Annotated in this window: 97 protein-coding genes, 3 pseudogenes and 1 riboswitch; of the genes and pseudogenes, 40 read left to right on the forward strand and 60 right to left on the reverse strand. The window is 73.5% G+C overall.

All coding sequences use genetic code 11. The features are described from left to right. Window positions 1-372: 372 nt before the first annotated feature. Window positions 373-1,092: a hypothetical protein gene (locus GA0070562_RS18375; protein ID WP_225853383.1), complete on the reverse strand. Its 720-nt coding sequence runs from the start codon at window positions 1,090-1,092 to the stop codon at window positions 373-375. A 5-nt stretch (window positions 1,093-1,097) separates the two neighbouring features. Next, on the reverse strand, window positions 1,098-1,601 hold the full coding sequence (locus GA0070562_RS18380) for a SigE family RNA polymerase sigma factor (RefSeq protein ID WP_013285212.1): 504 nt from the start codon (window positions 1,599-1,601) through the stop codon (window positions 1,098-1,100). Between the two features lie 136 nt (window positions 1,602-1,737). Between GA0070562_RS18380 and GA0070562_RS18385 the strand changes: the two genes are divergently transcribed. Then, window positions 1,738-2,532 (forward strand): DUF3152 domain-containing protein, encoded by a 795-nt coding sequence (locus GA0070562_RS18385; protein ID WP_091423481.1) that lies wholly within the window; start codon window positions 1,738-1,740, stop codon window positions 2,530-2,532. Window positions 2,533-2,694: 162 nt separating this feature from the next. Here the strand turns inward: GA0070562_RS18385 and GA0070562_RS18390 are convergent, their stop codons facing one another. The 5 genes from GA0070562_RS18390 to GA0070562_RS18410 form a co-directional block, all read right to left on the reverse strand. Continuing rightward, window positions 2,695-3,522, reverse strand: coding sequence for a DUF72 domain-containing protein (locus GA0070562_RS18390; protein ID WP_091424495.1), 828 nt, complete (start codon window positions 3,520-3,522; stop codon window positions 2,695-2,697). A 29-nt stretch (window positions 3,523-3,551) separates the two neighbouring features. Then, a complete protein-coding gene (locus GA0070562_RS18395) occupies window positions 3,552-4,181 on the reverse strand; it encodes a hypothetical protein (protein ID WP_091423484.1) in 630 nt (209 codons plus the stop codon). Continuing rightward, window positions 4,178-4,519, reverse strand: coding sequence for a hypothetical protein (locus GA0070562_RS18400; RefSeq protein WP_139135468.1), 342 nt, complete (start codon window positions 4,517-4,519; stop codon window positions 4,178-4,180). Before GA0070562_RS18400 ends, GA0070562_RS18395 begins: the two co-directional genes overlap by 4 nt. A 94-nt stretch (window positions 4,520-4,613) precedes the next feature. After that, complete coding sequence (gene prfH, locus GA0070562_RS18405; RefSeq protein WP_091423490.1) at window positions 4,614-5,219, reverse strand: peptide chain release factor H; 606 nt, start codon at window positions 5,217-5,219, stop codon at window positions 4,614-4,616. Next, window positions 5,216-6,364, reverse strand: coding sequence for an RNA ligase RtcB family protein (locus tag GA0070562_RS18410; RefSeq protein WP_091423493.1), 1,149 nt, complete (start codon window positions 6,362-6,364; stop codon window positions 5,216-5,218). The genes prfH and GA0070562_RS18410 overlap by 4 nt, the downstream gene beginning before the upstream one ends. Before the next feature lie 220 nt (window positions 6,365-6,584). Here GA0070562_RS18410 and GA0070562_RS18415 point away from each other — a divergent pair, with 220 nt between their 5' ends. Then, window positions 6,585-7,343: a peptidylprolyl isomerase gene (locus GA0070562_RS18415; RefSeq protein WP_013474698.1), complete on the forward strand. Its 759-nt coding sequence runs from the start codon at window positions 6,585-6,587 to the stop codon at window positions 7,341-7,343. Window positions 7,344-7,413: 70 nt separating this feature from the next. Then, a complete protein-coding gene (locus GA0070562_RS18420; RefSeq protein WP_091423497.1) occupies window positions 7,414-8,391 on the forward strand; it encodes a DUF2804 domain-containing protein in 978 nt (325 codons plus the stop codon). Window positions 8,392-8,435: 44 nt separating this feature from the next. On the opposite strand, the gene GA0070562_RS18425 is transcribed toward GA0070562_RS18420, so the two are convergent. The 10 genes from GA0070562_RS18425 to GA0070562_RS18470 form a co-directional block, all read right to left on the reverse strand. Next, window positions 8,436-9,809 carry a glycosyl hydrolase family 18 protein gene (locus GA0070562_RS18425; RefSeq protein ID WP_091423500.1) on the reverse strand — a complete coding sequence of 458 codons (1,374 nt, stop codon included), beginning with the start codon at window positions 9,807-9,809 and terminating at the stop codon, window positions 8,436-8,438. A 122-nt stretch (window positions 9,810-9,931) separates the two neighbouring features. Further along, on the reverse strand, window positions 9,932-11,032 hold the full coding sequence (locus tag GA0070562_RS18430; RefSeq protein WP_091423504.1) for an L-dopachrome tautomerase-related protein: 1,101 nt from the start codon (window positions 11,030-11,032) through the stop codon (window positions 9,932-9,934). Window positions 11,033-11,117: 85 nt separating this feature from the next. After that, on the reverse strand, window positions 11,118-13,379 hold the full coding sequence (locus tag GA0070562_RS18435; protein ID WP_091423506.1) for a catalase: 2,262 nt from the start codon (window positions 13,377-13,379) through the stop codon (window positions 11,118-11,120). A 92-nt stretch (window positions 13,380-13,471) separates the two neighbouring features. Beyond that, complete coding sequence (locus tag GA0070562_RS18440) at window positions 13,472-14,134, reverse strand: 4'-phosphopantetheinyl transferase family protein (protein WP_091423508.1); 663 nt, start codon at window positions 14,132-14,134, stop codon at window positions 13,472-13,474. Further along, window positions 14,131-14,955 carry a metallophosphoesterase family protein gene (locus GA0070562_RS18445; protein ID WP_091423512.1) on the reverse strand — a complete coding sequence of 275 codons (825 nt, stop codon included), beginning with the start codon at window positions 14,953-14,955 and terminating at the stop codon, window positions 14,131-14,133. Before GA0070562_RS18445 ends, GA0070562_RS18440 begins: the two co-directional genes overlap by 4 nt. Window positions 14,956-15,020: 65 nt before the next feature. Further along, window positions 15,021-15,971, reverse strand: a complete 951-nt coding sequence (gene pip / locus GA0070562_RS18450; protein ID WP_091423515.1) for a prolyl aminopeptidase — start codon at window positions 15,969-15,971, stop codon at window positions 15,021-15,023. Window positions 15,972-16,014: 43 nt separating this feature from the next. Continuing rightward, entirely contained in the window at window positions 16,015-16,389 is a 375-nt protein-coding gene (locus tag GA0070562_RS18455) for a hypothetical protein (protein ID WP_091423520.1), read from the reverse strand. 124 nt (window positions 16,390-16,513) lie between these two features. Next, on the reverse strand, window positions 16,514-17,983 hold the full coding sequence (locus tag GA0070562_RS18460) for a coiled-coil domain-containing protein (RefSeq protein WP_091423523.1): 1,470 nt from the start codon (window positions 17,981-17,983) through the stop codon (window positions 16,514-16,516). Window positions 17,984-18,119: 136 nt separating this feature from the next. Beyond that, complete coding sequence (locus GA0070562_RS18465; protein ID WP_091423526.1) at window positions 18,120-19,082, reverse strand: anti-sigma factor RsbA family regulatory protein; 963 nt, start codon at window positions 19,080-19,082, stop codon at window positions 18,120-18,122. After that, entirely contained in the window at window positions 19,079-19,906 is an 828-nt protein-coding gene (locus tag GA0070562_RS18470; protein WP_091423529.1) for an MEDS domain-containing protein, read from the reverse strand. Before GA0070562_RS18470 ends, GA0070562_RS18465 begins: the two co-directional genes overlap by 4 nt. A gap of 146 nt (window positions 19,907-20,052) precedes the next feature. On the opposite strand from GA0070562_RS18470, the gene GA0070562_RS18475 reads away from it, so the two are divergent. Further along, the gene (locus tag GA0070562_RS18475) at window positions 20,053-20,532 is read left to right on the forward strand and encodes a GNAT family N-acetyltransferase (protein ID WP_244255203.1); all 480 of its coding nucleotides are present in this window, start codon (window positions 20,053-20,055) and stop codon (window positions 20,530-20,532) included. A 111-nt stretch (window positions 20,533-20,643) separates the two neighbouring features. Here GA0070562_RS18475 and GA0070562_RS18480 read toward each other — a convergent pair whose 3' ends face one another. Beyond that, the gene (locus tag GA0070562_RS18480) at window positions 20,644-21,159 is read right to left on the reverse strand and encodes a 2'-5' RNA ligase family protein (RefSeq protein ID WP_091423532.1); all 516 of its coding nucleotides are present in this window, start codon (window positions 21,157-21,159) and stop codon (window positions 20,644-20,646) included. Between the two features lie 101 nt (window positions 21,160-21,260). Between GA0070562_RS18480 and GA0070562_RS18485 the strand changes: the two genes are divergently transcribed. After that, window positions 21,261-21,767 (forward strand): mycothiol transferase, encoded by a 507-nt coding sequence (locus GA0070562_RS18485; RefSeq protein ID WP_091423535.1) that lies wholly within the window; start codon window positions 21,261-21,263, stop codon window positions 21,765-21,767. Here the strand turns inward: GA0070562_RS18485 and GA0070562_RS18490 are convergent. Next, a complete protein-coding gene (locus tag GA0070562_RS18490) occupies window positions 21,754-22,731 on the reverse strand; it encodes a glycoside hydrolase family 88 protein (protein WP_091423539.1) in 978 nt (325 codons plus the stop codon). The two genes, GA0070562_RS18485 and GA0070562_RS18490, sit on opposite strands and share 14 nt — an antisense overlap. 122 nt (window positions 22,732-22,853) lie before the next feature. Between GA0070562_RS18490 and GA0070562_RS18495 the strand changes: the two genes are divergently transcribed. The 3 genes and pseudogenes from GA0070562_RS18495 to GA0070562_RS18505 all read left to right on the forward strand — a co-directional run. Beyond that, on the forward strand, window positions 22,854-23,231 hold the full coding sequence (locus tag GA0070562_RS18495; protein WP_091423544.1) for an SCP2 sterol-binding domain-containing protein: 378 nt from the start codon (window positions 22,854-22,856) through the stop codon (window positions 23,229-23,231). Beyond that, window positions 23,228-24,940: pseudogene (locus tag GA0070562_RS18500) on the forward strand (amylo-alpha-1,6-glucosidase); the annotation flags it as partial. The gene GA0070562_RS18495 and the pseudogene GA0070562_RS18500, both read left to right, overlap by 4 nt. Next, window positions 24,939-25,277: pseudogene (locus GA0070562_RS18505) on the forward strand (DUF72 domain-containing protein); the annotation flags it as partial. The pseudogenes GA0070562_RS18500 and GA0070562_RS18505, both read left to right, overlap by 2 nt. A 250-nt stretch (window positions 25,278-25,527) precedes the next feature. Here the strand turns inward: GA0070562_RS18505 and GA0070562_RS18515 are convergent. From GA0070562_RS18515 to GA0070562_RS18545, 7 genes are all read right to left on the reverse strand, one after another. Continuing rightward, complete coding sequence (locus GA0070562_RS18515) at window positions 25,528-25,911, reverse strand: hypothetical protein (RefSeq protein WP_091423551.1); 384 nt, start codon at window positions 25,909-25,911, stop codon at window positions 25,528-25,530. A gap of 111 nt (window positions 25,912-26,022) precedes the next feature. Further along, window positions 26,023-26,652 carry a hypothetical protein gene (locus tag GA0070562_RS18520; RefSeq protein ID WP_091424499.1) on the reverse strand — a complete coding sequence of 210 codons (630 nt, stop codon included), beginning with the start codon at window positions 26,650-26,652 and terminating at the stop codon, window positions 26,023-26,025. 84 nt (window positions 26,653-26,736) lie between these two features. Next, entirely contained in the window at window positions 26,737-27,594 is an 858-nt protein-coding gene (locus GA0070562_RS18525; protein WP_091423554.1) for an alpha/beta hydrolase family protein, read from the reverse strand. Window positions 27,595-27,729: 135 nt separating this feature from the next. Next, window positions 27,730-28,947 carry a glycosyltransferase gene (locus GA0070562_RS18530; RefSeq protein ID WP_091423558.1) on the reverse strand — a complete coding sequence of 406 codons (1,218 nt, stop codon included), beginning with the start codon at window positions 28,945-28,947 and terminating at the stop codon, window positions 27,730-27,732. Further along, entirely contained in the window at window positions 28,932-29,111 is a 180-nt protein-coding gene (locus GA0070562_RS18535; RefSeq protein ID WP_420811444.1) for a glycosyltransferase, read from the reverse strand. The genes GA0070562_RS18530 and GA0070562_RS18535 overlap by 16 nt, the downstream gene beginning before the upstream one ends. After that, window positions 29,063-29,443, reverse strand: coding sequence for a carbamoyltransferase N-terminal domain-containing protein (locus GA0070562_RS18540; protein WP_091423562.1), 381 nt, complete (start codon window positions 29,441-29,443; stop codon window positions 29,063-29,065). Before GA0070562_RS18540 ends, GA0070562_RS18535 begins: the two co-directional genes overlap by 49 nt. A 161-nt stretch (window positions 29,444-29,604) precedes the next feature. Then, window positions 29,605-30,816 carry a globin domain-containing protein gene (locus GA0070562_RS18545; protein ID WP_091423565.1) on the reverse strand — a complete coding sequence of 404 codons (1,212 nt, stop codon included), beginning with the start codon at window positions 30,814-30,816 and terminating at the stop codon, window positions 29,605-29,607. Window positions 30,817-30,971: 155 nt separating this feature from the next. Between GA0070562_RS18545 and GA0070562_RS18550 the strand changes: the two genes are divergently transcribed. Next, a complete protein-coding gene (locus GA0070562_RS18550; RefSeq protein WP_091423567.1) occupies window positions 30,972-31,409 on the forward strand; it encodes an RrF2 family transcriptional regulator in 438 nt (145 codons plus the stop codon). Next, window positions 31,409-32,041, forward strand: a complete 633-nt coding sequence (locus GA0070562_RS18555) for a class I SAM-dependent methyltransferase (protein WP_091423569.1) — start codon at window positions 31,409-31,411, stop codon at window positions 32,039-32,041. The genes GA0070562_RS18550 and GA0070562_RS18555 overlap by 1 nt, the downstream gene beginning before the upstream one ends. A gap of 41 nt (window positions 32,042-32,082) precedes the next feature. Here the strand turns inward: GA0070562_RS18555 and GA0070562_RS18560 are convergent, their stop codons facing one another. Next, on the reverse strand, window positions 32,083-33,339 hold the full coding sequence (locus GA0070562_RS18560; protein WP_091423571.1) for an SGNH/GDSL hydrolase family protein: 1,257 nt from the start codon (window positions 33,337-33,339) through the stop codon (window positions 32,083-32,085). A gap of 297 nt (window positions 33,340-33,636) precedes the next feature. Here GA0070562_RS18560 and GA0070562_RS18565 point away from each other — a divergent pair, with 297 nt between their 5' ends. Beyond that, entirely contained in the window at window positions 33,637-35,751 is a 2,115-nt protein-coding gene (locus GA0070562_RS18565; RefSeq protein ID WP_175438791.1) for a DNA gyrase/topoisomerase IV subunit B, read from the forward strand. Window positions 35,752-35,785: 34 nt separating this feature from the next. Then, a complete protein-coding gene (locus GA0070562_RS18570; RefSeq protein WP_091423574.1) occupies window positions 35,786-38,275 on the forward strand; it encodes a DNA gyrase/topoisomerase IV subunit A in 2,490 nt (829 codons plus the stop codon). A 637-nt stretch (window positions 38,276-38,912) separates the two neighbouring features. On the opposite strand, the gene GA0070562_RS18575 is transcribed toward GA0070562_RS18570, so the two are convergent. The 3 genes from GA0070562_RS18575 to GA0070562_RS18585 form a co-directional block, all read right to left on the reverse strand. After that, window positions 38,913-40,253 carry a uracil-xanthine permease family protein gene (locus GA0070562_RS18575; RefSeq protein ID WP_091423576.1) on the reverse strand — a complete coding sequence of 447 codons (1,341 nt, stop codon included), beginning with the start codon at window positions 40,251-40,253 and terminating at the stop codon, window positions 38,913-38,915. A gap of 94 nt (window positions 40,254-40,347) precedes the next feature. Continuing rightward, a complete protein-coding gene (locus GA0070562_RS18580) occupies window positions 40,348-40,983 on the reverse strand; it encodes an alpha-ketoglutarate-dependent dioxygenase AlkB (RefSeq protein WP_091423578.1) in 636 nt (211 codons plus the stop codon). A 40-nt stretch (window positions 40,984-41,023) separates the two neighbouring features. Next, the gene (locus GA0070562_RS18585; RefSeq protein WP_091423581.1) at window positions 41,024-42,349 is read right to left on the reverse strand and encodes a polysaccharide pyruvyl transferase family protein; all 1,326 of its coding nucleotides are present in this window, start codon (window positions 42,347-42,349) and stop codon (window positions 41,024-41,026) included. Between the two features lie 159 nt (window positions 42,350-42,508). On the opposite strand from GA0070562_RS18585, the gene GA0070562_RS18590 reads away from it, so the two are divergent. The 5 genes from GA0070562_RS18590 to GA0070562_RS18610 all read left to right on the forward strand — a co-directional run bounded on the left by GA0070562_RS18590 (window position 42,509) and on the right by GA0070562_RS18610 (window position 47,469). Further along, window positions 42,509-43,738 (forward strand): acyltransferase family protein, encoded by a 1,230-nt coding sequence (locus GA0070562_RS18590; RefSeq protein WP_091423583.1) that lies wholly within the window; start codon window positions 42,509-42,511, stop codon window positions 43,736-43,738. Window positions 43,739-43,817: 79 nt separating this feature from the next. Continuing rightward, a complete protein-coding gene (locus tag GA0070562_RS18595) occupies window positions 43,818-44,162 on the forward strand; it encodes a hypothetical protein (RefSeq protein WP_091423586.1) in 345 nt (114 codons plus the stop codon). A 137-nt stretch (window positions 44,163-44,299) separates the two neighbouring features. After that, entirely contained in the window at window positions 44,300-45,064 is a 765-nt protein-coding gene (locus GA0070562_RS18600; RefSeq protein WP_091424505.1) for a hypothetical protein, read from the forward strand. 309 nt (window positions 45,065-45,373) lie between these two features. Continuing rightward, a riboswitch (cyclic di-AMP (ydaO/yuaA leader) is annotated at window positions 45,374-45,516 on the forward strand. A gap of 193 nt (window positions 45,517-45,709) precedes the next feature. Next, the gene (locus GA0070562_RS18605) at window positions 45,710-46,561 is read left to right on the forward strand and encodes a C39 family peptidase (protein WP_175438792.1); all 852 of its coding nucleotides are present in this window, start codon (window positions 45,710-45,712) and stop codon (window positions 46,559-46,561) included. Between the two features lie 161 nt (window positions 46,562-46,722). Beyond that, window positions 46,723-47,469: an alpha/beta fold hydrolase gene (locus GA0070562_RS18610; protein WP_091423591.1), complete on the forward strand. Its 747-nt coding sequence runs from the start codon at window positions 46,723-46,725 to the stop codon at window positions 47,467-47,469. Between the two features lie 6 nt (window positions 47,470-47,475). Here the strand turns inward: GA0070562_RS18610 and GA0070562_RS18615 are convergent, their stop codons facing one another. The 4 genes from GA0070562_RS18615 to GA0070562_RS18630 form a co-directional block, all read right to left on the reverse strand. Continuing rightward, entirely contained in the window at window positions 47,476-49,152 is a 1,677-nt protein-coding gene (locus GA0070562_RS18615) for a CDP-glycerol glycerophosphotransferase family protein (RefSeq protein WP_091423593.1), read from the reverse strand. A gap of 19 nt (window positions 49,153-49,171) precedes the next feature. Next, window positions 49,172-50,674: a bifunctional cytidylyltransferase/SDR family oxidoreductase gene (locus GA0070562_RS18620; protein ID WP_091423596.1), complete on the reverse strand. Its 1,503-nt coding sequence runs from the start codon at window positions 50,672-50,674 to the stop codon at window positions 49,172-49,174. Between the two features lie 105 nt (window positions 50,675-50,779). After that, the gene (locus GA0070562_RS18625; protein ID WP_091423599.1) at window positions 50,780-51,580 is read right to left on the reverse strand and encodes an ABC transporter ATP-binding protein; all 801 of its coding nucleotides are present in this window, start codon (window positions 51,578-51,580) and stop codon (window positions 50,780-50,782) included. Continuing rightward, window positions 51,573-52,475, reverse strand: a complete 903-nt coding sequence (locus GA0070562_RS18630) for an ABC transporter permease (RefSeq protein WP_013285260.1) — start codon at window positions 52,473-52,475, stop codon at window positions 51,573-51,575. The genes GA0070562_RS18625 and GA0070562_RS18630 overlap by 8 nt, the downstream gene beginning before the upstream one ends. A 155-nt stretch (window positions 52,476-52,630) precedes the next feature. On the opposite strand from GA0070562_RS18630, the gene GA0070562_RS18635 reads away from it, so the two are divergent. The 5 genes from GA0070562_RS18635 to GA0070562_RS18655 all read left to right on the forward strand — a co-directional run bounded on the left by GA0070562_RS18635 (window position 52,631) and on the right by GA0070562_RS18655 (window position 58,960). Then, window positions 52,631-53,263, forward strand: coding sequence for a TetR/AcrR family transcriptional regulator (locus GA0070562_RS18635; protein WP_091423601.1), 633 nt, complete (start codon window positions 52,631-52,633; stop codon window positions 53,261-53,263). Between the two features lie 151 nt (window positions 53,264-53,414). After that, complete coding sequence (locus GA0070562_RS18640) at window positions 53,415-54,524, forward strand: DegT/DnrJ/EryC1/StrS family aminotransferase (RefSeq protein ID WP_091423604.1); 1,110 nt, start codon at window positions 53,415-53,417, stop codon at window positions 54,522-54,524. A 56-nt stretch (window positions 54,525-54,580) separates the two neighbouring features. Further along, complete coding sequence (locus GA0070562_RS18645) at window positions 54,581-55,612, forward strand: Gfo/Idh/MocA family protein (RefSeq protein ID WP_091423607.1); 1,032 nt, start codon at window positions 54,581-54,583, stop codon at window positions 55,610-55,612. Then, the gene (locus tag GA0070562_RS18650) at window positions 55,609-57,291 is read left to right on the forward strand and encodes a glycosyltransferase family protein (protein ID WP_091423608.1); all 1,683 of its coding nucleotides are present in this window, start codon (window positions 55,609-55,611) and stop codon (window positions 57,289-57,291) included. Before GA0070562_RS18645 ends, GA0070562_RS18650 begins: the two co-directional genes overlap by 4 nt. Window positions 57,292-57,340: 49 nt before the next feature. Continuing rightward, a complete protein-coding gene (locus GA0070562_RS18655; protein WP_091423610.1) occupies window positions 57,341-58,960 on the forward strand; it encodes a glycosyltransferase family 4 protein in 1,620 nt (539 codons plus the stop codon). A 66-nt stretch (window positions 58,961-59,026) separates the two neighbouring features. On the opposite strand, the gene GA0070562_RS18660 is transcribed toward GA0070562_RS18655, so the two are convergent. Then, window positions 59,027-61,177, reverse strand: a complete 2,151-nt coding sequence (locus GA0070562_RS18660) for a glycosyltransferase family protein (RefSeq protein ID WP_254663822.1) — start codon at window positions 61,175-61,177, stop codon at window positions 59,027-59,029. After that, window positions 61,174-62,616, reverse strand: a complete 1,443-nt coding sequence (locus GA0070562_RS18665) for a glycosyltransferase family protein (RefSeq protein WP_091423614.1) — start codon at window positions 62,614-62,616, stop codon at window positions 61,174-61,176. The genes GA0070562_RS18660 and GA0070562_RS18665 overlap by 4 nt, the downstream gene beginning before the upstream one ends. Before the next feature lie 275 nt (window positions 62,617-62,891). On the opposite strand from GA0070562_RS18665, the gene GA0070562_RS18670 reads away from it, so the two are divergent. Beyond that, window positions 62,892-64,796: a DUF6311 domain-containing protein gene (locus GA0070562_RS18670; RefSeq protein WP_091423618.1), complete on the forward strand. Its 1,905-nt coding sequence runs from the start codon at window positions 62,892-62,894 to the stop codon at window positions 64,794-64,796. A 4-nt stretch (window positions 64,797-64,800) separates the two neighbouring features. Here GA0070562_RS18670 and GA0070562_RS18675 read toward each other — a convergent pair whose 3' ends face one another. Further along, window positions 64,801-65,991 carry a glycosyltransferase family protein gene (locus GA0070562_RS18675; RefSeq protein ID WP_091423621.1) on the reverse strand — a complete coding sequence of 397 codons (1,191 nt, stop codon included), beginning with the start codon at window positions 65,989-65,991 and terminating at the stop codon, window positions 64,801-64,803. Between the two features lie 281 nt (window positions 65,992-66,272). On the opposite strand from GA0070562_RS18675, the gene GA0070562_RS18680 reads away from it, so the two are divergent. The 4 genes from GA0070562_RS18680 to GA0070562_RS18695 all read left to right on the forward strand — a co-directional run bounded on the left by GA0070562_RS18680 (window position 66,273) and on the right by GA0070562_RS18695 (window position 72,632). Then, window positions 66,273-67,841, forward strand: coding sequence for a glycosyltransferase family 4 protein (locus GA0070562_RS18680; protein ID WP_091424511.1), 1,569 nt, complete (start codon window positions 66,273-66,275; stop codon window positions 67,839-67,841). Beyond that, complete coding sequence (locus GA0070562_RS18685; RefSeq protein WP_091423624.1) at window positions 67,838-69,406, forward strand: glycosyltransferase family 2 protein; 1,569 nt, start codon at window positions 67,838-67,840, stop codon at window positions 69,404-69,406. Before GA0070562_RS18680 ends, GA0070562_RS18685 begins: the two co-directional genes overlap by 4 nt. 3 nt (window positions 69,407-69,409) lie before the next feature. Further along, window positions 69,410-70,693, forward strand: a complete 1,284-nt coding sequence (locus tag GA0070562_RS18690; RefSeq protein ID WP_091423628.1) for a nucleotide sugar dehydrogenase — start codon at window positions 69,410-69,412, stop codon at window positions 70,691-70,693. Window positions 70,694-70,883: 190 nt separating this feature from the next. After that, complete coding sequence (locus GA0070562_RS18695; protein WP_091424514.1) at window positions 70,884-72,632, forward strand: CDP-glycerol glycerophosphotransferase family protein; 1,749 nt, start codon at window positions 70,884-70,886, stop codon at window positions 72,630-72,632. Between the two features lie 54 nt (window positions 72,633-72,686). On the opposite strand, the gene GA0070562_RS18700 is transcribed toward GA0070562_RS18695, so the two are convergent. After that, on the reverse strand, window positions 72,687-73,229 hold the full coding sequence (locus GA0070562_RS18700; RefSeq protein WP_013285274.1) for an acyltransferase: 543 nt from the start codon (window positions 73,227-73,229) through the stop codon (window positions 72,687-72,689). Window positions 73,230-73,294: 65 nt separating this feature from the next. Then, window positions 73,295-73,633 carry a DUF952 domain-containing protein gene (locus GA0070562_RS18705; RefSeq protein ID WP_091423632.1) on the reverse strand — a complete coding sequence of 113 codons (339 nt, stop codon included), beginning with the start codon at window positions 73,631-73,633 and terminating at the stop codon, window positions 73,295-73,297. 84 nt (window positions 73,634-73,717) lie between these two features. Here GA0070562_RS18705 and GA0070562_RS18710 point away from each other — a divergent pair, with 84 nt between their 5' ends. Both GA0070562_RS18710 and GA0070562_RS18715 read left to right on the forward strand, forming a co-directional pair. Continuing rightward, window positions 73,718-74,374, forward strand: coding sequence for a response regulator transcription factor (locus GA0070562_RS18710; protein ID WP_091423634.1), 657 nt, complete (start codon window positions 73,718-73,720; stop codon window positions 74,372-74,374). A 10-nt stretch (window positions 74,375-74,384) separates the two neighbouring features. After that, a pseudogene (locus GA0070562_RS18715) lies at window positions 74,385-75,761 on the forward strand (sensor histidine kinase); the annotation flags it as partial. Between the two features lie 136 nt (window positions 75,762-75,897). Here GA0070562_RS18715 and GA0070562_RS18720 read toward each other — a convergent pair. From GA0070562_RS18720 to GA0070562_RS18735, 4 genes are all read right to left on the reverse strand, one after another. Further along, window positions 75,898-76,839, reverse strand: coding sequence for a TAXI family TRAP transporter solute-binding subunit (locus GA0070562_RS18720; RefSeq protein ID WP_091424517.1), 942 nt, complete (start codon window positions 76,837-76,839; stop codon window positions 75,898-75,900). 53 nt (window positions 76,840-76,892) lie between these two features. Then, window positions 76,893-77,537, reverse strand: coding sequence for a hypothetical protein (locus GA0070562_RS18725; protein WP_091423637.1), 645 nt, complete (start codon window positions 77,535-77,537; stop codon window positions 76,893-76,895). Between the two features lie 109 nt (window positions 77,538-77,646). After that, a complete protein-coding gene (gene yaaA, locus GA0070562_RS18730; protein ID WP_091424520.1) occupies window positions 77,647-78,450 on the reverse strand; it encodes a peroxide stress protein YaaA in 804 nt (267 codons plus the stop codon). A gap of 16 nt (window positions 78,451-78,466) precedes the next feature. Further along, window positions 78,467-80,071 carry a hypothetical protein gene (locus GA0070562_RS18735; RefSeq protein ID WP_091423640.1) on the reverse strand — a complete coding sequence of 535 codons (1,605 nt, stop codon included), beginning with the start codon at window positions 80,069-80,071 and terminating at the stop codon, window positions 78,467-78,469. A gap of 118 nt (window positions 80,072-80,189) precedes the next feature. Between GA0070562_RS18735 and GA0070562_RS18740 the strand changes: the two genes are divergently transcribed. Further along, window positions 80,190-81,230: an App1 family protein gene (locus GA0070562_RS18740; protein ID WP_225853081.1), complete on the forward strand. Its 1,041-nt coding sequence runs from the start codon at window positions 80,190-80,192 to the stop codon at window positions 81,228-81,230. A gap of 78 nt (window positions 81,231-81,308) precedes the next feature. Here the strand turns inward: GA0070562_RS18740 and glgB are convergent, their stop codons facing one another. From glgB to glgA, 4 genes are all read right to left on the reverse strand, one after another. Next, window positions 81,309-83,411 carry a 1,4-alpha-glucan branching protein GlgB gene (gene glgB / locus GA0070562_RS18745; protein WP_091423645.1) on the reverse strand — a complete coding sequence of 701 codons (2,103 nt, stop codon included), beginning with the start codon at window positions 83,409-83,411 and terminating at the stop codon, window positions 81,309-81,311. After that, window positions 83,399-85,498, reverse strand: coding sequence for an alpha-1,4-glucan--maltose-1-phosphate maltosyltransferase (locus tag GA0070562_RS18750; protein ID WP_091423648.1), 2,100 nt, complete (start codon window positions 85,496-85,498; stop codon window positions 83,399-83,401). Before GA0070562_RS18750 ends, glgB begins: the two co-directional genes overlap by 13 nt. A 234-nt stretch (window positions 85,499-85,732) precedes the next feature. Beyond that, complete coding sequence (locus GA0070562_RS18755; protein ID WP_091423652.1) at window positions 85,733-86,458, reverse strand: class I SAM-dependent methyltransferase; 726 nt, start codon at window positions 86,456-86,458, stop codon at window positions 85,733-85,735. A gap of 83 nt (window positions 86,459-86,541) precedes the next feature. After that, window positions 86,542-87,735 carry a glycogen synthase gene (glgA, locus tag GA0070562_RS18760; RefSeq protein WP_091423656.1) on the reverse strand — a complete coding sequence of 398 codons (1,194 nt, stop codon included), beginning with the start codon at window positions 87,733-87,735 and terminating at the stop codon, window positions 86,542-86,544. Window positions 87,736-87,829: 94 nt separating this feature from the next. Between glgA and glgC the strand changes: the two genes are divergently transcribed. Then, entirely contained in the window at window positions 87,830-89,062 is a 1,233-nt protein-coding gene (gene glgC, locus GA0070562_RS18765) for a glucose-1-phosphate adenylyltransferase (protein WP_091423661.1), read from the forward strand. A 35-nt stretch (window positions 89,063-89,097) separates the two neighbouring features. Next, the gene (gene pgm / locus GA0070562_RS18770) at window positions 89,098-90,741 is read left to right on the forward strand and encodes a phosphoglucomutase (alpha-D-glucose-1,6-bisphosphate-dependent) (RefSeq protein ID WP_091423665.1); all 1,644 of its coding nucleotides are present in this window, start codon (window positions 89,098-89,100) and stop codon (window positions 90,739-90,741) included. A gap of 6 nt (window positions 90,742-90,747) precedes the next feature. Here pgm and GA0070562_RS18775 read toward each other — a convergent pair whose 3' ends face one another. After that, window positions 90,748-91,677, reverse strand: coding sequence for an NAD(+)/NADH kinase (locus GA0070562_RS18775; RefSeq protein WP_091423669.1), 930 nt, complete (start codon window positions 91,675-91,677; stop codon window positions 90,748-90,750). 149 nt (window positions 91,678-91,826) lie between these two features. On the opposite strand from GA0070562_RS18775, the gene GA0070562_RS18780 reads away from it, so the two are divergent. The 6 genes from GA0070562_RS18780 to GA0070562_RS18805 all read left to right on the forward strand — a co-directional run bounded on the left by GA0070562_RS18780 (window position 91,827) and on the right by GA0070562_RS18805 (window position 98,596). Beyond that, complete coding sequence (locus tag GA0070562_RS18780; protein ID WP_091423673.1) at window positions 91,827-92,555, forward strand: sugar phosphate nucleotidyltransferase; 729 nt, start codon at window positions 91,827-91,829, stop codon at window positions 92,553-92,555. Next, a complete protein-coding gene (locus tag GA0070562_RS18785; RefSeq protein ID WP_091423676.1) occupies window positions 92,552-93,448 on the forward strand; it encodes an NAD-dependent epimerase/dehydratase family protein in 897 nt (298 codons plus the stop codon). The genes GA0070562_RS18780 and GA0070562_RS18785 overlap by 4 nt, the downstream gene beginning before the upstream one ends. Window positions 93,449-93,497: 49 nt before the next feature. Beyond that, window positions 93,498-94,505, forward strand: coding sequence for an SDR family NAD(P)-dependent oxidoreductase (locus GA0070562_RS18790; protein WP_091423678.1), 1,008 nt, complete (start codon window positions 93,498-93,500; stop codon window positions 94,503-94,505). Window positions 94,506-94,596: 91 nt separating this feature from the next. Next, window positions 94,597-95,886 carry an O-antigen ligase family protein gene (locus GA0070562_RS18795; protein WP_091423681.1) on the forward strand — a complete coding sequence of 430 codons (1,290 nt, stop codon included), beginning with the start codon at window positions 94,597-94,599 and terminating at the stop codon, window positions 95,884-95,886. Next, window positions 95,883-97,205 (forward strand): lipopolysaccharide biosynthesis protein, encoded by a 1,323-nt coding sequence (locus GA0070562_RS18800; RefSeq protein ID WP_139135470.1) that lies wholly within the window; start codon window positions 95,883-95,885, stop codon window positions 97,203-97,205. Before GA0070562_RS18795 ends, GA0070562_RS18800 begins: the two co-directional genes overlap by 4 nt. 53 nt (window positions 97,206-97,258) lie before the next feature. After that, the gene (locus GA0070562_RS18805; RefSeq protein ID WP_091423688.1) at window positions 97,259-98,596 is read left to right on the forward strand and encodes a glycosyltransferase; all 1,338 of its coding nucleotides are present in this window, start codon (window positions 97,259-97,261) and stop codon (window positions 98,594-98,596) included. Window positions 98,597-98,657: 61 nt separating this feature from the next. Here the strand turns inward: GA0070562_RS18805 and GA0070562_RS18810 are convergent, their stop codons facing one another. From GA0070562_RS18810 to GA0070562_RS18820, 3 genes are read right to left on the reverse strand one after another with little or no spacing between them, the layout of a single operon-like run. Beyond that, complete coding sequence (locus GA0070562_RS18810; protein WP_091423691.1) at window positions 98,658-99,878, reverse strand: glycosyltransferase family 4 protein; 1,221 nt, start codon at window positions 99,876-99,878, stop codon at window positions 98,658-98,660. Further along, window positions 99,878-101,086, reverse strand: a complete 1,209-nt coding sequence (locus GA0070562_RS18815; RefSeq protein WP_091423694.1) for a glycosyltransferase family 4 protein — start codon at window positions 101,084-101,086, stop codon at window positions 99,878-99,880. Before GA0070562_RS18815 ends, GA0070562_RS18810 begins: the two co-directional genes overlap by 1 nt. Beyond that, window positions 101,083-102,213, reverse strand: a complete 1,131-nt coding sequence (locus tag GA0070562_RS18820) for a DegT/DnrJ/EryC1/StrS family aminotransferase (RefSeq protein WP_091423698.1) — start codon at window positions 102,211-102,213, stop codon at window positions 101,083-101,085. The genes GA0070562_RS18815 and GA0070562_RS18820 overlap by 4 nt, the downstream gene beginning before the upstream one ends. A 213-nt stretch (window positions 102,214-102,426) precedes the next feature. Between GA0070562_RS18820 and GA0070562_RS18825 the strand changes: the two genes are divergently transcribed. Next, window positions 102,427-103,437: a DUF389 domain-containing protein gene (locus GA0070562_RS18825; RefSeq protein WP_091423702.1), complete on the forward strand. Its 1,011-nt coding sequence runs from the start codon at window positions 102,427-102,429 to the stop codon at window positions 103,435-103,437. On the opposite strand, the gene GA0070562_RS18830 is transcribed toward GA0070562_RS18825, so the two are convergent. Further along, window positions 103,400-103,834, reverse strand: a complete 435-nt coding sequence (locus tag GA0070562_RS18830) for a hypothetical protein (RefSeq protein ID WP_091423705.1) — start codon at window positions 103,832-103,834, stop codon at window positions 103,400-103,402. The two genes, GA0070562_RS18825 and GA0070562_RS18830, sit on opposite strands and share 38 nt — an antisense overlap. A gap of 207 nt (window positions 103,835-104,041) precedes the next feature. Next, window positions 104,042-106,525 (reverse strand): Tex family protein, encoded by a 2,484-nt coding sequence (locus GA0070562_RS18835; RefSeq protein WP_091423708.1) that lies wholly within the window; start codon window positions 106,523-106,525, stop codon window positions 104,042-104,044. A gap of 62 nt (window positions 106,526-106,587) precedes the next feature. Between GA0070562_RS18835 and GA0070562_RS18840 the strand changes: the two genes are divergently transcribed. Further along, window positions 106,588-108,099: a deoxyguanosinetriphosphate triphosphohydrolase family protein gene (locus GA0070562_RS18840; RefSeq protein WP_091424528.1), complete on the forward strand. Its 1,512-nt coding sequence runs from the start codon at window positions 106,588-106,590 to the stop codon at window positions 108,097-108,099. A 5-nt stretch (window positions 108,100-108,104) separates the two neighbouring features. On the opposite strand, the gene GA0070562_RS18845 is transcribed toward GA0070562_RS18840, so the two are convergent. The 7 genes from GA0070562_RS18845 to GA0070562_RS18875 all read right to left on the reverse strand — a co-directional run bounded on the left by GA0070562_RS18845 (window position 108,105) and on the right by GA0070562_RS18875 (window position 114,843). Next, window positions 108,105-108,749 (reverse strand): NeuD/PglB/VioB family sugar acetyltransferase, encoded by a 645-nt coding sequence (locus tag GA0070562_RS18845; RefSeq protein ID WP_091423709.1) that lies wholly within the window; start codon window positions 108,747-108,749, stop codon window positions 108,105-108,107. After that, entirely contained in the window at window positions 108,746-109,423 is a 678-nt protein-coding gene (locus GA0070562_RS18850) for a sugar transferase (protein ID WP_091423712.1), read from the reverse strand. Before GA0070562_RS18850 ends, GA0070562_RS18845 begins: the two co-directional genes overlap by 4 nt. Before the next feature lie 109 nt (window positions 109,424-109,532). Next, on the reverse strand, window positions 109,533-110,678 hold the full coding sequence (locus tag GA0070562_RS18855; RefSeq protein WP_091423715.1) for an MBL fold metallo-hydrolase: 1,146 nt from the start codon (window positions 110,676-110,678) through the stop codon (window positions 109,533-109,535). A 124-nt stretch (window positions 110,679-110,802) separates the two neighbouring features. Continuing rightward, complete coding sequence (locus GA0070562_RS18860; RefSeq protein ID WP_091423719.1) at window positions 110,803-111,747, reverse strand: SDR family NAD(P)-dependent oxidoreductase; 945 nt, start codon at window positions 111,745-111,747, stop codon at window positions 110,803-110,805. After that, complete coding sequence (locus GA0070562_RS18865; protein ID WP_091423722.1) at window positions 111,744-112,928, reverse strand: zinc-dependent alcohol dehydrogenase; 1,185 nt, start codon at window positions 112,926-112,928, stop codon at window positions 111,744-111,746. Before GA0070562_RS18865 ends, GA0070562_RS18860 begins: the two co-directional genes overlap by 4 nt. 74 nt (window positions 112,929-113,002) lie before the next feature. Beyond that, on the reverse strand, window positions 113,003-113,578 hold the full coding sequence (locus GA0070562_RS18870) for an isoquinoline 1-oxidoreductase (RefSeq protein ID WP_091424531.1): 576 nt from the start codon (window positions 113,576-113,578) through the stop codon (window positions 113,003-113,005). A gap of 65 nt (window positions 113,579-113,643) precedes the next feature. Then, window positions 113,644-114,843: an oxygenase MpaB family protein gene (locus tag GA0070562_RS18875; RefSeq protein WP_225853077.1), complete on the reverse strand. Its 1,200-nt coding sequence runs from the start codon at window positions 114,841-114,843 to the stop codon at window positions 113,644-113,646. Between the last annotated feature and the right edge of the window lie 90 nt (window positions 114,844-114,933).

Genomic DNA, 114,933 nt, shown 5'->3' on the forward strand with positions numbered 1-114,933 from the left:
CCCCCGCCCCCACCCCCCGCCCTCCGCCCTCACCCACGCCCACTCTCCGTGATCTTGCACTTGCGGCCCTGTCGATGTCGCAGATGTCCCATCTGACCGGGCAGAAAGCGCAAGATCGCCGACGAGGGCCCGCCCCGGCCGACCGGGTCCCCGCCTCGCCCGCGGGATCCCGGGCGCTCGGGTCGTCGGGACGGGGGAGGGTGCGTGGGGCGGCTCGGGCCGGCGAACCGAGGAGTTCGGGGCGGGATCGGCCTCACGCCTTGCCCTTCCCGACGCCGGTGATCAAGGAATTTGTGTCCTCACGAGGGCCGGGTCAGTCCGCAAACTCCTTGATCACCGGGGAGAGGGGGAGGGAGAAGGGGAGAGGGTGGGCTACAGGCGGTGGCCCTGGGGGTCTCGGGCGATGATGCCGTCCAGCGGGGTTCCCGGAGTGAGCGTCTCCGGATCGAACCAGAAGATCACCACCTCGGGGTCCTCGCTCCACCTGGCCAGCTTCGCCTCGACCTGCCGGCCGTCGACTGTCCCGACGATGCGTGCCGCCGGGCCGACGAAATAGCCGAACGTCGGTATCGACGTGTCGGTGGGCACTCGCTGCTGGTCGTACCCGATCTCGTGGAACCCGGCCCGGCGGTCGCTGCCGGACACGTCGTTGACCAGGAAGTCGGAGGTCAGGTGGCCGTCCGGCGCGCGCCGCCCGGCGACCAGGCCGATCGTCACGCGCGGCAGTTCCGGCACGTCGACCGGGACCATGAAGAACACGCGCGCGTCGGCGCCGTACCGGATGCCGCTGTCCACCACCGTCCCGAGCGGCCGCAGCGGCGACTCGGTCGGGGCCGGCGCGGCGGTCGGCGTGGGTGGGGGAGTGCCGGTGGACGCGGTGGCGACCGGCTCCCCGGCCGGGAGGTCCGGCGGGCCGGGCCGCGTCGCCACGGCGTCGACCCCGACGGCCACAGCGATGGTTGCCACCGCCGCCGCGACCCCGGCGCCGATCCGCCGGCGGCGGCGCAGCCGACGTCCCCGGCGCATGATGTCCGCGATGTCCAGGCCGTCGGCCCGCTCGGTCGCCCGCATCGCGCGGCGCAGTTCGTCCATCTCGGTCACCGGCACGTCTCCTGCGGTCGAGGCGCGGACAGACCGGCGGTACGCAGCTTCTCCAGCGCCCGGGACGAGGTGCTCTTGACGGTGCCGACGGACACGTCGAGTTCGCGGGCCACCTGGGCCTCCGGCAGGTCGAAGTAGTGGCGCAGGACGACGACGGCGCGTTCGCGCGCGGTGAGCGTGCCGAGCGCGGTGACCAGCCACCGCCGCGTCGCCACCTCCTCGGCCATGTCGCCGCCGCGCCGCTCCGGGAGGTCGTCGCTCGGGTACTCGCGGATCGGCCGCCGCCAGGTGTCGACGAGGTGGTTCACCAGCACCGACCGGGCGTAGCCGTACGGGTCGCCGTTGCGGATCCGGGACCAGGACGCGTACGTGCGCACGAGCGCGGTCTGGGCGGCGTCCTCGGCGTGGTGGTGGTTGCCGGTCATGAGGAAGGCGGCGTGCGTCAGCCGCGCGGAGGACGCCCGCGCGAACTCGACGAACTCCGCGTCACCCCGGGCCATGCCGGTCCTCTGCACCTCTCACCCCGGTAGGGACGTGCGAGACGCGGAAAAGGTTGAGTCCCCGCCGGACCAACTTTCGCGACGGGTCACCCGTCCTCATCCCCGCGCCCCCGACCGGGCGCCGAGGGGAGACGAGATGACCAGGACCGTGGAGCGGACAGGCGGCGGCGCGGCGGTGATCGCGCTGGCGGTGTCGCTGGCCGGCTGCACACCGGCGGTCGCCGACCAGCCCGCAGTCGCGCTGTCCGGGCCGACCGGGCCGTCCGCCGCCGCGCCGGCCGCGTCGGCGGCGGCGCCCGCCCGGTCCCGGCCGGCGCGGATCGGCTATCCCGCCGACGGCGGCAACCGATGGCGGTTCGCCGCCGCCGAGCCGGCCACCACAAGGGGTACGGGCCGGCTGCTGCGCTACCGGGTGGCGGTGGAGCGCGACATCACGGGTCTGCCACCGGCCGATTTCGCGGCGCAGGTCACCGGCATCCTCACCGGCCCGGGTGGCTGGACGACGGACGGACGGATCGCCCTGCGTCGCGTCGGCACCGGCGGGCCCGCCGACTTCACCGTCTACCTCGCCACCCCCGGTACGCGCGACGACCTGTGCGGGGACGGGCCGGACCGGTACACGTCCTGCCGGCGCGGGGACCGGGTGGTGGTGAACGTGGCCCGCTGGGTGCGCGGCGCGCCCGCCTACGGGAGCGACATCGCCGCGTACCGCCGGTATGTGGTCAACCACGAGGTCGGCCACCGCCTGGGTCACGGGCACGAGCGCTGCCCGGGGCGGGGACGTCCGGCGCCGGTGATGCAGCAGCAGACACTCGGCCTGCACGGCTGCACCCCGAACCCGCTGCCGTTCCTGCGCGGCGAGCGGTACGCGGGCCGGTCCGGCGTGTACGACGACCGCCTGCCCCCGCCCGAGGGCGGCCGGCCGGGCTGAGGTCCGGCGCCGGGTCTGCGGGGCCGGGCTGCGCGGGCCGTCCGGCCGGGTGCGCGTGTGCCCGGCCGGGCCGGCGATCCCACCCGGCGCTCAGCCCGGCCCGCGGTGTCCACGGCCCACGCCTCGACACAGCCCGGCCGCGCCGGCGATGCCACCCGGCGCTCAGAACAGCGTGGCCGGGCCGACCGGCGCCGGCTCCGGCAGCGGCGCGAGCCCGGGCACCCGCTCGCGGACCTGGTCGTGGAAGCGACGGGCCAGCTCGGGAGCGTCCGCGTTGTCCGGCGTGTGCACGAACACGGTCGGGGAGCGGCCCTCGCGCAGCCAGCCGGTGACCACGTCCAGCCACGGCTGCCAGCCCTCGACGGTGCGGGCCGGGTCGTCCCGGCCCAGGTAGCGCACGATCGGCCGGTCGGTCAGCGCCCGGGTACGCGGGGGCAGGCGAGGCTTGCGGGTCCACGCCTCCCGCTCCGCGTCGCTCGTCGGCGGCGTCCGGAAGAACGCTGTGGTGTCGAACGGGATCCACTCCGCTCCGTGCTGGTGCAGCGTGGCCTCCAGCGCGCGTACGGCACCGGCCTCGGTGAAGAAGGCGGGATGGCGGACCTCGACGGCGTACCTGTGGGTGGCGGGCAGCGTGCGCAGGAACCGGTCCAGGTCGGGCACGTCACCGGGGCCGAACGAGCCGGGCAACTGGATCCAGAGCGCGTCCGCCCGGGGACCGAGCGGCTCCATCGCGTGCAGGAACGCCCGCAGTTCCGCCTCGCCGCCGGTGAGCCGGCGCTCGTGCGTGACCACCTTCGGCAGCTTCGGCAGGAAACGGAAACCCGGATCGGTCTGCTCGGCCCAGGACGCCACCGTCTCCCGGGCCGGGGTCGCGTAGAACGTGGTGTTGCCCTCCACGGCGTCGCACCACCCCGCGTACGCGCGCAGCCGCTCGTGCGCGGGCAGCGGGTGCGGCAGGAAGCGGCCGGACCAGGACTTGTGCGTCCACATCGCACAGCCCACGTACAGGCGCAGCCCGGTCACCGGTAGGGCCAACTCGTCGAGCCGCCGCGCAGCGCCGCCTCCCGGTTCCACTTCCGGGTGAGGTACAGCGCGAGGCAGCCGAGCCCGGCGAGCACCGGGGCGAGCAGCATGAGCAGCAGTCCGGCGCCGAGCCGGAACGTGTCGCTCTGGATGCCCTTGGCGGTGGTCAGCGCGAACGCCTCCGCACCGGCGCCGGTGCAGCTCACGAAGTCGGTCTCCATCCAGCCGGTGCCCTCGGTGGCCAGCACCGGAGTGAACTGCCGTGCGTCGCCGCGGTCGCGCATCACCGCCGCGGTCCCCTCGGGCCGGGCCCCGGTCAGCTCCCTGGACCGCTGCTCGCCGGTGGAGTAGACCCGGCTCTTCGCGGTGCACCGGACGGTGGCGGGATCGACTGTGGCGGGGGTGGCGAGGATCAGGATGTTGCCGGGGCGTACGCCGGTGTCCCGCACCTTGATCTCGGCGCCGGGGGCGAACTCGGCGGCGGCGGAGAAGGTCGACGCGGCCGCGAACGGACCCGTCTGGGTGAGCAGGGCGAGGCCGAGGAACCCGGCCAGCAGGAACCCGCCCCAGCCGACGAAGATCCACATCGCGACCACGGCGCGGAAACGCTGCACGAGCGGGTTCACCGGACGCGGTCCATGTCGCAGGCGCCGTCGGCGACCTGTCCGGGGTCGGCGGAGTACACGCTGCGCTTGGCGTCCGGCACGGACAGCTGCACGCAGAGCGCGGACGCGTCGTTGTCGGTGACGAACGTGACGACGCCGACGCCGTCGTAGTCCCCGACCGACAGATCGCTCACGCCCCGGGGGAACTGCCCGGTCTCCTGCTTGACGGACACGGCCTCGCGCATCGCGTCGCGGAGGTAGGTCTCGGGATCGGTGCCGGCATCCCCGCCGCCGCAGGAGGCGAGCGAGAGGACCCCCGTCGCCAGCGCCGCCATCAGACCGGTCCTTCTCCGTCGCATCCGTCCTCCTCGCGCGCCACGTCGGCGGGCCGGGGCCGCCCGTCCGCCGCGCCCACGGTAGCCGGACCGGTCAGCGACGACGGATCGGGCCGCGTCAGGGCCGCTCCACCCGTACCGGGTCGCCGCGCACCAGCTCGTCGTGGATCCGCCAGCGGGCGTCGACACCCGCGCGCCGGGCCGCCTCGTCGTCGGCGGCGATCCGCTGCCGCAGCAGCTCGACCGCGATACGGCGGTTGAGGTGCAGGTGCCGTTCGGTGTCGACCACCACGGTCCGCCCCGACGGGCGGTGCGTGGCACGGACGGCGGTGCTGGCCTTGTTGCGGTGCTGGCCGCCCGGCCCGCCGGTGCGGCACGGCACGAACTCGACGTCGGCCTCGTCGAACGGCGTGACCAGCACGTCGGTCCGGCACGTCCTCGCGGTGACGTACCAGTTCTTCCGTCCGTGGCCCGTCCGGTACGGGCTGGGCGCCTGCCAGCAGAGCGTGCCGGTCCACCCGGCCGCGAAGCCCTCCGCCCCGGCGCCGGTGATCCGGACCAGCACCGACCGGTAGGTGCCCGCCCGGTCGCCGGCCACCGTCTCGACCCGGTCGGTACGCAGACCCCGCCGGGTCGCCTCGCCCTCCAGGCGGGACAGCAGCCGGGCCAGTGCCCACGCGCACTCGGCAGGTCCGCGCCCGGCGGACAGCAGCAGCTCGGTCACCGGCGGCCCTTCCGGCGCTCGTCGCGGCGGCCCACGTCCGGCGTCTTGTACGTGACCAGCGGAATCGTGGTCGTGACCGGAGTGGCGAGGTCGTGTGCCACCAGGTCGCCGATCACCTGCTCGATGCGCTTGTACGCGGTGGGCGCCTCCTCGAACAGCAACTGCCGGTCGCCGCACACCACTATCGAGCCGACCGGCGTACGCCGCAGCTCCTGGACGGTGTGCTTGGCCCGCCCTCGGCGCAGCGCGTCGGCGCGGGACATCTTGCGCCCGGCGCCGTGCGCCACCGAGTAGCCGGCGTCCGGGCCGGCGTGCGCCGCCACCAGGTAGGAGGGCGTACCACGGGTGCCGGCGATCAGCACGTCCCGGCCGTCGCCCGGCGCCGCGCCCTTGCGGTGCAGGTAGCGTCCGTCGCGGACCTCGACCAGGTTGTGGCACTGGTCGACGACCGGCTCGGCCGGTTCGGCGCCGAGCGCGTACGCGACCCGCGCGGCCAGCAGCCGCCGGTTGAGCGAACCCCACCGTACGGCGGCGTCGTGCCGGGCCAGGTAGGCGTCCGGGTCGGGCGCGGGACCGGCGCCGTGCGCCTCGGTGTGCTCGCGCAGGATCCGTTCGCCCAGCCCGCGCGAGCCGGAGTGCACGACGAGCACCAGGTCGCCGGCGGCCAGCCCGAGCCGCGCGGCGTGCTCCGCCGCGAGGACCGGCCCGACGCGGGCCAGCTCGACGAAGTGATTGCCGCGCCCGACCGTGCCGAGCCCGTCGAGGTGGCCGTCAGGGATGTCGCCGTCCAGCACCGACCAGGCCGGGTCGTCGGCGTCCGGGTCGAGCGCCCGGTCCAGGTCGGGGAACCGGGCCGCGAGCCGTTCGGGTACGACCCGGCGCAGCGCGATCGGGAACACCGCGATGCCGCACCCGATGTCGGAGCCGACCAGGAACGGGTAGAGCACCGTCGAGGACATCGCGGCGCCGATCGGCGCGCCCTTGCCGGGGTGCAGGTCCGGCATGGCGGCGACGTGTGCCATGCCGTCCAGGGCGGCGACCTGGCGGCACTGGTCGAGCGCGGCCGACTCGATCCAGCTGCCGGGGGAGGAGAAGACGGAGACGGTGGCGGGCACGACGGCCCGCCCGGAGGGGTACGCGGACACAGACGCTCGTTTCTGCGGAAAGAGAGGCGGGGAACGGCAGGCGGCGAGGGCCTGCGGGCTGGGTGCGATCCGTCAGAACGTCATGCGGCTCAGCCTCCCGGAGGTGGCCCCGGCCGGCAACCGACTTTCCCGCCGACCCGCCCCGCGTTCGCGTCGACATCGTCGCACCCGGTCCATAGACTCCGGTCGTTCTGGTACCACGAGTCCAGGGAGGACCACCGTGTCGAGCGAAACCCGAACGCACGCCGCCTTACCCCTGCTGGCCCGCCTCGCCGGGGTGAGCGTCGCCGCCGCGACGATCGTCGCCGCCGCAGGTGTCGCCGCGACGGCGGCACCGGCTGCCGATCCCGCGCCGACCAAGGGGCCGTGCGCGTACACGCCCACGCCGGACGAGCCGGCCGCCCGTCCGGTGCCGCTGCCGCCGGACCCGCGCCGGACGCCGGACCGGGGCACCGTGCGGGTCACGCTGCGCACCAACCAGGGACCGATCGGGCTGACGCTGGACCGCGAGCAGGCGCCGTGCACGGTGCAGAGCTTCCTGCACCTGGTCCGCAAGCGCTTCTACGACCGGACGCCCTGCCACCGGCTCACCGCGTACCCGACGCTGACGGTCCTCCAGTGCGGCGACCCGTCCGGCACCGGCGAGGGCGGCCCGGGCTACCGCTACCGCGACGAGCTGCCCACCGACCTGCCGCCCGCGCCGACCGACCCGACCGGCGTACGCCGCCTGTACGCGCGCGGCACCCTCGCCATGGCCAACGCCGGCCCGGACACCAACGGCAGCCAGTTCTTCCTGGTCCAGGCCGACTCGGCGCTGCGCCCGAACTACACCGTCTTCGGCCAGGTCGACGCGGCCGGGCTGGCCACGCTGGACCGGATCTCGGCCGGCGGCATCGCGCCCACCCCGGAGGACCCGGCCCCGGTCGACGGCGCGCCGGCGGTGCCGGTGGAGATCTGCCGCGCCAAGCAGGGACGCTGACGCGACGGCCCGGCGGGACGGCCGCCCAGGCCGCCCGCCGGGCCGTCGCCGTCGTCGGTAGCCTGCGGCGATGACGCATGAGCGGGAGATCACCGAGCCGGTCGACCTGTGCCGGCCGGACGGGCGGCTGAACCCGGACGCGGTCGGCTGGAGCCGCCGGCCACTGCACCGGTCGAACCTGCGCGGCTGGGGCCGGGCCAAGCGGTGGGAGCACTGGGGCGTGGTCACGCCGACGCACATCCTCGGCCTGGTCGCGTCGTCGCTGGACTACGCCGGGGTGCAGAGCCTCTACCTGCTCGACCGGCGTACCGGCCGGGAGACGACGGCGGAGGCGGTGGTGCCGTTCGCCCGGGGCACTGTGCTGCCGCCGGTCAGCGGCTCCGGTGCGGTCCGCGCCCGGGGCGGGAACCTCACCGTCGCGGTGGACCAGGGCCCGGACGGCAGTACGCTGCGGGCCGCCGCACCCGGCGTCGAGGTGGACCTGACCGTGCCGCTGCCGCCGGGGCACGAGTCGCTCGGCGTGGTGGTGCCGTGGAGCACCCGCCGGTTCCAGTACACGGTCAAGGACATCGGCCGGCCGGTGCACGGCACGCTCACGGTGGACGGCACGGCGCACCCGGTGGGGGAGGGGTCGTACGCGGCGCTCGACCACGGCCGGGGCAAGTGGCGGTACGCGGTGCGGTGGAACTGGGCGGCCGGCAGCGGGCCGGGCCGGTCGATCCAGCTCGGCGGCAAGTGGACCGACGGCACCGGCTCGACCGAGAACGCGGTGTTCGTCGACGGGCGGCTGCACAAGATCGGCGCGGACCTGACCTGGGAGTACGACCGCGCCGACTGGCTGCGGCCGTGGCGGATCACCGGCGACCGGGTGGACGTGGCGTTCCACCCGTTCCACGAGCGGGTGGCGCGGACCAATCTGGTGGTCCTGGCCGGGGAGACGCACCAGTGCTTCGGGCACTTCACCGGCTGGGCGGCGACCGACGACGGCGAGCGGGTGGATCTGGACGGCCTGGTCGGCTGGGCCGAGGAGGCCCGCAACCGCTGGTGAGGCCGGTCCCCGCCGGGCCGGGCGGCCCGGCGGGGAAGCCGCGGTCAGGCCGGCAGCCGCCAGACCTGGTTGGCGCCGCCGAAGCAGTCCCAGATCTGCAACCGGGTGCCGTTGGCGGAGCTGTTGCCGGTGGCGTCCAGGCACCGGCCCGACGCCGGGTTGCGCAGCGTGCCGTTGCTCTGCGCCTGCCACACCTGGGCGCCGGTGCCGTTGCAGTCCCAGAGCTGGATCGTGGTGCCGTTCGCGGTGCCGGCGCTCGTCACGTCCAGGCACTTGCCCAGCGCGCGCAGCGTGCCGTCGCCGCCGACGGTCCAGCTCTGCGCGGCGGTGCCGTTGCAGCCGTAGAGCTGGATCGCGGTGCCGTTCGCGGTGCTCGCGGCCGCCACGTCCACGCAGGCGCCGCCGATGCCGGTGATCGGCCCGGTACGCCCGGACGGAGGCGGCGTGCCACCGCCGGTGACGGTGTCGTAGATCGCGCTGACCAGCGACGTCGAACCGGTGGTGTCCTGCGACAGCTCCCAGTTCATCATCCCGCCGGCGTTCGCCATGGCCCACTGGGTCTTGCGCTTGACGGTCGGTACGCCGTTGTAGCACTGCTGCGCGCCGCCCACAGTGGTGCAGTCCCGGTTGGCGTTCGCCGGGTCCATGCCGACCAGCGTCGAGTAGGTGTAGTAGCCGGGTCGGCTGTAGAAGGGCACGCCGAGCACCGCCTTGGCGGCGGGCAGGCCGCGTGACTTCCACCTGTTGATGCTGGCGATCGACCAGTCGTAGTTGGCGTGCGGGCTGCCGCCGTCGTACGCCATGATGTTCAGCCAGTCCACCGAGCCGAAGACGGCTGTGGGCACCCCGTCGACGTAGTAGCCCTCGGAGACCACGGCGGCGGTGAGCAGCTTGCCCCGGCTGTGCAGGGCGCTGCCGAGTTGCTGCATGAGGAGCGTGTAGTTGTTCGCCGAGGCGCCCGGGTCGGGGTACTCCCAGTCCATGTCCACGCCGTCGAGGTTGTACTGGCTGACGAACGCGATCAGGTTGTTGACGAACGCGCTGCGCGAGCCGGAGTTGGCGGCGAGCGCCTCGAACGCGGAGTCGTCGCCGTCGTTCCAGCCGCCCACGGCGATGGAGACCTTGACGTTGTCGGCGTGCCCGAGCGACACGAGCGAGGAGAGCTTGGACGGGTTGTCCACCGGGCGCAGGCTGCCGTCGCCGTTGGGGAGCACGAACGCGTAGTTGATGTGGGTGAGCTTGCCGTACTGGATGGTGTTGACGTTGCCGCTCCAGGACGGCATGTAGCCGACGCTCTTGAAGTTGTTCGGCAGCACCGCCGCCTCGGCGGCGGTCGGGGTGAGGGTGAGCGTCGCGGCGGTGGTGGCCAGCGCGAGCGCTCCGGCGGCCAGGCGCCGCCGGAGGTGAGGTCTGGGCATCGAGGGCCTTCCCGGGGGACGGGGGCGGATGGGGGTCTTCCTCGAGGTGGCCCAAATATTAAAGAGTATTAACTAAGCCGTCAACGACGCACTTCGATACGTGACGCGTCGTGCGCCCTCGGTCAGCGCAGCAGCACCGGCCCGGCGCCGATCGGCACCCGGAACAGCGCGTACGGCTTGCGCCGCAGATCCCGTCCGCCCTGGTAGGTCGCCTGCCGGTGCAACTGGTTCGCGGTGACGTAGAGGTGGCCGTCGACGGCGACCGACATGGTGTCCGGCCAGAGCAGGCGCGGATCGTGCGCCACTGTCTCGAACTCGCCGTCCGGGCGGCGTCGCAGCACCGCGTCGTGCTCGTACGCGGTCAGGTAGAGCGCACCGGAGTCGTCGGTCTCCAGACCGTCGGAGCCGGTGCCCTTGTCACCCTCGTCCACCACCGTGGCGGCGACCTGGTCGTCGCCGAGTGACCGGTCGGCGAGCGCGTCGGTGGCCACGCTGTACCAGCGGCGCGAGGCGAGCGGGCAGTAGTAGAGCCGGGCGCCGTCGGCGGAGATCGCGATGCCGTCCGCGCCCATCGACACCGGCTTCGCCGGCCCGTCGGCCGGGCGTTGCAGGAACGGGCGCCCCTCCACCACCGGCCGGAACGACGACAGCGGTTCGGCCTTGGTGGACGGGTGCTCGTGCAGCCGGCGCCAGGACTCCCCGGTGGCGAGGTCCACCACGACGAGACCGTTCGGACCGGAGTCGGAGGAGTCGGTGATGTAGGCCAGGCCCGCCTCGCCGCGGCGCAGGTCGAACCGGACGTCGTTGAGGTACGTCGTGGGCAGCGCCACGTCGGCCGGGAAGGTGATCACCTGTCCGACGGAGTCGGTGTCCAGGTCGACGCGGACCAGCTTCGGCCCGCCCGGCTTCGTGGGCTGGAACATCGGGCTGCCGGTGTCGAGCACCCAGAGGCGGTCGGACGGGTCGACCACGATGCTCTGCACCGAGACGAACGCGCCCGCGTCGTCGTCGCCGGACGGGTCGTTCCAGTCCGCGTCCGGGAACGGGACCTCACGGCCGTCGCGCAGCTCCACGACGGTGGCCGGCACCTCGTCGCCCCACTTGGGGAAGTTCACGAAGATCCGGCCGGTGTGCGACACGCTCACCCCGGTCGGCATCGCCCCGGTGAAGGTGTGCACCAGCTCCAGCTCGCCGACCGGTTCGCCGGCCACAGGCCCGTTCATCCACTGCTCGTTCCCGGGCGGGGCCACGGCAAACGTGGGCGTGGGGCGGTCCCGGATCCGGGACCGCCCCACGCACGGAACGAGATCAGGCGACCGAGGCCGGGAACCTCTCCCAGACCCGGTGCGCCGCCATCAGCCGCTGTACCTCGGTGAGCACCTCGGCACCGGAGCCACCGGTCACCACACCGGGCGTGCCGGTGACACCGGCCTGGTGCAGCACCTCGGCGCCCGCGCCCCAGGCGCCGATCACCTTGGCGTGCCGCCACGCCTCCTCGACCAGCAGCAGCACCCGCGGGTCGACGGTGGGGGAGCCCGGCGCGCCGGCCTTGGCGTCGCGGGCCGGCAGCGCGTCCGGCGCCGGGGCCGGCGAGCCCGCCAGCAGCACCGCGTCGAACTCGACCGAGCGGCCGGTGGCGAACGTGCGCTGCACCGGCAGCCCGTCGACGGTGCCGCCGTGCGCGGCGATCAGCAGCGGCACCATGCCGGCGGCGAACACCGCCCGGCGTACCTCGTGCACGTCGCCCATGTCGCCCTGGGCGTCGACCACGATGCCGACCATCCGGCCGTCGGCCGGCCACTCCCGGCCCACCTGGGACAGCGCCGGGCTGGGCTGCACCTCCGCCGGCGGCACCGTGGGCCGGGGCACGGGCAGGCCCAGGCCGATCGCGACCTGCTCGCACAGCACCGGGTCGACGTTGGCCAGGCACTGGAGCTGCCGCTCCTTGATCGCCTGGTGGTAGCACTTGCCCAGCTCGAACGTGTACGCCCGGATGATGTGCTCCTTCTCCACCGGCGACATGCTCTGCCAGAACAGGCGTACCTGGCTGTAGTGGTCGTCGAAGGAAGCCGGCGAGGCGCGCACCTTCGGCGCCTCGGCCACCGTCACCGGCGTGTCCACGAAGGCGTGCTCCCGGTCGCCGGCCGGGAACGGGTTGCCGCCGTCGAGCGAGTTCGGCCGGTACGGCGCCACGCCCGCGTGGACCGCGTGCTGGTGGAAGCCGTCACGGAACATGTCGTTGACGTCGGCGTGCGGCCGGTTGATCGGGATCTGGGTGAAGTTCGGCCCGCCGAGGCGGGTGAGCTGCGTGTCCACGTACGAGAAGAGGCGGCCCTGCAACAGCGGGTCGTTGGTGACGTCGATGCCCGGCGGCAGGTGCCCGACGTGGAACGCCACCTGCTCGGTCTCGGCGAAGAAGTTGCGCGGCGTCTTGTTCAGGGTGAGCTTGCCGATCGGCTGCACCGGCGCCAGTTCCTCCGGCACGATCTTCGTCGGGTCGAGCAGGTCGATCCCGGCGAACGTCTCCTCCGGCGTGTCCGGGAAGACCTGGATGCCCAGCTCCCACTCCGGGAACGCGCCGGCCTCGATCGCGTCGTACAGGTCGCGACGGTGGTAGTCCGGGTCGATGCCGCCGATGAGCTGCGCCTCCTCCCAGGTGAGGGAGTGCACGCCCAGCTTCGGCTTCCAGTGGAACTTGACCAGCACCGTCGCGCCGGCCTCGTCGACCAGGCGGAACGTGTGCACGCCGAAGCCCTCCATGGTCCGGTAGGACCGCGGGATGCCCCGGTCGGACATGTTCCACATAGTGTGGTGCTGTGCCTCGGTGTGCAGGGAGACGAAGTCCCAGAACGTGTCGTGGGCGCTCTGCGCCTGCGGGATCTCCCGGTCCGGGTGCGGCTTGCCGGCGTGGATGACGTCCGGGAACTTGATCGCGTCCTGGATGAAGAAGACCGGGATGTTGTTGGCGACCAGGTCGAACGTGCCCTCGTCGGTGTAGAACTTGGTGGCGAAGCCGCGGGTGTCGCGGACCGTGTCCGCCGAGCCGCGCGAGCCCAGCACGGTGGAGAAGCGGACGAAGACCGGCGTCTCGCGTCCCTTCTTCAGGAACCCGGCCCGGGTCACCTCCTCGGCGGTGCCGTACGCGACGAACGTGCCGTGCGCGCCCGCGCCCCGGGCGTGCACCACCCGCTCCGGGATCCGCTCGTGGTCGAAGTGGGTGATCTTCTCCCGCAGGTGGTGGTCCTGCAGCAGGACCGGGCCGCGCGGACCGGCCTTCAGCGAGTGGTCGGTGTCGCGCAGCCGGGCCCCGTTGGCGGTGGTGAGGTACGCGCCCTGCTGCCCCTTGGCGATCTTCGGCACGCCGGTCTCGGCGCCGGTCGGGGTCCGGGTGTCCGGCGCGCCCTGCTCGTCCTTGGGCGGCAGCGGCCCGTGCGGCGTGGTCGGCTCCTCCAGTGGTGGCGGTGCGCTGCCGGGTGCGCCCGGCACGTCCGGAGTCAGCGCGTCGCCGACCTTCTCCACGGCGGCTTCGACGACACCCTTGACGATCTGGGTGGGCTTGCTGGATTCCATCAGGACGTGTCCTCCTACAGCGAAATGTCCAGGCCCCTTCGGCCCTACCCCAGGTCGGGGCGGGCAAACCGGAACAATCGCGGTATCGCCGGTCAGGGTCGGTGCGGCACGGCCACGGCGGTGAGCAGCAGCCCGCCGGCGACCAGCCAGCGGCCGTCCAGGACGTCCAGCGGCGGGCCGCCGTCGGTGCGGGTGCCGTCGACCAGGATCCGGGCGGTGAACCGGCCGGACCGGTCGAACGTCAACTCCGCCTCCTCGAACCCGAGCCAGCGTCCGGTCAGCGGGTACCACGCCTTGTAGACCGACTCCTTGGCGCTGAACAGCAGCCGGTCCCAGTGCGTCGCCGGGTCGACGGCACGCAGCGCGGCCAGCCGCTCCGGCTCGCCGGCGGTGAGAACCACGCCCGCCACCCCGTCGGGCAGCGGCTCGTGCGGCTCCGCGTCGATGCCCAGCCCGGCCAGCGTCCCGGCCCGGGCCAACGCCGCCGCCCGGTAGCCGGTGCAGTGCGTGATGCTGCCCACCACGCCGGCCGGCCAGACCGGCTCCCGCCGGGGACCGGGACGGATCGGCGCCGGGGCGTACCCGAGGCGGGCCAGCGCCTCCCGCGCGCAGCGGCGGGCCGTGACGAACTCCTGGCGGCGGCCCGCGACGGCGCGCGCCACCAGGTCCTCCTCGCCCGGGTACGGCGCCTCGTCCGGCACGTCGGCGAACGCCTCGACGGCCAGCGCCCCGGCCGGCAGCAGCGCCCCGATCATCCGAGGATCCGCTTCATCGGCGCCGGCTCACCGCCGCGGCGTCGCCACTCGCGCGGGTAACCCAGCGACACCTCCTCGAACCGCACCCCGTCGTAGTGGGTGGTGCGCGGGATGTGCAGGTGGCCGTAGACCGCGACGGCGGCGCGGTGGCGCACGTGCCAGTCGGCGGTGCGGTCGGTGCCGCACCACTGCGCGAACTCCGGGAACCAGAGCACCTCGGTGGGCTGGCGTACCAGCGGCCAGTGGCTGGCCAGCACGGTGGGCAGCGCCGGGTCGGTGGCCTCCAGGCGCAGCCGCGTCTGCTCCAGCCGGGCCGCGCACCAGGACTCCCGGTCCGGGTACGGGTCGGGGTGCAGCAGCATCTCGTCGGTGCACACCACGCCGGCGTCGTACGCCGCGCGCAGCGACTCCTCCTTCGTCGTGGTGCCGGGTGCCCGGAACGAGTAGTCGTAGAGCAGGAACAGCGGCGCGACGGTGACCGGCCCGCCCGCGCCCCGCCACACCGGATAGTCGTCCTCCGGGGTCAGCACGCCCAGCTCACGGCACATCGCCACCAGTGCGTCGTAGCGGGCCACCCCGCGCAACGTCACCGGGTCGTTGGGATGGGTCCACAGCTCGTGGTTGCCCGGCGCCCACACCACACGTGCGAACCGGTCGCGCAGCAGCCGCAGCGTCCGTTCGATGTCGGCGAAGACCTCGCCGACGTCGCCGGCCACGATCAGCCAGTCGTCCGCCGTCTCCGGCCGCAGGCCGTCCACCACCGCGCGGTTCTCCGCGTACGACACGTGGAGGTCACTTACCGCGTACAGCGCACCCGTCACCCGGCCGATCCTGCCAGCGACGGTCGCCGATGACCAGGCGCGGACCGGTGGGGGTCCGGCGCCGGTCAGCCGACCCTCGCGGTCACCTCGTCCAGGGCGCGCAGCACCTCCCGGGTCACGCCCGGCTCGGCGGCGGAGTGCCCGGCGTCCGGCACGATCCGCAGCGTCGCCTCCGGCCACCGGCGGGCCAGGTCGTACGCGGACACCGGCGGGCAGCACAGGTCGTAGCGGCCGTTGACGATCACGGCGGGCAGGTGCCGGATCCGGTCCACGCCGTCGAGCAACTGGCCCTCGGTGAGGAAGCCGCCGTGCACCGCGTAGTGCGACAGGATCCGGGCCACAGGCAGCGCCTGGTCGTCGGCGGTGAAGTGGGCGAGCAGCTCCGGGTCGGGCCGCAGCGACGAGTTGACCGCCTCCCACCGCCCCCAGGCCCGCGCGTACTCCCGGGCCTGCGCCTCGTCCGGGCCGTGCAGCCGCCTGTGGTACGCGGCCAGCACGTCGTCGCGCTCGTCGGGCGGGACCGGCGCGACGAACCGCTCCCACTCCTCGGGCTGGAGGTGGCGCAGTCCGCCCTGGTAGAACCAGTTCCGCTCACTGCGCCGCAGCAGCAGCACGCCGCGCAGGACCAGGCCGGTCACCCGCTCCGGGTGCGTCTGGGCGTACGCCAGGCCGAGCGTGGTGCCCCACGAGCCGCCGAACACCAGCCAGGAGCCGATGCCCAGCCGCTGCCGGATGGTCTCCACGTCGGCCACCAGATGCCAGGTGGTGTTGGCGCGCACCTCGCCGTGCGGGGTGCTGCGCCCGGCACCACGCTGGTCGAACAGCACGGCCCGATGGCGCGCGGGGTCGAAGAACCGGCGGGCCGCCGGCACCAGGCCGCCGCCGGGCCCGCCGTGCAGGAACACCACGGGCACGCCGTCCGGCCGGCCGACCTCCTCGACGTAGAGGACGTGGCCGTCACCGACCGGGATCCGGTGGGTGGCGTACGGCTCGACGGGCGGGTGCAGGCCGTTCATGCCCGGTCATTCTGCCCGCTCCGGGCACGCCGGGTGGTCCCGGTCAGCAGGCGACGTTGCCGCCGAGGTTGTCCAGCAGCGCGTCGGCGACCCAGCCGGAGACGCCGGTGGTGACGTCCCGCAGGTACGTCCACGTGTAGGTGGTGTGGCCGTTGGCGCTGACCCGGTCGCCGCTGGCGAAGCAGTGGAAGTCGACAGTGTGACTGAGCTGCCCGTAGCCCAGCGAGGCGCAGGTGGTGTGCGGGCCGGTACGGATGTTGACGTTCGTGGCGTTGAACAGCTGGCCGAACTTGCCGTCCACGTTGGAGTGCGAGTGGCTGCACCCGGCGCTCGCCGGTCCGGCCGTACCGGCCACCACGGCGCCCGCCGCGGCGACGGTCAGGACGACGGCGGCGCCGATCGAGGAAATCTTCCGCATACCCGTCAACCCCCGAATAAGGATCGAGACGCACCAGCAGATCGATCCAAATATTTGCATATAGCAAGGTCGATGGGCAAGATGCGACGCCGCCGGCCCGGCCCGGACCGGCGGCGCCGGTCGCTCAGGCGGTAGCCGGCACGCCGTTGTCCGTACCCGTGGTCTCCGCCTCGGGCACCCCGCGCGGGGCCGGCGTGCGAACAGCGAACGCGTCGAAGCTCGGCCCGTCCAGCCGCTCGACGATCGGCTCCACCGCGGGCGGCTCCGACCGGTCCGGCTCGATCGCGTCCGGCTCAATCCGCCCGTCCACGGCCCGGGGCGTCACCTCGGCCGGGACGGTGATCGGAGGGCGCACCGCCACCTGCGGATACTCGGCGGTCTCCCCGCCGCCCGCCGCGGCCGCCATGACCGCCGCCGCGGCCAGGTCGGCGACCCGCTTGGCCTCCCGCTGCACCCGGGCCCGGGTGTCCTTGGCGTGCTGCTCGGCCAGGTCCGCCGCGCGCCGCGCCTCGTCGAGCCGCTTGCTCTCCGTGGTCAGCTCCCGGCGTACGCCGACCAGCCGCTCCTCCAGCTCCGCGCCGGTCCGCTCGATGGTGTCGATCTCCCGGCGGGTGTCCTCCAGCTGCCGGGAGACCGTCTCCAGCTCCGCCTTGAGCCCGGTCAGCGTCTCCTGCCGCTGCTGGATCTCCCGCTGCACGCCGGCGAGCTGCTCCTGGTGCGCCGCCGTCTCCTCGTCGGCCCGCTCCCGGACCTCGGTGGCGTACTGCTGCGCCTCGGCGACCAGAGCGGCGATGTCCTTCTCGGCGGCGGCGGCCCGATCGGCCAGCTCCTGCTCCGCGGCGGCCCGCCGCTCGTCCAGTTCCTTGGCCATCGTGGCCTGCCACTGGGCCAGCTCCTGCTGGGCCTTGCTGCGGTTGGCCTGGACCTCCTGCTGGATCTGCGTCCGCGCCGCCTTCACCAGCGCCTCGGACGCCGAGCGCGCCTGCTCGACCTGCTGCGCGCTCTGCTCGCTGATCCGCTTCGCCTCCTGCTGGGCCCGGTCGTGCACGGCCTGGCCCTCGACGCGCAGCTTCTCCGCCAGCTCCCGCACCGCGGTCAGCTCCGCCTGCGCGGCGGCCCGCCGCTCCTCGTCCACCCGCTCCTGCTCGGCCCGGCGGGCGGACAGCTCCTCGTCCAGCTCACGCCGCTCCCGCGCGGCCTGCTCCTGCGCCGCCGCGAGCAGCTTCTCCGCCTGCCCCTGGACGTCCTCCGCGCGCCGGTTGGCCAGGTCGGTGATCTGGCCGGCCTGCTTCTCGGCCAGGTCCAGGATCTGGTCGACCATCGGGCCGAGGTCGCGGAAGGACGCCCGGTCCACCGCCGTCGGACGGTCGCGCAGCTCCACCGCCTCGGCCTGCGCCCGCTGCACCTGCGCGGTCAGGTCACGCACCTGCGCGTACGCCCGGTCCCGCGCGGCGGTCAGCGCACCGACCTCGGCGTCGACCTGCTCGACGTACCGGTCCACCTGACGTTTGTCGTAGCCGCGCAACGCCGGATCGAACCGCGGTCGCGCGGACAGGTCGTCGTGGGATGCGAACGGCTCGGCACCGTTGGACATGCGCCATCCTCCGTCGGTTCGCCAGCGCCAGGCCGGCGGATGACCGCCCCGCAGGGCACGATGAGGCGCTACGGTACCGCGTCCGCGCGCGGGGCTCGCCCCGCCCCGCCCCGCTGCCCGCCGACCGGCGGCGCGGTCAGACCGGGAAGTGCGGGTTGCCCGCCGTCAGGCGGATGGTGAAGCCGCCCGCGTCCCGGTGGTACGTCACGTGGTCGCAACTCTGGTGGCTGATCCACAGGCCCAGCCCGCCTTCGGAACCGTCGCCCGCCGGCAGCAGCCCGGCGTACGGGTCCTTGGGGCCGCTGCCCCGGTCGTGGACGGTCACCACGATCCGGTCCGGCGCGCGCCACAGCCGCAGGGACACCGGCGGCTCACCGTGGCGCAGCGCGTTGCTCACCACCTCGCTGACGGCGATGACCAGGCCGTCGAGGCCGTCCGGCGTCAGCAGGCCGCGGTCGGCGGCGCGTACCTCCGCGCGGGCGCGGGCCGGCGTCGGGTCGGTCAGCTCGACGAGCGGCGCGGTCCGCTGCACCGGGTCCGCCGGCGCCGGCCGGAGCTCGGTCAGGTAGCTCGTCGGCTCGGTGTAGAGACCCGCCGCCTCGTGCCCGCCGTCCGGCCGCGCCACCAGCGGATGGGTACGCGCCACGTCGGCGAGCACGTGCGCGGGCGTGTCCCGGCGGTCGTAGGCGCAGATGCCCCAGAGCGGGAAGTCGTCGTAGGCGTGGTTGATCGCCGACTCGTAGCGCGCCCACCAGTCCCAGGTCGCGCCGAGCAGCACCGGTGGCAGTTCGCCGACCACCCGGATCTGCGCCGCTCCCGCCGCCACGTACGAGGCCAGCAGCTCCCGATAGACGCGCAGCGCGACACTGGGCCGGCCGTAGAGGTCGCCGACCGGCAGGAACGTGACCTCGGCGCCCGGCGGCAGCGCCCGGCGCACCAGCTCGGCGTTGCGCTCGTCCAGGTTCACCGCCGTCGGCTCGCCGGCCGCGACCCCGTCCAGCAGGAACGGCAGCGCCACCGCCAGCAGCTCCTCGTCGGAGTCGTAGACGAACGCCTCGTGGAAGTAGCCCACGTGGCCGGAGGCCGCGCCGCTCCTCATCGGACGACCTCCACCCGTACCTCGGACAGACCGAGCAGGTCGACCAGCCGGGCCGGGGCGCGGCTCGGCGTGCGCAGCACCGCGACGGCGTCGTGCCGGCGGGCGTGGTCCCGCAGGTGCAACAGGCTGCGGTGGTCGACGAAACGCAGCTCGGCGGCGTCGAACACGAGCCGGCCCGCCACCGGGCGCGGGTCGGCCCGCTCCAGCGCGGCGGCGAAGTCCCGGTGGTTGGACGGGTCCAGCTCGCCGGCCAGCGCCACCACCGAGTCGCCGCCGCCGGCGTGCAGCCGGAACAGCACGTCGGCGTTGGTCTCCGGGTGGAGGCAGGCCAGCTCGGCGATCGCCGCGTCGTCCAGTTGCCGGCGGTCGTAGGCGCAGACCGCCGACATCGGCCGGTGCCGCATCCAGTGGTCGATGCGGTGCTCGTAGCGGGCGAAGGCGTCCCGCTGGGCGGTCGTGCGGACCAGGCTGGTCGCCTCGGCCAGCACCCGCAGGCCGGTGTGCCCGGCGGTCAGCGCCTCGGTGGTGGCCCGCACGTACGCCCGGACCTGCCGCTCCGGGTCGACGACCTCGCCGTGCCGGTACGCCTCGCCGACGGGAACCAGCCGGAGCGCGTCCCGCCGGCGTGCGGCGTCGATCCCGGGGACCGAGGCCAGCCAGCCGGTGACCGTGGCGCGATCCTCCGGACAGACCACCCAGACCTGCTCACCGGCGGCCAGACCGGCGGTTACCTGCGCGACCGCCAGCGCGCGCAGCGTGGCCGGGTCGTCGTAGGCGAGGCAGCCATGGGTGTAGCCCGGGTGCGTCACGCTCCCGCTGGTCACCGGCTCCGCCCCATGGGCCCAGTCTATGCCCAGCCCAGCGAGGGGCCGCGCCAGGCCATGGCCGCCCGGCGACGGGTCACCCGGGGCCGGGCCGGCGGTGCGAAACCCGATCGCGGCCATGCCGGCTCCGCGCGCACCCTGGACCGATGTCGATCACCGTACGAGAACTGCGTGTTCCGGACTGGCCGGCGCTCTGGCCGATGTTGGCGGACATGGGCGTCGGCGACGACCCGCCGGAAGCCCACCGGCTCCGGTTCGCCGCGCTGCTGGCTGATCCCCGCTGGGCGCTGCTCGGCGCTAGCGACGCGGGCGGGTTGATCGGGTACGCCGCCGCCCAGGACCACGGGCCGCACCTGCGTTCCGGCGACGCGCACCGCACCGTACGCCTGCACGACCTGTACGTCCGGGCGGACCGCCGCCGGGACGGGGTGGGCCGTTCGTTGTTCACCGCGGTCCACCGCTGGGCCGGCGGGCGGGCCCGGCACCTGGAGTGGCAGGCCCACCACGAGCGGGCGGCGCCGTTCTACGAGCGGCTCGGCCATCGGGGTGACCCGTGCCCCGCAGCCGGACTACCCGACCTTCCTGCTCGAGCTCACCCGCACCGACCCCGCCTCCCCCTGACGTGACCGGCTCACTGCCCCTCATGATCGACACCGGTTCGGGGAGGTGGCGGCATCGGCGGGGGTCTGATGTCACCGTTTCCCCGACCTGGTGTCGATCATGGGGTGGGAAGGGTGTCAGGGGAGGGGGTGGGAGATGTCGCGGGCGTGGTCGGCCACCGCCGCGCCGACCACCGTCGCGGTCAGCGGCAGCACCTCCAGGCACCGGCGTACCGCCGCGCCCATCAGCGGGTTCGGCACCCGCATCGACAGCGTGCAGTGCGGCACCCAGCGGCCCGGCCGGTAGTGCTCCACCACCTCGACGCCGGCCCGCGCCAGCCGCTCGTGCACCCCGGCGTGGTGCGCCAGCAGCTCGGACGTCGGCGCCGGCCCCAGCCAGAGCACCCGCCCGAGGAACTGCCCGGCGTGCTGGAACTCCAGCCGCAGCGGCGCGGCCACCACGGTTCCGGCGAGCGCCTCGGCGACGCGGTGCGGGTCCAGGCGGGGCGCGACCGCCAGCGAGACGTGCGGGCGGTGCCGCTGCGCCAGCAGGGACCGCATGCTCGGCACCCCGTCGGACTCCAGCAGTTCCCACAGCACCCGGATCCGCCGGGTGGCGTCGGTGTCCAGATACAGCTCCAGCGCCGCGACCACGCGATCACCCTAGATGTGCGGCCCCGCGGCGAGGTTTGCCGGGCACGCTGGGCGGTACTGCCCGAGTGAACTGCAGCAGACGGTGAGGGAGTGAGGCGCACGTGGACGCGACGGACGTGCTGACCGAGGCGTACGGGCGGCTGCCCGATCTGGTCGCCGGGGCGCTCGACGGGCTCGACGCGGCCCAGCTGCGGCGGGCGCCGGCCGACGGGGCGAACCCGGTCGGCTGGCTGGTCTGGCACCTGACCCGGATCCAGGACGACCACGTCGCCGACGTGATGGGGGAGCCGCAGCTCTGGGCCACCGGCGAGTGGGCGGAGCGGTGCGGCCTGCGGCCCGACCCCGCCGACACCGGCTTCGGGCACGGCCCGGAGCAGATCGCCGCGGTACGCCCCGAGGACGGCGACGTGCTGCTGGACTACCACCGGGCGGTGGTGGACCGGAGCCTCGCGTACCTGCGCGGGCTGCGCCCGGCCGACCTGGACCGGGTGGTCGACGAGAACTGGGATCCGCCGGTCACGCTCGGGGTGCGGCTGGTGAGCGTGCTCGACGACGACTTCCAGCACGTCGGCCAGGCCGCGTACGTGCGCGGGCTCATCCTGCGCTGAGCGCCGCACCGGCCCGGCGCAGCGCGGCGAGCCCGAGCAGGTGACACGCCTGCGCCTCGGGCGAGGTGCCGGGGCGCTCGAAGTCCGGCGCCCCGCTGACCCCTGTCACCCGGCCGTACGCGTCGACGCGCCGGGCGGCGGCGGCCAGCAGGTCCGCTCCCACGTCGTACCAGGACCGGGACAGCCACCCGCCGGCCACTCCGGTGAGGGCCGCGTACCCGAGCAGCTGGGCGGTGTTGGCCTCGCGGAACGCGCCCGGCTCGTCCAGCACGTCGGGGAAGAGCCCGTCCGCGCCCCGGTACGCGAGGCAGGCGGTCAGCACCTCCTCGACGTGCCCGGCCAGCTCGGCGCGGAGGTCGCCCGGCCGGTCCGGCGCGAGGCGCAGCGCGCGGGCGATCCCGGCGACCACCCAGCCGTTGCCGGTGCCCCAGTGCCCGGGCCGGTCCAGTTCACCCCGGTCCTCGTCCCAGCGGGCGGCGTACAGGCCGGTGCGCGTGTCGTACAGCCGTCGCCGGTGCCCCGCGACCTGCGCGGCGGCCGCCTCGGTCCGGCCGGTCAGCGCCAGCAGCGGCACCACCATGTAGACCGTGTCCGCCCACACCTGGCGGCCGTCGAGCAGGTGGAACAGCGTGCCGTCGGCGGCCCTCGGCGCCCGCCGGGTCAGCCAGTCGAGCTGGGCGTCCAGCGCCGCGGCGTACCGCCGGCCGCCGGTGCTCCGCGCGGCGTGCCGGACCACCTCGCCGCACGCGGCGCCGTTCACCGCGCCCACCGAGCCGGCCGGCTCCCCGAGCCGCCCGTCCGGCCGCTGCCGGGTCACCACGGCGTCGGCGACCAGCACGGCGGCCTCGTCCAGGCCCAGGTCGAGCAGCGCCTGACCGAGGATCCCCTGCTCCCAGGACTCGCGCTGCATGGTCAGCAGCGCGAGCAGCACCCGGTCGGCGGTGGCGTCCCCGGTCGTCGGCACGGCTCAGGGATACCCGCCGGGCAGCCGCGGCTCACCCGGACCGGGTGAGTTCGCCTCACCCGCGGCGCGGGGACGCTGCGGGACGAGCGGCGCCGGCCGCGACCACCGACGAGGAGGGCCCGATGAGCGTCTCGGCCGTGGAACACCTGGCCCGCGGGACCGCCGGCCGGCACCCGGAGCTGCCCGAGACCACCTCCGGCACCATCCGCCTGGACCTGCGCGACGACGGACACACCGAGCACTGGTACCTGACCATCGACCGGCAGGACGTCCGGGTGGAGCGCCTGGCCGAGGAGGCCGACCTGGTGGTCGGCGCGAACCGGGAGGTGTTCGACCGGATCGCGGCGGGGCGCCTGCACCCGGCCGCCGCGCTGCTGCGCAACGACCTCGCCGCGCGGGGCGAACTGAAGCTGCTGATGACGCTGCGCCGGATCTTCCCCGGCCCGCCGGACGCCCGCGATCCCCGCGACGTGCCCTGCGAGCGGGCGGCGGCCCGATGAGGCAGGAACTGGTCCACGTCCTGGCCGGCAACGCGTTCGCGTTGAGCGACGCGCAGGGCGACATGGAACGCGACCCGTCCGCCCCGATCGGCCTGTTCTCGTTCGACACCCGGTTCCTGTCCCACTGGGTGCTCACGATCGACGGCGAGCGGCTGCACGCGTTGTCCCGCGACGACCTGACCTACTTCGAGACCCGTTTCGTGCTGGTGCCGGGCGCGGCCAGCCACTACGTGGACGCCGACGTCTCGGTGATCCGGCACCGCTCGATCGACGAGGCGTACCACGAGAGCATCACGGTGCTGAACCACTCGGCCGAACCCGCCGAGTACACGGTGCGGATGGAGATGGCGGCCGACTTCGCCGACACCTCCGAGATCCTGCGTCCCGGCCCGCGCCGCCCCACTGTCGTCCCCGACCCGGAGGGGCGGCGGTTGCGGATCCGGTACGAGCGCGGGCGGTTCGCCCGGGAGACGTGCGTCTCCAGCTCCGCCCCGGCCGACGTGGACGCGCGCGGGATGACCTTCCGGATCCGCGTCGAGCCGCAGGGCGAGTGGCACGTCGACCTGCACGTCGCCATGATCATTCAGGGTGCGGGAGGGCGGGACCTGCGGGCCGACATCGAGTCGCACCGGCAGCACGTCCGCCAGGACATGCGGGACGACCTCGAACGGTGGCTCGACCGGGCGCCGCACCTGGTCTCCGACCGGCCCGGGCTCACCGCCGTGTACCGGCAGGCACTGACCGACCTGGCCGCCCTGCGCTACATGCCGCTGGCCTACACCGACCGCGTGCCGGTGGGCGGGATGCCCTGGGCGATGACGCTGTACGGGCGCGACGCGCTGATCACCTGCCTCCAGACGCTTCCGTTCACGCCCGAGCTGACCTCGGCCACGCTGCACATGCTGGCGATGTTGCAGGGCGGCCGGCTCGACGACTACCACGAGGAGGAGCCCGGCAAGATCGTCGCCGAGCTGCGGTACGGCGAGGCGGCCGCGTTCGACGAGCAGCCCACCGCGCTCTACTACGGCGCCGCCGACACCACGCCGCTGTTCGTGATCCTGCTCGACGAGTACGAGCGCTGGACCGGTGACGCCGACCTGGTCCACGAGTTGCGGCACCCGGCCCGGATGGCGCTGGACTGGCTGACCCGCTACGGCGACCAGTGCGGCGACGGCTACCTGCGCTACCGGCCGCGCAACACCGACAGCGGGGTCGCCAACCAGACCTGGCGCAACTCCCCGGAGGCGATCGTCGACCGGTACGGCGGGGAGCCGCCGTACCCGCGCGCCACGTGCGAGCTCCAGGGGTACGCGTACGACGCGCGGATCCGGGGCGCCCGCCTGGCCCGGGAGTTCTGGGGCGACCCGGGCTACGCCGAGCGCCTGGAGGCCGACGCGGCGCGGCTGCGGGAGCGGTTCGACAGGGACTTCTGGCTGCCGCAGCGCGGCTACTACGCGCTGGCGCTCACCCCGGACGGCGAGCCGGTCGACGCGCTCACCTCGCACCTGGGGCACCTGCTGTGGAGCGGCATCGTGGAGCCCGGCCGGGCCGACGCGGTGGCCGGGCACCTGTGCGGGCCGGACCTGTTCTCCGGCTGGGGTGTGCGCACCTACGCGCAGGGGCAGCGGCCGTACAACCCGGTCGGCGCGCACCTCGGCGCGGTCTGGCCGTCGGACAACGCGATCGTCGCGGCGGGCCTGCGGCGGTACGGCCCTGCGGGAGCACGACCTCGGGTACGCCTGTGTGGACATGCCGCAGGGGCATGTCTCCTCGGTCCCGCCGATCCTGGTCGCCACCACCGACCTGGCCGTGATCCGGTTCCACGGGCACAGCACGGCCTGGGAGAGCGGGGACAAGCAGGAGCGGTTCCGCTACGCCTACGGCGAGCGGGAGCTGCGGCACTGGTCGGTGCTGCTGCGCGAGCTGGCCGACCAGTGCGCCGAGCTGCACGTGCTGATGAACAACTGCTGCGGAGACCAGGCCCAGCGCGACGCCGCCCACCTGGCCGACCTGCTCGGGGTCGCGCCCGCCGCCGCGCGCGCCTGACGTTTCCTCAGCCGTCGTCCGGGTACCGCCGGGTGCATGGACGAGCGCGAAGGGGGATCTGTGGAGAAGCGGCGCGGCGAGGACGAGCGGAACCCGCGAGCGACCCGGGAGGCCGAGGAGGCGCACGGCGGCAGCATGGCGCCGGGTCTGGTCGACGACACCGGGCACCCGGTGGCCGAGTCACCGGTGCCGGACAACGAGCCGTCGGCGCCGGGCCGGCCGGGTGAGGACGGCACCGGCTCCTGAGCTGTCAGGGACGCGTCTCCGGGTGCATGCCGGTAGCCTCCTCCAGCGCGTTGTCGCCGAGGTCGCCGTCCGCGCTGTCGTCCGGGAACGTCCGCCCCGACGGGGCCGGATCGGGCGGCGCGCCCGGCCCGGCCTCGGGCGTCCGGGTCGGTTCCACGGATCCGAACCCGTGCCGGCCCGCCTTCGGCCCGCCCGGCCCGGCGCCGGCCGCCCGGCGTTCGCCGAGTCGCCCCTCGGGCACGGCGGTCTCCTCGCTGCCCTCGTCCATCGGGTCGCTGTCGCCGGCGCCCCACGGCGGGTCGGCGTCGAAGCCGTCGGTGGTGCCCCACGGCGCGGCCGACTCCGGCCCGCGCCCGTCACCCGTACCCGGCCGGTTCCTGCTGGTCATGGTCACCTCGCCTGGCTGCTGATGTCCGTGCCGTCCGACGGCGGACGGCCTGTCCCGGTGCACCGCGCGGCCGGTGGCCCACCCCGATGTGGGTCGCCGGCCGCGCGGTGGTCAACGGGCCGCCCCGACCAGGGAACGTCCGGCGGCGCCCACGGCGGCCACCTTGCCGATGTGCTTCGGCGCGGACATGATGCCGCCCGCGCGGTCCAGCATGCCCCGGAACACCTGGCCCGGTTTCTGCTGCTCGCCCATGTACGCCGACACCACGACCAGCGCGCCGGTCAGTGCCGGGACCGCCCACTGGAGCAGCTTCATCTGCCGCTGGCTGGCGGCGACGTTCGCCGGGGTGTGGTGGCTGGGCTCGGTGGTCCCCTCGACCGGCGGCCCGCCGGCCTTCTCCAGCCGCATGCCGACCAGCCGGCTGTAGCCAGTCACCGCCAGGGCGCCGACCGTCAGCGCGGTCTTCACCGCGCTGATCCGTCCCACGCCCGCCTGGCGGGCCATCCGCGGGCTCTCGGTGACCAGTTCACCGACCGCGCCGGCCAGGTGCGCGCCGATCGCCGCCGCGTTGACGGGCGTCCACCGCGCCCAGCCGGCCGAGGCCACCGGCAGCCGCTCCGTCGTGTCGTTGATCCGTGCCGCCGCGCCGTTGACGCCCAGCGCCCCCATCAGGGAACCGCCGAACCAGGCCGCCAGGCCCAGGTCGTGCATCGAGCGCAGCGTGGTGTGCCGTTCTGACATCAGATCCCCCTCCGCCGTGTTCGGGCGGTGCGGCATACCCACGATCGGGCGATTCACGCCCGGCGTGGCGGGGAGGGGGAGGGTTCAGCGCCGGGGGAGCGTGCCGGCGAACGCGGCGATGCGGGCGGCCAGTGGAACCGACGCGCGTACCCAGGTGAAGTGGTCCAGCGGCGCGCCCGCCTCGGCGACCGTGTAACGGTGCCGCGTCACCGTCGCCGCGGTCAGCTTCTCGCAGAGGTGGTCGAGCGTCTCGTGCGGCGTGTACTGGTCGTCGTCGACGCTGACCGCGAGCACCGGTGTCCGGATCCGCCGCACGGCGGCCTCCGCGTCCACCCCGTCCAGCGCGGGGAACCGGCCGGTGCGGGCGGTGTGCGCCCAGTCCCGGATCACGCCGGCGGCCTGCCGGCCGCCGAACCCCCAGCCGGGCCAGACACCGAGGAGCCGGGCCGTCGCCGCGATCGCCTGGGTGTACGGCAGCACGCCCCACCCACGCAGGCCCGGGTACCGCCGCCACCACGGCAGCCCCACCGCCACCAGGGCCAGCCCGTCCACCCGGCCGTCGTCGTGCAGCGCCTGGTGCAGCACCGCCACCTGACCGCCGAGGGAGTGCCCGAGCAGCAGCCGGGCGCGGCCGTCCAGCCGGGGCTTGAGCGCGTCGAGGACGGCGCCGATGTCGGCGGCCATCTCCTGGTAGCCGTAGCGGCAGGCGCGCGACGGCGCGGGCGTGCTCTCGCCGGTGCCGCGCAGGTCGGCCACGATCACCGCGAGCCCGGCGTCGCGCAGCGCGGCGGCGAACGGCCGGTAGTAGCGGGCGCGCACGCCCATGGCCGGCCAGATCAGCACCACCGGCGCGCCGGGCGGACCGGCCGGCTCCGGGTAGATCTGCACGCCGATGCGCGCGCCGTCGACGTCCACGTACTCCTGGGTGTAGTCCCCGCTCACCCGGATCAGCGTACGGCCCGAACCTACCGGCGGGTAGTAAGGGGTGTCCGCGTCTGCTGCACCGGCACGCGGTCCGGCAGCGGGGCCGCGGCCAGCCCGGTCAGGTGCGGGTTTCGAGCGGGCCGGGACCGGCCATCACGCCACCGCCGGTGTGGGCCGGGCCGCGCTGGTCAGCGCGTCGTAGACCGCGCCGAGCTGCTCGGCGCACCGCTTCCAGGAGTACCGGCTGCGGATGCGGTCGAGCGCCGCGGTCGCGTACGTGAACCGGCGCACGTTGTCGCCGAGCAGCCGGCGCAGCGCGGTACCGAGCGCGCGGGGATCACGCGGCGGCACCAGGTCGCCGGTGAGTCCGTCCACCACGCTGTCGGCGATGCCGCCCACGTTCGTGCCGATCACCGGTACGCCGCAGGCCATGCCCTCCAGCGGGGCCAGCCCGAACGGCTCGTACCAGGGGGCGGCCACGAGCACGTCCGCCGACCGGTACCAGGCGCCCATCTCCTCGCGCGGCACGCCGCCGAGCAGCCGTACCCGGTCGGCCACGCCGCACGAGTCGGCGAGCGCGGACAGCCGGCGGGCGAACGTGTCGGCGGGCAGCAGATGAGGCGGCGGGCCGCCGACCACCACGCACTCCGCGTCCGGCACCGCGGGCAGCGCCCGGACCACATCCAGGAAGCCCTTGCGCTCGACCATCCGCCCGACGGTGAGGATGCGCGGGCGTGCCGGGTCGCGGGGCGCGACCGGGCCGTCCGGGCGGAACACCGCCTCGTTGACGCCGGGCGGGACGAGCGCCATCCGGGACCGGGGTACGCCCATCCGGACCAGCTCGGCGACCTCGTCCGAGCACTGCACGACGACCCGGTCAACGGCCCGGCCGAGCGCGCGCTCGTAGCCGGCGCGCCCTGGCGGACTGGTGTCCCGGGCGCCCTGGTGGCGGCGCTTGACGGTGCCGAGCGCGTGGTACGTCAGCACTGTCGGGACGCCGGTGCGGCGGCTCGCGTGCACGGTGGCCAGTCCGCTCATCCAGAAGTGCGCGTGCGCCACATCCGGGGTCCAGCCGCCGTGCCGCCAGGTGTCGGCCAGCCAGCTGCCGAATTCGCTCATGTACGGCAGCAGTTCGTCCTTCGGCACCCGCCGGTCGGGACCGGCCGGCACGTGGCACACCTGGTAGCCGTCCGGCGCGCTGACCGTCTCCGGCAGTGCGGGGGAGTCGCGGCGGGTGTAGACGCGGACGTCGTGACCCGCGCCGGTGAGCGCGGACGCGAGTTCCGCCACGTGCGTGTTCTGGCCGCCGGCGTCCTCCTCGCCGAGGGCGGCGAGTGGGCTGGCGTGCCCGGAAATCATCGCGATGCGCATGTCTTCTCCTCCAGGATCCGGTCCCAGTCGGCGAGGTAGCGGTCCAGACCGAACCGTTCCTTCGCCACCTCGCGTGCCCGTGCGCCGAGCCGGTACGCGGCGTCGGCGTCCTCGGTCAGCCAGCGCGCCGCCTCCACGAGCGTGTCGACGCGGGTGGACAGCACCCCGGCGTCCGGTGGGACGGCGTCCACCGCTTCCGTGGTGGCCGGTGCTCGACGTAGATCGCGGGCACGTCGCGGCCGGGTCGGCGGCCGAACCACTCGGCCAGGCCCGCCCAGTCGATCGGCTCGGCCCGGACGCCGCCGTTGTCAATGGCCTGGACCAGCTCGCGCAGTACGTCCAGGTGCTTCGGCGTGCCGGACGAGGCCAGCGCCATCACCTTGTACTCGTCGCGGCGGCTGAATCGCTCCTCGTCGGCGGCGGCCACCACCCGGCCGTCGACCACCGGGGCGGCGGCCGGGTCGTGGAAGATCGCGTTGATGCCGAGGACGCGCATGGGTGGACCCCTACCCTCGGGTTCCGCCCCTAACCAGTAGATCACCGACTTCTCCGCGGGCCCGCCGCCTCCGCTGTGGAGGCTCCGGGCCCTGGCCAGGGCATCGACGCGCGTCCCCGTACCGAAAACGGGTCTGTGAAGTCCTGTTTCGCGGCGGGGCGTCAGCCCGGCAGAATGCCGGGGCCGAACACCTCGTAGGCGATCCGATCGGCCGGCACACCCCGGCGCAGCAGGTTGGCCCGGACCAGGTTCATGAACGCGACCGGGCCGCACAGGTGCGCGGCGACCGCGGCGGGCAGCGGGAGCCGGTCGGGGTCGATCAGCCCGGCGGACACCTCCGCCTTCAGGCCGGGCAGGTCGGCGCCGGCGGCGTCGAGATACCAGAGGTGGACGGCCAGGTTCGGCAACCGCTGCTGGAGCGCTGGGAGTTCCGCGCGCAGCGCGTGCGCCTCGGCGTCCCGGTCGGCGTGCGCCAGCGTCACCTGGCGTCCGGGATCGCGGTCGGCCAGGTGAGCCAGCGCCGCCATCGCCGGGGTGAGCCCGATACCGGCGCTGACCAGCAGCAGCGGCCCGTCGCCGCCGGTGGCGTCGACCTCGCCGAACGCCGGGCTGAGCCGCAGCGTGTCGCCGACCGCCACCCGGTCGTGCAGGTGACCGGAGACCATGCCGTCGGGCGCGCCGCCCTCCCCGCGTACCCGCTTCACAGTGATCCGCCACTGGTCGGCGCCGGGGCGGCCGGAGAGGCTGTACTGGCGGATCTGCTGCCCCCGGCCGCCGTCCAGGTCGACGGCGACCGAGACGTACCGGCCGGGGGTGAAGCCGGGCGCGGCATCCCCGCCGGCCGGCGCGAGGGTGAGCGAGACGACGTCGGCGCTCTCCCTGGTGCGGGCGGTCACCCGCCAGTCCCGCCACACCGGGCGGCCCTCGGGCACGCCGGCGCCGGCGTAGAGCCGCGCCTCGCGGGCGATCAGCTCGCAGGCCAGCAGCCAGTAGACCTCGTCCCAGGCGGCGGCCACCTCCGGGGTGACCGCGTCGCCGAGCACCTCGCCGACCGCGGCGAGCAGGTGCCGCCCGACGATCGGGTACTGGGTGGCGGTGATGCCGAGCGAGGCGTGCTTGTGCGCGATGCGGTCCAGGACCGGCCCCCACGGCATGCCGGTGTCGCCGGTCAGGTGCGCCGCGTACGCGACCACCGCGGAGGCGAGCGCGGCCTTCTGCGCCCCGGTTGCCTGGTTGCCCCGGTTGAACAGGTCCAGCAGGTCCGGGTGGGCGTCGAACATCCGCTGGTAGAAGCAGCCGGTGATGGCCTCACCGTGCGCCCGCACGACGGGCAGGGTGGCGGTCACGACCGATGCTGAGGATTCCGAGAGCACGACCGAATCTCCTTCCGGGGCTCGAACAGGTCGATCCTTACGAAACAGGAATAAGCAATTCCTGTTTTAGGGTCGAAAGTCCCGGTGCCGTGGTGGCATGGGTCACCGTGAATCTGCCGGTGTGCTGGACGGCACCGAGTGGCTAGGGTCGGTGCGTGAGGCTCAACCGGTCGACCGACATGGCGCTGCGGATCGCCATGCTGACCGCCGCGTCCCCGGTCCGGGCCACGGTCGACGAACTCGCCACCCGGCTCGCGCTGCCCCGCAGCCACGTCGCCAAGGTGGTGCAGCGGCTGCAACGCATCGGGGTCCTGGTGACCATCCGGGGCCGCTCCGGCGGCGTGGCCTTCGCCGAGCACGCAGCGGACATCACCGTCGGTCAGGTGGTCCGCGCCTTCGAGGGCGACGGCGAGGTGGTCGACTGCGCGCAGCCGGTCTGCCCGCTGATTGCGGAGTGCCGGCTGCGCGGTGAGCTGCGCCGCGCGCAGGCCGCCTTCCTCGCCGTGCTCGACGGGGTACGCCTCGGCGACCTGGTCGACGGATCCGCCGGCCCGCTCCTGCTCAGCCTCGGCGCGCCACCGGCCGGTCGCTGATGGCCGTCTCCCACCCGATCTTCTCCCGGCTGTTCGCCCGCGCCAGCGTCGCGATGGACCAGGCCGGCATGGCCGAGCACCGTCGCCGCCTGGTCGCCGGGCTGCGCGGCCGGGTGGTCGAGGTCGGCGCCGGCAACGGGCGCAACCTCGCCCACTACCCACCGGGGGTGAGCCGGGTGGTCGCCGTCGAACCGGAACCACGCCTGCGTGCCCTGGCCCGCGCCGCAGCGCCCGGCGCCCCGGTCCCGGTGACCGTCGCCGCCGGTCTCGCCGAGGCGCTGCCGGTCGCCGACGGCGCCGCCGACGCGGTGGTGCTGTCGCTCGTGCTCTGCTCGGTGCCGGACCAGGCGGTCGCGCTGCGCGAGGCGCGCCGGGTGCTGCGGCCCGGCGGCGACCTGCGCTTCTACGAACACGTGGTGGCCGAGACCCCCGGCCTGCGCCGGGCCCAGCGCCTGGCCGACGCCACGCTCTGGCCGCTGTTCTGCGCCGGCTGCCACACCGCCCGGGACACGGTGGCCGCGATCCGGGCCGCCGGTTTCGAGGTGACCGAACTGGACCGGTTCCGCTTCCCGCCGACCGGCCTGCCGGCCCCGGCCTCGCCCCACGCACTGGGCGCCGCGATCCGGGCCTGACGCCGGACCGGGCCGGTCCTTCCCGGCCCGGTCCGGCGCGCTCAGCTCACATTCACCGTGCCGTCCGGGGCGCGGACGCAGGAGACGGTACGGGCGCCGGTCGCCGCCGCCCCGGCCAGACACCGGCCGAGCACCTTGTGCCCGGCGGCGCTCGGGTGCCACGACTCCTGGCAGGTCTGGAAGTACGTGCCGCAGGCGTTGGCGATCCGCTGGATGTCGAGCTTGTCGTACCCGGAGAGGCTGGTGACGAACGTGCCGGTCGGGCCGTCCATCAGCCGGATCGGCGTGGCGAGGGCGTTGCCCGGGCTGCCGGTCGACTCGCAGAGCCGGGCGCCGTCGAACGCGCGCTGCACGTTCAGGTAGACCAGGTCGTCCTGCGGGAACTCGGCGGCGAGCGTGCCGCGTACCGAGCTGACGAGCGTGCCGAGCCCCTGCGAGAAGCGGTGTCCGGGCGCCAGGCTGGCCCGGTGGATCGGGCAGCCGGCCGCGTACCGCTCGGCGCCCAGTGCGCGGAACTTGTCCCGGGTGTCGTCGCGGCTGTCCTCGGTCCAGTAGCTCTGGTCCAGCTCGAACGGCAGCGGGTTGGTGTAGTCCTGGAAGACGACCCGGTGCTGGCCGTCGGCGTCGATCTCGTCCAGCGTGGACAGCAGCCGCCGCAGCGCCGTGGTGGTCTCCGCGGTGGCGGCGGTGAACTGCGCGGCCGTGCCCAGGTCGGCGTCGGTGCACGGCTTCTGCTCCACCGGCCCGCCCAGGTACGCCCAGAACTCCCACCAGCCGGTCCAGGCGTCGGCGATGAACCGGTTGGCGCACTTCTCCGCCACGCTGCCGAAGGTGAACGAGCTGTTGTTCGAGCCGAGGCCGACGAGCACCAGGTCGATGTCGTGGGTCCGGGCCACCGTCCGGAGCTGGTCGAGCTGGGCGGCCACCTGCCGTCCCTTGGCCCGCGTCGACGAGGCGTTCGCGATGTCGTACGGCTGGCCACCCGAGCAGGCCAGGTTGAACCGGGCGGAGATGCCCGGCAGGTTCGCCTGGAACAGCGAGGCGTTCGGCGAGCGGTGGCAGAAGTAGGCGTTGGCGTTGGCGGCGGACCAGCCGGGGAACCCCTGCGCCACCCCGTTGACGTCCACCACCGGCGCGTACGCTCCGGCGCCCTCACCGCTGATGAAGCTGTCTCCCAGCGCCACCGCGGCGGTGGGCAGCGCGGCGGCGGCCGGCCGGGCGGGCGCCGCGGCGGCGGGTAACGCCACCGTGGCGAACGCCAGCGCCGCCGCGAGCACGGAACGACGGAACACGGACATGCCCGACCTCCCTCTTTCCCAGACATCGAAATGTGAAAGATTCTTCAGGGTGGCGATCAGATCACGCGCGTGTGACGGGCGTCAATGCCTGGACATCGGCGATCCCTCGCCGGGGAAGACATCCGGTTCACCCGTCGTTGTGCCGCCTGGACACCCCGTCCGCCCGCCGGGCCGCCGTACGCGGCCCCGGCGGGCACCCGCACGTGAGGTCGATCGCGCAACGCACCGCACCGGTGCCGCCGACCTGTCAGGGCACCCGGCTAGGCTCGCTCCGGCGCGCCGCGCCCGGCGATCATCGTGGGGGAGTCACACGGTGAACGGCACCACACCGCCGAGACCTGGGAGTACGACCAGTTGACCGCACAGCCTGACACCCTCTACGGGGCCGACGACCTGACGCATCTGGAGGGCCTCGACGCCGTCCGCAAGCGCCCGGGCATGTACATCGGCTCGACCGACAGCCGTGGCGTGGGTCACCTCGTCAACGAGATCCTCGACAACTCGACCGACGAGGGTGTCGCCGGTCACGCCACCAGAGTCGACGTGATCCTGCACGCCGACGGCTCGGTCCAGGTCGACGACGACGGCCGGGGCATCCCCACCGACGTGCACGCCAAGTCCGGCATCTCCGGCGTCGAGCTGGTGCTCACCCGCCTGCACGCGGGCGGCAAGTTCGGCGGCTCCGGCTACAAGACCTCCGGTGGCCTGCACGGCGTCGGCGCGTCGGCGGTCAACGCGCTGTCCCGCCGCTTCGACGTCACCGTCCGGCGCGGCGGCAAGGTCCATGCCATGTCGTTCCGCCACGGCGCGCCGGGCGTCTTCGACGGCGACGGCCCGGACGCGCCGTTCACCCCCGGCCCCGGTCTTCAGATCGTCGGCGCGATGAAGCGCGGCCAGCGCACCGGCACCTCGATCCGCTGGTGGCACGACCCCCGCTACTTCGAGACCGGCGCCGCGCTCGACACCGAGACGGTCCGGCTCAAGCTGCGCAACACCGCGTTCCTCGTCCCCGGCGTGGCCTACCGGCTGCGCGACGAGACCGGCGAGGAACCCGTCGAGGAGAGCTTCCACTTCCCCGACGGCCTCACCGACATGGTGGAGTTCCTCGCCCCGGCCGGCGACCGGGCGGTCTCCGGCACGCTGCTGGTCACCGGCGAGGGCACCTACCGGGAGAACGCCGCCGACGCCAACGGCGTCATGCAGTCCAACGTGCAGCGCCGCGCCGAGGTCGAGGTGGCCTTCCGCTGGGGCACCGGCTACGAGCGCACAGTCGAGTGCTTCACCAACACCATCCGCAACGCCCACGGCGGCACCCACCGCAAGGGCTTCGAGCGGGCGCTGGCCCGCACGCTCGCCGAGGCCGCCCGCAACGCCCGTGGCCTGCTCAAGCCCAAGGAGGACGCGCCCACCCTGGACGACGTCCTGGAGGGCATGACCGCCGTGGTGCACGTGCGCATCCCCGAGCCGCAGTTCACCTCGCAGACCAAGGACGAGCTGTCCACCGCCGGCATCACCAAGGTGCTCCAGGGCCTGGTCGAGGCGCACCTCAAGAGCTGGCTGGACGACCGCCGGACCAAGGCCGAGGCCCGTACGGTGCTCCAGAAGATCGTCGACGCGGCCCGCGTCCGGCTCACCCAGAAGCAGCAGAAGGACGCCGCCCGCCGCAAGACCGCGCTGGAGGGCGCGGCCATGCCGGCCAAGCTCGTCGACTGCCGGGCCACCGGCGTGGAGCGCAGCGAACTGTTCATCGTGGAGGGCGACAGCGCGCTGGGCACGAGCCGCATGGCCCGCTCGTCGGAATACCAGGCGCTGCTGCCGATCCGCGGCAAGATCCTCAACGTGCAGAAGGCCAACCTCCAGCAGGTGCTGGACAACGCCGAGTGCGCCGCGATCGTGCAGGTGCTCGGTGCCGGCTCGGGCCGGACGTTCGACCTGTCCGCCCTGCGCTACGGCCGGGTGCTCATCATGGCCGACGCGGACGTCGACGGCGCGCACATCCGTACCCTGCTGATCACGCTGTTCGCCCGCTACATGCGGCCGCTGATCGAGGCCGGGCGGCTATACGCGGCGATGCCGCCCCTGCACAAGATCACCACGAAGGGGCGCAACCCGCAGACCGTCTACACCTACACCCAGGCGGAGATGGAGGCGACCGTCCGCAAGCTGGAAAAGGCCGGCAAGCAGATCGTCACGCCGATCCCGCGTTTCAAGGGCCTCGGTGAGATGGACGCCGACGAGCTGTGGGAGACCACCATGAACCCGGCCACCCGGGCGGTCCGCCGGATCACGCTCGACGACGTCGAGGCCGCCGAGCGGATCCTCGAACTGCTCATGGGGGAGAAGGTCGAGCCCCGCCGCAACTGGCTGATCGACTCCGCCGACCGGGTCGACCGCGACGCCATCGACGCCTGACCAACGGGTTCGTCTCGGAAGGAAACCGCACACCATGGCACGCCGCAAGGACGACCGCGCGAAGGCGGACCTGGCCGCCTTCGACCAGGCCGGCGCCCGCGTCTTCGACAACCCGCTGGTCACCGAGGTCTCGGACTCCTACCTGGAGTACGCGTTCTCGGTCATCCACTCCCGCGCCCTGCCCGACGCGCGCGACGGGCTCAAGCCGGTGCACCGGCGCATCCTCTGGTCCATGCACGAGCAGGGCCACCGCCCGGACCGCGGCCACGTCAAGAGCGCCCGGATCGTCGGCGACGTGATGGGCAAGTACCACCCGCACGGCGACACCGCGATCTACGACGCGATGGTGCGGCTGGCGCAGGACTTCTCGCTCAACGTCCCGCTCATCGACGGGCACGGCAACTTCGGCAGTCCGGACGACGGCCCGGCCGCGGCCCGCTACACCGAGGCCCGGATGTCCCGGGAGGCGATGCTGCTCACCGGCGAGCTGGGTGAGGACACCGTCGACGTCGAGCCGAACTACGACGGCTCGCTGACCCAGCCCACGGTGCTGCCGGCGGCGTTCCCGAACCTGCTGGTCAACGGCGCTTCCGGGATCGCGGTCGGCATGGCCACCAACATGATCCCGCACAACCTCGGCGAGGTGGTTCAGGCCGCCCGGTGGCTGATCAACCACCCGGACGCCACACTCGACAGACTCATGGAGTTCGTGCCCGGCCCCGACCTGCCGACCGGCGGGCTGCTGCTCGGCCTGGACGAGGTGCGCCGCGCGTACGAGACCGGGCGCGGCGTGGTGCGCATGCGCGGCCGGGTGGAGATCGGCCCGCTGGAGGGCAGCCGCGGCCGGCAGGCCATCACCGTCACCGAGCTGCCGTACGGCGTCGGCGCCGAGAAGGTCATCGCGGCCATCACCAACGAGGTCAACAAGACCAAGCGGCTCACCGGCATCGCCGACGTCAAGGACCTCACCGACCGGGAGAACGGCACCCGCCTCGTGGTGGAGTGCAAGGTCGGCGTGAACCCGCAGGCGCTGCTGGCCGACCTCTACCGGCTCACCCCGCTGGAGCAGTCCTTCGGCGTGAACAACCTGGTGCTCGTCGACGGCCAGCCCCGCACGCTCGGGCTCAAGGAACTGCTCGACGTGTTCCTGGCACACCGGTACGAGGTGGTGACCCGGCGCAGCGCGTACCGCAAGCGCAAGCGGGAGGAGCGCCTGCACCTGGTCGACGGACTGCTGATCGCCCTGCTCGACATCGACCGGGTGGTCAAGCTGATCCGGGCCAGCGAGGACGCCCAGGCCGCAAAGGACGGCCTGATGCAGAAGTTCAAGCTCTCCGAGATCCAGGCGGCCTACATCCTGGACACTCCGCTGCGCCGGCTGACCAGGTACGACCGGCTGGAGCTGGAGGCCGAGCAGGAGAAGCTGCGCGGTGAGATCGCCGAGCTGTCGAAGATCCTGGACGATGAGAAGGTACTGCGGAAGGTGGTCTCCGACGAGCTGGCCGCCGTGGTCAAGCAGTTCGGCGCGCCGCGGCGTACCACGCTCGTCGACGGCGACCTCAAGGAGGTGCTCGCCGCCTCGGTGCCCGCCGGTCCGCTGGAGGTCGCCGACGACCCGTGCCAGGTGATCCTCTCCGCCACCGGGCTGGTCGCGCGGACCGCGGCCGAGTCGGAGGAGGCCGCCGAGGCGCGCCGGCGCAGCGGCCGGGTCAAGCACGACGCGGTACGCGCGATCGTGCACTCCACCGCCCGCGGCCGGGTGCTGCTGGTGACCAGCGCCGGCCGCGCGTTCAAGATCGACGTGTTGCCGTTGCCGGTGCTGCCCGAGCAGTCCGGCACGGTGTCGCTGCGCGGCGGCATGTCGGCGGCGGAACTGGTGCCGCTGGAGCCGGGCGAGACGGTGGTCGGGCTGGCTCCGCTGGGGCCGTCCGCGCAGGGGTCGCCCGGTCTTGCCCTCGGTACCCGGGCGGGCGTGGTGAAGGTGTGCGCCCCGGACTGGCCGGTCCGCTCCGACGAGTTCGAGGTGATCTCGCTGCGCGACGGCGACGAGGTGGTCGGCGCGACCTGGCTGACCGACGGCGCCGAGACGCTGGCGTTCGTCTCCTCGGAGGCGTCGCTGCTGCGCTTCGCCGCGACCGTCGTGCGACCGCAAGGACTCAAGGGCGGCGGCATGTCCGGCATCAACCTGCCCGACGGGGCGCGGGCGGTCTTCTTCGGCGCGATCCGCACCGACGACGCGAAGCACGGTGAGCCGATGGTGGTCACCTCGACCGGCGCCACTGTGAAGGTGACGCCGTTCAAGGCGTACCCGGCGAAGGGCAGGGCGACCGGCGGCGTGCGCGCGCAGCGGTTCCTCAAGGGCGAGGTGGAGCTGTCGGTGGCCTGGATCGGCCCGCGGCCGGTGGGCGCGACCGCCACCGGCGACCCGGTGGACCTGCCCCCGGCCGATCCGCGCCGAGACGGCTCCGGTTTCGCCGTGATGCTCGGCCCCACCGTCGTAGGCCACCACATCGACCGCGACTGACAACCGGCTGGGGAGCGGGCGGCGGTAGACCGCCCCCTCCCGCCTGCCCGCCCCCCGACACGTTGATCAAGGAGTTTGCGGACTTCTCGCGCCTCTTCAGACCCCAAACTCCTTGATCACGAGGTGAGCGCGTCAGCGGACCGGGCACCCGGAGCTGCTGACAGGATCCGTGCGCTCGTGTGCCCGTCTACCCCCTGTCGCGCGTTGATCAAGGAGTTAGCGGCCTTTTCGCGCCCTCCGCAGGCCCTAAACTCCTTGATCACCGCGCCAGGGGCACCCCGGGGGCAGGGCTGCCTGCGGTTGCTGGGGCACATTCCGGGCTTTTGGGCAGACCCGCACGGCCCTGCACGGTCGATCATGAGGTTAGCGGCGACAAAACGGACACCGAACGCCGTCAACCTCATGATCGACGCAGTTGGGCGGGGCTGGCCCTGGCGGCGAGAGCGTCGCGCCGCTGGGCCCACCGCGATCTTGCAGTTCGGGCCTTTGGGGTGTCCCGCTCACGTGGGCCCGCACGATCGCGCCCCCTGAGCCACGTTGATCATGAAGTTAGCGGGCATGAATCGGACAATTTGTGCCGCTAACTTCATGATCAACAGGGCGGGGCGGGGCCTGGCGGGTCCGAGGGGCGGTGGGGTCAGAGTTCGGGGGTGGGGGACTGGCGGGACTCGGGGGTCGTGCCGCGTAGGCGGGCGATCAGGCGCATGCCGTGGTAGATGACCAGGGCGGCGGCGGTGCCCAGGGCGATGCCGTTGAACGACAGGTCGCCCGCGGTCAGCGTGTAGTTGGCGGCGCCGATGATCACCGCTACCGCGGCGGTGAACAGGTTGATCGGGTCGTGGAAGTCGACCCGGCTCTCGATCCAGATCCGGGCGCCCAGGATGGCGATCAGGCCGTACAGGGCGGTCGTGGCGCCACCGAGCACGCCGGCCGGGACGGTCAGGATCAGCGCGCCGAACTTCGGGCAGAGCCCGAGCAGGATCGCCGTGCCGCCGGCCACCCAGTACGCGGCGGTGGAGTAGACGCGGGTCGCCGCCATCACGCCGATGTTCTCCGCGTACGTGGTGGTGCCGGAACCGCCGCCGGAGCCGGCCAGCACTGTGGCGACGCCGTCGCCGAGCAGCGCCCGGCCCATGTCGCGGTCCAGGTTGCGGCCGGTCATCGCGGCGACCGCCTTGACGTGCCCGGCGTTCTCCGCGATCAGCACCAGGATCACCGGGATGACCAGCACGACGGCGCGCGCGTCGAAGCTCGGCGTGTGGAACTCGGGGAAGCCGACCCAGGCCGCCTGGCGCAGGCCGCTGACCGCCTGCTGGTCGAGGTTGCCGGTCAGCGCGGCGAGCACCCAGCCGACCACCACGCCGATGAGGATCGACAGACGCGCCACGAAGCCGCGGAAGAGCACAGTGGTGAGCAGGATCGCGACGAGCGTGACCACGGCGATCAGCGGCTGGGCCTTCACGCCGGTGCCGGAGCCGTCGCCGTCCCAGGCCACCGGCGCGAGGTTGAGGCCGATCAGCATGACGATCGCGCCGGTGACCACCGGCGGCATCAGCGCGTCGATCCAGCGGGAACCGGCCACCTGCACCACCACGCCGACGATCGCGAGCGCGACACCCGCGACGACGATGCCGCCGAGGGCCGCGCCGATGCCGCCGTCGGTCTTCGCGGCCAGCACCGGCGCGATGAACGCGAACGACGAGCCGAGGTACGAGGGCAGCCGGTTGCCGGTGATCAGCAGGAACAGCAGCGTGCCGAGCCCGGAGAACAACAGCGTCGTGGCGGGCGGGAACCCGGTGATCAGCGGGACGGTGAAGGTGGCGCCGAACATGGCGACCACGTGCTGCACGCCCACGCCGACGGTGCGCGGCCAGGAGAGCCGTTCGTCCGGCTGGACCACGTCGCCGGGGCGTACCTGGCGGCCGTCGCCGTGCACGGTCCACGGGGACCAGCGGGAGGAGGTGGGGGACTGGGTCATGGCCGCCCTTCGCGTCATCGGGTGACGGGGGCGTGATCGACCCTGGGGGTTGTTTCTAGCACGTGCCCTGCCCGGATGTGGGCCCGGCCCGGGCTCAGGCGACGCCGGTGGGACGGAACTGGACGCTGACCCGGGGGCCGACCGGGCGGGTGGTCTTCGGCACGGCGTGCTCCCAGGTGCGCTGGCAGGAGCCGCCCATGACCACGAGGTCGCCGTGGCCGAGCGGGAACCGAAGGCTGCCGCCGCCTCCGCCGCGGGGGCGCAGCAGCAGCGCGCGGGGGGAGCCGAACGAGACGATCGCGACCATCGTGTCGGTGTGCGCGGAGCGGCCCAGGGTGTCGCCGTGCCAGGCCACGCTGTCGCGTCCGTCGCGGTAGAGGCACATGCCGGCGGTGACGAACGGCTCGCCCAGCTCGGACGCGTAGTGCCGGGTGAGCGCGTCCCGGGCCGCGCTGAGCACCGGGTGCGGCAGCGGCCGGCCGGCGGCGTACCAGCAGAGCAGCCGGGGCACGTCGACCTCGGCGTCGTACATGGTGCGGCGCTCGGCCCGCCAGGGCACGTCGTGGCGCAGCGTGTCGAGCACCTCGTCGGAGCCGCGTACCCAGCCGGGCAGGTGGTCGACCCAGGCGCCCCGGCTCAGCTCGTGCCGGCGCAGTCGACCGGCGAGCGGGCCCAGGGTCGGGCCCTGCTCGGCCAGGTCGAGCATCGAGGGCTGGTACGCGTCGGACACGCAGCCGATCGTACCGCGCTCTCGAACAGGCGTACGACGGTCAGCGTCGCAGCATCCGGCGGACCTTGCCCGGGACGGCCTGCTTGATCCGCTCGCGGAGCTGCTGCGAGCGCAGCGCGTCGATGGTCCCGGTGAGCTTGGCGTTCTCGTCGCGCAGCCGCTCGATGCGGGTCAGCAGTTCGGCCGGCGTGGTGGCGGCGGCGGGCCGGACGGCCGGCGGGAAGACCGTCTCGCTCACCTGGCGGTCGAAGCGGGCCGCGCTGTCGCCGTCGGCGAACGAGGTGCCGAGGTCGTGCTTGGCCAGGAACGCCGTGATGGTCTCGAAGCGGGCCTTGTGGCCGTCGTTGAGCGCGGTGTAGTCGGCCTCCGCGTAGAGGTCGGCGGCGTCGACGTCGGCCGGCACGTCCCGCATGATCCGGTGCGGGATGCCGAAGTAGCGGGCCAGTTCCAGCGTGCGCGAGTCGTGGGCGAACAGGTAGCCGGGCGTGCCGGCGACGAGCGCCGTGATGGTGCCGTGGATGCGGGTGCCGAACGCGAAGTCGTACCCGGACAGGTGCGACATCCAGGTCCACGGGTCGACGAACATGCGCACCTTGTCCTCGGCGAACAGCGGGTGCGAGGTGTGCAGCGGGATGTCGCTGCTCTGGCCCCGGTGCTCGGGCGCGTCGCCGTAGAGCAGGGTGCCGAGCGTCCGCAGGTCCTGCGGCACGTAGCAGAGGTTCGGGTAGCGCTCCTGGTGGTGGCGGACCACCGAGGCCATCGAGCGGACGTACGGGGAGATGGTGAGCGCGACCTTCGAGTCGGCGGTCAGCTCCGGGCGGGTCTTCTCCAGCTGGAACGTGTCGCCGTGCAGGAACATCGACGGGCAGCCGATCTGCTCCACGGCGGAGAAGCCCAGCGCGTTGAGGTAGCTCTCGGTCACCTCGCCGCGTACGCCGATGCTGTGCGACCGGTCCAGCACGGCCTTGCAGAACGCGCGGACCGGCTCGTCGATCGGCCGCAGGTACTCGCGGTCGCCGTCGACGTTCGTCTGCACGCCGACGCCGAGCACCACCACCGGGATCTTCAGCCGTTCGATCAGCCGGGTCAGCGGGGTCAGGCGGTGAATGAAGCTGCGCCGGAACGCGTTGGCCAGGGGTACGACGAAGACGTCGTGCCGCTCGTTGATCTCGTCGGCGAGACGCGGGTCGGCCGGGGTGCGGGTCGGTGTGATCTCGGCCGTGGAGGTGGCGAGCAGCTTGTGCGCGGCGTGGCTGAAGACCAGGTTGCCGCTGTTGTCCCCGATCCAGTTGCCGGCGAACGTCTCCTCGGGCGTGAGGACGTCGAACGGGCCCTTGCGGGCGCGGAGCAGGATCCGCTGGTGCATCCGGTTTCGCTCACCTTCCGTACGGCACGGCGTGCGGGCGGGAGCCGTGGTGGGGTGCCCGCGCGTGCAGGAACGGAATCCTATCCGCCGCTCCTGGGAGACCCGGCGGACGTCGGCTCGCCGGGAACGTCCCGGTTCCCCGGGGGTAGGGTGCCCGGAATGACCAGCGCGCCGACCGTCACCCGTGCCCCACGACTGCCGTCGCTGACCGGATTGCGGTGGGTCGCCGCGCTGCTCGTCTTCGGCTTCCACGCCGGGACCATGGGGATCGTCGCCGAGCCGCACCTGAAGCCCTTGATCGACAAGGCGTTCAGCCTGGGCCTGTCCGGCGTCGAGTTCTTCTTCATCCTCAGCGGGTTCGTGCTGGTCTGGTCGTACCGGGACGGGGAACGCGCGTGGACGTTCCTGCGCCGCCGGTTCGCCAAGATCTACCCGAACCACGTGGTGACGTTCGTCGCGGCGGTGGCGATCGCCGCCTGGTTCGCCGACCCGATCGTGCCGTGGGCCGCGATCGCCAACTTCTTCCTGGTCCAGGCGTGGATCCCGCTGGGCGGCTACTTCTACAGCGTCAACAACGTGAGCTGGTCGCTCTCCTGCGAGCTGGCCTTCTACCTGTGCCTGCCGCTCGTGGTGCCGTGGCTGCGCCGGGCCCGTACCGGCGTGCTGCGGACCGTGCTGGTCGCGGCGCCGCTGCTCATCCTGGCGCTGTGGCCCGGCCAGCAGTTCGTGCCGGAGGAACAGCGGTGGTGGTTCACCCAGATCTTCCCGGTGACCCGGTCGCTGGAGTTCTGGATGGGCGTGGCCGCCGCCGAACTGATGCGCCGGCACCGCTGGCGCGGCCCGAACCTCACCGTCGCCACCGGCGTCTTCGTCACCACCTGGGTCGTCGCCGCGCTGTGGATCCCGGCCGAGTTCTGGGCGGCGCTGCTCGCGGTCGCGTACCTGCTGGTCATCGCCGCCGCGGCGGACGCCGACGTGCGCGGCCGGCCCACCCCCTGGCGGTCCCGCGCGATGGTCTGGCTCGGTGAGGTCTCGTTCGCCTTCTACCTGGTCCACGTGCTGGTCATGGTCACCGTGTTGCGGCTGACCGGGCACTGGGGGACCGGGCTGCCCGGCTGGCGCGGCCCGCTCGCGGTGCTCGGCTTCCTGGTGGTCACGCTCGCGCTGGCCGCCGCGCTGCACCGCTGGGTGGAGGTGCCGATGATGCGCCTGCTCGGCCCGTCCCGCCGGGCCCGCGCGGCGTCGCGCGTGCCGGCCCCCGCGCCGGCGGTGCCGGCTCCGCGCGGGGCCGCCGACGACGCCGCCACCCCGGCCGCCGACGGCGGCGCGACGTCCGTCGCCGGTCCGGGCGAGGGCATCGAGTACGCCGGGCGGCGTCGCCCGGACTGACACGCGCACCCGTCGGCCGGTCGATCGCGACACGCCGTGCGGCGGTGCGTTCGTGGGGGATCGGCGGTAATTTGTACCCGTGCTTCCGATCGCGCTCACCTGCCCCGTGTGGTGGGTGGCGCGCTGGACCGCCCGGATGCTCGCCAGTCTCGCCGTGGTCGTCGCCTGTTCGTTCGGCGCCGCCACGCTGCCGTCGGGTGTGGCCGCTGCCGCCCCGGCCCCGGCGGCGGCCGTCTCGGCGTACCCCGTCGCCGGTGCCTCGGCCACCGCGCGGCCGGAGGCCGACCGCGCGGCCGAGCGGCAGGCCCTTCCCGCCGGTGTCCCGGCGCCCGCTCCCCGGGCCGTCGAGGCGGCCGCACCGCAGCCGGTCCCGGCCGGCCGGGTCGCCGCGCCGGCCGGCCCGCGGGCCCCGCCCGCCCGCTGATCCGCCCACGGGCCGCGCCCGTTCACCGCACCCACCGAACGTCATCCCCGCACCCGCCCCGGCGGCCCGTTCCACCGGCCCGCCCCGGCGAGGTCGTGCGGGTCCTCCCGCCAGGTTCTTCCCGTGAGGTGCCGACCATGTCGCAGACCGCTCTGTACCACTTCCTCACCGCGGTGCCCGAGGCCGCCGCCATCTGGTCCTTCCTGCTGCTGCTCGCCCTGGGCCTGCTCGCCGCGCTCGTCGCCCGGCCGGAACGCGACCCCGAGCCGGAGGCCGCCCCCGAACCGGCCGACGCCGACGCCGTCCGCCGCGACGATCTGGTCCGCTACGCCGAGGAGGTGGCGGTGGCCGCGGCCGGGGCCGCCCAGACGGCCCGTCGCCGCCGGGAGCAGTGGATTGCCGCGCAGGACGAGGCGGACCGGGCCTGGACCGCGTACGACGAGGCGGACAGCGCCGCCCGCCGCCTGGCCGGCGCCGCCGCGCTGGGCGCCCCGCGCACCCCGCGCACCCCGGGCGAGTACGCGGCCCGGGAGCGCTGGCTGCACCACGCCGCCATGTCGGCGCACTGGCGGGGCGACCTGACCGCCCGTCAGCTCGCCGACGTGCTGGCGCACCGCAACGGGTGGGATCCGCGCCGGCACCCGGCCGAGCAGGAGATCGTGCTGGCCCGCACGGTCAGGGACGGGCGACGGGCCGGATGGGAGCGCGCCGCCGCGCGGGAACGGACGGCCTGGCGGGACGCGGAACTGGCCGCCGAGGCCGCCCGGACGCTCGCCGCCGAGGCGTACGCGGCAACCGTGGCCCTGCGGCCCGCTCTGCCGTACCGGAGTGCGACGACGAGCGCCCTGCCGGTGCCCGCTGCGGTCCGGAACGCGCGGTGGCGCCCGGCCCGGGTCGGCTGACACGCCTCGTCTCGACCGAATCGTTACCCGGAATATGGTGAGCCCGGTCACCCGGGTCACCGAATCGGGCGCGGGGCGCAGAACGGGTCATCGAGTCGCGCAATTGCCGGTCGGCTGCTCGCCGTCTGTCCTGTTTCCGCCGCCGGGCGCCGTCGAAACTGCTTGTCCCATTGAGTGAAGTCAGTAACCGGGTGTTCCGAAATCTGTTACCGCGGATCACGTTTACGCAGGTGGGAGCGCTTGGCATGGGACATACCCACCGGTAGTGTCGGCGCGTCCGATGCGGTAATCGATCGCCGACGGCGACGCCGCACCGACCCGCCTAATCGAGCTCCACGAACCGGGGACCCATGAGCAACATCGGGGTGAATCCGCGAGCCCACGGCCCGCGGTAGGGCGTACTTCCCGCCCGAATCCGTCAGCTAACCCGGTCGGCGGCCACGGAAGGAGTTACCCCTCTTGCCCACCCCTCGATCGTCCCCCCGCCTCCACGGCACCGCGGTGCCCGCGCTCGCCTGACGCGCGACCGGCAACCGCCCCCTGGGCGCCCGGCATCACGGGCGTTCCCGATCCCCCGGCCATCCGGCCCCGCCAGCACGTGTGAGTTCCTCCGCGTGCCGGGCCGGCGTGTGCCGCTCACGCCCCGTGGAGGATTTCGTGAAGCACCACCTGAAGCGTCAGCTGCGACGGATCGTCACCGAACGCCCGTACCAGATCATCGCCGGATCGGCCGCCGCGCTCGTGCTGGCCGCCGGTGCCGGCACCGTCGCCGCCGCCGGTGACGACGCCCCGGTCCAGGAGAACACCGCGGCGGTCGCCGATCTCGGCGCCGCCCGCCTCGGCGAGCAGCCCGCCAGCCGCGGCGAGGCCCGTGTCGCCGTACCGCAGGCGTCGCCCAGCGCCTCCGCCGCGCCCAGCGCGTCGCCGAGCGCCTCCCCGTCGAAGAAGGCGGCCGACCCGGACACCACGGCGAAGGCCAAGCCGAAGCCGCCGTCGAGCAAGTCGCTCGACTACGACTACCAGGCGCAGATCAACTACTTCTACTGCGGTCCGGCTGCCGTGCGCAACGCGCTCAGCGCCGCCGGCATCGAGCGCAGCCAGGACGCGCTCGCCGGCCCTCTCGGCACCACCGAGATGGGCACCAACTCGGCCGAGGACACCACCCGGGTGCTCAACCAGCAGGTCAAGGGCAACCCGTACCGGACCCGCATGATTCCCGGCACTGCCACCCCGGCCCAGATGGACCGGCTCCAGGCCGACGTGGTCGAGGCGATCAGCAACGGCCGTGGGGTCGTCGCGAACGTCGCCGGTACCGCCACCGACACCAACGGCGGCTGGCACTCGTTCCCGGGCGGCCACTACGTCGCGGTGGTCGGCTACAAGAACGACGGCCGGACCGTACGCATCGCCGACTCGGCCGACCCGTCGCTGCCCTCGTACTGGGTCACCACGATCGACCTGGCGCACTGGGTCTCCACGCGCGGCTACTCCGCCTGAGTCCCGCCCGCCCGCCCCGCTGATCTTGTAGTTGTGGCCCCGTTACAACGGGCAATCGGGGCATCCCGAGGGCCGTAACTGCAAGATCGACGGGCTGGTGGGGCGCCGGCTCGGTGGGTTCGGTCTCGCGTGTCGTGTGCGGGCGGTGGCAGACTGCGCCAATGGGCGACGCGACGGGGAAGCGGCATCTGATTCTCCTGCACGGCATGGGTGCCACCGGCGAGGTGTGGCTGCCCTGGGCGCCGCTGCTGGAACGCCGCTGGCCCGGCCGCTGGCTCGCCCCCGACCTGGCGGGACACGGCTGGTCGCCGCCGCTCGACGGCTACTCGTTCGAGGCCGTGGCGCAGCGCGTGGTGGACGGACTCGGCCCGGTCCGGCTCGGCCCCGACGACCGGCTGGTGCTGCTCGGGCACTCGCTCGGCGGGGTGGTGGCGCTGGCGCTGGCCGCCCGGCGGCGAGGGCTTCCGGTCGACGGGGTGGTCGGACTCGGCATCAAGGCGGTCTGGTCCCCGGCCGAACTGGCCAAGTCGGAGGAGCTGGCCGCCCGGCCGGTCACCTGGTTCGCCACCCGCGACGAGGCGGCCCGCCGCTACCTGCGCGTGTCCGGGCTCGCCGGGCTGTTCGCCCCGGACCACCCGGTGGTGGAGGCGGGGCTGCGCCGGGTGGACGGTCGCTGGCGGCTCGCGATGGACCCGGCCGCGTTCGCCGTCGGGGAACCCCGGCTGCCGTCCCTGCTGGCCGCCACCGATGTGCCCGTGCTGCTGGCCCGGGGCGAGACGGACCCGATGGTGACCGACGCGCAGCTCAAGGAACTGGGCGTGCCGGTGGCCACGCTGCCGGGGCTGGGCCACAACGCGCACGTCGAGGATCCGGAGGCGGTGCTCGCCCTGCTCGACCCGTACCTCTGAGCGGGCCTACACCTCGGCGCGCGGCGCCGGGACCGCCCAGTCGGGTTCCAGTTCGCGGCGGGCGGCGGTGAGGAACGCCTCGGCGTACCCGTCGGCGGGGAAGTCGCCCAGGTAGCGGGTCCGGGCCGCCCAGCGCTGTGCCGCCTTCGGGTCGGCGTCGAGCAGGTCGGTGAGCACCTCGTCCACGTTGGACATGTCACGCCGCAGCACGTAGCCGGACGCCGCCAGCGGGAACCGCTCCACGAAGTGCTCGCCGTCGGCGCCGGTGTCGGTGACCGCGTACGGCTTGCCGGAGTAGAGCCAGTCGGAGATGACCCCGGAGACGTCGGAGACCAGCGCGTCGGCGCGGTTGACGCACTCGGTGAGCGTCAGCTCGCGGCTCGCGGCGGCGCCCCACAGGTGCGGCCGGCCGGTCTTCGCCCGGTCGGCGGCGAGCAGTTCGGTGAGCCGGGCGAGCTGGCGGGCCGAGGCCGGGTTCTTGCCGGTGTACGGGTGGGCGCGCAGGACCACCGCGGCGCCCCGGTCGATCAGCCGGCGGATCAGCGTCTCGGCCACCGGCAGCGAGCAGTAGTTGGCGTCGGCGTGGTGCCCGGTCCAGGTCGGGGTGTAGAGGACCGTGGGGTGCGCCGGTGCGGTGACCGGCTCCCGGCGTACCTCGATGGCCTCGACCTGGGGGCGGCCGACCACGACGAACTTGTCGGCGGGGATCTCCACGCCGGCGCGGGCGTACCTGTCGATCGCGGCCTGCCCGGCCACGAAGATCTTGTCGAAGATGGCCGAGACCGGGTTGGCGCTCGGGGCCTTGTCGCTGTCGCCGTGGTGCAGCTGCACGTGGGTGAGCTGGTTGAACCGGATCACGTGGGCGTTCTTCGCGCCGTGGTTGACGTAGAACGCCACCCGCAGGCTCGGCACCAGCGCCTCGTCGAGCGCCTTCAGCGTGGGGCAGAGGACGACCGGGGCGCGGGTGGCGGCGGCCACCGCGGGCAGGAGCTCCGGTTCGCGCAGCACCACCACGAACGGGCGGCCGATCCGCTCCAGGTACGGCAGCCACATGGTGACCTGGTACTCGGAGCCGGGCGGGGCGGAGAAGTGCAGCACGAACTCGGGCTGGTGACGGCGCAGCGCGCGGCCGACCGGGCCACCTCCGGCGGGCGGGCGGAACCGGCGCCGGGCGAGGTCCAGCGCGACCGCCCCGCAGCCGGCGCCGACGAGCAGCGCGGCGACGAGCGCCGTCCAGGCGGGCAGCGCCAGGGCGGCGGCGAGCGCCACCACGGCGAGCAGCACCAGCAGCGCGTCGCCGAGCCGGGCGGCGACGACCGGTGTCCACGTGCGGACCGGAAGGTTCGCCGCCCGGATCTCCAGCGCGCCGGCCTGCCGCAGCGGCCCGACCAGCAGCACCAGCCCGAGCAGGACCAGCGCGGTGGCGGCCAGCGCCGGGTCGAAGCCGTCGTCGAGCCGCCGCGCGTAGCCGACGAGGATGCCGGCGGCGACGAGCACCGTCTCGGCGAGGCCGTCGGCGGACGGCCGGACCCGGCGCTCCCAGGCGGTGGCGGCGAGCGCCGCGACGGCCAGGGCCAGGCCCCAGCCGGTCGCCCCGGTGAGCGCCACGACGAGGAAGGCCAGCACCGCCAGCCCGGTGGTCAGCACCCGGGCGAGCAGCTTGCGGACCAGGTCACCACGCATCTGGTACGTCCCGTCGGGTTCAGGCGTCGGCGGACAGCTCGGACCGGTGCGGGCCCGGCTGGGCCGGTACGGCGGCCACCTGCTCGCCGGGGGACCGGCGCACGTCGACCACCTGACCGGTCAGTTCGGAGATCAGCACGTCCAGGGATGCCTGCGCGACCGCCTCGGAGGAGAGCAGCGTGTGCTCCGGCTCCTCGCCGAACGCCCGCGTCCGCATGGGGGTGGCGGTGCGTTCCGGGTTGACGCAGTTGACCCGTACGCCGAACTCGGCCCACTCGTCGGCGAGCGCCTGGGTCAGGTTGACCAGCGCGGCCTTGGTGGCCGAGTAGAGCGCGTAGCGGGCCCGGCCCCGGGTGTACGAGCTGGACGTGTAGAGCAGCAGCTGGCCCTTGGTCTGCTGCAGGTACGGCAGGGACTGGCGCGCGATGGTGACCGGGCCGACGAAGTTGACGTGCAGGAGACGGTCCATCGTCTCCGAGTCCATCTCGGCGAGCGCGCCCTTCTCCAGGATGCCGGCGGTGACCACCACGTGGTCGATCCGGCCGGTCGCCTCGAACGCGGTCTTCAGCGCGGCGGTCACGTCCTCGGCGCGCTCGACGTGCGTGCCGGTGGTGGAGCGGCTGAACGGGAAGACCTGGGCGCCGTAGCCGCGGGCCAGCTCGGCCAGGTCGTGGCCGATGCCGTAGCTGCCGCCGAAGACCACGATGGTCCGGCCGGTCAGCTCCTCGGCGTAGCTGCGGTGGTCGGTCAGGCGGGGCGCCTGGGCGGCGGCGAGCTGGAACAGCTTGTCGGCCAGGTGCACGTCGACCGGGTGAGTGACCTTGATGTTCTCGTCCGAGCCGTCGATCACCTTGATCGGCGTGCCGGGCAGGTAGCGCAGCACCACGCCGCAGTCGTCGGTGGCGGCGAAGTCGGGATCGCCCTCGGCGCGGCGGTACGCCTCGCGGATGGTGCCGGAGCGGAACGCCTGCGGGGTCTGGCCGCGGCGCAGCCGGGAGCGGACCGGGATGTCGGTGATGCAGTCGTCCGCGTCCACCTGGACGATCGTGTCGGCGGACGGGATGGCCACGTCCACGGCCGAGTACGTCCAGAGCGCGTTCACGCACTCGCGCACGATCCGGGCGCTGACCAGCGGGCGGACCGCGTCGTGGAAGAGGATGTTGACGTCGCCCTCGCCGACCGCGTCGAGCGCGATCCGGGTGGTGTCGTTGCGGGTCTCGCCACCCTCGATCACCTTGGTGACCTTGCGGAAGCCGGCGCCGGCGACGATGCGCCGCGCGTCGTCGACGTGACCGGTGGCCATCAGCACGATGATCTCGTCGATCTCCGGCGCGGCCTCGAAGACGGCGAGGGTGTGCTCGATGATCGGCTTACCGGCGATCTTGAGGAGCTGCTTCGGGATGCCCAGCCCGAGGCGCGTGCCGGTCCCCCCGGCGAGGATCACGGCCACCGTACGCGCGGGGCGCCAGGGTGCCGGGCTCGCCGGCGCGGCGTCCGGTGCGGTGGTGTGGTCCTGCGTCATTGCCGTACCTCACTCTGGGTGAAAGGGGATGGATCCGAAAACCTTAACGCGTACGCGGGAGCGCACCGCTCCGGGCGGAACCCGGTGCGGTGCGCTCCAGAAGCGCTACTTCTGGTTCTCGTACGCGTCGCAGACCTCCTTGGTGGGGCCGTCCATCTTCAGGACGCCGCTCTCCAGCCAGATGGTCCGCTCGCAGGTGTCCCGGATCGAGCCGATCGAGTGGCTGACCAGGAAGACCGTGCCGGCACTGTCGCGCAGTTCCCGGACCCGCTGCTCGCTGCGGACCCGGAACTTGCGGTCGCCGGTGGCCAGCGCCTCGTCGATGAGCAGCACGTCGTGCTTCTTCGCCGAGGAGATCGCGAAGCGCAGCCGCGCGCCCATGCCGGAGGAGTAGGTGCGCATCGGCAGCGAGGCGAAGTCACCGCGCTCGTTGATCCCGGAGAACTCGATGATCTCCGGGGCGATCTTCTTGACCTCGTCCGGGTGCATGCCCATGGCCAGGCAGCCGAGCACCACGTTGCGCTCGCCGGACAGGTCGTTGAGCAGCGCGGCGTTCACGCCGAGCAGCGACGGCTGGCCCTGGGTGTAGACGGCGCCGCGGGCCGGCGGGAGCAGCCCGGCGATGGCGCGCAGCAGTGTGGACTTGCCGGAGCCGTTGCTGCCGATCAGGCCGATCGCCTCACCCTCGTACGCGGTGAAGCTCACGCCCTTGACCGCGTGCACCTCGCGGATGTTCGGCGCCTTGGTGCGGGAGACGATCCGCTTGAGCGCGGAGACCGGGGTGGTGCCGCCGCTCGCGCCCTTGTGGATCCGGTAGATCACGTGCACGTCGTCCACCACCACTGTGGGGACGCGACCCGAGTCGGTCACCGGGCCGGCGTTCAGCGGCAGGGTCTGCTCAGCCACGGCCGTACTCCTTCTCTCCGCGCCAGAAGTAGACGAACCCGCCGATGCCCATCACGACCGCCCAGAACAGGCCCATCGCCCACAGCTTCAGCGGGGAGCTGATCAGGTTGGGCTGGTGCGAGTCGAGCAGCGCGTAGCGGGCCAGCTCGATGAAGACCAGCGGGGGGTTCCACTCCAGGATGTTCGCCGCCCAGTTCGGCAGGTGCTCGCGGATGAGCGCCACCGGGTAGAGCACGCCCGAGGCGTACAGCCAGGTGCGCATCACGAACGGCATGACCTGCTTGAGGTCGGTGGCCTTGGAGCCGAGGCGGGCCATCACCATGCTCAGCCCGACGTTGAAGATCGTCTGGAGCAGCAGCATGGGGACGATCAGCACCCAGCGGAAGGTGATCGGCTCGCCGGTCAGCAGCACGATCGCGGCCAGCACGACCATCGACATGAGCAGCTGCTGGAGCTGGACCAGCGTCACGGTGATCGGCAGCGCGGCCCGCGGGAACTGGAGCGCCCGGATCAGGCCCAGGTTTCCGGTGATCGCGCTGGTGCCGTTGGACGCCGCGGTCTGGGTGAAGATGAAGATGAAGATGCCGGTGCACAGGTACGCGATGAAGTTCGGCACGTTCCGGTGCTGGGCCAGGATCACGCCGAAGATCAGGAAGTAGACCGCCGCGTTGGTGAGCGGTGTCAGCACCTGCCAGAGCTGACCGAGCTGGGTGTTGCTCAGCGAGGAGGCGACCTTCGCCCGCGAGTACGCGGTCATGAAGTGCCGGTACGCCCACAACCTGCGGGCGTACTCACCCAGGGCGGGTCGTTCCCCGGCCACCCGTAGCCCGTACCGCTGGGCCAGCTGGGCCCGGGTCAGTCCGGATTCGGGGTCGGCCACCGCGGTGTTGGCCATGTTCAGGCGCTCCGATCTTTCGTGCTGATGGGGAGCAGTGCGGTGAAAGAGATCCAGCGTGGCCGGGCGGGGAGGAGCCGCCTCGCTGCTGCATGGAAGGTAGTCCACCGAACGTCGGGACGCAACCGTACCGTCGTTGCGCTACATTGTTCCACGTGATGACCGAGAAGAGGCGTGCCCCGGCCGGCGCGGCGGTGCTGCGCGGGGAGATCACCAGTGCCATTCGCGCCGCCGTGATGCAGGAATTGGCCGAGGTGGGCTACGGTCGCCTCTCCATCGAGGCGGTGGCCCGCCGGGCCGGTGTGAGCAAGACCGCCATCTACCGCCGTTGGCGTTCCAAGCTCGACCTGGTGCTGGACATGGTCTCGGCGGTGGCGGGGCGGAACATCCCGCTGCTGGACACCGGCAGCCTCCTCGGTGACCTGGAGATCCTGCTGCACGTGATGGCGCGCGCGTTGCGTCACCGGCTGGCCGCGCAGATCATCCCGGACCTGCTGGCCGAGGCCGCCCGCAACCCGCAGATCGCGGAGAAGTTGCAGGCCGCCCTGGACGACTACCAGCAGGCCATCGGGCGGATCCTGATCGGCCGGGCGGTCGAGCGCGGTGAGCTGTCCCCGGACACCGACCGGCGCGCCGCCGTCGATCTCATCGTCGGTCCGGTCTACTGGCGGATGGCGATCTCCCGGGCCCCGCTGGAGTCCACCGAGGTGCCCCGGATGGCGGCCGCGATCGTCGCCGCGCTGCGGGTAGCATGCGTGGGGCCTGTACGCGACGAGGTGGAAGTCTGAACCCCGGGCCGCCCCCGGAGGGCCGTCGTCGATCATGAACAGAAGGTCACATCCGGTCGGACAATCAGTGCAACCGGCTGGTTTTCCCGACAGACCGGTACCATCCCCCGAAATGTCTCTCATGAACCACGCGTCGACAGGAGGAAGCCCCATGGCCGGGCCGCATCCAGAGTTCATTCCCCCCGCACGGCCGATCATCGGCGAAGCCGAGATCGAGGCGGCCGTCCGGGTGCTGCGGAGCGGCCGGGTCGTGCAGGGCCCCGAGGTCGCCGCGTTCGAGGAGGAGTTCGGCGACGTCGTCGGCGGCCGGCACTGCGTCGCTGTCAACTCCGGCACCTCCGCGCTCCAGCTGACGCTGATGGCGCTCGGCTTCGGCCCGGGCGACGAGGTCATCGTCCCGTCGTTCTCGTTCGCCGCCAGCGGCAACGCGGTCCGGCTGGTCGGCGCCGAGCCGGTCTTCGTGGACATCGAGCCGGGCAGCTTCTGCGTCGACCCGGAGGCGGTCGCCGCCGCCATCACGCCGAAGACCGTCGCGATCATGCCGGTGCACCTCTACGGCCACCCGGCCGCGATGGACCGGATCATGGAGATCGCGCAGCAGCACGGCCTCGCCGTGGTCGAGGACGCCGCGCAGGCGCACGGCGCCGAGCGCAACGGCACCCCGGTCGGCGCGTTCGGCACCGCCGGTTGCTTCAGCTTCTACCCCACGAAGAACATGCACTCCCTCGAGGGCGGCATGATCAGCACCGCCGACGCGGACCTCGCCCGCACCCTGCGGCTGCTGCGCAACCAGGGCATGGAGCAGCGGTACGCCAACGAGATCGTCGGCGCCAACATGCGCATGACCGACGTGGCCGCCGCGATCGGCCGGGTGCAGCTCACCCAGCTCGCCGAGTGGACCGAGCAGCGCCGCGCCAACGCCAAGTTCCTCGACTCGGCGATCACCGGCATGGTGACCCCGCCGGTCGCCGACGGCGCCAAGCACGTCTACCACCAGTACACAGTGCGGGTGCGGGGCGACCGCGACGCCGCCCAGGCCCGCCTCACCGAGCTGGGCATCGGCAACGCGGTCTACTACCCGACCCCGATCCACCGGCTCAAGCCGTACCTCACCGCCGACGGCAAGCCCGGCCCCTGGGATCTGCCGGAGACCGAGCGGGCCGCCGCCGAGGTGGTCTCGCTGCCGGTGCACCCGTCGCTGAGCCAGGCCGAGCTGGAGCGGATCGCCGAGGGCGCGAACCTGGCCGGCGGTGCTCGGTGAGCGCGAGGAGTGAGCCGGGTCTGCGAGCCCCGCAGTCGCGAACGAAGGAGAGCTCAGTGAGCGACGGCGGACGGAAGCTGCGGGCCGGCCTGATCGGCCTCGGCGCGATGGGCCGTAACCACGCCCGCGTGCTGTCCAACCTGGACGGCGTCGAGCTGGTCGGCGTGGTCGACCCGGCCGGCGACGTGACCGGCACGCTGCGCGCGCCCGTCGTACCCGAGCTGAGCGACCTGCTCGCCCTCGGCGTCGACTACGCGGTGGTGGCCTGCCCGACGGCGCTGCACGAGCCGATCGGCATGGAGCTGGCCGCCAACGGGGTCTGCGCGCTCATCGAGAAGCCGCTCGCCCAGTCCGTCGACGCCGCCACCCGTCTGGTTGAGGCGTTCGAGAACGCCGGCCTGGTCGCCGGCGTCGGTCACATCGAGCGCTACAACCCGGCGCTGCAGAGCCTGCGTACCCGCCTGGAGGCGGGCGAGCTGGGCGAGGTGTTCCAGGTCGTGACCCGGCGCCAGGGCCCGTTCCCGCACCGGATCGCCGACGTCGGCGTGGTGATGGACCTGGCCACCCACGACATCGACCTGACCGCCTGGGTGACCGGCCAGCAGTACAGCTCGGTCGCTGCCCGCACCGTCTCGCGCAGCGGCCGGCTGCACGAGGACATGGTCGCCGTGGTCGGCCAGCTCGCCGACGGCACCATGGTCAACCACCTGGTGAACTGGCTCAGCCCGCTCAAGGAGCGGTCGACCGTGGTCACCGGTGACAAGGGCTGCTTCGTGGCCGACACGCTCACCGCCGACCTGACGTTCTACGCCAACGCCGCCATCGACACCGAGTGGGAGGCGCTGCGCGCGTTCCGCGGCGTGGCCGAGGGCGACATGGTTCGCTACGCCATCCCGAAGCGGGAGCCGCTGCTGGTCGAGCACGAGCGCTTCCGGGACGCGGTGGAGGGCAAGCAGAGCGACATCGTCACGCTGCGGCAGGGTCTGCGTACCGTGCAGGTCGCGGCCGCCCTGCTGGAGTCGTCCGCCGACGGCAAGGTCGTGTCCGTCGCGGCCAGCGGCAGCGACGCGGAGCCGGCACTGCGATGAGCCCGGCGCCGGTGCGGCGGACGGTCACCGCGGTACGGCGGCGGATTCCCCGGCGGTGGCGCATCGCGCTCCGCCGGGCCGCCGCCGGCGCGCGGCCCTGGCAGACCCCTTCGGTACGCGAACTGTGTGAACTCCCCGCCGGCACGCCGCTGCTGGTGCACGCCGGCGGGATCACCGGCGACCGGGCGCTGGACGGCGTGCTGCGCGCGCTGGCCCGGCTGCCCGAGTTCCACCTGGCGCTGGTCTGCGACGCGGCGGAGCAGGCGGCCGCCCAGGACCTGGTCCGCCGCGCCGGCAAGGCGCGCCGCCGGGTCCACGTGGTGCCGCGCCCGCGTACCGTGACGGCCGCGTTCCTCGCCCCGGCGGACGTGGCGGTGTTCGGGTTCGACCCGGACGCCGGCCTCGACCTGCTGGACACCTTCCTCGCCGCCGGGCTGCGGGTGGTCGCCGCCGACAGCCGGGCGGCGCGCGAGCACCTGGCCCGGCACGGCGGCGGCGACCTCTTCGCGCCCGGCTCGCTGCCCTCGTTCACCAGGGCGGTGGAGCGGGCCCGGCAGCGCGGCGGCGACGAGACGCCGCCGACGCAGGAGCCGCCGGTCGCGCCGATCGAGGCCGGCACACCCGGCCCCTGGCGTCCGCTCGGCGCCGGGCCGATCCGGCTGGGGCTCGGCACGGCGAACTACGCCGGGCAGCTCTCCGCCCTGGCGGTGGCGATCACCGCCGCCCGCGCCGACGTCGGCGTGGAGCTGGTGATGGCCAAGCCACCGGCCACCTACCGCTACCCGGCCGACCGCTACCTGAACTACCCCGGCGAACACCGGCTCGACGTGCAGATCGCGCGGGCCGAGCGGGTACTCGGCTGGTACACCCACCTGATCGTGGACGCGTTCCGCCCGGTGCTCGGCCGGGCCAACGGCGACGACATCGCCGCGGACCTGCCCGCGCTGCGCCGGGCCCGGCTCAAGGTCGCGCTGCTGGCGCACGGCAGCGAGATCCGCCACCCGGGCGCGCACCTGGAGCGGCACGCCGAGTCCGCGTTCCGGGACGCCCCGGAGGACCTGATCGGGCAGCTCACCACCGTGGCCGAGCGGAACCGGCGCACCGCCGAGGAGAGCGGCCTGCCGTTCTTCGTGACCACGCCCGACCTGCTGGACGACGTGCCGTCCGCCACCTGGGCGCCGCTGATCGTCGACGTGGACGCCTGGGCGTGCGACCGCCCGGTGCTGGAACGCGCCCGGCCGGTGGTGCTGCACGCGCCGTCGAAGCGGTGGACCAAGGGCACCGACCGGCTCCTGCCCCGGTTGCAGGAGCTGCACGATCGACGGATCATCGAACTGCGCCTGGTGGAAGGGCTGCCGCACCACGAGATGCGGCGCCAGGTGCAGGAGTGCGACATCGTGGTCGACCAGCTGGTGATGGGCAGCTACGGCACCTTCTCCTGCGAGGGGATGGCCGCCGGCCGGGTCGTTGTGGCATACCTCACCGAGGGGCCGCACCGGGCCGCCGGGGTCCAGCCGCCGATCGCCAACGCCACCCCCGGCACGCTCGTCAAGACCATCGAGTCGCTGCTCGACGACAGGCCCGCCGCTGTCGCACTGGCCGCGGAGGGCACCCGTTACGTCCGTGACCACCACGACGGGCGACGCACCGCCGAGGTCTTCGACGCCTTCCTCCGGTGACCAGCCCACCCACCACCCACGCCGCACCGTCAACGAGGAGAAACACCCGATGCAAGCTGGCGCTAACAGCGATGCCCGACCGACCCGGGGCCGGGTGGTGATGCTGGTCGACAACGGCGTCCACGGCGACTCCCGGGTGCAGAAGGCAGCGCGTTCGGCCGCCGACGCCGGCTGGGAGGTCTTCCTCCTCGGCATCCGCAACGCCCGCTCCGACGTCGACACCTGGCGCATCGGCGGCGCCGAGGTGCGGCTGCTGCGGGTGCCCAAGCCGCTGCACCGGCTGCCCCGGGAGTACAGCCGGTCGCTGCGCCGGCCGCTGGCGTACGCCTCGACCACCAAGGCCGCCTACCGGGTCCAGGAGATCAAGGCGTGGCAGGCCGATCTGTACGAGCGCCGCGTCCGCGCCCAGGCGCTGGGCGGAGGGCTTCCGGCCGCCGTGGGACGGGCGGCCCAGCTGCCGTCCCGCGCCGCCGCCACCGCGCTCGCCCGCTGGGTGCGCTTCCGCAGCGGCGAGACCCGCCGCCTGCGCAAGGCGCAGACCGACCCGGCGGCGCTGTTCAGCCGCCTGCCCGTGCGGTTCTGGCAAGGGCTGCTGGGCGACCGCGCCTGGCGCCGGCTGGACCCGGGCCTGTGGGACTTCGAACTGGCCTTCCGCAGGACGCTCGACGAACTCAAGCCGGACATCATCCACGCCAACGACTTCCGGATGCTCGGCATCGGGGCGCGGGCGACGCTGCGGGCCCGGGCCGCCGGCCGTCGGACCAAGCTGGTCTGGGACGCCCACGAGTTCGTCGGCGGCATCACCGGCCGGGCCGACAACCCGCGCTGGCTGCCGGCCCAGATCGCCTACACGGCCGAGTACGCCGCCTACCCGGACGCCGTGGTGACCGTCTCCGACACGCTCGCCGACCTGCTCCAGGAGACCCACGGCCTGCCCGACCGGCCGGCCGTGGTGCTCAACGCGCCGATGGCGCCGCCGGCCGAGGCCGACGGCGACGTGCCGGACCTGCGGGCGCTGTGCGGCGTGGACGACGGTACGCCGGTGCTCGTCTACTCCGGCGCGGTGAACCCGAGCCGCGGCTGCCAGATCATGGTGGAGGCGCTGCCGGAGCTGCCCGAGGTGCACGTCGCGTTCGTGACCATGAACCCGAACGGCGACAACCAGTTCTCCGAGGCGCTGCGGGAGCGCGCCGCCGAACTCGGCGTCGCGGACCGCGTGCACCTGCTGCCGTACGTGGCGCACTGGCAGGTGGTGCCGTTCCTGTCCGGCGCGGACGCCGGGGTCATCCCGATCCACCACAAGCCCAACCACGAGCTGGCGCTGATCACGAAGTTCCTGGAGTACTCGCACGCCCGGCTGCCCATCGTGGTCAGCGACGTGAAGACCATGGCGCAGACCGCGCGGGCCACCGGGCAGGGCGAGGTGTTCACCGCCGAGGATCTGGCCGACTACGTCCGGGCCGTCCGGGCCGTGCTCGCCGACCCGGAGCGCTACCGGGCCGCCTACGACAAGCCCGGCCTGCTGGAGGGCTGGACCTGGGAGGCCCAGGCCCGGATCCTCGACGAGTTGTACGGCTCGCTGCTGGGCACTTCCGCCGCGAGCGGGGCGCGTCCGCCGGCGTCCCGGCGCCCCGGCGACGAGCGGGAGTACGCGGCCACCTCGCGCTGACCGCCGGCACGAAACGGTTCGGCCGGCTCCCCGTGCGGGGGAGCCGGCCGATCACGTGTACGGCGGTCAGGCGGACGTGGCCGGCGGCTCGAGCAGCAGCCGGTCGAAGTCCTTCTGCGTCACCGACCAGTCCCAGGTGCTCAGCACGTGCGATGCCGCGGCCCGGCCCGCCTCACGCCAGACCTCCTCGGCGGCGGTGAGGGCCAGGATCCGCTCGGCGGCCTCCTGCGGCGTACCCACCACCCAGTCGCTCGGGAACAGGCTCCGGGCGCTGTGCGGGCGGCCGGCGAAGAACGGCCAGTCGCGCACGACGGGCACCGCGCCGCTGGCCGCGCCCTCGACGAGCGCACAGTGGAAGCTCTCCCGCAGCGAGGTGCTGAGGATGACCCCGACGTCGGTGAGCGCACCGGGCACGTCGTCGGTACGGCCGGTCCGCACCACCGCGCCGGACGGCTCCAGCTCGGCCAGCTCGGCGTCGAGTTCCCGGACGTAGGCCGCGACGGCCGGGCTGAGCTCCGGGTTGAGGTCGTCGCCGACCAGCTTGAGGCGGTACCTCTCGTCGTGCCGGCGCAGCTCCCGCAGCACCGCCAGGGCCCAGCGCGGGTCCTTCGCCAGCGAACTCAACCCGACCAGCCCGAGCGTGAACCGGCTGTCGGCGGAGACCTTCGGCGCCACGTACCGGTGCAGGTCCATCGCGTTGCTGATCATGTGGGTCCGGGGCCCCTGCGGCGCGCGCAGCCGCGGAACCGCGGCCAGCGCCAGGTCGCGCAGGTGCTCGGAGACGAAGACCACGTCGTCCACACGCGACCAGTCGGTCAGGTGCGGCCACCAGCTGAACGCCTCGAAGCTGTGCAGGCGGACGATCACCCGGGTGGTGCCCGGGTCGATCATCGTCAGCATCGCGGCCCCGAGGTTGCACCAGTCCACGAAGACCGTGTCCGCCCACTCCAGGTGAGGGCCCCAGGCCTCCTGGACCTCCCCGGCCCGCTTGGAGGCCCCGGCGAGCATGTGGAGCGCCACGTTGGTGCGGCCGTTGCTGAGCACCGGGAGGATCGACTCCTCCATCAGGTTCAGCCGGCGGACCTCCACCCCGGGCATCGCCTCGTAGCGCTCCAGGATCGGCCCGAGGAAGTTGTCGTTCAGCCCGGTGAAGAAGAGCATCCGGTGCGGCCGGCCGGCGGGCGGGAACGCCGCCGGGCTCTGCCGCCCGCGCGGCGTCGCCATCGCCCGGCCGGCCTCGCTGTTGTGCAGCGGCGCGAGGAACTTCTCCGGGTCTTCGGCCAGCGGCGAGGTGGTTCCGTCGAACTGCACGATCCGGTGGAACATCAGGTTGAACGCGCGCAGCACGTGCGGAGCGGCCTTGCCCGGGTTGCGCTTCTTGAGGAAACCGTCGGCCAGCTTGAGCTGACCCCGCACCACTGTCATCAGGTGCTCGGGCACCTTGCCCTGGCCCAGCTCCGCGTCCACGATCGGGCCGAGGAGCTGCCCCTTGGTCGCCGGGCTCTTCAGCCGGCCCTGCGCCGCCAGCGCCAGCCGTTTCGCGCTGGCGCCGTGCCCGGTCTTGAGCATGTTGCCGGTGACCCGCCGGGCGATCTTGCCGCGGTGCCGCTCCGGCAGGCCGGGCGCCGTGACGGCGCCCTGCCAGAACCAGCGCACCGGGCCGAGCTTCATGGCCCGCTTGCCGGTGCTCATCTCGAACACCCGCTTCGCCAGGTCGACGGTCTGGTTGCGGGTGGCGCTCGCCAACACGGTCGGGGCCGGGCCGACGGTGTTCAGCCGGGGCCGGCGGTAGCGCGCCGGGTCGGCGGACCGCTTCTCCACCGCCCGCAGCGCCGGGGCGATGCCGTAGACGGCGTCGGCCCGCCGGTAGCGCTGCGCGAGCTGCCAGACGGTGTGCAGGGCCTGCGCGTCGAGCGCGACCAGGACGTCGGCCCGCTTGGCGTGCCGGCGTACCCACGGGTCGCGCTGGGCGCGCAGCCACGGGCGCCGTGCCGGGGCCGCCCGCTTGACCGCCCGGCCGAAGCGGGGGCCCAGCTCGGTGGCGGTGGGCAGCAGGTGCACCTCGGCCAGCTCGGTCGCCGCCGGGATCTTCTCCACCGGATCGAAGGTGGTGGCCACCCGTACGGTGACGCCCCGGTCGCGGAACTGCTGGAGCGCGTCGGTCAGGACCGCCACCCGCCCGGGGACGGTGCCCATAACCATCAGGACCTCGATCATGACCTACCTTCTCGGGCCAGGACGCGCGCGCCGGCGGGGGAGGGCTGTGGGGCGCCGGCCGGACCGCCGGCGCCCAGCACCAGCTCGGTCACCTCCCGGACGGCGGGGATGAGCTGCCCCTCGCGGGCGTACTGCCGTGCCTCGGCGCGGGCCTTCTCCCGCTCCGCCGCGTCGGCGGTACGGGCCATCGCGGCGGCCCGCCGGAAGGCGCCGGTCAGCTCGGCCGGGTCCAGCCCGACCGCGCCGGTCCAGAGGGGATAGGTGGACAGCACAGTGGAGGCGTCGTGGTCGGCCTCGTGAGCGGAGACCACCGGCAGGCCGGTCGCCATGTACTCGTAGACCTTGCCGGAGGTCATGTACCGGCCACCGGTCACCATCAGCACCACCGCGTCCCAGCGGGAGTAGAGGTCGACCACCTCGGCCTTGGGCACCGAGCCGCCGACCAGCACGCCGTCGACGGCGGCGGCCTTGAGCAGCTCGGCGTGCGCGTTGTCGCCGCGCGCCCAGGCGGCGCCGATGTGGCCCCGCACCTCGAAGCGGGCGTCGGCCAGCGCCGGGTCCTGGGCGCGTGCCGTGCGCCAGCCCTCGAGCACGGCGCTCAGCAGCGGTACGGGGAGGTTCAGCGCGCCGAGGTAGCCGAAGGTCAGCGGCCGGTCCGGCGGGGCGGGGCGGACCTGGGCCGGGATGCTCGCCGCGTCGTAGCCGTTGCGCACGATCCGCATCTTGTGCGCCAGCTCGGGGTAGCGCTCGCGGTACCAGCGGGAGATCGGCTCGTTGACGTTCCAGATGGCGACGGCGTTGGTGAGCAGCTTGATCTCCCACTGCCCGGAGACCGACTCCCGGGTGAACGCCTCACCGTTGTTGATCACGTCGACCGACCAGCCGTCGCGGAAGTCCACCACGTACGGCACCCGGTGCGTCTCCCACAGCTTCCAGGTCGCGGACAGGTTGACGTACGGCGCGCAGGTGGTCACCAGCAGGTCGACGGGCCGCTCCCGGTGGATCCGGAGCAGGGCCTTCTCCAGCGCCGGACGCCAGCCGCCGAAGACCGGTTCGGGGAAGACCTTGAGGTTCTGCTTGCGCAGGTCGGCCAGGTAGTCCTTGTGCGCCAGGGCACGCTGCTCGGTGAACGTGCGGATGTCGGTCTCGAGGTCGTCCCGGAACAGCGGCAGCTTCACCACGCGCACGCTGGGGTCCACCCCCTGGGAGAGGGTGTGGTCGAGTCCGTACTCCCGTTCCCAGGCCTCGTCGGCGATGGTGACCGCGGTCACGTCCCAGCCCGCGGCGGCGAACTGGTTGGCGGTCTCCCGCATGCGGTAGGCGCAGCTCTTGGCCGCCGGTGGGAAGCCGATCGCGAGGTAGACCATGTGCGGCCGGGACCCGGACCGTCGCGGCCGGGGGAGTTTCAACGAGTCCCAGAGAGTTCGCCCGTTGTTCATCGATTCCGATCCTGGGGAGGTGGGGAGATGCCGTGTCGCGGCCTGGACGGCTCGGCCGGACGCGGTACCTGCTGTGCCGGTGGCCGCGTAACGACCGCCGGAGCGCGTGCGGACACTACAATAACGCCGTTCCGCGCGCCGGACCTGCCGCCGCCGGGCGGCCGGCGGGTGCGCCGTGCCCCGGATCACCGGGTCCGTCACCGGCGCCGGCCGGCCGAACACGCCGTCTCGGCCGGTCCTCGACCGCGGCCTCCGCTTTCGTAGACTCCTACGCCATGACCGCGCCTGCGCCCGACACCCGCGACCGTGAGCCCGCCCCCACCGGCGGCGACGGGTCCGCGGCCGACGACTCGTCCGATCCGGGGTCGTCCACCCCGAGCCCGACGACGACCACGGCCCCGGAGCAGCCGGAGCAGCCAGAGAAGCCGGACACCGCGGCCGAAAAGCGGCGCGGCGGCCGGTGGCGGCGGGCTGACGCGCTGGTGGCGCTGATCTACCTCGCCGGGGCGTTCTGGGTCACCGCCCGCGGCTGGCGCGACTACGACGGCCGGCTGCTCGGCAGCCGCCCGAACGACCAGGGCTTCAACGAGTGGATGCTGGCGTACGCGGCGCACGCGGTCACCAACCTGGAGAACCCGTTCTTCACCACGCTCCAGAACGCCCCGGCCGGCGTGAACCTGATGACGAACGTCGGGATGCAGCTGCCCGGCCTGGTGCTCACCCCGGTCACCCTGCTCTTCGGCGCGTCCTTCTCCTATCTGCTGTTCATCACGCTGAACCTGGCCGGCACCGGGTACGCCTGGTACCACGTGCTGTCCCGGCACGTGGTCGACTCCCGGGCCGCCGCGTTCGTCGGCGGCCTGTTCTGCGCCTTCGCGCCCGCGCTGATCTCGCACAGCAACGGCCACCCGCACATCACCGCGCAGTGGCTGGTGCCGTTCATCGTCTGGCGGGTGGTCGCGCTGTCCCGCGGCGAGCGGGTGATCCGCGACGGCCTCATCCTGGGCGGGCTGGTGGTGGCCCAGTTCTTCATCAGCCTGGAGATCCTCTTCCTGACCGCGCTCGGCTGCCTGATGCTGGTCCTGGCCTACCTCGCCTTCCGGCCCCGCGACGCGGTACGCCGGCTGCGCCCGCTGCTGTCCGGTCTGGCGATCACCGGCGTGCTCGTGTCCGCAGCGGCGGCGTACCCGCTGTGGATGCAGTTCGCCGGCCCGCAGCACCGGGTCGGCCACCCCGGCACCCCGGACATCTACGCCCTCAAGCTCGGCTCGTTCGTCGAGTTCGCCACCAAGTCGATCGCCGGTGGCCCGACCAGCGCGATCGGCTGGGCGCCGAACACCACCGAACAGGCCAGCTTCTACGGCTGGTCCCTGGTGGTGCTCGCGGCCGGGGTGCTCTGGTGGCTGCGCCGGGAGACCACGGTCCGGGTGCTCGGAGCCGTCGGCCTGGTGTCGGCGCTGTTCTCCATCGGCACCACCTGGACCGTCGGCACCCGTCGCACCGACGTCCCCGCGCCGTTCGCCCTCGTGCAGAACCTGCCCGTGTTCGACTCCGTGGTGGTGTCCCGGTTCGCGCTGATCACCACGGTGGCGCTCGGTGTGCTGCTGGCGGTCGCGGGTGACCGGCTCGCCGCCCGCCGGACCGAACCGGCCGGCCGGCTGGCCGCCCGCGTCGGGGCCGTCGCGGTGGCCGCCGCGCTGCTGCCGATCCTGCCGATGCCGCTGGACGCGAAGGGCCGCACCCCGGTGCCGGACTTCGTCACCGCCAGCACGTGGCGTGACCACGTGGCGCCCGGCCGCACGCTGGTGCCCGTGCCGGTGAACGGCATGACGTCGCTGTACTGGAGTTCCGCGGCGGTGGCCGGGTTCGCCGTGCCCGAGGGCTACTTCCTCGCGCCGGTGTCCGCCACCGACAACACCGGCCGCTGGGGCGTCGACCCGCAACCCACGGCGAAGCTGCTCACCGCCGTCTCGCTCGGCGAGCGGGACACCACCGTCGGCCAGGCCGACGTCGACCAGGCGCGCGCCGACGTCCGCTACTGGAAGGCCGACGCCGTGGTGCTGCCCGACCGCGGCGTACGCCGCCACGACGACCTGAAGACCGTGCTGGACGCGCTGTACGGCCCGGGGGAGCGGGTCGAGGACGTCTGGGTGTGGGACGTCCGGCCGTTCACCCGCTGACCGGTCACGGCGACTTCGTCCAGATCAGGAGCAGGTAGCCGCCGAAGTAGGCGGAGAACGCGACGACAGTGGCCAGCACCGTGCCGGCCCGGGCCCATCCGGCCCGGGCCAGGCCCACGGCGGCCGGCAGCAGCAGCGGGAACGCCGGCAGCAGGAACCGCGCCTTGGAGTGGTAGTAGCCGGCCGCGCCCAGCGTGGTGACGAGCATCAGGCCGCTGTAGAGCAGCAGTTGCCACGGCTGCCGGTCGATCACGCTCAACACGAAGAACATGATCGACGCCAGCGCCACCACGGTGACCACCAGCAGCGGCAACGCGGCCACCTGCACCAGCGCCTGCTGGCCCCGGTCGACGGTGTAGACGCCGAAGTCGAACGTGGTGCCCCACCCGGCGGACTGGATGTGGAACCAGCCGTCCGGCCGGCCGGTCCGGGTGCCCACCCAGGCCAGGTAGCCCAGCCAGCCGGCCGGGGCGAGCAGCAGCGCCGCCCAGGGCCGCCAGCCGTCGCGCCGCTTGACGACCGCCAGCAGCGCGGCCAGCCCCACCACCGGGATCAGCGACGAGGCGGTGGGGCGGGTCAGGCCGGCGAACAGGCACACCACCCCGGCGGTGAGCCAGTGCCGGCGCAGCAGCGCGTACAGCGTCCAGGCGGCCAGCGCGGTGAACAGGCTCTCGCTGTAACCCATCGACTCGACGACGGCGTGCGGCACGGCGCCCCAGAGCGCGGCGAGCAGGATGCCGGTACGCCTGTCGTGCAGGTGCCGGCCGATGGCGTACAGGCCCCAGGCGGCGGCCAGCGCGGCCAGCCACGCCACGACCAGCGCCGACTGGCGCGGGCTGAACGGGGAGAGCCGCTCCAGGGCCGCGGTCAGGCCCGGGTAGAGCGGGAAGAACGCCATGTTGCTCTGGGTCTTCTCGTACCCGTCGTAGCCGTGCTGGACGATCCGGAGGTACCAGTTGCCGTCGGCCCGGGTGAGCTGGGCGACGGGCGACACGTCGACGTTGCGGGCCCACAGGTAGACGACGGCCACGCCGATCAGCCGGATCACCGCGTACAACGCCAGCGCGGGCGCCGCGTCCCGGGCGGCGTCGCGCAGCCGCCGGACGGGGCCGGGCCGGGCGCGGTCGGCTGTGGCCGGCCCGGTCCGCGGAGCTGGTGCGGGCCGGCTGGGTTCCTCGGTGGTCACCACGTCCATTGTGCGGTCCCGTTCGCGCTGAGCTGCGATTGTCCGGAGGGCCCGCGTGGCGCGGCCGGCGACCCGGCGAACGACCCGGAGCGGGCGCCGGTCGTTGAACAGGATGGAGGGTAGCAACAGTCACACCAGGTCGTGGGGCACCGGCGGCGGCGGACGTCCGGGCCCGATCCGCTGTCGTAGACTCGCTCGGGTCCGCGGGCGCGGTGCTGGCGACGACGAAACGGGCAGGAATGGGATCTGACGGCACGACCGCAGCGGCGGGCACCCGGGGACGGGTCGTGATGCTGGTGGACAACGGGGTCATCGGGGACTCCCGGGTGCAGAAGGCGGCCCGCTCCGCCGCCGACGCCGGCTGGGACGTCGTGCTGCTCGGCCGGGCACCGGTCGGCAGCCCGCAGAGCTGGCGCCTCGGCGCCGCCGAGGTGCGCCTCGTACCGATGCCCGAGCCGCTGGCCCGCCGCCGGCACGAGTTCCGCCGGGCCTGGCTGCGGCACCCGCTCGCCTATCCGCCCAGCGGCATCGCGGCGCACCGTACCCAGGCGGTCAAGGCCTGGCGCGCGGACCTGGCGGTACGCCGGGCGGCGCTGACCGTCGCGGCCCGCGAGTCCGGCGCGGGCCGGCCGGGCGGGCTGCCCTGGGCCGCGCTGCGCGCCGAGGAGAAGCTGTCCGGCCTGACCCGCAAGTGGGTCGGGTTCCGCAACCGTCAGCTCACCCGGGCCCGCAAGGGCCGCAAGCTGGACGGCCCGTGGGACCGCGCGTACACGCTGTTCTGGCGCAGGCTGCGCGGCGACGGCGCGTGGCGGCGCCTGGAACCGGGCCTGTGGGATTACGAGCTGGCCTACGGCCCGGTGGTCGACGAGCTGGCGCCGGACCTGATCCACGCCAACGACTTCCGGATGCTCGGCGTCGGGGCCCGCGCGAAGGTCCGCGCCGCCGCGAAGGGCCGGCGGATCGCGCTGCTCTGGGACGCCCACGAGTACCTGCCCGGCGTGCAGCCGTGGCGCGACAACGCGCGCTGGCTGCCCGGCAACGTGGCGCACGAGCGGGAGTACGTGCCGTACGCCGATGCCACCATGACCGTCTCCGGCGGCCTGGCCGACCTGCTGCGCACCGAGCACGGGCTGGCCGAACGGCCCGCGGTCGTGCTCAACGCCCCGGCGGTGGACGAACTGCCCGCGGATCCGGCCGAGCCGGCGCCGGACATCCGCGCCCGCTGCGGGCTCGGGCCGGACGAGCCGCTGCTGGTCTACAGCGGGGTGGCCGCCGCCAAGCGCGGTCTCGGGGTGATGGTCGAGGCGCTGCCCCGGCTGCCCGGCGCGCACGTCGCGTTCGTGGTCAACAAGCCCGACTCGGCGTACGTCAGGGGCCTGGTCACCCGGGCCGGCGAGCTGGGCGTGGCGGACCGGGTGCACGTGCTGCCGTACGTGCCGCACCACCAGGTGGTCCGCTACCTCGGCGGCGCGCAGGTCGGCGTCATCCCGATCCAGCACTGGCCGAACCACGAGATCGCACTGATCACCAAGTTCTTCGAGTATTCACACGCCCGCCTGCCGCTGGTCGTCTCCGACGTGCGCACCATGGCCGAGACTGTCCGGGAGACCGGTCAGGGCGAGGTGTTCCGCGCCGAGGACGTGGCCGACTTCGTCCGCGCGGTCACCGCGGTGCTCGCCGACCCGCAGCGGTACCGCGCCGCGTACGACCGGCCGGGCCTGCTGTCCGGCTGGACCTGGGAGGCGCAGGCCCGGGTGCTCGACGAGGTCTACTCCCGGCTGCTGCCCGACGCGCCGCCCCGGCCGGCGCCGGCGGCGCACGCCCCGGTGGAGCCGGCACAGGTGGAGGTGGGCGCGTGAACGGGCCGGACGTGACGGTGGTCGTCGCCGTCTACAACACCATGCCGTACCTGACCGCCTGCCTCGACTCGCTCGTCGGGCAGACCATCGGCCTGGACCGGCTGGAGGTCGTCGCCGTCGACGACGGCTCCACCGACGGCAGCGGCGCGGAACTGGACCGCTACGCCGAGCGGTACCCGAACACGGTCCGCGTGCTGCACCAGGCCAACTCCGGCGGCCCGGCGGCGCCGAGCAACCTGGCGCTGGACCACGCCCGCGGCCGGTACGTCTTCTTCATCGGCTCGGACGACCACCTCGGCCCGGAGGCGCTGGAGCGCCTCGTCGACGCCGCCGACCGGTGGGACTCCGACGTGGTGCTGGGCCGGATGGTCGGCACCAACAAGCGCTACGTGCACCAGGCCGTCTACGCCACCACCCAGGAGCGGCTCGACCTGTTCGACAGCGACCTGCCCTGGTCGTTGTCGAACACCAAGCTGTTCCGCCGGGACCTGATCGAGCGGTACGGCCTGCGGTTCCGCACGGACATGCCGATGGGCAGCGACCAGCCGTTCACGCTGGAGGCGTGCTTCCGGGCGAAGAAGGTGTCGGTCCTCGGCGACTACGAGTACTACTACGCGGTCAAGCGGGACAACGCCCAGAACATCACGTACGCCAGCAGGTTCGAAGAGCGGCTGCGCTGCGCCGAGGAGCTGGTCGGTTTCGTCGCCGGGCTGATCGGGCCCGGCCCGCGGCGGGACGCGGTGCTGGTACGCCACTTCACCTGGGAGGTGGCGAAGCTGCTCCGCGCGGAGTTCCTCGCCCTCACCCCGGACGTGCAGCGGCACGTCCACGACCGGATCCGCAAGCTCGCCGAGGCGTACCTGACCGACGGGGTGACCGCCCGGATGGCGTCCGAGGAGCGGCTGCGGGTGGCGGTGGCGCGCGACGGCGACCTGGACGCGCTGCGCACGCTCATCGGCCAGCAGTCCGACCGGTCGCTGCCCGAGGTGGTGGTCGACGGTGACCGCTGGTACGCCGACCACGTCGGCTTCCGCGACCCGGCGTTCGGCTACCCGGACGACTGGTACGACGTCACCGCGCGGGCCGCCGCGATACTGGCCAAGCTGACCGCGACCGGGCTGGCCTGGGGACGCGACGCCGCCGGGGCGCGGGCCCTGGTGGTCACCGCGCGCAGCCACTGGGCCGAGCTGGCCGAGCTGAGCGCGGAGGCGCTGCGGGTCAGCGTGGGCGATCTGACGGGTGTCACGTCGGTCGAGTCCTCCGGCCCCGGTACCGTCGTACGAACGGACTTCGCGGTGGACCGGCTGCTGGCGGTCGTCGGGGGGACGGGCGAGCGTCGTATCGTACGCGCCGAGGTCTCCGCCCTGGGCGGGACGGGTTCGGCGCCGATGCGCACCGACCGCCCCGTCGCCGCACCCCGGCTGGTGGCCCGGCGCGGTGTCCGCTGGCACCTCGTCACACCCACCACGAACCACAAGGGCCAGGTGATCGTCGCGATCACGCCGGTGACCCCCGGTCGGTTCCTTGCCCGCCTGCGCCGAATCTGGCCCTCTGGAGGAAAGTAGTTCATGAACATCTGCGTCGTCGCGCTCGGCAAGATCGGTCTGCCGCTGGCCGTGCAGTTCGCGTCCAAGGGGCACCGGGTGATCGGCGCCGACGTCTCCGAGCGGGTCGTCCAGCTGGTCAACGACGGTGCCGTGCCCTTCCCGGGCGAGGCCGACCTGGACGTCAAGCTCAAGGAGACGGTGGCCGCCGGCCTTCTGTCGGCCACCACCGACACCGCCGCCGCGGTCGCCGAGTCGGAGGCGGTCGTCGTGGTCGTGCCGCTGTTCGTGGACGCCGAGGGCGTGCCGGACTTCGGCTGGATGGACGACGCCACCCGGGCCATCGCCCGTGGGCTGAAGCCGGGCACGCTGGTCAGCTACGAGACCACGCTGCCGGTCGGCACCACCCGCAACCGGTGGGCGTCGATGCTCGCCGAGGGTTCCGGCCTGACCGCCGGCACCGACTTCCACCTGGTGTTCAGCCCCGAGCGGGTGCTCACCGGCCGGGTCTTCGCCGACCTGCGCCGCTACCCCAAGCTGGTCGGCGGCATCGACGAGGCGTCGGCCGCGCACGGCGTGCGGTTCTACGAGGCGGTGCTCGACTTCGACGAGCGGCCCGACCTGGACCGGCCCAACGGCGTGTGGGACCTCGGCTCGGCCGAGGCGTCCGAGCTGGCCAAGCTCGCCGAGACGACCTACCGGGACGTGAACATCGGCCTGGCGAACCAGTTCGCCCGCTTCGCCGACACCGTCGGCGTGGACGTCACCAAGGTCATCGAGGCGTGCAACACGCAGCCGTACAGCCACATCCACTCGCCGGGCATCGCGGTCGGCGGCCACTGCATCCCGATCTACCCGCGGATGTACCTGTGGAACGACCCGGCCGCCACGGTGGTCCGCTCGGCCCGCGAGGCGAACGCGGCCATGCCGGAGTACGCGGTCGACCTGCTCGCCGCCGCGTACGGCGACCTGACCGGGGTGGGCGTGCTGGTGCTGGGCGCCGCCTACCGGGGTGGCGTCAAGGAGACCGCGTTCTCCGGCGTCTTCCCGACCGTGGAGGCGCTGCGCCGGCGGGGCGCGGTGCCGTACGTCTCGGACCCGATGTACACCAACGAGGAGCTGGTCGCGCACGGCCTGCCCGGCTACGACGGCGAGCCGGTCGGCGCCGCGGTGATCCAGGCCGACCACGCGGAGTACCGCACTCTCGCCCCGGCCGACCTGCCGGGCGTGACGGTGCTCGTCGACGGCCGCCGCGTCACCGATCCGGCGCGCTGGACCGGCGTGCGCCGGGTGGTCATCGGGGGCTGACCCCACCGACTTCACGGGCCCCGGCCGTCTCGAACGGCCGGGGCCCGTCGCGTGCCGCCGCCGGATGACGCCGTGCGGAGTTCACCTGCCGGACACCCCGGCAATACTTGTGTCATGTGACCCGTTTAGGGTCGCAGCCGTCGGAAATCGACTCGGACCGACATCGGCCGGGCAGACAGGGAGCGTGTCGTTGTTCAGCAGAGTACGCAGCCAGCAGGGTCTCGCCGCGGTCGGCGCGACGCTCCTCGGCTACGCGGTCATGGTCCTCGCCGGAGTCCTCGGCCTGGTGGTCCCGTACGCGGTGGCCGCGGTGGTCGCCGTCGCCGGTGAAGTGGCCCTGGCCGGGCGGCACACCGGGACCGCCACGCTGCTCGACAAGGCCGGTCTCGGCGAGATCTTCCGGCGGCTGGTGCGGGACCTGTCGGTCGTCCTGCTCGTGGTCGCCACGGTGCGACCCGGGGTGGCCGGCACCGTCGCCGTCCTGCTGCTGCCCGCCGCGCTGTGGACGGTGGCCGTCGCCACCAACGCGGTGACCAAGGTGATCGACGGCCGGGTCGACCCCCCGGCGTACACCCGCAACATCGACCTCGGTGCGCTGCGGCGGGTTCCGGTGCCGCCGGCCTGGGCACGGCAGCTGGCCGGGCTGCGCATGCCGCTGCTGAACGTGCTGCTGGTGCCGGCCGCAGTGGTGGCCGCCGCGCTCGACCGGGTCGCCCCGGTGGTGGTCACCGGCCTGGTCACGCTCGCCGCCGGCCTTCTCACCGCCGCGGTGCTGGCGCTCACCGCGCTGCGCGGCCGGGGCAAGGCCCCGGGGGTGCTGCCCGCCGTGCACGACTGGATGGCCCGGGAACGGCCCGAGGTGGCGCTCTACTTCGCCGGCCCGGCCAAGGACGTCTACCAGGCCAACATGTGGCTCGCGCCGGTGGAGGCGACCGGCCGTCGCGCGGTCGTGCTGCTGCGCGCCGCGGACGCGTTCGAGCAGCTCGCCGACACCCGGCTGCCGGTGATCTGCGTGCCGGCCGGCGTCGACTTCATGAACCTGGACCTGGGCTCGCTGCGCGTGGCGCTGTACGCCGCGAACGTCGGCGCCAACATCCACCTGCTGCGGGAGCCGGGCGTGAAGCACGTCTTCGTCGGCCACGGCGACAGCGACAAGCAGGCGAGCGTGAACCCGTACAGCAAGGTGTACGACGAGGTCTGGGTGGCCGGGCCGGCCGGGCGGGAACGGTACGCCCGGGCCGACGTCGGCGTGCTGGACCGCGACATCGTGGAGGTCGGCCGGCCGCAGCTGGCCGGGGTGCACACGTTCGGTTCCGGCGCCGCCGACCACCGTTTCACAGTGCTGTACGCGCCGACCTGGGAGGGCTGGCTCGACGACGACCCGTACCACACGTCGCTCGTGCTGATGGGGGAGCGGATCGTGTCCGGCCTGCTGACCGCCGCGGACGTGCGGGTGATCTACAAGCCGCACCCGCTGACCGGGACGCGCTCGCCCAAGGCCCGCGCCGTGCACGAGCGGATCGTGGCCCGGATCAAGGCCGCCGGCGGCGAGACCGATCCGTCCTCGCTGGACGGCGCCGCGCACCTGCTGGTCACCGGCCGTACGCCCGGGCTGTTCGACTGCTTCAACGTCACCGACCTGCTGGTCAGCGACGTGTCCAGCGTGGTCTCCGACTTCGTGCAGAGCGAGCGGCCGTACGTGGTGGCCAACCCGGCCGGCCTGCCCGAGGACGAGTTCCGGCGGCAGTTCCCGACCGCGCGGGCGGCGTACCTGCTCTCGGCGGACTGCGGCGAGCTGACGAAGATCCTCGACGTGACCCGGGCCGGGGACGACCCGATGACCGGGGCACGGCAGGAGTTGAAGGAGTACCTGCTCGGCCCGGCCGGGTCGAACCCGATGGACCGGTTCCGGGACGAGATCGGCCGGCTCTGCGGCTGAGGCGTACCGGCAAAGGGGCGACGACCGGCGCGGTCGTCGCCCCTTCTCGTCCGGTCAGCCCTGGTGCGGCGGGTTGTCGACGTCGCGGGAGATGACCTCGCCCTTGGCGTCGACCCAGCCCTTCGGGCGGGCCGGGTTGCCGGCCACCAGCTGGTACGGCTTCACGTCGCGGGTCACCACCGAGCCGGCGGCGATCATCGCGTACTCGCCGACCTCGATGCCGCACACGAGCGTGGCGTTCGCGCCGATCGACGCGCCCCGGCGGACGAGCGTCGGCGTGATCGTCCAGTCCGGATTCTGGGCGCGCGGGCGGAAGTCGTTGGTGAACACCGCGCACGGGCCCACGAACACCTCGTCCTCGATGGTCACGCCCTGGTAGACCGAGACGTTGTTCTGGATCTTCACCAGGTCGCCGACGGTGACGCCCGCGTCGACGTAGACGTTGCGGCCGATCACACAGCCGGCACCGACCTGGGCGCTGGACCGGATGTGCGCCAGGTGCCAGACCTTGGTGCCGTCGCCGACCTGGGCGCCGGACTCCACGTCGGCCGTCGGGTGGACGAAGACGGAGGCGGACCGGTCGTTGCTGTCAGTCATCTCAACTCGCATCATGCCAGGGCGCGTCGCGCCGTCGGGCGGGCTCGACGCAGCATAACGAGCGCTCACGCGAGCAGTTCGGCCACCGCGTCGGCGGCGGGCCGGTCGGCCGGCAGCGCGTGGGCGGCCACCACGGCGTCCACCGGCAGCGCCGCGTACAGGTGCGGGAACGGCACGCCGCCGCGTGACCTCTCCCAGCGCAGCGCGTCGCCGAGCCGGGACTCGTCCACCGCGAGCAGCGTCAGGCCGGTGACCCCGGCGAAGAAGCGCCGCGCGGTCTCCACCACCTGGTCGGCGGCGGAGAGGTGGACGTAGCCGTCCTGCCGGTCCATCGCGGTGCCGGCGAACCGCCCGTCCGCACGCGCCTGCGCCCACTCGTCGTCGGAGAGAATCTTGTAGATCACGGCAGCAGCCTAGAGCGGCCTCGCGTCCGCGCGGCGCGTCTGCCACCATTCGCAGGGCAACACGTCGAGCGGAGGGAGGCACGGGTGCGGATCCTCCTGGTCGAGGACGACCGCCGGGTCGCCGCGGCGTTGTCGTCCGCGCTGACCCGGCGTGGCTACCAGGTGGAACACGCCGCGACCGTGGCCGCCGCGCTCTCCGCCGCCCCCTGCGACCTGGTGCTGCTCGACCTGGGGCTGCCCGACGGCGACGGCACCGACCTGTGCCGCGAGCTGCGGCGGCGCAGCAGCCGGCTCGGCATCATCGCGGTGACCGCGCGCGGCGAGGAACGCGACCGGGTGCAGGGGCTGCGGCTGGGCGCCGACGACTACGTGGTGAAACCGTTCTCGATGGTGGAGTTGCAGGCGCGGATCGAGGCGGTGCTGCGCCGGGCCGCGCACACCGCGCCGCAGCGCAACCTGATCGAGGCCGGCGCGGTCCGCATCGACGTGGGCGGCCGGACGGTGAACGTGGCCGGCCGGGACGTCACGCTCACCCGCAAGGAGTTCGACATCCTGCTGTCCCTGGCCCGCCAGCCGGGGGTGGCGGTGCCGCGCGAGCGGATCCTGCTCGACGTGTGGGGCACCACCTGGGCCGACCGCCACACCGTCGAGGTGCACGTCGGTTCGCTGCGCGGCAAGCTCGGCGACCCGACGCTCGTGGAGACCGTGCGCGGGGTCGGCTACCGGCTCCGCGACGCGTGAGGAGGGGCCCGTGCGCCGCCGGCTGGTGATCAGCTATCTGCTGCTGATGGTGCTGGTCCTGCTCGCCCTGGAGACGCCGCTGGCGGCCACGCTCGCGACCCGGGAGACCGACCGGGTACGCGCCGACCGCCTCGCCGACGCCACCCGCTTCGCCTCGCTGGCCGGGCCGGCGCTGCGGGGTGGCAGTCCGGGCCCGCTGGACGGGGAACTGGCCGCCTACGACGCGCTCTACGGCATCGCCGCGGCGGTCGTGGACCGGGACCGCCGCACCGTCGTTGCCTCGTCCGGGTGGGAGCCGGGCGCGGGCACCGGCCCGGCGCTCGACACCGCGCTGTCCGGGCAGCAGTTCAGCGGCCCGGAGTCGGTCTGGCCGTGGGTCGGCGGGCCGGTGGTGACGGCCGTGCCGATCAACGACGGCGGCGAGGTGCTCGGCGCCGTGGTCACGACCAGCCCGGCGGACGGGGTCCGCCGCACGGTCACCGTGTGGTGGCTGCTGCTCGCCGGCATCGGCCTGCTGGCGGTGCTGGCCTGCGTCTCGACCGCGTTCGGGCTGGCCGGCTGGGTGCTGCGCCCGGTCACCGAGCTGGACGCGGTGACCCACGAGATCGCCGAGGGACGCCGCGCCGCGCGGGTCCGCGCCGGGCTGGGCCCGCCCGAGCTGCGCCGGCTGGCGACCAGCTTCAACGACATGGCCGAGGCGGTCTCCGACGTGATGGACCGGCAACGCGCCTTCGTCGCGCACGCCAGCCACCAGCTCCGCAACCCGCTCACCGCGCTGCGGCTGCGGGTGGAGGAACTGGGCCCCAGCCTCACCGACCCGGACGGGCGCGCCGAGCACCGGCTCGCGCTGGAGGAGACCGACCGGCTCGCCACGGTGCTCGACGCGCTGCTCACCCTGGCCCGCGCCGAGCGGGAGGAGAACCAGCGGATCACCGTGGACGCCACCGCCACCGCCGCGTCCCGGGTGACGGCCTGGCTGCCGCTGGCCCGGCACCGTGAGGTCACGCTCCGCCTCGACGCGGGAGAGGCGCCGGTGTACGCCCGGACCGTGCCGACCGCCATCGACCAGGCGCTCGACGCCCTGATCGACAACGCGGTGAAGTTCAGCGGCGCGCAGGGAGAGGTGACGGTGACCGTACGCGCCGCCGACGGCGGGACGGTGCTGACCGTCGGCGACACCGGCCCGGGCATGACGGCGAGTCAGCTCGACCAGGCCACCGAGCGGTTCTGGCGGGCGCCGGACGCGCAGAACGTGGACGGCGCGGGCCTCGGGCTGACCATCGCGGCGGTGCTCGTGGACGCCTCCGACGGCCGGCTCACCATGCGCCAGGGCGAGCCCCGGGGCCTGGTCGCCGAACTGTGGTTCCCGGCGCCCGCCGACGTACCGGGCGGCATCGACGGCCTGACCGGTGTCGGTGGCCGGAGCGAGACCGGCGATCCGGGCGGGAACGACGAGCCGGATGCCGGGACGCTGCCGGCAGCCCGGCCGCACGACGACGAGCCGGTCCGGCGCTGACCCGGCGTCAGGGCTTCGCGGCGCGATACCACTGCGCCGCGCCGGGGTGCAGCGGCAGCGGGGTGGTGACGATCGCCGACCGGGGACTCATCCGTCCCGCCGCCGGATGCGCGGCGGCCAGTTCCTCCCGGCGGTCCATCAGCAGCCGGGTCACCTCCCGCACCAGCGCGGCGGGCAGGCCGGCGCGGACGATCAGGTAGTTCGGGTTCGCCACAGTGCTCACCGGGTCGGCCCGGTACACCGAGCGCGGCACGTCCCGGGTCACGTAGACCTGCCCGTACGCCCGGCGCAGCGGCTCGGTCCAGTCGCCCAGGTCCACGATCCGCAGCGAGGTCCGCTGGGCCAGTTCGGCGACGCCGCGCACGGGCAGTCCGCCGGAGAAGAAGAACGCGTCGATCCGCCCCTCCCGCAGGGCCGCCACCGAGTCGTCCAGCCCAAGGTGCTCCTGGCGTACCCGGTCGCCGCCGAGCTGGGCCACCGTCAGCAGACGGGTGACGGTGATCTCCGTGCCGGAGCCGTCGGCACCCACCGACACCCGCCGGCCGCGCAGGTCACCGAGCGTGCGGATCGGCCCGCCCGCGCGGGTGACCAGGTGCAGCAGGTCGTCGTAGACCCGGGCCACCGCGAGCACCGACGGATGCTCGGGCTCGCGCGGCGGCAGCACGTCGGCCTGGGTGAAGCCCAGCTCCGCCTCCCCGGCGCCGACCAGCCGGACGTTCTGCGCCGAGGCGGCGGTGACCACGACCTCGGCCCGGACGCCGGGCACCTCCCGGTTGAGCAGGGCGGCGAGCGACTGGCCGAAGGCGTGGTAGACCGCGGTCGGGCTGCCGGTGGCGATGCGGATGCGGGTCGGCTCGGACGGCTCGTCCCGGCAGCCGGCCAGCCCGGCGACGACCAGGAGCACCAGCACGAGCGGGGCGGCGGCGCGCACAGGCCAGTGTCGGCTCACGGGCTGCACTCTGCGCCGTGCACCCGCCGCGGCGCAAGCCCGCGCCGGGCCGGTCAGCTCGCCGGGGCCAGCTCCGCGCTCTCGGTGATCCGGTTCCGGTACTCGCCGTTGGGCACCACCACCAGGAAACAGCCCGAGCCCGGCCGCAGCGCCGCCGGCACGTCCAGCAGCGCCGCGCCGCGTACCAGCACCGCCGCCAGGTCCCGGTCGGCGAGCCGGATGCCGAGGCAGTGCCGGCGGACGTGCCGGCCGCCGGCGAGCAGCGCCGCCCGCCAGGCCGCCGCCGCCAGCCGGGGCCGCCACAGCCGGCGCGGCGCCGAGGTGCCGGGGAACGGCCCGCCGAGCAGCTCCCGGCGGCCCTGCCGCCAGCCCGCGGCCAGCAGATTCGCGTACGCCGTCCGGTGCTGCGGCGGCACGGACAGCCGGTGCAGCTCGTAGCGGCGCCGCAGGCCACCGGTGGTCAGCTCGTGCTCCACAGGCACGTCGAGACGTCCCAGCAGCTGCCGCATCCGCTGCGCCGCGTCCTCGCGGTTGAACTCGGCGATCCCGCCCCGGTGCGGTCCGGAGTCGAGCCGGCGTACGTCGGCGGCCGGAGGCGGCGTGCAGCGCACCATGCAGGCGATCTCGAAGGCGTCGGTCAGGGTCAGCCAGTCCAGTGGCGGCGACGGGCGCGGGCGGTCGAGCAGCGTGGTGAGCATCGGCGCGGCTCCTCGGTCAGAGTCGGGGTACCTCTACCGTCGCCGCCGAGCGCCGGGCCCGGAACCGCTGCGACCGAGCCTTGAGCAAAATTTGCGGGAAGGCCGCCTCTCAGAGCTCGGTGACCACCAGGTCGACCTGCCGGGGCCGCCCGGCCGCCCGGGGCGCCTCCTCGACCGTGTACTTCAGCTCCCGCAGCGCCCCCACCAGCGCGTCGGCGGTGCGCGGCCGGGCGTCGGCGAGCAGCAGGTCTCGCACCAGCCGGCCCTTCGTCGCCTTGTTGAAGTGACTCACCACCGACCGGGTCGGCGTGCCGTCCACGATTCGCTCGTGCAGCACCCGCACGGTCACGGTGCGTTCGGCGAGCGCCCCGCGCGGCGTCCAGGTGGCCGCGTACGCGCCGGAGCGCAGGTCCAGCACCGGGCCGCGCCCGGCGGCGGGTTCCAGCACCGGGCCGAGCGCCTCCCGCCAGTACGCCGACAGCGCCCCGAGCCCCGGCAGCCGCGCCCCGATCGGGCAGCGGTACGGCGGGATCCGGTCGGCGAGGCGTACCGCGCCCCACAGGCCGGAGCTGATCAGCACCTGGCGGCGGGCGGCGCGCTGCGCGTCGGGGGGCAGCGTGTCCAGGCCGAGCGCCTCGTAGAGCACGCCGGTGTAGAGCCGCCCGGCGGGCGCGGTCGCCGCCTCCTGCAGCCGGGCGTTGCGCCGCAGTTCGCCGCGCTGCCCCTCGGTGAGGCCCAGCGCGATCCGGGCCGCCGTCTCGTCCGGCCCGGCGCACAGGTCGGCCAGCGCGGTCAGGACCGCCTCCCGGGCCGGGTTCAGCTCGGTCAGGGACAGCCGGGACAGGTCCAGCCGGCGGCCGGTGCCGGCCTCGGCCTTCCCCTCCGACGGGGGCAGCAGGATGAGCACCGGCACAGCGTACGGGCCGGGGTCAGCGCCACGGCCGGACGGCACGCTCGGGGTGGTACACGCGACTGCCGCCCACCTCGGCCACCACCGCCGCGTCGGCGCGGTCACCCAGCAGCCGCCGCAGCGTGCGCTCGGCCGGGGAGCCGGCCTCCACCACGTATCCGGGCCGCGCAGCGCGCGCCACCCGCTGCCAGTACGCCGGGTAGCGGTTCTGCCCGGGCGTCAGCGCGCCGTCGAGCACACCGCAGGCGACCGTCTCGCCCGTGTTGAAGATCAGCCGGTTGCACGTCCAGTAGTCCCCGTACACCTCGTGCAGACCGGCGCCCCGCACCGCGTCCGCCAGCCGGCGGGCGGTTCGCTCCTCGTCCCGTACGCCCGGCACTCCGGCCAGGAACGCCACGGTGCCGGCCAGCGTGGCGGCGGTCAGCGCGGCCAGCACCACCGCCGCCGTGGCGCCGCCGAGCCGGGCCGCCCGGCCGGACGTGGCCCGCAGCGCATGCGCGGCGGCCAACCAGAGCGGCCACAGCACGGCCGGCAGCGAGATCTGCAGCACCGACAGGTAGCGGGCGTTGCCGAGCGGGTCGGTCGCGGCGAGCGGGCTGCGCACGTACGCCAGAAGTGTCAACGCCGCGCCCGCGACGAGCGCGAGGATCGCCACGGCCCGGACCCGCGCGGCGTGGTCGGCGGCCCGGCGGTACGCGAGCAGCCCGAGCCCGGCGGCGGCCACCAGCAGCACCGGATAGAGCACGCCGAACCACTGCGCCCAGCGCGCGCAGCCGTCCATCGGGCACATGCCGGAGGCCAGCGGCACCCCCTCCAGCAGTCCGCCGCGCAGCCGTTCGGCGAGCGACGGCGCGACCCCCTCCTTGGTGCTGATCTCCCGGAACACCGACAGCGAGTCCTGCCCGGGCGGCGCGACGAGGTTGTCCTTGACCACCGGGGCGATCCCGGCCAGGAAGCCCACCACCAGCAGCACACCCGGCCAGCCGATCAGATCCCGGGGCACCGCCACCGCGAGCACCACGGCGGCCACCAGCAGGTACGGCGCGATCAGCCAGTCCGACCACAGCGACAGCCCGGCGAGCAGCCCGAACGCGCCCGTGGCCAGCCAGTGGTGCCGGACCCGCCGGTCGCCGAGGGCCATCGCGATCAGCAGCATCGCCAGCACCGCCGGCTTGACCTCCGGACGGCCGCCGACCACCGTGAGCTGGTCGCGGACCACCCGCTCCGAGCCGAGCGCCAGCAGGCCCACCACGACCACTGCGAGCCAGGGGGAGAACAGGCGGCGGGTCAGCCGGTACGCCAGCCACAGGAAGGCCGCGAAGAGCGCGAGCAGCGGCAGCCGCAGCATCGGCCAGCTCGGCCCGGCCCAGCCGACCAGCGGCGCGGCCAGGTACGACTCCAGCACCCCCATGTAGCGCTGGCCGTACAGGAAGACCGGCCGTTCACCGCGCTCGGCGATGTGCAGCGCGACCAGGCCGAACGTGGCCTCGTCGCTGTTCGACGCGGGCACCGTGAGCAGCGTCAGCGCCAGCCGGTAGCCGACCCCCGCGACACCGAGCAGCAGTGCCACCAGCGCCGGCGCGTCCGGACGCGGCCGTACCCGGTCCCGCTTCGTCGTCGACACGACCAACGCCCCCGTCGTCGTCCCGACCGCAGTCTGTCACGGCGGCGTCCGGCGCCGGGGTGGATCGGCGTGGATCACTCGCGTGGCCCGGCCGCTCCGGTTGTGGCACTGTTGCCGTGTGCCGCCCACACCACCGGACCAGCTGGCCGTTCCGCAACTGCACCGCGCCGCGCGCTTCGAGGACGCCGTGCACGGCCTGGTGGAGCGCCGGTTGCGGCGCACCGGGTGGCAGCCCAACATCATCGCGTACGCGGGCTACGGCGCCCCGGGATGGGCGCGCGTGCTCTGCCGGGTGCTGCTGGGCCGCCCGGACACGCGGCGGCGGGGCCGGCTGGACAAGGTGCGCGGCTGGCGCAGCTTCGCCACGCTGCCCGCCAAGCACGTCAAGGTGACCATCGAGGTCGACGGCGTGCGCCAGGAGGTGACCGCCGACCGCAGCGGCTTCGTCGACACCGTGATCGAGGCCGACTTCACCCCGGGCTGGGGTTGCGTACGCCTCAGCGTCGCCGACGCCGAGCCGGTGGAGGCGCTGGTACGCGTCCTCGACCCGGCCGTCCGCTTCGGCATCCTCTCCGACATCGACGACACGGTCATGGTGACCGCGCTGCCCCGGCCGCTGCTCGCCGCGTGGAACACGTTCGTGCTGGACGAGCACGCCCGTACTGCCGTGCCGGGCATGGCGGTGCTCTACGAGCGGCTGGCCACCGCCCACCCGGGCGCGCCGGTCTTCTACCTGTCCACCGGCGCCTGGAACGTCGCGCCGACGCTCACCCGGTTCCTGTCCCGGCACCTCTACCCGGCGGGGCCACTGCTGCTCACCGACTGGGGGCCGACCGCCGACAGGTGGTTCCGCAGCGGCCGGGAACACAAGCGGGCCACGCTGGCCCGGCTGTCCCGGGAGTTCCCCGAGGTGCGGTGGCTGCTGATCGGCGACGACGGGCAGCACGACCCGGAGATCTACCGCGAGTTCGCCGCCGCGCACCCGGACCACGTCGCCGGGGTGGCGATCCGGCAGCTGTCGCCGACCCAGTCGGTGCTGGCAGGCAGCCTGCCGGCACCGGCGGGCCGTTCGTCATCGGGCCCGATAGGCCAGAAGTGGCTCAGCGCCCCCGACGGAGCCGGCCTCTGGAAGCTCCTCCGAGAAGCCGACCTGGTCTGATCGTCCCCCTCTTTCTCTCCCCGTCGATCATGAAGTTGACGGCCTTGTGGATCTCCAGAAGTGCCGCCAACCTCATGATCAACGGGGTGAGAGCCAGAGGACGCCCAGCGGGGGGATGCGCAGGGACACCGACGCCGGCAGGCCGTGCCACGGCACGTTCTCCGCGTGCACCTCGCCCAGGTTGCCCACGCCGGAACCGCCGTAGTGGTGGGCGTCGGTGTTCAGCGCCTCGGCCCACGTACCGGCCGCCGGCAGGCCGATCCGGTAGTCCTCCAGCGGGGCCGCGGAGAAGTTCGCCACGCACACCAGCGTCTGCCCGTCCGGGGCGATCCGGATGAACGACACCGTGTTGTTGGCGACGTCGTCCCCGGCGATCCAGCGGAAGCCGGCCGGGTCGGTGTCCTGCGCCCAGAGCGCCGGGGTCTCCCGGTAGACCCGGTTCAGGTCCGCGACCATCCGTTGCACACCGGCGCGGGCCGGATCGTGGGTGAGGTACCAGTCGAGGCCGCGCTCCTCGCTCCACTCCCGGTCGTCGGCCAGCTCGCAGCCCATGAAGAGCAGCTGCTTGCCCGGGTGCGCCCACATGTACGCCAGCAGCGCCCGTGTGGTGGCCAGCCGCTGCCAGGTGTCGCCGGGCATCTTGCCCGCGAGCGAGCCCTTGCCGTGCACCACCTCGTCGTGGCTGATCGGCAGCACGTAGTTCTCGCTCCACGCGTACGCCAGGGAGAACGTGAGCTGATGGTGGTGGTGCTGCCGGTAGATCGGGTCCTTCGAGGTGTAGAGCAGGGTGTCGTGCATCCAGCCCATGTTCCACTTGAACCCGAACCCGAGCCCGCCGTCGGAGGTCGGCTTGGTGACGCCGGGCCAGGCGGTGGACTCCTCGGCGATCATCAGCACGCCGGGGTGGTGCCGGTAGACGGTGGCGTTGACCTCCTGGAGGAACGCGATCGCCTCCAGGTTCTCCCGGCCGCCGTGCACGTTCGGCGCCCACTGCCCGTCGGACCGGGAGTAGTCCAGGTAGAGCATCGAGGCGACCGCGTCCACGCGCAGCCCGTCGATGTGGAACTCGTCCAGCCAGTACAGCGCGTTGGCGACCAGGAAGTTGCGCACCTCGTTGCGGCCGAAGTCGAAGACGTACGTGCCCCAGTCGGGGTGCTCGCCGCGACGCGGATCGGGGTGCTCGTACAGCGGGGTGCCGTCGAAACGCGCAAGCGCCCACTCGTCCTTGGGGAAGTGCGCCGGCACCCAGTCCAGGAGCACGCCGATGCCCGCCGCGTGCAGCCGGTCCACCAGGTGGCGGAAGTCGTCCGGGTCGCCGAACCGGGCGGTGGGCGCGTAGTAGCCGGTGACCTGGTAGCCCCACGAGCCGCCGAACGGGTGCTCCATCACCGGCAGGAACTCCACGTGGGTGAAGCCCATCTCGACCACGTACGCGGTGAGCTGCTCGGCCAGCTCCCGATAGCCGAGGCCGGGCCGCCAGGAGCCCAGGTGCACCTCGTACACGCTCATCGGCTCCTGGTGCGGCGCCTGCCGGGACCGGCGTGCGAGCCAGTCCGCGTCGCCCCACTCGTACCGTGACTCGTGCACCACCGACGCGGTGGCCGGCGGCACCTCGGTGCGCGCGGCCATCGGGTCGGCCTTGTCCCGCCACCGGCCGTCCGCGCCCAGGACGCGGTACTTGTAGCGGCTGCCCACCGGCAGTCCCGGCACGAAGATCTCCCACACGCCGCTGGACCCGAGCGACCGCATCGGCCACCCGTCGTCCGGCGCCCAGCCGGTCACGTCGCCGACCAGCCGCACGGCACGGGCGTTCGGCGCCCAGACGGTGAACGCGACGCCCTCGTCGAAGACCCGCGCGCCGAGCGCCGCCCAGAGCCGCTCGTGCCGGCCCTCGCCGATCAGGTGCAGGTCCAGGTCGCCGAGCGTGGGCGGATAACGGTACGGGTCGTCGAGCGTCGTGCCGTCCACCTCGACCCGGTAGTCGAGCACCTCCCCGGGGAGCACCGCCTCGAAGACACCGGCGTCGTGCACCCGCTTCATCGGGTGCCGTTCGCCGTCGGCGAGCACCGTCACCTCGCCCGCACCCCGGCGCAGCGTCCGGATCGTGGTGCTCCCGTCGGCCGGATGTGCGCCGAGCACGGCGTGCGGATCGTGTACCTCGCCGGTGATCAGCTGGTCCATCGGGCGTCGTCCTTGTCGGCCGGTGCGGTCGGGGCGGTGCCGCCGGAGAGGTCGGCGGGTACGTCTTCCACTGTGAGGTCGGGCGCGGCCGGGTGCTCCGGTTCGGCGACGGCCTCCGGTGCGGCCGGGCGGCGGACGGTGAGCACGTGCGCCGGTTGCAGGTACGGGTCGAGGCGTACCGCGTTGCGCTGCCCCCAGTCGTACTCGGCGCCGGTCAGCTCGTCGCGCACGGCGAACCGCTCGTGCCAGTCCATCCCGAGCGCCGGCATGTCGAGTGTGGTGTTGCCCCACTGCACCTCGCGGGAGTCGAACGAGCAGACCACGATCACCGTGTTGCCGGTCGCCGGGTCGTGCTTCGACCAGCACAGCAGCGCCGGGTTGTCGATGTCGTGGAACCGCAGGTTGCGCAGCCGGTGCAGGGCGGGGTTGTCCCGGCGTACCCGGTTCAGCGTGGTGATGAACGGCGCCAGCGACCGGCCCTGCGCCAGCGCGGCGTCCCAGTCCCGGGGTCGCAGCTCGTACTTCTCGTTGTCGAGGTACTCCTCCGCGCCGGGGCGGGCCACGTGCTCGAACAGCTCGAACCCCGCGTACATGCCCCACGAGGGGGACAGCAGCGCCGCCAGCACCGCCCGGATCTTGAACATCGGCGGGCCGCCGTGCTGCAACGACGAGTGCAGGATGTCAGGCGTGTTGGGCCAGAAGTTCGGCCGCATCCAGTCGGCCGAGGCGACCAGTTCCTCGCAGTACTCCCGCATCTCGGCCGCCGTCGTGCGCCAGGTGAAATAGGTGTACGACTGGGTGAAGCCGACCTTGCCGAGCCCGTGCATGATCGCCGGCCGGGTGAACGCCTCGGCCAGGAACAGCACGTCCGGGTCGACCTTCTTGACCTCGGCGATCAGCCAGTGCCAGAAGTCGAACGGCTTGGTGTGCGGGTTGTCGACCCGGAAGATCCGGATGCCCTCGCCGACCCAGTGCAGCACCACCCGCAGCATCTCGGCCCGGATGCCCTCGGGGTCGTTGTCGAAGTTCAGCGGATAGATGTCCTGGTACTTCTTGGGTGGGTTCTCCGCGTACGCGATGCTGCCGTCGGCCCGGGTGGTGAACCACTCCGGGTGCTCGGTGACCCACGGGTGATCCGGCGCGCACTGCAACGCCAGGTCCATCGCCACCTCCAGCCCCTGCTCGGCGGCGGCGGCGACGAAGTCGCGGAAGTCCTCCGGCGTACCCAGGTCGGGATGGATGGCGTCGTGGCCGCCCTCGGCCGCGCCGATCGCCCACGGCGAGCCCACGTCGTCGGGCCCGGCGGTGAGCGCGTTGTTGCGGCCCTTGCGGCCGACCCGGCCGATCGGGTGGATCGGCGGCAGGTAGAGCACGTCGAAACCCATCGCCGCGACGCCCGGCAGCCGCTGGATCGCGGTGGCGAACGTGCCGGAACGGGCCGGCGCGTCGACGGTGGCCGGGATCGCGCCCTCGGAGCGGGGGAAGAACTCGTACCAGGCGGAGAAGAGCGCCCGGGGCCGGTCCACCCACAGCGTGCGCTCCTCGCCGGTGGTGACCAGCTCGCGGACCGGGTGCTCCCAGAGCAGGTCGGCCAGGTCCAGCGCCGCGCTCACCCGCCGCGGCAGGTCCAGGTCGTCGTCGGTCAGCGCCCGCACGGCTTCGCGTACGCGATCACGGTCGGCTCTCGGCACCAGGTCGAGCGCGGCGGTGAGCACGCGGGCGCCCTCGGCCAGGTCGTTCGCCAGCTCGGCCGGGCCCTGGCCGGCGGCGATCTTCTTGGTGACCGCGTTCTGCCAGGTGAGGTACGGATCCTGGAACGCCTCCACGGCGAAGCGCCACAGGCCCACCGCGTCCGGGCGGATGGTGGCGTGCCAGCGGTCCTGGCCGGGCTCGCCCGGGCGCATCCGGGTGAACGGGCGGGCCGCGCCGTCCGGGCCGAGCCAGACCACGTTGCACCCGAGCGCGTCGTGGCCCTCGCGATAGGCCCGCGCCGACACCGGCACGACCTCGCCTACCACCGCCTTGGCCGGGTAGCGACCGCAGGAGACGACGGGGGAGACGTCTTCGATCGGGAACCGTCCAGTCACCCGCTCAACCTACTGCGCGAGATCCTTTCGCGCTCGGCGACTCCGCGTCAGCCCTCAACCCGCTCACGAGGGCGTCGAGGCCCGTGCCGGTGAGGCACCCGTGCCGTTCCACCGACGAGCGTGGGCTGCGGTGAGTGGAACGCTATGGGTGTCAAAAGGGCGCTGAGGCACCCATAGCGTTCCACCGAACGGGTGGCGGACTTCCGGGCGCTCTGGCCCGTCCGACGGCGACGTTCAGGTCGACCGCTGGGCGACGAAGATGAACTCCCGGCCGGGGCGGTCGGGCGCCTCCCGCACGTCGTCCACCCGGTAACCGGCGGCGGCCAGGCTCGACTCGACCTCGTCCCGGTCGCGGAACCGCAGCGTGGAGTCCGAGGTGAGGACCGTGCCGTCGCGCCGGAACCGGTACGTGTACCGGAAGGACACGAGCGGCAGATCGACCGCGGTGACCTCGAGGCGCCGTTCCACCCGTCCGACGCCCGGCACGTCGCGGGTGACCGGCGCGGTGTCCGCCCACTCCTCCCACGCGCGGCGCTCCGGGCGGCGGGTCTCGAACACGAGGTGGCCCCCGGGGCGCTGCGCGGCGTGCACGCCCCGCAGCGCCCGGGTCCAGTCGTCGTCGGTGCGGAAGACCTGCGCCACGTTCGCGGTCATCGTGGCCAGGTCGGCGCGCAGCGGCGGCAGCGTCGTGGCGTCGCCGTGGATCCAGCGGATGCGGCCTTCCGGATCCTTCGACCGGGCGACGGCGAGGGACGACCCGGCCGGGTCGACGCCCACGACGGTACGGCCGTGCCGGGCGAGCAGCAGGGCCAGGTTCCCGGTGCCGCACCCGAGGTCGAGCACCACACGCGCGTCCAGCTCGTCGGCGATCGCGAGGTACGCGTCCAGGTCGTCCCGGTCGCCGTCGAACGCGTCGTAGAGGGGAGCGAGGCGAGGGTGGGCGAATATCGCATCGGGCACCTCGCGAACCTACCCACCGTGCACCGCGCCGGGCGGACGCTGTGCGGCGCCCCGTGACCGGGCTGTTAAGAAGGGGCCCCTCCTTACACGCCCACCGAGCGGTACACCTCGATCGTCTGGCGGGCGATCGCGTCCCAGGAGAAGTGCTCCACCGCGCGCCGCCGCCCCGCCGCGCCGAACGCCGCGATCCGGTCCGGGTCGGCCAGCAGCTCGTTGATCCGCGCGGCCAGGTCGGCCACGAAACGCTCCGGGTCCAGCGGCGTGCCGGAGCCGTCGCCGGCCTGCTCGATCGGCACCAGCAGCCCGGTCTCGCCGTCGGCGACGACCTCCGGGATGCCGCCGGTGGCGGTGGCCACCACGGCGGTCTCGCAGGCCATCGCCTCCAGGTTGACGATGCCCATCGGCTCGTAGACGGACGGGCAGGCGAAGACCGTGGCGTGGGTGAGCACCTGGATCACCTCGTGCTTGGGCAGCATCGCCGCCACCCAGACGACCCCCGACCGGGTGGCCCGCAGTTCGGCGGCCAGTTCCTCGACCTCGGCGGCGATCTCCGGGGTGTCGGGCGCGCCGGCCAGCAGCACCAGCTGGGTGTCGGCGGGGAGTTCCCGGGCCGCGCGCAGCAGGTACGGCAGGCCCTTCTGCCGGGTGATCCGCCCGACGTAGACCACGCTGGGCCGGGTCGGGTCGATGCCGAGCCGGTCGAGCACGTCGGTGCCCGGGTCCGGGGCGTACTGCGCGGTGTCGATGCCGTTGTAGACCACGCGTACCCGGTCGGGGTTCACCGCCGGGTACGCGGTGAGCACGTCGCGGCGCATGCCCGCGCTCACCGCGATGATCGCGTCGGCCGACTCGAACGCGGTCCGCTCGCACCAGGAGGAGAGCGCGTACCCGCCGCCGAGCTGCTCGGCCTTCCACGGGCGCAGCGGCTCCAGGCTGTGCGCCGTCACCACGTGCGGCACCCCGTGCAGCAGCTTCGCGGTGTGCCCGGCCAGGTTGGCGTACCAGGTGTGGCTGTGCACCACGTCGGTGCCGGCGGTCCCGGCGGCCATCTCCAGGTCGACGCCCATGACCCGCAGCGCGGCGTTCGCGCCGGCGAGCGGGGCCGGCTCGGCGTACGCGGTGACGCCCTTCTCGTCGCGGGGCGCGCCGAAGCAGTGCACCCGCACGTCGGCGAGCCGGCGCAGCTCGCGGGCGAGGTATTCCACGTGCACTCCGGCGCCGCCGTACACCTCCGGCGGGTACTCGCGGGTGAGCAGGTCGACGCGCATCGGTGCCATGCCCGCACCCTAGTGCAGAGCGCCACGTCGCACCGGGTGCGCAAGTGTGGGCGTCCGAGTGGTGAAGTCGGTTCGGGGTGGTTAGCGTCTGAGCATGGCTGCCAAGGTGCTCGCGATCGTCCTGGCCGGCGGGGAGGGCAAGCGCCTGATGCCCCTGACCACCGACCGGGCGAAGCCCGCCGTCCCCTTCGGCGGGATGTACCGCATGGTCGACTTCGTCCTGTCCAACCTGGCGAACGCCGGCTTCCTCAAGATCGTCGTGCTGACCCAGTACAAGTCCCACTCGCTGGACCGCCACATCACCAAGACCTGGCGGATGTCGACGCTGCTGGGCAACTACGTCACGCCGGTGCCCGCGCAGCAGCGCCGCGGCCCGTGGTGGTTCGCCGGCTCGGCCGACGCGATCTACCAGAGCTTCAACCTGATCAACGACGAGCAGCCCGACTACGTGATCGTCTTCGGCGCCGACCACATCTACCGGATGGACCCCCGGCAGATGGTCGAGGACCACATCGCCTCCGGTGCCGGGGTCACGGTGGCCGGCATCCGGCAGCCGCTCGCGACGGCCGACCAGTTCGGCGTGATCGAGGTCGGCGAGGACGGCAAGCGCATCCGCGCGTTCCGGGAGAAGCCCACCGACGCGGTCGGGCTGCCCGACGCGCCGGACGAGATCTACGCCTCGATGGGCAACTACGTGTTCACCACCCGGGCGCTGTGCGAGGCGGTCGAGCGCGACGCGGCGGACAAGACGAGCAAGCACGACATGGGCGGCAGCATCATCCCGATGCTCGTCGAGCGCGGCGAGGCGAACGTCTACGACTTCAAGGACAACGAGGTGCCCGGCAGCACCGACCGCGACCGCGGCTACTGGCGGGACGTGGGAACGCTCGACTCGTTCTACGACGCGCACATGGACCTGATCAACGTGCACCCGGTGTTCAACCTCTACAACTTCGAGTGGCCCATCTACACCGAGCAGCCGCCGTACCCGCCGGCCAAGTTCGTGCACGCCTGGGGCGAGCGGGTGGGCCGCGCGGTCAGCTCGATGGTCTCGCCCGGCTCGGTGATCTCCGGCTCGCTGGTGGAGAACTCGATCGTGGCGCCGAAGGTGAAGGTGCACTCGTGGGCGCACGTCGACGGCGCCGTGCTGATGGAGGGTGTCCAGATCGGCCGCCACGCGGTCGTCCGGCGCGCGATCCTGGACAAGAACGTCCACGTCCCGGAGGGCGCCGAGATCGGCGTCGACCTGGAGAAGGACCGCCAGCGCTACACCGTGTCCGACAACGGCATCGTCGTCATCGGCAAGGGCCAGCGCGTCGAGCCCTGAGCAGTCCCCACCGCATCACCGAGGAGGATCCCGCAGTGGCCCACCCCCGTGCCGGCCAGCCCGCACAGCCCGCCGACCTGGTCGACGTGCCCCGGCTGGTCACCGCCTACTACGCCGAGCACCCGGACCCGGACGACCCGGCGCAGCAGGTCTCCTTCGGCACCTCCGGGCACCGCGGTTCCAGCCTGCGCAACGCGTTCAACTCCGACCACATCCTGGCCGTCACCCAGGCGCTCTGCGACTACCGGCGCGAACAGGGCCTGGACGGGCCGCTGTTCCTCGGCCGGGACACCCACGCGCTCTCCGCGCCCGCCGAGGCCGACGCGCTGGAGGTGCTCGCCGCCAACGACGTCACGGTGCTGCGCGACAGCCGCGACGGCTACACCCCGACCCCGGCGGTCTCGCACGCCATCCTCACCCACAACCGGGGGCGCACCAGCGGCCTCGCCGACGGCATCGTGATCACCCCGTCGCACAACCCGCCGTCCGACGGCGGGTTCAAGTACAACCCCACCCACGGCGGGCCCGCCGACACCGACGCCACCAAGTGGATCCAGGACCGCGCGAACGCCATCCTCGCCGCCGGGCTCAAGGAGGTGAAACGCATCCCGTACGCGCGGGCGCGCGCCGCCGCCACCACCGGTGAGTACGACTTCCTCGCCCGGTACGTCGACGACCTGCCCGCCGCGCTGGACATCGACGCGATCCGCGACGCCGGGGTGCGCATCGGCGCGGACCCGATGGGCGGGGCGAGCGTGGCGTACTGGGGCGAGATCGCCGAACGGCACCGCCTCGACCTCACCGTGATCAACCCGCTCGTGGACCCGACGTGGCGCTTCATGACGCTCGACGGCGACGGCAAGATCCGGATGGACTGCTCGTCGCCGAACGCGATGGCGTCGCTGATCGCCGCCCGCGACGACTACGCGGTCTCCACCGGCAACGACGCCGACGCCGACCGGCACGGCATCGTCACGCCCGACGGCGGCCTGATGAACCCCAACCACTACCTGGCCGTGGCGATCGGCCACCTGTTCCGTACCCGGGAGCAGTGGGGCCCGGCCGCGGCGGTGGGCAAGACGCTCGTCTCCTCCTCGATGATCGACCGGGTCGCGGCCGACCTCGGCCGCCCGCTGCTGGAGGTGCCGGTCGGGTTCAAGTGGTTCGTGCCCGGCCTGCTCGACGGCACCGTCGGCTTCGGCGGCGAGGAGAGCGCCGGCGCGTCGTTCCTGCGCCGCGACGGCGGCACCTGGACCACCGACAAGGACGGCATCCTGCTCTGCCTGCTCGCCGCCGAGATCATCGCCACCACCGGCCGTACGCCGAGCGAGCACTGGGCCGAGCTGGCCGACCGCTTCGGGGCGCCCGCGTACGCCCGGATCGACGCCCCGGCCGGCCGGGAGGAGAAGGCGGTCCTGGCGAAGCTCTCGCCGGAGCAGGTCACCGCCACCGAGCTGGCCGGCGAGCCGATCACCGCGATCCTGACCACCGCGCCCGGCAACGGCGCGGCGATCGGCGGCCTCAAGGTGACCACCGAGTCGGGCTGGTTCGCCGCCCGCCCGTCCGGCACCGAGGACGTCTACAAGATCTACGCCGAGTCGTTCCAGGGCCCGGAGCACCTGGCCCGGATCCAGGAGGAGGCCAAGGCGCTGGTCGACGGCGTGCTCGCCACCGCCTGACCCGGCTCAGCGGGGCGGGGGCAGCTCCCGGCGGTTGAGCTGCTCCCGCAACCCGTCCGGCAACAGCTCCCGCAACTGGTCCGGCAGCAGCGGCAGGTCCAGCAGGCTCAGCTTGAGCTGGTTGCGCTCCTGGTAGCGGCGCGGGTCGAGGCGGACCACCCGGCCGGCGTCCTTGACGTACCGGATGTGCACCGAACCCTCCGTCGCCGCCTGCCGGATCAGCAGCCCGTCCATCTCCACCGCCACCGGCGCCGAGTCCGCGCGCAGCTCCAGGTGCACCGTCTCGTGCGCGGAGAGCAGCACCGAGCGGGAGATCCCGGCCATCGGCGCGGACGGCGTCACCACCATCGCCTCGGTGGCCGGTGAGATCAGCGGGCCGCCCGCGGCATAGCTGTACGCGGTCGAGCCGGTCGGCGTGCTCACCACCAGCGCGTCGCACCGGTAGTAGCCGTACCGCTGGCCGTCCACCGCCAGGGTGGCCGTGACGAAGCCGGCACCGGGCTGCCGGACCAGGGCGATGTCGTTGAACGCCACCACGTCGTCGCCGCAGACGTCGCAGGCCAGGCAGGCGTGCGACTCGATGGTGAAGTCGTGTTCCACCAGCCGTTCCAGCGCCCGGGGCAGGTCCGGCGGTTCCACCTCGACCAGGAAGCCGAGCCGGCCCAGGTGCACGCCGAGCACCGGCTTCGGGTCGTGGACGGCCATCCGCAGCGCGCCCAGCATGGTCCCGTCGCCGCCGATGCTGATCAGCGCGGCGCAGCGCCCGGCCAGCTCGTCCGCGGCGACCGCCTCGACCGAGGCGGGTACGCGCGCCCGGTCCTCGGTGCGTACCGCGAGCGTGATGCGGTGCCGGGCCGCCCACTCCGCGATGATCCCGACCACCTCGGAGACGTCCCGGTTGGGGTGCAGCACCAGCCCCAGCACATCGCCCGCCACCGCTACAGCTCACCACAGCGGCGTGCCGCCCGCCGGGCTTACCAGGAGCCGTGAAGCCGGGACAGTGCCCCGAACAGGTGATTTCCGTACCCCCGTGCCGGTCCGGCTCGTTGGACGCGAGGTAGGGCGGGGGGACGAGTGGAGAGTCGATGCATGTCGTGATCATGGCGGGCGGCGCGGGCGTGCGGCTGCGTCCCTACACCTCCACGCTGCCCAAGCCGCTCGTGCCCATCGGTGAGAGCTACGCGATCCTCGAGATCGTCCTGCGTCAGCTCGCCGACCGCGGCTTCACCCACGTCACACTGGCGATCAATCACCTGGGCGCGCTGATCCGGGCGTTCGTCGGCGACGGCTCCCGGTTCGGGCTGACCGTCGACTACGTCGAGGAGGACCGGCCGCTGTCGACGATCGGCCCGCTCTTCGGCATCCGGGACCGCCTGCCCGAGCACTTCCTGGTGATGAACGGCGACGTGCTCACCGACCTCGACTACGCCGACCTGCTGGGCACCCACGCGCGCTCGGGCGCGCCGCTGACGGTGGCCACCTACCGGCGTACCGTCAAGATCGATTTCGGCGTCCTGGAGCTGGCCGGCGACAAGATCACGTCGTTCTCCGAGAAGCCGGTCCTGCACTATCGGGTGAGCATGGGCGTCTACGGGCTCTCCCGCAGCACCATCGCCCACTACCCGGTGGGGCAGCCGTTCGGGTTCGACCAACTGGTGCTGGACCTGCTGGGCCGGGGCGCACCACCGGCCGGCTACGAGTTCGACGGCTACTGGCTGGACATCGGCCGCCCCGAGGACTACGACGAGGCCAATCGGTGCTTCGGCGAGCTCCGGGACCTGCTCCTGCCCGCCGGCACCCCGGCCGGGGCATGATGCGTGTCCTCCTCTTCGGCGCCTCCGGCTTCATCGGCGCTCACGTACGCCGGGAACTGGACGCCACGGCGGACCTGGTGTGCCCGTCACGCGACGAGTGCGACCTGGTCGCCGCGACGCCGGAGGCGCTGCGGGCGTTGCTCGGCACGCTCCGGCCGGACGCGGTGGTCAGTTGCGCCGGAGCGGTGAGCGGCTCGGCCGAGGATCTGATCCGGGCGAACACGCTGACAACCGCCAAGCTCGTGGACGCGGTCGCCGACACCGTGCCCGGCGCGCGGCTGGTCCGTCTCGGCTCCGCCGCCGAGTACGGTCCGGTCCCGTCCGGCGTCCCGGCTGACGAGGACCGTCCCGCGACGCCGGTCAGTGCCTACGGCGTGAGCCAGGCGGCGGCGACCCGGCTCATGGAGCTGGCGGCAGCGGCCGGCCGGGTGGACGCGGTAGCGCTCCGTGTGTTCAACCCCGTCGGTCCCGGCATGCCCCGCACGACACTGCTCGGCCGGGTGGCCGCCCTGCTGTCCCACCTCACGGCCGGCGAGGACCTGCGTACCGGCCCGCTGGACGCGTACCGGGACTTCGTTGACGTGCGGGACGTGGCCGCCGCGGTCAGGCGGGCGGTGACTGTCACCGCGCCGCGGGCCCGTGTCCTCAACGTGGGGAGCGGCCGGGCGGTGCCGGTACGCGACGCGGTCCAGCTGCTGGTGTCGGTGTCCGGCCGCTCGGTCCGCATCCGGGAGGACCGCCCACCGTCTCCCCGCTCCGGCGACGTGAGCTGGACATGCGCCGACGTCGGCCGGGCGGCCTCGGTCCTGGGGTGGGCCTCCGAACACGACCTGTCCGACTCGGTCGGTGCGCTGTGGAGCCAGACGGCTCTAGCGGCGACGCCGGCTCGTTGACCCGACCGGTGCCGGTCCTGCCCGGACCGGTGAAGAGGAGGAGCGAACCATGACGGCAGACTCGACCGGCGGCCCGGTGGTGGTGACCGGAGCCGGTGGCTTCATCGGATCCCACCTGGTCGAGGCGCTCGCCGCCGCAGGCCACCGGGTACGTGCCCTGGTGCGCTACAACGGCGCCGGGTCGCACGGCTGGCTGGACACGTTCGGCCCGGACCAACTGGCCGGCGTCGAGGTCGTCGCGGGCGACATCCGCGACCGGGGGATGGTGCAGCGGCTCGTCGACGGCGCCTCCACCGTCTACCACCTCGCCGCGCTGGGCGGCATCCCGTACTCGTACCTCGCCCCCCAGTCCTACGTGGACACGAACATCACCGGCACGCTCAACGTGCTGGAGAGCGCGCGGACGGCCGGAGTGGGCCGGGTGGTGGTCACATCCACGAGCGAGGTGTACGGGACCGCCACCACCGTCCCGATGACCGAGCAGCACCGGCTGCGCGGTCAGTCGCCGTACTCGGCCTCGAAGATCGGCGCGGACAAGCTGGCCGAGAGCTACCACCTCAGTTTCGGCCTCCCGGTGGTCACGCTCCGCCCGTTCAACACGTACGGCCCCCGCCAGTCCACCAGGGCGGTCATCCCCACCATCATCAGCCAGCTGGCGAAGGGTGGCGGGGTGGTCCGGCTCGGCGCGCTGCGTACCACCCGCGACCTGCTCTATGTGACGGACACCGTAGCGGCCTTCCAAGCCGTGGGCACGGCGCCGGACGACGCGGTCGTGGGCGGTGTGTTCCAGGCAGCGACCGGCCGGGAGACCTCGGTCGGTGACCTGGTCCGCAAGATCGCTGCGATGTTCGGCGTCCAGCCGGAGGTGGTGGTCACCGAGTCCCGGCTCCGTCCCGCGGAATCCGAGGTGGAACGCCTGCTCGGCGACGCCGGCCTGCTCCGATCGCGGACCGGATGGCAGCCGGCCACCAGCATCGACGAGGGTCTGAAGGCGACGGTCGAGTGGTTCCTCGATCCGGCCAACCTCGTGCGCTACCGCTCCGATCGGGCGGTGTGACGGTTTTCCGCACGCTTGTGGGGCGGCCCTTCGTCGCCCACTTCTCCACCTCGCCGGCCGGACGGCCGGTGCCGCAGGAGGCTTGAACGTGATGGTGATGCAGGACAGCCGCCGGTCGTCGGCGATCGGCACGGTCCGCGGCCCCGGCAGCCCCGGTGGGCTCGTCGGGGTGGAGACGCCGGCGTGGCGCACGAATGGTCTCGTCTCGGCGGTGCTGCGCGCCACCGCCGTGGTGCTGCTGCTCAACTTCGACCAGTTCCCGCGTCTGGTCGGCCGCGGGTTCCTGATCGCCGCAGTGGTGCTCGCGGTGCCGTTGCTCCTGCACGAGATCCTCCGTCCGGCCACGCGTGCCCGGACCATGATCTTCTGGACCCTCGTGATCTTCGGCGTCCTCGCGGCGCCGGGGATCCTGCACCCCCCTGAGACGGACTACGGCCGGCAGAAGTTCCTGCTGCTCGTGACGTTGACCGTGTTCGCCACGCTGGCGGTGGCGGTGCTACGCGGGCGACGCGATGTCGAGATGTTCGCCGCCGTGTTCGTGTTGTCGGGGGTCGTGCTCGCGATCGCCACGCTCAACGGCGATCCGCAGGACGGCCGGGCCGACGGCTTCGGCTCCAACCCGATCTGGCTGGCCCGGGCCATCGGCGGCGCGTTCGTCGCGCTCACCTGGCTCTACCTGCAGAAGCGGGTGGCGGCCTGGTGGGCGGCGGGCCTGGCCGTGCTCCTCGGCCTCGGTCTCCTGGCGACCGGCTCCCGGGGACCGCTCCTGGCCACCGTGGTAGCCCTCTTCGTCCTGGTGCTGGCCGGGTTCCGTCTGAAGATCCGGCGGGGCCGGCGCGAGTGGGTCGGCGTGGGTCTGATGGGCGCTCTGGTGGCCGCCGTTGTCGCGCTGCCGTCGATCCTGCCGCCCCGGGTCTACGCGCTCCTGACCGACCCGAGCGAGGAGCTGTTCGACACCGCCCGCGCGGAGATGCGCGAGGTCAGCGTGCCGATGATCGCCGAGCATCCCGGTGGTGTCGGCTATGGCAACTGGGGCGACTACTCCGGCATGTTGATCCACAACTATCCGCACAACCTGTGGCTGGAACTGCCGGCCGAGGCGGGCTGGCTGGTGGGCGGAGCCTTCATCCTGGCCACGGTGGTCGTGGCGGCGGGGCTGTGGCGCGCGTCCAGACGCGACCCGGTCGCCGGGTTCGTGCTGGCCGTACTGGCGTTCAATGTGGTCGCGGTGTCGACCTCCGGAGACGTGAACGCCGGCCGACCGCTCTTCGCCGCGCTGGCGCTCGGCGTGCTCGTGCTGGCCGGCGCGACACTGCCCGCCGGCGTACGGGCCCGCGCCAGACGAGTCCGTACGCCGTCCGGCCGGGGGGTCGCTGGGTGAGGTGGCGGGCGCGGCTCGCCATGTCCAGCGGCCGACGCGGAGTACTCGGCATCGCCGCCGGATCGGCCGGCGGTCAGCTGCTGGCGCTGGCAGCGGTTCCGTTGCTGACGAGGCTCTACCGCCCAGCCGACTTCGGCGTCCTCGCAGTGGTCGCCGCGCTCGTGGTCACGGTGGGCACGGTGGCCGCGCTCCGGTTCGAGATGGCCGTTCCGCTGCCCGAGCGCGAGGAGGACGCCCGTGCGCTGGTGCGGCTCGGTCTCGTCGCGGCCGCCGGCACGGCGGTACTGGGTTCGCTCGTCGTCGTGCTGGCGGGGGACCGGGTGGCCCGCTGGTTCGGTCAGCCCGAGCTGGCCCACTGGCTCTGGGTGGTGCCGCCCTCCGCCGCCGCGATGGGTGTCGTCCTCGTGCTCAACCAGTTCGCGGTGCGGCATCGGCGTTACGGGGCGATCGGCCGGCGCAACCTCTTCCAGTCTCTGTCGGTGGTGGTCACCCAGATCGTGGCCGGTGGGGCAGGGCTTCGTCCCGGCGGCCTGGCGCTCGGCTTCGGGTTCGGTCAGGTCGCGGCCGCCGCGGTCCTGCTCCGGGACGCCCGCCGGCGCGGCGCGGCCGCCGGGGCCGGCCGGCGGACGTCACGCCTGCCGGCGGTGGCACGTCGGTACCGGCGCTTCCCGTTTCTCCTGGCCCCGTCCGGTCTGCTCAACGTTCTCGGCACGCAGTTGCCGGTGCTGCTCATCGCCTACTACTACGGCTCCACGGTGGCGGGCTGGTTGGGACTTACCCAGCGGGTGATCGCCATGCCCGCCGCCCTGGTGGCGTCCGCGGTGGCCCAGGTCTACCTGGGGGAGGTCGCCCGGATCGCCCGGGAACAACCCCGGCGCGGTCGGCGCGTGTTCCTCGACGCCAGCCGGAGACTGGCCCTGATCGCGGGTCCCGGCGCACTGCTCGTGCTGGTCGGCGCGCCGGCGGCCTTCAGCCTGGTCTTCGGTCCGCAGTGGCACAGCAGCGGCGCCTACGCCCAGGCCCTGGCCGTCTTCATGGCGGCTCAGCTCGTCGTCTCGCCGCTGTCGCAGACGCTCGTCGTGTTCGAACGCCAAGCTCTGCAACTCGCCTGGGACGCGGGCCGTGTCGCGGTGGTGGCGGGAGCCGTCTCGGTGGTGGCGCTCACGGGCGGGTCACCGCTGACCGCGGTCTGGGTGTTCGGGGTGTCTGGCGCGCTGGCATACGGCGTCGGGTGGCTGATGTCGCTGCGGGTCGTGACGGCGGCCGGCCGGGACGCCGGCCGTGCTCGCCCCGCGCCGGAACTCGTGCCGCAGAGCTGAGGCATTCACGTTCTCCGTCACGTCCTGCACGGAAAGAAATCGTTTATCCCTTCATGAGGAACGCTGATCCGGAGCCGGCACCGCGCCTGCTGATCGTCTCTTATCACTTCCCGCCGGCGGAGACAGTCGGCGCACGGCGGCCCGCGGCCCTCGCGGCGTTCGCGAAGCAGCAGGGGTGGGACGTCCGGGTGTTGACCGCAGTCGGGGCCGACCAGGGCGGCGCGCCCGTCCCGGTGCCCGAGGAGCACCTGATCCGGATCGCGCCGTCGCCGCGGCTCCGCCGGCCCGGCCGGAGTGCGGGAGAGCCGGTGCCGGACGGCGCCACCCCACCGCCGTCCCGGCTCGGGCGGATCCGCTCCAGTGCCGATCGACTCCTGGTCAAGGCCGGCATGGAACTGTTGCTGCCGGATCCACAGCTCAACTGGATCCGGCCACCGGTACAGAACTTCGACCGGGGCGCCGCCGGATGGCGCCCGGACGTCATCCTGGTGTCCGGCCCGCCCTTCTCCGGATTCGTCGTGGCCGCCGCACTCGCCCGGCGGCTCCGGGTGCCATGGGTCGCTGACTACCGGGACCTGTGGTCCGTCGGCAACGAGTACTGGGTGCGCTCCGCACTGCGTCGAGCGGTCGACAAGAGGCTGGAGCGGCGCGTGCTGCGGACCGTGGCGGCGTGCGTGACGGTCTCGGAGCCGCTGGCCGAGACGATCCACCGCACCTTCGGGGTGCAGACGCACGTGGTGATGAACGGCATCGACCGCCGGCCCGTACCGATGGAGTCCTTCGCGACCTCGGTCGGCGTCGAGGCGTCGGCTACCACACTGACGCTCGCACACACCGGCTACATCTATCCGGGAAAGCGTGATCCGAGCCCGCTGATCGACGCGATCGCCCTGCTCGGAGCGGACGCAGCGAAGGTGCACCTGATCTTCGCGGGGGAGGACCACGGCATCACCCGCGCCGCCGCCGAACGGGCCGGCGTGACCGACTCCGTCACCCTTCTCGGCCAGGTCTCGCCGGAGAAGTCGTGGCGGATCCAGGCGGACGCGGACGCGCTCGTCCTGCTCATGTGGAACGATCCGCGAGACGCCGGCACGGTGACCGGCAAGATCTTCGACTACCTCCAGGCCCGCCGCCCCGTCCTCCTGCTCGGTTACGAGCACGGCGTGGCCGCACGCCTGCTGCGCGAACGGAGCGCGGGGGTCGTGGCGAACGACCCGGCCGCGATCGCAGCCCGGTTGCGGGAGTGGCTCGCCGTGAAGGAACGTACCGGACGGGTGCCGGCAGTCCCGGCCGCTGCGCTCGACGGGCTGTTCCGCGAGGATCAGCTCGGCCGCTACCTCGACATCCTCCGGGACGCCGCGCGAGGGGGCGTCCAGCGTCCCGTCACCTGAACGGTCCCGACCGGAGGGCGCCCGCAGCGGTTGATGCGTGTGCCGTCCGGTGCGCGGGATGTCAGCGTGCGGACGGAAGGGAAACCGGTGCTCTGCGGCCCACCCGGCCGGCGGCGGTCTCGGCGACGGCCCGGTAGAACGACGCCCGGCGGGCGTCGAGCGTCTCGGCGGAGAAGTCACGGGACCGGCGGAGGTTGCGGGCCGAGGCAGCCGCGAGCCGGTCCGGGTCGGCCAGTATCGCGGTCACTGTGGAGGCGAGCGCGGCCGGGTCGTCGGGCGGCACCAGGCAGTCCGGTTCGAGCAGCTCCGGAATGCCGCCGGCGGTCGAACCGACCGCCGGCAGTGCCCTGGCCATCGCCTCGATGAGCGCCCGGGGCAGGCCCTCGGTACGCGACGGCATCACGAACAGGTCCGCCGAGTCCAGTTGGCGGCGGACCGCGTCGGCGTCGGGTAGCGGGCCGGTGAAGCTCACCCGGTCGGCCACTCCCGATCGGGCGGCCAACTGCTCCAGATGGGGACGGTAGGCGCCCACGCCGACATGCACGAGCCGGGCCCGGGGCCCGTCGGCGGGCATCAGCGCCAGCGCGGAGATGAGCGTGTCGACTCCCTTGTAGAGCTGTTCGAGCGAGCCGACCGACACCAGTGTCGCTACTGGCGGAAGCTGCCGGACCGGCCGGGCCTGCGGCACGAACGCCGCCGGTGGCAGGTCGACGCTGGAGATGCCGGCCGTGGGCGTGGTCGGCAACGCGGGGTAGCGGAGTTGCAGGCGCCGTTCCGTCTCGTACGCCACGGCGGCGGCCTCGCGGCACTGCCGGCGCAGCGTCCGGGTGGACAGCGTGCGCAGCAGCGGCCGCAGCGGATGCCGGACCACCCCCGGGGCGAGCACGTCGTACGGATCCCCGATCACTTCGAGCGCGTACGGGAGGCGGGCCCGGTCGCGTGCCCGAGCCAGCAGTGAGCCGATCGGCGAGGGCACCCGGAGCACCACGGCGTCCCGGGATTCCGCCGCGGCGGACACCGCTGCGGCGATCGCCCGCCGTCCCAGCAGGTAACCCCGAGGCCCGACGTAGTACGGCAACGCCCAGACGTCGACGCCGTCCCCGTCGACCCGGGCCGCGGCCGCCGGTCGCTGCGCGACGTCCCGCACCCGGGCGGCGACGCGTACGTTGTCGAAGGCGACCAGGTACCGTCGCCAGATCGCGTTGTCCGGGCCTGCTTCGACCCAGACCGCGCCGTCCGGAGTCCGGCTGAAGCGCGACTCCGATGTCACCACGACCCGCATCAGGCTCTCCCGCCGGTCCGGCAGGCGGCCTCCACCACGTCGGCGACATCGCCGGCGGCAAGCGTGTTGTCGAAGTGCCGCAGCGCGAACCGCTGGGCCCGCTCACCCCGCAGCCGGAGCCGGCCGTCGGTGAACTCGTCGTAGGCCTGCCGCAGTCCGGCGACCAGCGCCGCCACGTCGTTGCGTGGCACCACCCAGCCGGTCGTCTCGTCGACGGTCTCGGGCAGACCGCCGGCGTCGCTGACGATGCTGGGCACCCCGGTGGCGCCCGCCTCACAGGCGGCGCCGTGTCCCTCGGACAGGGAGGGACTGACGCTCACGTCGGCGGCGCGGTAGCAGTCGCGCACGTCCGACACCGACGTCAGCCATGTCACGCTCGGGTCGCGATCGACCTCGAAGCGCTGGATCAACTCGCGCCGGTGCGCCTCTCCGGCCGCCGAGAAACCGGCGCCCACCAGGAGCAGCCGGGCGTCCGGGTGGTCGGCGCGGAACTCCCGCCAGGCCGCCAGCAGCACGTCGTGACCCTTGATGCCGCGGCCCTGGTGAACCAGCCTCCGGGGCGGATAGACGTAGGCGACCATGATGGCGACGAACGCGTCCTCCTCGATGCCGAGTTCGGCGCGCGCCTTGGCCCGCACCTCCCGCCGGTCGGCTGAGCCGGCCAGGTCGGCGAAGTGCGCGGTCCGGGCGCCGTAGGTGACGACCGGTCGCCGGGGCGCGGGACACCCGAGCGCGCCGTAGAGGCCCGAGGTGTGGCCGGTGCCGCAGATGGTGACGTCGTCGAGCCGCCACAACACCCGCTCGACGATTTTGATCAGCGGAGACTCCAGGTACAGCGGCCCGGCCACCATGTGCACCCGGCGCAGCGGCAGGCGCAGGCTCGCGAAGCGGGCGGCGAGCGCGGACGCGTAGAGGTGGTACTTCAGCACGTCCGGACGGAGCCGGCTGATCAGGCGGCGGAGCCGCCACAGGTCCCGCAGCGTCGACGGGCGCGGCCGGAAGCGGAAGTCGAACGGCGAGTCGTGCACCTCGACACCTCGCCGCCGCAGCTCCTCGGTCAGTCGCCCGGTCCGACGCGGCAGGACCGCCACCACCTCGTGGCCACGGCGGCGGAGTTCCTCCACCTGCGGGACGATCCAGAGTCCGCCCTGGTCGGTCTTCAGCAGGACGACGACCCGCAGTGGGCGCATGTCCGCGCCGGCCGTCACCGGGCGTCCAGGAACTGCTCGACCGCGCCGACGACCCGCGCCAGGCGGTCGTCGTCCAGGGCGGAGCCGCTGGGCAGGGTGAGCCCTTGGGCGAACAGGCGGTCCGAGGCGCCCGTCACGACCGCCCGGCACCCGGCGAACACCGGCTGGCGGTGCATCGGCTTCCACACGTGCCGGGTCTCGATGTCCCGCGCGGCCAGGTGCGCCCCGAGTTCCGCAGCCGACCACCCGGTCCGCTCGGGGTCGACCACGATGCTGGTCAGCCAGCAGTTCGAGCCCTCGTCCCCGTCGCCGAGCAGACGTACCCCGGGCACGCCGGAGAACAGCTTGGCGTAGCGCTCGCGCAGCAGCCGGCGGCGGCGCATCATCCCGTCCAGCCGGTGCAGCTGCGCCCGGCCCAGGGCCGCGAGCAGGTTGCTGAGCCGGTAGTTGTAGCCCACGTCGACGTGCTCGTAGTGCGGCACGGGCTCGCGCGCCTGAGTGGCCAGGTGCCGGCAGCGGGCGAGCAACGCCTCGTCGTCGGAGAGCAGCATCCCTCCGCCGGACGTGGTGATGATCTTGTTGCCGTTGAACGACAGCGCGTTCAGCCGTCCAAAGGTGGCGGCCGGACGTCCGCGGTAGGTGGCACCCAGCGCCTGCGCGGCGTCCTCGACCACCGGCACGCCCGCCGCCTCGCACACCGGCAGCAGCTCGTCGTAGTCGGCGCAGGCGCCGAACATGTCCGCGACCAGGACCGCAGCGACCTTCTCGCCGGCCCGGGTCAGCATGTCGAGCATCTCGGCGAGCGCGCTCACGTCCATGTTCCCGGTCGCCGGGTCGCAGTCGACGAAGACCGGCTCGGCACCGGTGTAGACAGCGGCGTTGGCGGTGGCCGCGAACGTCATCGTCGGTGCCACCACCACGCTTCCCGGCCCGGCCCCCAGGACGAGGAGGGCGAGGTGCAGCGCGGACGTGCCGGAGTTGAGGGCCAGCGCGTGCGTCGCCCCGACACGTTCCGCCACCTCCCGCTCGAACGCCTCCACCTCGGGCCCGAGCGGCGCCACCCAGCCCGAGCGGATCGCGCGGAGCACGTAGGACTCCTCCAGGGGCCCGACATCGGGCGGGGACAGGTAGATCCGGCCGGTCATCGAGCCTCCGTCCCCGCAGTGGGATCACGGTCGTGGCAGCGAAGGGTCACGGACGGTAAAACGGTCGACCAGTCGAGGAGTGATGGCGTACGCCGGGTTCATGCCGAAAAGCACACGATCGTGCCGCGCGGCGGCGTCGGGTCGCAACACGTGCCCCTGGTACCGAGTAGAGTTCGGCGGCCCTGCCAGGAATCGACGATCCAGGAGCCCCGAGTGCTGCACCTGAGGGTGATCGCGCCGAGCGACCAGTCGTCAGCGGTCGTGGAATTGCTGGCCGCCGATCCCGGCGTCACCCACCTCGTGGTGCTGCCCGGCGCCGCCCGCCAGCCCGCCGGTGACTACATCACCTGCGACGTCGTCCGGGAGAGCGCCGACGGTGTGCTGAGCCGGCTCCAGGAACTCGGCGTCGAGGCGCACGGCGCGATCGCCGCCGACGACGTGGAGCTGACCCTGTCCGAGGCGGCCGACCGGGCCGCCGAGGAGGCGCCCGGGCACGGCGAGGACGCCGTGGTCTGGGACGAGATCGCCGCGAAGACCGGCGAGCAGACGGTGCTCACCGGCACGTTCCTCGCCCTGATCGTGGTCGCCACCATGATCGCCGGAATCGGCGTGCTGCTCGACCAGCCCATCCTGATCGTCGGCGCGATGGTGGTCGGCCCCGAGTTCGGGCCGCTCGCCGCGCTCTGCGTGGCGCTGCTACGGCGGCAGCCGCGCGTGGTCGGCCGCTCGGTGCAGGCGCTGACCGTCGGCTTCGTCGTCGCCATGGCGGCCACGGTGCTGAGCACCTGGGCGCTCACCGCGGCCGGCCTGGTCGGCCGGGACATGCTGCTGGCGGAACGGCCGATGACCGACTTCATCTGGCGCCCGGACGCATTGTCATGGGTGGTGGGCCTGCTCGCAGGCGTTGCCGGCATGTTGTCGCTGACCTCGAAGAAGTCCGGGTCGCTCGTGGGCGTGCTGATCTCGGTGACCACCGTGCCGGCGGCGGCAAACGTGGCTGTCGCGTCCGCGTACGGCGTGTGGCACGAGGCGGCCGGCTCCGCCCTCCAACTGGTGATCAACTTGGCCGCTATCGTGCTCGCCGGGCTACTCACGCTGGTGGTCCAGTTGTGCTGGTGGCGGCACGTCGCCCGGCGGGCCGCGCACGCCGTGCCGCGGCAGCGGGCCGATCAGCGACCCGGCCCGGTCAGCGCCAGTCGTCGCCCGCGTCGAGACGGCGGCTGAGCAGCGCCGCCAGCGGCACCGACTCGCCGTCGCGACCGCCCCGGCCGACCACGAGCGGCGGCGCGCTGGGCCGCGGGTCGGCCCCGAGCAGCCGTGCTCGCAGACCCGGCGGCACGGTGAGCAGGTAGAAGCGCCCCTCGGTATCCACCGCGCGGCTATGCGCCCGGTCCACGTACCAGCCGGTGATCCGCGTACGGTAGCGCCCGCGCCCGTTATGGCCGGTAGCGGTCAGCCGGTCCGCACGCAGCCCTCGCCGCAGCGCCTCGGCGGCGAACCGGGCCACGAGATCCGCGGCCTCCGCCTGCTCCGCCGCGCGTTCCCGGTCAGCGGCCTCCGCGTGCGCCCGCACCGCGTCGCGTCGCCGCTCCCGCCACCGCTCGTCCTCCTCGGCCCCCACGACGGCGAGGGTACGCGGAACCCGGGCTGCCCGGCGACGACGGCGGCCTCCGGGCCGGCGCGGACCGAGACACCCCTGGCCGCTCCCTCGCGCCAGCCGTCCCGCCCTGCCGCGTGTCAGCTTCGCGAACCGGCGCGTCACGGTTGCCGAAGGGCACTGCCGGGCTGAGTCGTTCGTGACCTCAGCCCGGCAGGGCAGCCGAACGTGTCAGGCCAGCCCGGCGCGGCGCAGCGCCTCCGCCATGGCGTCGTTGACCGGAGCGGGACCGCCGCCACCGCGGCCCGACCGCTGCTGCTGGGCGCCGCGCGCCGCGCCGCCCTTCCCGCCGCCGGAGCCGCCGCGCTGACCGCCGCCGCGTTGCCCGCCCTGCTGGCCGCCGCGCCCCTGGTCGCCGGCCCGCGGCCCGCCGCCCTGACCGCCCCGGTCCCGGCGGCCGTCGCCGCCCGCCGGGCGTCCGCCACCGGCCGGCGCCTCGTCGTCGAGCCGCAGCGTCAGCGAGATCCGCTTGCGCGGCACGTCCACGTCCAGCACCCGCACCTTGACCACGTCGCCGGACTTCACCACGTCGCGCGGGTCCTTGACGAAGGTGTGCGACATGGCCGAGACGTGCACCAGGCCGTCCTGGTGCACGCCCACGTCGACGAACGCGCCGAACGCGGCCACGTTCGTCACCACGCCCTCCAGCACCATGCCCGGCGTCAGGTCGCTGATCTTCTCCACGCCCTCGACGAACGTCGCCGTGCGGAACTCCGGGCGCGGGTCGCGGCCGGGCTTCTCCAGTTCGGCCAGGATGTCGGTGACGGTGGGCAGGCCGAACGTGTCGTCGACGAAGTCGGTCGCGCGCAGGCCGCGCAGGATGGCCGACCTGCCGATCAGCGCGCGCAGATCCTGCCCGGTGGTGGCGAGGATGCGGCGCACCACCGGGTACGCCTCGGGGTGCACGCTGGAGGAGTCGAGCGGGTCGTCGCCGCCGGGGATGCGCAGGAAGCCGGCGCACTGCTCGAACGCCTTCGGCCCGAGCCGCGGCACCTTCTTCAGCTCGGTCCGGGTGCGGAACGGCCCGTTGGCGTCGCGGTGCAGCACGATGTTCTCGGCCAGCCCGGCGCCGATGCCGGAGACCCGGGTGAGCAGCGGCGCGGAGGCGGTGTTGACGTCCACGCCGACCGCGTTGACGCAGTCCTCGACCACCGCGTCGAGCGAGCGGGACAGCTTCACCTCGGACAGGTCGTGCTGGTACTGCCCGACGCCGATCGACCGCGGGTCGATCTTCACCAGCTCGGCCAGCGGGTCCTGGAGGCGGCGGGCGATCGACACCGCGCCGCGCAGCGACACGTCCAGACCGGGGAGCTCCTGGGAGGCGTACGCGGACGCGGAGTAGACCGACGCGCCGGCCTCGGAGACCACCACCTTGGTCAGCTTCAGCTCCGGGTGCCGCTTGATCAGGTCACCGGCCAGCTTGTCGGTCTCCCGGCTGGCGGTGCCGTTGCCGATCGCGACCAGCTCGACGCCGTGCGCGGCGGCGAGCGTGGCGAGCGTGTGCAGCGAGGCGTCCCACTGCCGGCGCGGCTCGTGCGGGTAGATCGTGTCGGTGGCGACCACCTTGCCGGTGGCGTCGACCACCGCCACCTTCACGCCGGTGCGCAGGCCCGGGTCGAGGCCCATCGTCACCCGCGCGCCCGCCGGGGCGGCCAGCAGCAGGTCACGCAGGTTGGTGGCGAAGACCCGCACGGCCTCCTCCTCGGCCGCCTGCCACAGCCGCATCCGCAGGTCCGCGCCCAGGTGGATCAGGATCCGGGTACGCCAGGCCCAGCGCACCGTGTCGGCCAGCCACCGGTCGCCGGGCCGCCCCTGGTCGCTGATGCCGAACCGGCCGGCGACGGCCGCCTCGTAGCGGCTGGGCCCGGGGGTCGCGTCGGCGTCCCCGTCGGCCTCCGGGTCCATGGTCAGCTCCAGCACGCCCTCCTTCTCGCCGCGGAACATGGCGAGGATGCGGTGCGAGGGCAGCTTCGGGTACGGCTCGGCGAAGTCGAAGTAGTCGGCGAACTTCGCACCGGCGGTCTCCTGGCCGTCGCGTACCCGGGAGACCAGCCGGCCCCGCGACCACATCTGCTCGCGCAGCGTGCCGATCAGGTCGGCGTCCTCGGCGAAACGCTCGATCAGGATGGCCCGCGCCCCGTCCAGGGCGGCAGCGGCGTCCGCGACGCCCCTGTCCGGGTCGGCGAACCCGGCGGCGACCGTCTTCGGGTCCTGGGCCGGATCGGCCAGGAGCGTGTCCGCGAGCGGCTCCAGCCCGGCCTCGCGGGCGATCTGCGCGCGGGTACGCCGCTTCGGCTTGTAGGGCAGGTAGATGTCCTCCAGGCGGGACTTCGAGTCGGCGGCGAGGATCTGCGCCTCCAGCGCCTCGTCCAGCCTGCCCTGGCTCCGGATCGACTCCAGCACCGCCGCGCGCCGCTCGTCCAGCTCGCGCAGGTAGCGCAGCCGCTCCTCCAGCGTGCGCAGCTGCGCGTCGTCGAGCAGGCCGGTGGCCTCCTTGCGGTAGCGGGCGATGAACGGCACTGTGGCGCCGCCGTCGAGCAGCTCGACTGCCGCCCGCACCTGCCGTTCGGCGACGCCGAGTTCCTCGGCGATCCGCTGGTGCACAGACTGGGTCACGATTGTCATCCGCCTTCTCGGGTGGTTTCCGCCCTGCATTGTGCCGTTCGCCTCCGACCGCCTGTGCCCGGCCCGCCGCCGGCTGCGCTAGCGTGGCGATCATGGAGGCACCTGCGGATCCGCGGGCCCGGCGGCTGTTCGGCGGCAGCGCCCGGGCGCTCGGCGACCTGGCCGCCGGCCCGTTCCGGGCCGACCGGGACCGGATCGTCGGCTCGCCGTTCTTCACCCGGCTGAACGGCGTCACCCAGGTGATCAGCCCGGGCGGGTCCGGGCTGCTCGTGCACAACCGGCTCACCCACAGCCTGAAGGTGGCCCAGGTGGCCCGGGCGATAGCCGAGCGGTTGACCGCCGACCCGGCGCACCGGGACCTGCTGGAGAAGCTCGGTGGCTGCGACCCGGACGTGGTGGAGGCCGCCGCGCTCGCGCACGACCTCGGGCACCCGCCGTTCGGGCACCTGGGGGAGCGCGTGCTCGACCGGCTGGCCCGGCAGCGCCTCGGGCTGCCCGACGGCTTCGAGGGCAACGCCCAGTCGTACCGGATCGTCACCAGCACCGAGATCCGCGGCGCGGCGACCACCGGGCTGGACCTGACCGCCGCGGTCCGCGCCGCCATGCTGAAGTACCCGTGGACCCGGCTGGACCATCCCGACCCGCATCCCCGGCACCTCGACCCGGCGCCGCGCGGCGCCGCGGCGCCGCCGGAGGAGCCGGACAGCGGGTCGGTGAAGTTCGGCGCGTACCGCACCGAGCTGGACGACCTGCGGCAGGCTCGGGAGCCGTTCGCCGGGCGGATCCCGGACTGGCAGCAGACGCCCGAGGCGTCGGTGATGGACACCGCCGACGACATCGCGTACGCCATCCACGACGTGGAGGACTTCTACCGCGTCGGGGTGCTCCAGCAGGGCGCGGTGGCGGCCGAGTTGACTGCCTGGCAGCGTGAGTGCGGGCACCTGCGGTCGATCACCGCGTCGGCGCTGGAGACGGCGGGCCGGCGGCCGGGGGTGGCGATCGAGCGGCTGCGCCGGCAACTGCACCGCAAGGACGGCTGGATCGCCGACGACGAGGCGTTCGCCGCCGCTGTCGAGCACGTCCGCGAGGAGCTGGTGGAGGGGCTGCTGGCGCTGCCGTTCGACGGCTCGATCGAGGCGGAGCAGTACGTGGCCCGGTTCTCCGCCCGCTGGTCCACCCGCTTCGTGGACGCCATCACCGTGACCCCGGAACCGGACGTCCGCTCCGGGTACGTGCTGCTGGCCAAGGCGCAGTGGCACGAGGTGCAGGTGCTCAAGTTCGTCCACCACCGGTTCGTGCTGGCCCGCCCGGACCTGGCGTTGCACCAGCGCGGTCAGGCCCGGCTGCTCGACACGCTCGTGGAGGCGCTCTGGGAGTGGCTGCTGGACCCGGACGAGGAGTCCCGGCTGCCGCGCCGGCTGCACGACCTGGTGGAGCTGGCCGAGGCGGAGCTGCACCCGCGTACCCCGGACCGGATCGGCCGGGCCCGGGGCCGGGCGATCATCGACTTCGTCGCGCAGCTCACCGACGGTCAGGCGGTGGCGATGCTCGACGCGTTGTCGGGCCGCTCCGGCGCGCTGTGGACCGACGCCTTCGTACTCTGAGGACCTCAGCGGGCCGGCACGCCCTTGACCACGATCTCCGGTGGTACGTCACGCACCACGCACGCCCCGGCGCCGACCGTCGCGCCGGCGCCCACCCGCAGGCCCGGGAGCACGACGGCGCCCGCCCCGATCAGCGCTGCGGTGTCGAGGCGGCAGTCACCGGACACCGCAGCGAGCGGATGCAGGGAGACGTAGTCGCCGACCACGCAGTCGTGCGCGAGAGTGGCGTTCTGGTTGACGTGCAGATGCCGCCCGACTGTCACGTTCGTGGTGATCCGGCCACCGGCGAACACCACGAGACCCTCGGCCGACACCACGTCCGGGCCGACTGTGGCGTCCGGGTGGACGAGACTCGCCGCCGGCCTGCCGTACGTGTCGACCCGCGCGCCCACCTTCCGCCGGACGCGTGGGTCGCCCAGACCGAGGACGACGTGGGTCTCCGGCGGCAGCTGCCCGAGCGCCGCCACGGTCCCCAGGTAGGGGGCGCCGCACGACTCGGCGCGTTTGCGGTTCCGCTCGGACGGGTTGTCGTCCACGAAGCCGACCAGTCGCCACGGTGGCCGCGCGGCCGACTCGTTCACCGCCGCCACGATCTGGGCGATCTCCCGGCCGTGGCCGCCGCACCCGACGACGACCAGGTCGAGGCTCACCGGGATCCGCTTCCCGCAGTCGCCGGCACCGCCTCCTCCTTGGCGGTGCCACGGAACTCGTGGGCCGTGGCGGCGCCGGGCGCGCTGATGCCCTGCCGGCGCAGGACTGCCACCGCGGTCCGGGCCAGGATGCGGGCGTCCAGGCGGAGGCTCCAGCGCTCCACGTAGTACAGGTCGTAGGCGAAACGCTCCGCCCAACCCAGCTCGTTGCGGCCGTTCACCTGCGCGAGCCCGGTCAGGCCGGGCCGGACGTCGTGCCGGCGGAACTCGTCCGGTGTGTAGAGGTCGCGGTAGCTGGTCGGGAACGGACGCGGACCCACGAGGCTCATGTCGCCGCGCAGGATGTTCCACAGGCTGGGCAGTTCGTCCAGGCTGGTCGCCCGCAGCCACCGCCCCAGGGGCGTCAGTCGCGCCTGGTCGTCGCCGGGGGAGAAGGCGTCACCGCCGTCCGCCATGGACCGGAACTTCAGGATGGTGAACTCCCGGCCGTGCCGGCCGATCCGGTGTTGACGGAAGAGGACCGGGCGGCCCATGCCGAGCAGCACCGCGACCGCGACCACGACCAGAATCGGCGCCGCCACCAGCAGGGCCGTGGCCGAGACGGCGACGTCGACGCCCCGCTTGACGGCCGAGGCGACGCTCGCCTGCGAGGTGGGTGTGTAGGGATCTTCCACGCCTGGGGAGAGGCGAACCTGCATGCTGTCCTCCGGCCGCTGACTCGTCAGCGAACAGAGTACGCAAATATGCGCAGAAGGATGTCTTGTCCGACTTTTTCGGCGTGGCTCAGGCGACCGACTGCCACCACCCGTCCACCGCCGGCGGCTCGTCCACCACCACCCGCTCGCCCGGACGCGGCACCGCGAGCCGGACGTCCCGCGCCTTCGCCTCGGCCCACAGCCGGTCCACCGGCTCGGACCAGTCGTGCAGCGCCAGGTTGAACGTGCCCCAGTGCACCGGCACCAGCAGTCCGCCCCGGACGTCGAGGTGCGCGGCCACCGCCTCCTCCGGGAACATGTGGATGTGCGGCCACGCCCGGTCGTACGCGCCGATCTGCATGAGCGTCACGTCGAACGGGCCGTGTTCGGCGCCGATCTCGGCGTACCCGTCGAAGTAGCCGGAGTCGCCGGTGTAGAAGACCTTTCGGTGCGCCCCGGTGATGGTCCAGGAACTCCAGAGCGTGCCGTCGCGGCGCAGCCCGCGCCCGGAGAAGTGCTGCGCGGCGGTGGCGGTGAGCGTCAGCCCGCCGGCCCGGTGGCTCTCCGACCAGTCCAGTTCGACGATGCGGTGCTCGGGTACGCCCCAGCGGGCAAGGTGGGCGCCGACGCCGAGCGGCACCACGAACGGCGCGGACTGGAGATCGGCCAGCGTGCGGACGGTCTCCATGTCCAGGTGGTCGTAGTGGTCGTGCGAGATCAGCACCGCGTCCAGCGGGGGCAGGTCGGCCAGGCGGACCGGCGGCTCGTGGATGCGCCGCGGGCCGACCAGCCCGGACGGGGAGCACCTGTCGCTCCACACCGGGTCGAGCAGCACCCGGCGCCCCTCGATCTCGACGAGCGTGGAGGCGTGGCCGTACCAGATGACGTTCAGCTCGCGGGCCGGGTCGCCGGCCGGCGCGGCGCCGGGGCGCAGCAGCGGCACCGGGCTGCCCGGCCGCCGCTTCTGCTTGCCGAAGATCAGCTCCCGGACGAGGTTGCGGCCCGGGTCGGCGACCATCGTGGCGCTGGCGCCGGCCGGGTTGTGGAACGTGCCGTCGTGGAAGCGCGGTGACCGGGCCGCCCGGTCCGCCCGGGCGCCGGTGAGCCGGCCGCCCAGCTGGGCGGGCACGTCCCGCGCCACCCAGGCCAGGCCGGCGACGGCGGCCAGCCCGGCGAGCTTCCACACCCGCCCGCCGCGCGTCCGGTCCGGTTCCCGCCCCGTTGGTTGCCGCATGCTCGTCCCTCCGCCGTGTCCCGTCGTACACGGTAACCACCCTCGTCGCGGTCCGCCCGCGCGACAGCCCACCCGCACGAGGGTCCGCCCGCGTGACAGCCCACCGGACGGTCCGCGGCGGCGGTCAGGGCAGCCGGCGGCGTACCGCGGACGCCACGGTCGCCGCGCGCCCGCCGACGGCACGGACGACCTGGGACGCGTCGGGCACCCATCCGCCCCGGACCGCCTCGCCGGCCGGGTTGGGCGTGAACACGATGCCCTGGTGCGCGGCGACCGGCTGCCGGGTCAGTCCGGCCAGGCGCATCAGCGGCCCGACCAGCACGTCGTACACGCCGGGCAGGACGGTGAAGCCGAAGCGCATGATCACGTTGAGCCGTCCCACCGAAACCTCCCGGCGTGGCCGGTCGAGGCAGTGCGCGATGGCCCGTGCCACCCGCTCGGGGGAGGCGATCGGGGGCGGTGGCCGGCCGATCCGGCCCAGGTAGTTGGCCGCCTGCCGGTAGACGGGCGTGTCGACGCTGCCCGGGTTGACCAGGCAGATCGCGATGCCGGGCGTCTCCCGCGCCTCCTGCTGGAGCGTGCGGGCGAGTCCCTGCAGGCCCCACTTGGCGGCCACGTATCCGCTCATGTAGGGCGCGGTGATGTGCCCGAGCACCGAGCCGGTGAGCACGAGCGTGCCGCCGCCGGCGTCCCGGAACCGGCGTAGCGCCTCCCGGGCGACCGCGGCGGCGGCCAGCAGGTCGGTGCGGACGACCTGCTCGAACACCTCGGCCGGGGTCTCGTCGAAGCGGCCGTAGGCCATCACCGCGGCGGTGTGCACCCAGGCGTCGACGCGGCCGTACTCGGCCCGCGCCGCGTCGGCCAGCGCGGCCACCGCGCCGGGCTCGGTCACGTCCATCGGTACGGCGATCGCCGTCGCGCCCGCCGCCCGGCACTCGTCGCGTACCTCGTCGAGCGTGGCGGGGGAGCGGGCCGCGAGGACCAGCCGGTCCCCGCGGCCCGCCAGCTCCCGGGCGGTCGCCCGGCCGATCCCGCTGGTCGCGCCGGTCACGACCACCGTCCGGGTCACGGTGCGAGCACGACCTTGACGCAGCCGTCCTCCTTCTTCTGGAACATCTCGTACGCGCGCGGCGCGTCGGTCAGCGGCAGCCGGTGGGTCCGCAGGTCCTCCACGCCCAGCGGGTCGTCGTCGCGCTCCAGCAGCGGGATGATCTCGTCGACCCAGCGCCGCACGTGGCACTGGCCCATGCGCAGCTGGATGCCCCGGTCGAACATCTCCATCAGCGGCATCGGGTCCTGCTCGCCGCCGTAAACGCCGGAGATCGACACGGTGCCGCCGCGCCGCACGGCCTTGAGCGCGGCGTGCAGCACCACGAGCCGGTCCACGCCGGCCTTGTCGGTCATCGCCTGGGCCAGCTTGTCCGGCAGCAGCCCGGCGGCGGTCTGGGCCATCTTGCCCAGCGGCGCGCCGTGCGCCTCCATGCCGACCGCGTCGATCACCGCGTCCGGGCCGCGCCCGTCGACCAGGTCGATGAGCGTGCCGGGCACGTCGTCGAGCTGGCTGACGTCGAGCACCTCGATGCCGTGGCGGCGGGCCATCTCCAGCCGCTCGGGCACCAGGTCCAGCCCGATCACGCGGCCGGCGCCCAGGTGGCGGCCGATCCGGGCGCTGAACTGCCCGACCGGGCCGAGCCCGAACACGGCGAGCGTGCCGCCGGGCGGGGTGTCCGCGTACTTGACCGCCTGCCAGGCCGTGGGCAGGATGTCGGACAGGTAGAGCCAGCGCTCGTCCGGGCCGCTGTCCGGGATCGTGATCGGCCCGAACTGGGCCTGCGGGACGCGCAGGTACTCCGCCTGGCCGCCGGGGATCGAGCCGTACAGCGAGGTGTAGCCGAACAGGGACGCGCCCTTGCCCTGGCTGGTCACCTGCGTGGTCTCGCACTGCGCGTAGAGCTGCCGCTCGCACATCCAGCACGAGCCGCAGGAGATGTTGAACGGGATGACCACGCGGTCACCCTTCTTGAGCCGGGTCACGCCGGACCCGACCTCCTCGACGATGCCCATCGGCTCGTGCCCGAGGATGTCGCCGGGCTTCAGGTACGGCCCGAGCACCTCGTACAGGTGCAGGTCGGAACCGCAGATGGCGGTCGAGGTGATCCGGACGATCGCGTCGGTCGGCTCCTCGATCCGGGGGTCCGGGACGTCCTCGACGCGAACGTCCCGCTTACCGTGCCAGGTCAGTGCCTTCATGCCTGTCTGTCCCCTCTCCGGTGCCGTCCATCGGACTGCTACCCGGCAGGGGGCCGTTGAATCGGCGGCGGCGGTCACCGTGGCGTGAGGTCGACCGTCACGGCGATGGTGCTGGTGCTGGCCGCGGTGCCGGCGAGGGCGCCGATGTCGAGGCGGCGGCCGGCGCGGTCGGTGACGGCGCCGGCCGCGAGCCGCAGGCCGGCGACGGGCGTGCCGAGCGCCGCCGACGCGGCCTCCAGCAGCCGCCGCCGGGCCACCGCCACGGCGACCCGGACCGGGGTACGGGTTCCGACCGCCGGATGGGGTGCGCCACGCGTCCGGCCCGCTGCCGGCCGTGGCGGTGGCACACGGACGCGCCGGCGCGGCACGGACAGCCCGTCGGCGATCAGTTCGGCGGCCGAGGTGTCGCCGTCGTACCGGTCCGGCGGCAGCGTGAACGACACGGTCCCGTCCGGGCCGACCTCGACGGAGATGAGCGCCGCCCCGGGCAGGGCCGCGGCCGTCATGATCTGGCCGAGGCCGAGCAGCCCGGCCACGTCCGGCGACGGCGTCCGGGCGGCGGCCGGGTACGCCGCGGTGAGTTCGGCGGCGGCCACGAGGACCGGCGCGGCCAGCACGTAGCCCAGGAACGGGGGGAGGGGCGCGGTCATGGTGCTCACCCGGGCGCTCGTCGCCGCAGCCGGGGACGGGAGGCGCCCCGGCTGCGACGCGGTGGTCAGAACTCGCGGTTGCCGAGCGGGATCTCGATGTTGATGGACTGCCCTTCGGACAGGAACAGCAGGGCGAGCTTGCGGAGGAACTCGTCGAACAGCCAGTAGCACTCCGGTGCGAGCGGGAACGGCAGCAGCGCCTCCCGGACCGCGATGAACGGGCCCCAGCTCGTCCGCAGGAGCGTGTCCCAGAGCAGGTCGCGTGGGATCTCCAGCCAGTTGGCGATCTGGTTGCCGAGCATGAACCGGGTGAACGAGCCGAGGATGGGCTTGCTGAGCAGCCCGGCGTCGATCTCCCTGCCGAGGCCGAGCAGGATGTCGGCGAGCGCGTTGCCTTCGCGGGTGGGCGCCAGGATCGGGTCGAGGACCTCGCTGGCCTGGGAGTTCGCCTCGCTCCACGTGGCCGGGATGTACTCGTCCCTGATGCCGAGCATGTGCGCGGCCACCTGCCACAGGTGCAGGAAGGCGGTCGACTCGGCGGCGGGGATCGGCACCCGCCAGTCGGTCAGCTTCCGCATGACGGTGGTCGGCAGGCTGTGCCAGGTGACCATCAGGTCGCGCTGGCTGATCGGGATGTCCTCGGGTGCGACGTCGGCCCACTCGGGCGACTGCGGCAGGAGGTGACGCACGCCGGCGTGCGCCAGCCGGGTCTTGACGGCGGTCACGATCATCGAGCCGTCGGGCTGGTACGCGTTGGCGGTGCCGATGTCGTACCCGAGCTTGGCGGTCTTGGAGATGCGGTCCTTCATGTCCGCGCCGCCCTTGGAGTAGTAGACGGCGCGCGCCTCCTTCGGGATGACGGTGCTCATCATGCCGCTGGCCAGGCCGTAGAGCACGCCGAGGTAGAGGCCGCGCTTCTCGTTGAAGCGCACGGCGGTGGCCAGCTTGCCCTGGTCGACCCAGGAGGGCAGCACGCGTGCGCGTTCGATGAACTGGCGGACGTCCGCCGGGAGGCCGGACGGCAGCGGCTGGCCGTTCTTCGTCCACGTCCGCAGCAGTTGGTTGACCAGTGGTGCGTCGCCCCGGTCCAGGAGCGAGGCGACGAGCGGGTCGGCCTCCTCGTCCCACACCCAGCGCGGGTCCACGCCCGCCCCGGCGCCGGCCACCGATCCCTTGGGCGACCAGGTCCACGCCGATCGCGCCTGTGCCGGCGCGGCGACGCTCAGCGCGCCGAGCGCGCCCAGTGCTCCGCCGGCCTTCAACATCTTGCGTCTGCTTACCGGTTCCACGTTCACTCCTCGGGGTCGAGGCCGCTGATACGGTGAAACGAATGTTGCGCCCGTGTATCACATGAG

It is taken from the genome of Micromonospora tulbaghiae (assembly GCF_900091605.1).
GTDB classification, from domain to species: domain Bacteria; phylum Actinomycetota; class Actinomycetes; order Mycobacteriales; family Micromonosporaceae; genus Micromonospora; species Micromonospora tulbaghiae.

Coding starts and splice junctions, on each gene's coding strand:
- GA0070562_RS18555 (WP_091423569.1), top strand. CDS start 31,409: ATGGCCGTCTCCCACCCGATCTTCTCCCGGCTGTTCGCCCGCGCCAGC.
- GA0070562_RS18785 (WP_091423676.1), top strand. CDS start 92,552: ATGATGCGTGTCCTCCTCTTCGGCGCCTCCGGCTTCATCGGCGCTCAC.
- GA0070562_RS18430 (WP_091423504.1), bottom strand. CDS start 11,032: ATGAACGGGCCTGTGGCCGGCGAACCGGTCGGCGAGCTGGAGCTGGTG.
- GA0070562_RS18465 (WP_091423526.1), bottom strand. CDS start 19,082: ATGAGGAGCGGCGCGGCCTCCGGCCACGTGGGCTACTTCCACGAGGCG.
- GA0070562_RS18840 (WP_091424528.1), top strand. CDS start 106,588: ATGGAGGCACCTGCGGATCCGCGGGCCCGGCGGCTGTTCGGCGGCAGC.
- GA0070562_RS18520 (WP_091424499.1), bottom strand. CDS start 26,652: ATGTCAGAACGGCACACCACGCTGCGCTCGATGCACGACCTGGGCCTG.
- GA0070562_RS18630 (WP_013285260.1), bottom strand. CDS start 52,475: ATGGCCAACACCGCGGTGGCCGACCCCGAATCCGGACTGACCCGGGCC.
- GA0070562_RS18680 (WP_091424511.1), top strand. CDS start 66,273: ATGCTGGTGGACAACGGGGTCATCGGGGACTCCCGGGTGCAGAAGGCG.
- GA0070562_RS18475 (WP_244255203.1), top strand. CDS start 20,053: ATGTCGATCACCGTACGAGAACTGCGTGTTCCGGACTGGCCGGCGCTC.
- pip (WP_091423515.1), bottom strand. CDS start 15,971: ATGAACGGCCTGCACCCGCCCGTCGAGCCGTACGCCACCCACCGGATC.
- GA0070562_RS18640 (WP_091423604.1), top strand. CDS start 53,415: ATGGCCGGGCCGCATCCAGAGTTCATTCCCCCCGCACGGCCGATCATC.
- GA0070562_RS18615 (WP_091423593.1), bottom strand. CDS start 49,152: ATGCGTGGTGACCTGGTCCGCAAGCTGCTCGCCCGGGTGCTGACCACC.
- GA0070562_RS18425 (WP_091423500.1), bottom strand. CDS start 9,809: ATGCCCAGACCTCACCTCCGGCGGCGCCTGGCCGCCGGAGCGCTCGCG.
- GA0070562_RS18435 (WP_091423506.1), bottom strand. CDS start 13,379: ATGGAATCCAGCAAGCCCACCCAGATCGTCAAGGGTGTCGTCGAAGCC.
- GA0070562_RS18855 (WP_091423715.1), bottom strand. CDS start 110,678: ATGCGGCAACCAACGGGGCGGGAACCGGACCGGACGCGCGGCGGGCGG.
- GA0070562_RS18575 (WP_091423576.1), bottom strand. CDS start 40,253: ATGACCCAGTCCCCCACCTCCTCCCGCTGGTCCCCGTGGACCGTGCAC.
- GA0070562_RS18385 (WP_091423481.1), top strand. CDS start 1,738: ATGACCAGGACCGTGGAGCGGACAGGCGGCGGCGCGGCGGTGATCGCG.
- GA0070562_RS18390 (WP_091424495.1), bottom strand. CDS start 3,522: ATGTGGACGCACAAGTCCTGGTCCGGCCGCTTCCTGCCGCACCCGCTG.
- GA0070562_RS18455 (WP_091423520.1), bottom strand. CDS start 16,389: ATGCGGAAGATTTCCTCGATCGGCGCCGCCGTCGTCCTGACCGTCGCC.
- GA0070562_RS18780 (WP_091423673.1), top strand. CDS start 91,827: ATGCATGTCGTGATCATGGCGGGCGGCGCGGGCGTGCGGCTGCGTCCC.
- GA0070562_RS18375 (WP_225853383.1), bottom strand. CDS start 1,092: ATGGACGAACTGCGCCGCGCGATGCGGGCGACCGAGCGGGCCGACGGC.
- GA0070562_RS18700 (WP_013285274.1), bottom strand. CDS start 73,229: ATGACTGACAGCAACGACCGGTCCGCCTCCGTCTTCGTCCACCCGACG.
- GA0070562_RS18590 (WP_091423583.1), top strand. CDS start 42,509: ATGACCAGCGCGCCGACCGTCACCCGTGCCCCACGACTGCCGTCGCTG.
- GA0070562_RS18875 (WP_225853077.1), bottom strand. CDS start 114,843: ATGTTGAAGGCCGGCGGAGCACTGGGCGCGCTCGGCGCGCTGAGCGTC.
- GA0070562_RS18835 (WP_091423708.1), bottom strand. CDS start 106,525: ATGCAGGGCGGAAACCACCCGAGAAGGCGGATGACAATCGTGACCCAG.
- GA0070562_RS18585 (WP_091423581.1), bottom strand. CDS start 42,349: ATGCACCAGCGGATCCTGCTCCGCGCCCGCAAGGGCCCGTTCGACGTC.
- GA0070562_RS18530 (WP_091423558.1), bottom strand. CDS start 28,947: ATGCGCATCGCGATGATTTCCGGGCACGCCAGCCCACTCGCCGCCCTC.
- GA0070562_RS18820 (WP_091423698.1), bottom strand. CDS start 102,213: ATGACCGGCCGGATCTACCTGTCCCCGCCCGATGTCGGGCCCCTGGAG.
- GA0070562_RS18675 (WP_091423621.1), bottom strand. CDS start 65,991: ATGGACGTGGTGACCACCGAGGAACCCAGCCGGCCCGCACCAGCTCCG.
- GA0070562_RS18725 (WP_091423637.1), bottom strand. CDS start 77,537: ATGCTCACCACGCTGCTCGACCGCCCGCGCCCGTCGCCGCCACTGGAC.
- GA0070562_RS18515 (WP_091423551.1), bottom strand. CDS start 25,911: ATGACCAGCAGGAACCGGCCGGGTACGGGTGACGGGCGCGGGCCGGAG.
- glgC (WP_091423661.1), top strand. CDS start 87,830: ATGGCTGCCAAGGTGCTCGCGATCGTCCTGGCCGGCGGGGAGGGCAAG.
- GA0070562_RS18805 (WP_091423688.1), top strand. CDS start 97,259: ATGAGGAACGCTGATCCGGAGCCGGCACCGCGCCTGCTGATCGTCTCT.
- GA0070562_RS18670 (WP_091423618.1), top strand. CDS start 62,892: ATGACCGCGCCTGCGCCCGACACCCGCGACCGTGAGCCCGCCCCCACC.
- glgA (WP_091423656.1), bottom strand. CDS start 87,735: ATGGCACCGATGCGCGTCGACCTGCTCACCCGCGAGTACCCGCCGGAG.
- GA0070562_RS18600 (WP_091424505.1), top strand. CDS start 44,300: ATGTCGCAGACCGCTCTGTACCACTTCCTCACCGCGGTGCCCGAGGCC.
- GA0070562_RS18790 (WP_091423678.1), top strand. CDS start 93,498: ATGACGGCAGACTCGACCGGCGGCCCGGTGGTGGTGACCGGAGCCGGT.
- GA0070562_RS18620 (WP_091423596.1), bottom strand. CDS start 50,674: ATGACGCAGGACCACACCACCGCACCGGACGCCGCGCCGGCGAGCCCG.
- GA0070562_RS18650 (WP_091423608.1), top strand. CDS start 55,609: ATGAGCCCGGCGCCGGTGCGGCGGACGGTCACCGCGGTACGGCGGCGG.
- GA0070562_RS18400 (WP_139135468.1), bottom strand. CDS start 4,519: ATGCGACGGAGAAGGACCGGTCTGATGGCGGCGCTGGCGACGGGGGTC.
- GA0070562_RS18610 (WP_091423591.1), top strand. CDS start 46,723: ATGGGCGACGCGACGGGGAAGCGGCATCTGATTCTCCTGCACGGCATG.
- glgB (WP_091423645.1), bottom strand. CDS start 83,411: ATGGACCAGCTGATCACCGGCGAGGTACACGATCCGCACGCCGTGCTC.
- GA0070562_RS18570 (WP_091423574.1), top strand. CDS start 35,786: ATGGCACGCCGCAAGGACGACCGCGCGAAGGCGGACCTGGCCGCCTTC.
- GA0070562_RS18690 (WP_091423628.1), top strand. CDS start 69,410: ATGAACATCTGCGTCGTCGCGCTCGGCAAGATCGGTCTGCCGCTGGCC.
- GA0070562_RS18665 (WP_091423614.1), bottom strand. CDS start 62,616: ATGAACAACGGGCGAACTCTCTGGGACTCGTTGAAACTCCCCCGGCCG.
- GA0070562_RS18380 (WP_013285212.1), bottom strand. CDS start 1,601: ATGGCCCGGGGTGACGCGGAGTTCGTCGAGTTCGCGCGGGCGTCCTCC.
- GA0070562_RS18560 (WP_091423571.1), bottom strand. CDS start 33,339: ATGTCCGTGTTCCGTCGTTCCGTGCTCGCGGCGGCGCTGGCGTTCGCC.
- GA0070562_RS18655 (WP_091423610.1), top strand. CDS start 57,341: ATGCAAGCTGGCGCTAACAGCGATGCCCGACCGACCCGGGGCCGGGTG.
- GA0070562_RS18495 (WP_091423544.1), top strand. CDS start 22,854: ATGAGCGTCTCGGCCGTGGAACACCTGGCCCGCGGGACCGCCGGCCGG.
- GA0070562_RS18870 (WP_091424531.1), bottom strand. CDS start 113,578: ATGACCGCGCCCCTCCCCCCGTTCCTGGGCTACGTGCTGGCCGCGCCG.
- GA0070562_RS18460 (WP_091423523.1), bottom strand. CDS start 17,983: ATGTCCAACGGTGCCGAGCCGTTCGCATCCCACGACGACCTGTCCGCG.
- GA0070562_RS18865 (WP_091423722.1), bottom strand. CDS start 112,928: ATGAAGGCACTGACCTGGCACGGTAAGCGGGACGTTCGCGTCGAGGAC.
- GA0070562_RS18795 (WP_091423681.1), top strand. CDS start 94,597: ATGGTGATGCAGGACAGCCGCCGGTCGTCGGCGATCGGCACGGTCCGC.
- GA0070562_RS18810 (WP_091423691.1), bottom strand. CDS start 99,878: ATGCGGGTCGTGGTGACATCGGAGTCGCGCTTCAGCCGGACTCCGGAC.
- GA0070562_RS18660 (WP_254663822.1), bottom strand. CDS start 61,177: ATGATCGAGGTCCTGATGGTTATGGGCACCGTCCCCGGGCGGGTGGCG.
- GA0070562_RS18420 (WP_091423497.1), top strand. CDS start 7,414: ATGACGCATGAGCGGGAGATCACCGAGCCGGTCGACCTGTGCCGGCCG.
- GA0070562_RS18540 (WP_091423562.1), bottom strand. CDS start 29,443: ATGCGCGTCCTCGGCATCAACGCGATCTTCCACGACCCGGCCGCCGCC.
- GA0070562_RS18440 (WP_091423508.1), bottom strand. CDS start 14,134: ATGATCGGGGCGCTGCTGCCGGCCGGGGCGCTGGCCGTCGAGGCGTTC.